100 protein-coding genes, 1 tRNA gene and 1 pseudogene (1 of these 102 only partly in view) are annotated in these 113364 nt (G+C 64.2%); 37 read left to right on the plus strand and 65 right to left on the minus strand.

The genetic code is table 11. The features are described from left to right. The 10 genes from DBO85_RS04185 to DBO85_RS04230 all read left to right on the plus strand — a co-directional run. Positions 1-648, plus strand: a 648-nt coding sequence (locus tag DBO85_RS04185; protein ID WP_146168163.1) for a UDP binding domain-containing protein, incomplete at its 5' end; no start/stop codon positions are given. A 337-nt stretch (positions 649-985) separates the two neighbouring features. Next, the gene (locus DBO85_RS04190; RefSeq protein WP_108105568.1) at positions 986-2527 is read left to right on the plus strand and encodes an MBOAT family O-acyltransferase; all 1542 of its coding nucleotides are present in this window, start codon (positions 986-988) and stop codon (positions 2525-2527) included. 10 nt (positions 2528-2537) lie between these two features. Further along, on the plus strand, positions 2538-3683 hold the full coding sequence (locus DBO85_RS04195; RefSeq protein WP_108105570.1) for an alginate O-acetyltransferase: 1146 nt from the start codon (positions 2538-2540) through the stop codon (positions 3681-3683). 96 nt (positions 3684-3779) lie between these two features. Beyond that, positions 3780-5219, plus strand: coding sequence for a mannose-1-phosphate guanylyltransferase/mannose-6-phosphate isomerase (locus DBO85_RS04200; protein ID WP_108105572.1), 1440 nt, complete (start codon positions 3780-3782; stop codon positions 5217-5219). 343 nt (positions 5220-5562) lie between these two features. After that, positions 5563-6027 carry a multidrug transporter gene (locus DBO85_RS04205; protein ID WP_108105574.1) on the plus strand — a complete coding sequence of 155 codons (465 nt, stop codon included), beginning with the start codon at positions 5563-5565 and terminating at the stop codon, positions 6025-6027. Positions 6028-6059: 32 nt separating this feature from the next. Further along, entirely contained in the window at positions 6060-6890 is an 831-nt protein-coding gene (locus tag DBO85_RS04210; protein ID WP_108105576.1) for an SDR family oxidoreductase, read from the plus strand. Between the two features lie 25 nt (positions 6891-6915). Then, positions 6916-7569, plus strand: a complete 654-nt coding sequence (locus DBO85_RS04215) for a hypothetical protein (RefSeq protein WP_108105578.1) — start codon at positions 6916-6918, stop codon at positions 7567-7569. Between the two features lie 53 nt (positions 7570-7622). After that, a complete protein-coding gene (locus tag DBO85_RS04220; RefSeq protein WP_108105580.1) occupies positions 7623-8495 on the plus strand; it encodes a DUF6279 family lipoprotein in 873 nt (290 codons plus the stop codon). Between the two features lie 91 nt (positions 8496-8586). Beyond that, a complete protein-coding gene (locus DBO85_RS04225; RefSeq protein ID WP_108105582.1) occupies positions 8587-9153 on the plus strand; it encodes a pyridoxamine 5'-phosphate oxidase family protein in 567 nt (188 codons plus the stop codon). 48 nt (positions 9154-9201) lie between these two features. Then, positions 9202-11823, plus strand: a complete 2622-nt coding sequence (locus DBO85_RS04230) for an SNF2-related protein (RefSeq protein WP_407681444.1) — start codon at positions 9202-9204, stop codon at positions 11821-11823. A 253-nt stretch (positions 11824-12076) separates the two neighbouring features. On the opposite strand, the gene DBO85_RS04235 is transcribed toward DBO85_RS04230, so the two are convergent. From DBO85_RS04235 to DBO85_RS04255, 5 genes are all read right to left on the minus strand, one after another. Further along, positions 12077-12349: a DUF3509 domain-containing protein gene (locus DBO85_RS04235; RefSeq protein WP_108105584.1), complete on the minus strand. Its 273-nt coding sequence runs from the start codon at positions 12347-12349 to the stop codon at positions 12077-12079. A gap of 160 nt (positions 12350-12509) precedes the next feature. Then, positions 12510-12833 carry a DUF3325 domain-containing protein gene (locus DBO85_RS04240; protein WP_108105586.1) on the minus strand — a complete coding sequence of 108 codons (324 nt, stop codon included), beginning with the start codon at positions 12831-12833 and terminating at the stop codon, positions 12510-12512. Further along, a complete protein-coding gene (locus DBO85_RS04245; protein ID WP_108105588.1) occupies positions 12830-14332 on the minus strand; it encodes a PepSY-associated TM helix domain-containing protein in 1503 nt (500 codons plus the stop codon). Before DBO85_RS04245 ends, DBO85_RS04240 begins: the two co-directional genes overlap by 4 nt. Further along, positions 14329-14631 (minus strand): DUF3649 domain-containing protein, encoded by a 303-nt coding sequence (locus DBO85_RS04250; RefSeq protein WP_407681445.1) that lies wholly within the window; start codon positions 14629-14631, stop codon positions 14329-14331. Before DBO85_RS04250 ends, DBO85_RS04245 begins: the two co-directional genes overlap by 4 nt. 35 nt (positions 14632-14666) lie before the next feature. Next, positions 14667-16799: a TonB-dependent siderophore receptor gene (locus DBO85_RS04255; protein WP_233356548.1), complete on the minus strand. Its 2133-nt coding sequence runs from the start codon at positions 16797-16799 to the stop codon at positions 14667-14669. Between the two features lie 327 nt (positions 16800-17126). Between DBO85_RS04255 and DBO85_RS04260 the strand changes: the two genes are divergently transcribed. Continuing rightward, the gene (locus tag DBO85_RS04260; RefSeq protein ID WP_108105590.1) at positions 17127-17429 is read left to right on the plus strand and encodes a DUF3509 domain-containing protein; all 303 of its coding nucleotides are present in this window, start codon (positions 17127-17129) and stop codon (positions 17427-17429) included. Between the two features lies 1 nt (position 17430). Here the strand turns inward: DBO85_RS04260 and DBO85_RS04265 are convergent, their stop codons facing one another. Beyond that, positions 17431-17898: a phosphate-starvation-inducible protein PsiE gene (locus tag DBO85_RS04265; RefSeq protein WP_177429730.1), complete on the minus strand. Its 468-nt coding sequence runs from the start codon at positions 17896-17898 to the stop codon at positions 17431-17433. A gap of 207 nt (positions 17899-18105) precedes the next feature. Between DBO85_RS04265 and DBO85_RS04270 the strand changes: the two genes are divergently transcribed. Further along, positions 18106-18363, plus strand: a complete 258-nt coding sequence (locus DBO85_RS04270; protein WP_108105592.1) for a YebG family protein — start codon at positions 18106-18108, stop codon at positions 18361-18363. Positions 18364-18634: 271 nt separating this feature from the next. Here the strand turns inward: DBO85_RS04270 and DBO85_RS04275 are convergent, their stop codons facing one another. The 5 genes from DBO85_RS04275 to DBO85_RS04295 all read right to left on the minus strand — a co-directional run bounded on the left by DBO85_RS04275 (position 18635) and on the right by DBO85_RS04295 (position 25382). Continuing rightward, positions 18635-19489, minus strand: coding sequence for an FHA domain-containing protein (locus DBO85_RS04275; RefSeq protein ID WP_108105594.1), 855 nt, complete (start codon positions 19487-19489; stop codon positions 18635-18637). 167 nt (positions 19490-19656) lie between these two features. Continuing rightward, a complete protein-coding gene (locus DBO85_RS04280; RefSeq protein ID WP_108105596.1) occupies positions 19657-21207 on the minus strand; it encodes a serine/threonine-protein kinase in 1551 nt (516 codons plus the stop codon). Positions 21208-21214: 7 nt separating this feature from the next. Beyond that, entirely contained in the window at positions 21215-22024 is an 810-nt protein-coding gene (locus tag DBO85_RS04285; RefSeq protein ID WP_108105598.1) for a PP2C family protein-serine/threonine phosphatase, read from the minus strand. Positions 22025-22124: 100 nt separating this feature from the next. Next, positions 22125-23030, minus strand: coding sequence for a hypothetical protein (locus DBO85_RS04290; RefSeq protein ID WP_146168164.1), 906 nt, complete (start codon positions 23028-23030; stop codon positions 22125-22127). 144 nt (positions 23031-23174) lie between these two features. Further along, entirely contained in the window at positions 23175-25382 is a 2208-nt protein-coding gene (locus DBO85_RS04295) for a hybrid sensor histidine kinase/response regulator (RefSeq protein WP_158268873.1), read from the minus strand. Positions 25383-25679: 297 nt separating this feature from the next. On the opposite strand from DBO85_RS04295, the gene DBO85_RS04300 reads away from it, so the two are divergent. Continuing rightward, complete coding sequence (locus tag DBO85_RS04300) at positions 25680-26684, plus strand: GGDEF domain-containing protein (RefSeq protein ID WP_233356549.1); 1005 nt, start codon at positions 25680-25682, stop codon at positions 26682-26684. Positions 26685-26696: 12 nt separating this feature from the next. Here the strand turns inward: DBO85_RS04300 and DBO85_RS04305 are convergent, their stop codons facing one another. The 3 genes from DBO85_RS04305 to DBO85_RS04315 all read right to left on the minus strand — a co-directional run bounded on the left by DBO85_RS04305 (position 26697) and on the right by DBO85_RS04315 (position 28585). After that, entirely contained in the window at positions 26697-27572 is an 876-nt protein-coding gene (locus DBO85_RS04305; protein WP_108105605.1) for a YihY/virulence factor BrkB family protein, read from the minus strand. A 132-nt stretch (positions 27573-27704) separates the two neighbouring features. Next, the gene (locus DBO85_RS04310) at positions 27705-28013 is read right to left on the minus strand and encodes a TRL-like family protein (RefSeq protein WP_108105607.1); all 309 of its coding nucleotides are present in this window, start codon (positions 28011-28013) and stop codon (positions 27705-27707) included. A gap of 248 nt (positions 28014-28261) precedes the next feature. Further along, entirely contained in the window at positions 28262-28585 is a 324-nt protein-coding gene (locus tag DBO85_RS04315; RefSeq protein ID WP_108105609.1) for a hypothetical protein, read from the minus strand. A 145-nt stretch (positions 28586-28730) separates the two neighbouring features. Between DBO85_RS04315 and DBO85_RS04320 the strand changes: the two genes are divergently transcribed. After that, positions 28731-29231: a thioesterase family protein gene (locus tag DBO85_RS04320; RefSeq protein WP_108105611.1), complete on the plus strand. Its 501-nt coding sequence runs from the start codon at positions 28731-28733 to the stop codon at positions 29229-29231. 255 nt (positions 29232-29486) lie between these two features. Here the strand turns inward: DBO85_RS04320 and DBO85_RS04325 are convergent, their stop codons facing one another. Further along, the gene (locus DBO85_RS04325) at positions 29487-30116 is read right to left on the minus strand and encodes an alpha/beta fold hydrolase (protein WP_108105613.1); all 630 of its coding nucleotides are present in this window, start codon (positions 30114-30116) and stop codon (positions 29487-29489) included. A 71-nt stretch (positions 30117-30187) separates the two neighbouring features. Further along, a complete protein-coding gene (locus tag DBO85_RS04330; RefSeq protein ID WP_108105615.1) occupies positions 30188-30472 on the minus strand; it encodes a PIN domain-containing protein in 285 nt (94 codons plus the stop codon). Between the two features lie 394 nt (positions 30473-30866). Here DBO85_RS04330 and DBO85_RS04335 point away from each other — a divergent pair, with 394 nt between their 5' ends. Beyond that, positions 30867-33806, plus strand: a complete 2940-nt coding sequence (locus tag DBO85_RS04335; protein ID WP_108105947.1) for a PAS domain-containing hybrid sensor histidine kinase/response regulator — start codon at positions 30867-30869, stop codon at positions 33804-33806. A gap of 66 nt (positions 33807-33872) precedes the next feature. Here the strand turns inward: DBO85_RS04335 and DBO85_RS04340 are convergent, their stop codons facing one another. From DBO85_RS04340 to DBO85_RS04355, 4 genes are all read right to left on the minus strand, one after another. Then, positions 33873-37061: a type I restriction endonuclease subunit R gene (locus tag DBO85_RS04340; RefSeq protein WP_108105617.1), complete on the minus strand. Its 3189-nt coding sequence runs from the start codon at positions 37059-37061 to the stop codon at positions 33873-33875. Beyond that, on the minus strand, positions 37062-38372 hold the full coding sequence (locus DBO85_RS04345; protein WP_108105619.1) for a restriction endonuclease subunit S: 1311 nt from the start codon (positions 38370-38372) through the stop codon (positions 37062-37064). Beyond that, positions 38369-40345 carry a type I restriction-modification system subunit M gene (locus DBO85_RS04350; RefSeq protein ID WP_108105621.1) on the minus strand — a complete coding sequence of 659 codons (1977 nt, stop codon included), beginning with the start codon at positions 40343-40345 and terminating at the stop codon, positions 38369-38371. Before DBO85_RS04350 ends, DBO85_RS04345 begins: the two co-directional genes overlap by 4 nt. Before the next feature lie 205 nt (positions 40346-40550). Then, positions 40551-40626 (minus strand) — tRNA-Thr (locus DBO85_RS04355). A gap of 142 nt (positions 40627-40768) precedes the next feature. On the opposite strand from DBO85_RS04355, the gene DBO85_RS04360 reads away from it, so the two are divergent. Together DBO85_RS04360 and tsaA are read left to right on the plus strand one after the other, a co-directional pair. Then, on the plus strand, positions 40769-41542 hold the full coding sequence (locus DBO85_RS04360; RefSeq protein ID WP_108105623.1) for an SDR family oxidoreductase: 774 nt from the start codon (positions 40769-40771) through the stop codon (positions 41540-41542). Between the two features lie 82 nt (positions 41543-41624). Further along, a complete protein-coding gene (tsaA, locus tag DBO85_RS04365; protein WP_108105625.1) occupies positions 41625-42317 on the plus strand; it encodes a tRNA (N6-threonylcarbamoyladenosine(37)-N6)-methyltransferase TrmO in 693 nt (230 codons plus the stop codon). A 382-nt stretch (positions 42318-42699) separates the two neighbouring features. Here tsaA and fpr read toward each other — a convergent pair whose 3' ends face one another. Further along, positions 42700-43476, minus strand: a complete 777-nt coding sequence (gene fpr, locus DBO85_RS04370; protein ID WP_108105627.1) for a ferredoxin-NADP reductase — start codon at positions 43474-43476, stop codon at positions 42700-42702. Positions 43477-43586: 110 nt separating this feature from the next. On the opposite strand from fpr, the gene DBO85_RS04375 reads away from it, so the two are divergent. Further along, positions 43587-44510, plus strand: a complete 924-nt coding sequence (locus DBO85_RS04375; protein ID WP_108105629.1) for a LysR family transcriptional regulator — start codon at positions 43587-43589, stop codon at positions 44508-44510. A 6-nt stretch (positions 44511-44516) separates the two neighbouring features. On the opposite strand, the gene DBO85_RS04380 is transcribed toward DBO85_RS04375, so the two are convergent. Further along, positions 44517-44882 carry a diacylglycerol kinase gene (locus DBO85_RS04380; RefSeq protein ID WP_108105631.1) on the minus strand — a complete coding sequence of 122 codons (366 nt, stop codon included), beginning with the start codon at positions 44880-44882 and terminating at the stop codon, positions 44517-44519. Between the two features lie 21 nt (positions 44883-44903). After that, a complete protein-coding gene (gene erdR / locus DBO85_RS04385; RefSeq protein ID WP_108105633.1) occupies positions 44904-45554 on the minus strand; it encodes a response regulator transcription factor ErdR in 651 nt (216 codons plus the stop codon). Positions 45555-45673: 119 nt separating this feature from the next. On the opposite strand from erdR, the gene DBO85_RS04390 reads away from it, so the two are divergent. Continuing rightward, the gene (locus tag DBO85_RS04390; protein WP_108105635.1) at positions 45674-46567 is read left to right on the plus strand and encodes a DMT family transporter; all 894 of its coding nucleotides are present in this window, start codon (positions 45674-45676) and stop codon (positions 46565-46567) included. A gap of 12 nt (positions 46568-46579) precedes the next feature. On the opposite strand, the gene DBO85_RS04395 is transcribed toward DBO85_RS04390, so the two are convergent. Next, positions 46580-47317 (minus strand): tRNA-uridine aminocarboxypropyltransferase, encoded by a 738-nt coding sequence (locus DBO85_RS04395; protein WP_108105637.1) that lies wholly within the window; start codon positions 47315-47317, stop codon positions 46580-46582. 238 nt (positions 47318-47555) lie between these two features. Here DBO85_RS04395 and DBO85_RS04400 point away from each other — a divergent pair, with 238 nt between their 5' ends. Further along, complete coding sequence (locus DBO85_RS04400) at positions 47556-47951, plus strand: quorum-sensing-regulated virulence factor family protein (RefSeq protein ID WP_108105949.1); 396 nt, start codon at positions 47556-47558, stop codon at positions 47949-47951. 42 nt (positions 47952-47993) lie between these two features. On the opposite strand, the gene DBO85_RS04405 is transcribed toward DBO85_RS04400, so the two are convergent. After that, on the minus strand, positions 47994-50399 hold the full coding sequence (locus DBO85_RS04405) for a phosphoketolase family protein (protein WP_108105639.1): 2406 nt from the start codon (positions 50397-50399) through the stop codon (positions 47994-47996). Positions 50400-50524: 125 nt separating this feature from the next. Between DBO85_RS04405 and DBO85_RS04410 the strand changes: the two genes are divergently transcribed. Both DBO85_RS04410 and DBO85_RS04415 read left to right on the plus strand, forming a co-directional pair. Beyond that, a complete protein-coding gene (locus DBO85_RS04410; RefSeq protein WP_108105641.1) occupies positions 50525-51928 on the plus strand; it encodes an MBL fold metallo-hydrolase RNA specificity domain-containing protein in 1404 nt (467 codons plus the stop codon). Positions 51929-51996: 68 nt separating this feature from the next. Next, positions 51997-53067 carry an LOG family protein gene (locus tag DBO85_RS04415; RefSeq protein WP_108105644.1) on the plus strand — a complete coding sequence of 357 codons (1071 nt, stop codon included), beginning with the start codon at positions 51997-51999 and terminating at the stop codon, positions 53065-53067. A 99-nt stretch (positions 53068-53166) separates the two neighbouring features. On the opposite strand, the gene recX is transcribed toward DBO85_RS04415, so the two are convergent. The 3 genes from recX to DBO85_RS04430 form a co-directional block, all read right to left on the minus strand. Then, positions 53167-53631: a recombination regulator RecX gene (recX, locus tag DBO85_RS04420; protein ID WP_108105646.1), complete on the minus strand. Its 465-nt coding sequence runs from the start codon at positions 53629-53631 to the stop codon at positions 53167-53169. 7 nt (positions 53632-53638) lie between these two features. Continuing rightward, complete coding sequence (gene recA / locus DBO85_RS04425; protein ID WP_108105648.1) at positions 53639-54685, minus strand: recombinase RecA; 1047 nt, start codon at positions 54683-54685, stop codon at positions 53639-53641. Positions 54686-54771: 86 nt separating this feature from the next. Continuing rightward, on the minus strand, positions 54772-55269 hold the full coding sequence (locus DBO85_RS04430) for a CinA family protein (RefSeq protein WP_108105951.1): 498 nt from the start codon (positions 55267-55269) through the stop codon (positions 54772-54774). 220 nt (positions 55270-55489) lie between these two features. Between DBO85_RS04430 and DBO85_RS04435 the strand changes: the two genes are divergently transcribed. The 3 genes from DBO85_RS04435 to fdxA all read left to right on the plus strand — a co-directional run bounded on the left by DBO85_RS04435 (position 55490) and on the right by fdxA (position 58902). Further along, entirely contained in the window at positions 55490-55771 is a 282-nt protein-coding gene (locus tag DBO85_RS04435; RefSeq protein WP_108105650.1) for a hypothetical protein, read from the plus strand. A gap of 93 nt (positions 55772-55864) precedes the next feature. Further along, a complete protein-coding gene (mutS, locus tag DBO85_RS04440) occupies positions 55865-58444 on the plus strand; it encodes a DNA mismatch repair protein MutS (RefSeq protein WP_108105652.1) in 2580 nt (859 codons plus the stop codon). 134 nt (positions 58445-58578) lie between these two features. Then, positions 58579-58902: a ferredoxin FdxA gene (gene fdxA / locus DBO85_RS04445; protein WP_108105654.1), complete on the plus strand. Its 324-nt coding sequence runs from the start codon at positions 58579-58581 to the stop codon at positions 58900-58902. A gap of 616 nt (positions 58903-59518) precedes the next feature. Here the strand turns inward: fdxA and rpoS are convergent. The 9 genes from rpoS to DBO85_RS04490 all read right to left on the minus strand — a co-directional run bounded on the left by rpoS (position 59519) and on the right by DBO85_RS04490 (position 67560). After that, entirely contained in the window at positions 59519-60529 is a 1011-nt protein-coding gene (gene rpoS, locus DBO85_RS04450) for an RNA polymerase sigma factor RpoS (protein WP_108105655.1), read from the minus strand. A gap of 107 nt (positions 60530-60636) precedes the next feature. Beyond that, positions 60637-61428, minus strand: a complete 792-nt coding sequence (locus DBO85_RS04455; protein WP_233356551.1) for a peptidoglycan DD-metalloendopeptidase family protein — start codon at positions 61426-61428, stop codon at positions 60637-60639. Positions 61429-61510: 82 nt separating this feature from the next. Beyond that, complete coding sequence (locus tag DBO85_RS04460; protein WP_108105659.1) at positions 61511-62446, minus strand: DUF368 domain-containing protein; 936 nt, start codon at positions 62444-62446, stop codon at positions 61511-61513. Positions 62447-62470: 24 nt separating this feature from the next. Beyond that, positions 62471-63106, minus strand: coding sequence for a protein-L-isoaspartate(D-aspartate) O-methyltransferase (locus DBO85_RS04465; protein ID WP_177429735.1), 636 nt, complete (start codon positions 63104-63106; stop codon positions 62471-62473). Positions 63107-63147: 41 nt separating this feature from the next. Continuing rightward, positions 63148-63897 (minus strand): 5'/3'-nucleotidase SurE, encoded by a 750-nt coding sequence (gene surE, locus DBO85_RS04470; RefSeq protein WP_108105663.1) that lies wholly within the window; start codon positions 63895-63897, stop codon positions 63148-63150. Continuing rightward, positions 63885-64937, minus strand: coding sequence for a tRNA pseudouridine(13) synthase TruD (gene truD, locus DBO85_RS04475; RefSeq protein ID WP_108105665.1), 1053 nt, complete (start codon positions 64935-64937; stop codon positions 63885-63887). The genes surE and truD overlap by 13 nt, the downstream gene beginning before the upstream one ends. Continuing rightward, a complete protein-coding gene (gene ispF / locus DBO85_RS04480) occupies positions 64934-65407 on the minus strand; it encodes a 2-C-methyl-D-erythritol 2,4-cyclodiphosphate synthase (protein ID WP_108105667.1) in 474 nt (157 codons plus the stop codon). The genes truD and ispF overlap by 4 nt, the downstream gene beginning before the upstream one ends. Positions 65408-65531: 124 nt before the next feature. Beyond that, positions 65532-66377, minus strand: coding sequence for an S-formylglutathione hydrolase (gene fghA, locus DBO85_RS04485; protein ID WP_108105669.1), 846 nt, complete (start codon positions 66375-66377; stop codon positions 65532-65534). Between the two features lie 67 nt (positions 66378-66444). After that, positions 66445-67560, minus strand: coding sequence for an S-(hydroxymethyl)glutathione dehydrogenase/class III alcohol dehydrogenase (locus DBO85_RS04490; protein ID WP_108105671.1), 1116 nt, complete (start codon positions 67558-67560; stop codon positions 66445-66447). Between the two features lie 115 nt (positions 67561-67675). Here DBO85_RS04490 and DBO85_RS04495 point away from each other — a divergent pair, with 115 nt between their 5' ends. Both DBO85_RS04495 and DBO85_RS04500 read left to right on the plus strand, forming a co-directional pair. Beyond that, positions 67676-68575, plus strand: a complete 900-nt coding sequence (locus DBO85_RS04495; RefSeq protein WP_108105672.1) for a LysR family transcriptional regulator — start codon at positions 67676-67678, stop codon at positions 68573-68575. 115 nt (positions 68576-68690) lie between these two features. Beyond that, entirely contained in the window at positions 68691-69005 is a 315-nt protein-coding gene (locus tag DBO85_RS04500; protein ID WP_108105674.1) for an HPF/RaiA family ribosome-associated protein, read from the plus strand. Positions 69006-69381: 376 nt separating this feature from the next. Here DBO85_RS04500 and ispD read toward each other — a convergent pair whose 3' ends face one another. The 23 genes from ispD to rpsB form a co-directional block, all read right to left on the minus strand. Continuing rightward, positions 69382-70083 (minus strand): 2-C-methyl-D-erythritol 4-phosphate cytidylyltransferase, encoded by a 702-nt coding sequence (gene ispD / locus DBO85_RS04505; protein ID WP_108105676.1) that lies wholly within the window; start codon positions 70081-70083, stop codon positions 69382-69384. Beyond that, positions 70080-70361, minus strand: coding sequence for a septum formation initiator family protein (locus DBO85_RS04510; RefSeq protein ID WP_108105678.1), 282 nt, complete (start codon positions 70359-70361; stop codon positions 70080-70082). Before DBO85_RS04510 ends, ispD begins: the two co-directional genes overlap by 4 nt. Before the next feature lie 103 nt (positions 70362-70464). Continuing rightward, entirely contained in the window at positions 70465-71754 is a 1290-nt protein-coding gene (gene eno, locus DBO85_RS04515; RefSeq protein WP_108105680.1) for a phosphopyruvate hydratase, read from the minus strand. A gap of 47 nt (positions 71755-71801) precedes the next feature. Then, positions 71802-72647, minus strand: a complete 846-nt coding sequence (kdsA, locus tag DBO85_RS04520; protein ID WP_108105682.1) for a 3-deoxy-8-phosphooctulonate synthase — start codon at positions 72645-72647, stop codon at positions 71802-71804. Then, entirely contained in the window at positions 72644-74275 is a 1632-nt protein-coding gene (locus DBO85_RS04525) for a CTP synthase (RefSeq protein WP_108105684.1), read from the minus strand. The genes kdsA and DBO85_RS04525 overlap by 4 nt, the downstream gene beginning before the upstream one ends. 162 nt (positions 74276-74437) lie before the next feature. Beyond that, positions 74438-75778 carry a tRNA lysidine(34) synthetase TilS gene (tilS, locus tag DBO85_RS04530; RefSeq protein WP_108105686.1) on the minus strand — a complete coding sequence of 447 codons (1341 nt, stop codon included), beginning with the start codon at positions 75776-75778 and terminating at the stop codon, positions 74438-74440. Positions 75779-75849: 71 nt separating this feature from the next. Continuing rightward, positions 75850-76800, minus strand: coding sequence for an acetyl-CoA carboxylase carboxyltransferase subunit alpha (locus DBO85_RS04535; protein WP_108105688.1), 951 nt, complete (start codon positions 76798-76800; stop codon positions 75850-75852). 185 nt (positions 76801-76985) lie between these two features. Then, the gene (gene dnaE, locus DBO85_RS04540) at positions 76986-80507 is read right to left on the minus strand and encodes a DNA polymerase III subunit alpha (RefSeq protein WP_108105690.1); all 3522 of its coding nucleotides are present in this window, start codon (positions 80505-80507) and stop codon (positions 76986-76988) included. A gap of 127 nt (positions 80508-80634) precedes the next feature. Then, entirely contained in the window at positions 80635-81315 is a 681-nt protein-coding gene (gene rnhB, locus DBO85_RS04545; RefSeq protein ID WP_108105692.1) for a ribonuclease HII, read from the minus strand. Beyond that, positions 81315-82448, minus strand: coding sequence for a lipid-A-disaccharide synthase (gene lpxB, locus DBO85_RS04550; protein ID WP_108105694.1), 1134 nt, complete (start codon positions 82446-82448; stop codon positions 81315-81317). Before lpxB ends, rnhB begins: the two co-directional genes overlap by 1 nt. A 3-nt stretch (positions 82449-82451) precedes the next feature. Continuing rightward, positions 82452-83228, minus strand: coding sequence for an acyl-ACP--UDP-N-acetylglucosamine O-acyltransferase (gene lpxA / locus DBO85_RS04555; protein ID WP_108105695.1), 777 nt, complete (start codon positions 83226-83228; stop codon positions 82452-82454). Continuing rightward, positions 83225-83665, minus strand: coding sequence for a 3-hydroxyacyl-ACP dehydratase FabZ (fabZ, locus tag DBO85_RS04560; protein WP_108105697.1), 441 nt, complete (start codon positions 83663-83665; stop codon positions 83225-83227). The genes lpxA and fabZ overlap by 4 nt, the downstream gene beginning before the upstream one ends. Before the next feature lie 41 nt (positions 83666-83706). After that, positions 83707-84765 carry a UDP-3-O-(3-hydroxymyristoyl)glucosamine N-acyltransferase gene (gene lpxD / locus DBO85_RS04565; protein WP_108105699.1) on the minus strand — a complete coding sequence of 353 codons (1059 nt, stop codon included), beginning with the start codon at positions 84763-84765 and terminating at the stop codon, positions 83707-83709. Positions 84766-84767: 2 nt separating this feature from the next. Beyond that, the gene (locus tag DBO85_RS04570) at positions 84768-85271 is read right to left on the minus strand and encodes an OmpH family outer membrane protein (protein ID WP_108105701.1); all 504 of its coding nucleotides are present in this window, start codon (positions 85269-85271) and stop codon (positions 84768-84770) included. Positions 85272-85324: 53 nt separating this feature from the next. Then, complete coding sequence (gene bamA, locus DBO85_RS04575) at positions 85325-87754, minus strand: outer membrane protein assembly factor BamA (RefSeq protein WP_108105703.1); 2430 nt, start codon at positions 87752-87754, stop codon at positions 85325-85327. A 69-nt stretch (positions 87755-87823) separates the two neighbouring features. Then, entirely contained in the window at positions 87824-89176 is a 1353-nt protein-coding gene (gene rseP, locus DBO85_RS04580) for an RIP metalloprotease RseP (protein WP_108105705.1), read from the minus strand. Between the two features lie 36 nt (positions 89177-89212). Next, entirely contained in the window at positions 89213-90403 is a 1191-nt protein-coding gene (gene ispC / locus DBO85_RS04585; protein WP_108105707.1) for a 1-deoxy-D-xylulose-5-phosphate reductoisomerase, read from the minus strand. Then, positions 90400-91227, minus strand: coding sequence for a phosphatidate cytidylyltransferase (locus DBO85_RS04590; protein ID WP_108105708.1), 828 nt, complete (start codon positions 91225-91227; stop codon positions 90400-90402). The genes ispC and DBO85_RS04590 overlap by 4 nt, the downstream gene beginning before the upstream one ends. Before the next feature lie 3 nt (positions 91228-91230). Then, entirely contained in the window at positions 91231-91983 is a 753-nt protein-coding gene (gene uppS, locus DBO85_RS04595) for a polyprenyl diphosphate synthase (RefSeq protein ID WP_108105710.1), read from the minus strand. 19 nt (positions 91984-92002) lie between these two features. Continuing rightward, positions 92003-92560 carry a ribosome recycling factor gene (gene frr / locus DBO85_RS04600; RefSeq protein ID WP_108105712.1) on the minus strand — a complete coding sequence of 186 codons (558 nt, stop codon included), beginning with the start codon at positions 92558-92560 and terminating at the stop codon, positions 92003-92005. Beyond that, on the minus strand, positions 92557-93300 hold the full coding sequence (pyrH, locus tag DBO85_RS04605) for a UMP kinase (RefSeq protein ID WP_108105714.1): 744 nt from the start codon (positions 93298-93300) through the stop codon (positions 92557-92559). The genes frr and pyrH overlap by 4 nt, the downstream gene beginning before the upstream one ends. A 157-nt stretch (positions 93301-93457) precedes the next feature. Further along, positions 93458-94327: a translation elongation factor Ts gene (gene tsf / locus DBO85_RS04610; protein ID WP_108105716.1), complete on the minus strand. Its 870-nt coding sequence runs from the start codon at positions 94325-94327 to the stop codon at positions 93458-93460. 127 nt (positions 94328-94454) lie between these two features. Continuing rightward, a complete protein-coding gene (rpsB, locus tag DBO85_RS04615) occupies positions 94455-95195 on the minus strand; it encodes a 30S ribosomal protein S2 (protein ID WP_108105718.1) in 741 nt (246 codons plus the stop codon). 267 nt (positions 95196-95462) lie between these two features. Here rpsB and map point away from each other — a divergent pair, with 267 nt between their 5' ends. Genes map through dapC form a run of 3 tightly spaced genes read left to right on the plus strand, consistent with a single transcriptional unit; the run spans position 95463 to position 100233 of the window. Next, the gene (map, locus tag DBO85_RS04620) at positions 95463-96260 is read left to right on the plus strand and encodes a type I methionyl aminopeptidase (RefSeq protein WP_108105720.1); all 798 of its coding nucleotides are present in this window, start codon (positions 95463-95465) and stop codon (positions 96258-96260) included. 24 nt (positions 96261-96284) lie between these two features. Beyond that, positions 96285-98984, plus strand: coding sequence for a [protein-PII] uridylyltransferase (locus DBO85_RS04625; RefSeq protein ID WP_108105722.1), 2700 nt, complete (start codon positions 96285-96287; stop codon positions 98982-98984). A gap of 52 nt (positions 98985-99036) precedes the next feature. Then, positions 99037-100233, plus strand: a complete 1197-nt coding sequence (gene dapC / locus DBO85_RS04630) for a succinyldiaminopimelate transaminase (protein WP_108105724.1) — start codon at positions 99037-99039, stop codon at positions 100231-100233. A 129-nt stretch (positions 100234-100362) separates the two neighbouring features. On the opposite strand, the gene DBO85_RS04635 is transcribed toward dapC, so the two are convergent. Beyond that, on the minus strand, positions 100363-101022 hold the full coding sequence (locus DBO85_RS04635) for a polysaccharide lyase family 7 protein (RefSeq protein ID WP_108105726.1): 660 nt from the start codon (positions 101020-101022) through the stop codon (positions 100363-100365). 1053 nt (positions 101023-102075) lie between these two features. Further along, the gene (locus tag DBO85_RS04640) at positions 102076-102735 is read right to left on the minus strand and encodes a polysaccharide lyase family 7 protein (protein ID WP_108105728.1); all 660 of its coding nucleotides are present in this window, start codon (positions 102733-102735) and stop codon (positions 102076-102078) included. A 523-nt stretch (positions 102736-103258) separates the two neighbouring features. On the opposite strand from DBO85_RS04640, the gene DBO85_RS04645 reads away from it, so the two are divergent. From DBO85_RS04645 to DBO85_RS04660, 4 genes are all read left to right on the plus strand, one after another. Next, entirely contained in the window at positions 103259-103606 is a 348-nt protein-coding gene (locus DBO85_RS04645; RefSeq protein ID WP_108105730.1) for an ArsC family reductase, read from the plus strand. A gap of 27 nt (positions 103607-103633) precedes the next feature. After that, on the plus strand, positions 103634-104668 hold the full coding sequence (gene dapD / locus DBO85_RS04650; RefSeq protein ID WP_108105732.1) for a 2,3,4,5-tetrahydropyridine-2,6-dicarboxylate N-succinyltransferase: 1035 nt from the start codon (positions 103634-103636) through the stop codon (positions 104666-104668). Between the two features lie 147 nt (positions 104669-104815). Continuing rightward, the gene (locus DBO85_RS04655; protein ID WP_108105734.1) at positions 104816-106021 is read left to right on the plus strand and encodes an aminotransferase class V-fold PLP-dependent enzyme; all 1206 of its coding nucleotides are present in this window, start codon (positions 104816-104818) and stop codon (positions 106019-106021) included. Continuing rightward, positions 106018-106428: a SufE family protein gene (locus tag DBO85_RS04660; RefSeq protein ID WP_108105736.1), complete on the plus strand. Its 411-nt coding sequence runs from the start codon at positions 106018-106020 to the stop codon at positions 106426-106428. The genes DBO85_RS04655 and DBO85_RS04660 overlap by 4 nt, the downstream gene beginning before the upstream one ends. Positions 106429-106640: 212 nt before the next feature. Here DBO85_RS04660 and DBO85_RS04665 read toward each other — a convergent pair whose 3' ends face one another. Further along, a complete protein-coding gene (locus DBO85_RS04665) occupies positions 106641-107114 on the minus strand; it encodes a nuclear transport factor 2 family protein (protein ID WP_108105738.1) in 474 nt (157 codons plus the stop codon). A gap of 112 nt (positions 107115-107226) precedes the next feature. On the opposite strand from DBO85_RS04665, the gene DBO85_RS04670 reads away from it, so the two are divergent. Beyond that, complete coding sequence (locus DBO85_RS04670; protein WP_108105740.1) at positions 107227-108186, plus strand: GlxA family transcriptional regulator; 960 nt, start codon at positions 107227-107229, stop codon at positions 108184-108186. Between the two features lie 19 nt (positions 108187-108205). Here the strand turns inward: DBO85_RS04670 and tusA are convergent, their stop codons facing one another. Continuing rightward, positions 108206-108472 (minus strand): sulfurtransferase TusA, encoded by a 267-nt coding sequence (tusA, locus tag DBO85_RS04675; protein WP_407681446.1) that lies wholly within the window; start codon positions 108470-108472, stop codon positions 108206-108208. Between the two features lie 62 nt (positions 108473-108534). Next, entirely contained in the window at positions 108535-109584 is a 1050-nt protein-coding gene (rlmM, locus tag DBO85_RS04680) for a 23S rRNA (cytidine(2498)-2'-O)-methyltransferase RlmM (RefSeq protein ID WP_108105742.1), read from the minus strand. A gap of 285 nt (positions 109585-109869) precedes the next feature. Here rlmM and acnA point away from each other — a divergent pair, with 285 nt between their 5' ends. Beyond that, positions 109870-112611, plus strand: coding sequence for an aconitate hydratase AcnA (gene acnA, locus DBO85_RS04685; RefSeq protein WP_108105744.1), 2742 nt, complete (start codon positions 109870-109872; stop codon positions 112609-112611). 530 nt (positions 112612-113141) lie between these two features. Continuing rightward, positions 113142-113364, plus strand: a pseudogene (locus tag DBO85_RS19815) (PAS domain-containing protein) (its annotated part continues 110 nt past the right edge of the window); the annotation flags it as partial.

Here is a 113364-nt window from a genome sequence, read left to right on the forward strand (position 1 = left end):
ACCTTCGCCAACGAGATCGGCAACATCGCCAAGGCCGCCGGCGTCGACGGCCGCGAGGTAATGGAAGTGGTGTGCATGGACAACAAGCTCAACCTGTCCAAGTACTACATGCGCCCGGGCTTCGCCTTCGGCGGCTCCTGCCTGCCCAAGGACGTGCGCGCCCTCTCCTACCGCGCCAGCCAGTGGGACATCGAGTCGCCGCTGATCAGCTCGCTGATGCGCTCCAACTCGGTCCAGGTGCAGAACGCCTTCGACCTGATCGCCCAGCACGGCAGCCGCAAGGTTGCCCTGCTCGGTCTGGCGTTCAAGGCCGGCACCGACGATCTGCGTGAAAGCCCGCTGGTGGAGCTGGCCGAGATGCTGATCGGCAAGGGCTTCGAGCTGTCGATCTTCGACAGCAACGTCGAGTACGCCCGCGTGCTGGGTGCCAACAAGGAATACATCGAGTCGAAGATCCCGCACGTGTCCTCGCTGCTCAAGTCCGATCTGGACGAGGTGGTACAGAGCGCCGACATCGTCGTTCTGGGCAATGGCGACTCGCGTTTCCGCGCCTACGCCGAGCAGGTTCCGGCCGGCAAGCAGGTGATCGATCTGGTCGGCTTCATGACCGGCAAGACCGCCGCCGGCGCAGAAGGCATCTGCTGGTAACGACGGGCTGACTGTTGCCCTTGGCAAGACCCGCTCCGCCTCGGCGCAGCGGGTCAACGAGCAGGATGAGGACGCAGCCATGCGGACCAACCCAGGCAGAACGCAGATCACCAGCCACTCCCCGGCCTTTTGGCCAGGAGCCGCCGCGACCTGCAAGCGCTCGCTGTCCAGGACTGCAACCGAAACCCCGGCGCCGGCAGGCGGTCATCGCTGCCCCGGCAACCCAGCAGGCGAGTGTCCGATGTGCGCGGCACGTCGGACACTCGCTACCTGGGGGGATATCTGGCGGGTTCCCCTGGAACCTTCCCTCTGGCGTGCATGCGCGAGTTACTGATCCATGGTCTTCTCATCCAACGTATTCCTGTTCCTCTTCCTGCCGGTGTTCCTCAGCCTTTATTACCTGAGCCCGGCCCGCTACCGAAACCTGCTGATCCTGATCGGCAGCTACCTGTTCTACGCCTGGTGGCGAGTGGACTTCCTGCTGCTGTTCGTCGCAGTGACGATGTGGAACTACATCTTCGGCCTGCGCATCCATCGCGCCGGTATACGCAGCCGTGAGTCCCAGCGCTGGGTGCTCTGGGGCGTGGTTGGCAACCTGGCAACGCTGGGTTACTTCAAGTACGCCAACTTCGGCATGGAGAACGTCAATGCGGCAATGGAAGCCATGGGGCTGGAGCCTTTTCTGCTCACCCAGGTGATCCTGCCGATCGGCATCTCCTTCTACATATTCCAGTCGATCAGCTACCTGATCGATGTCTACCGCGGCGACACCAAACCGACGGAAAACCTGATCAACTTCGCAGCCTTCATCGCGCTTTTCCCGCAGCTGATCGCGGGGCCGGTACTGCGCTACAAGGATCTCGCGGACCAGTTCACCGGGCGTACCCACAGCCTGGACAAGTTTTCCGAAGGCGCAACCCGCTTCATGCAGGGCTTCGTCAAGAAGGTCTTCATCGCCGACTCCCTGGCGCCGCTGGTGGACCACTGCTTCGCCTTGCAGGACCCCAGCACCGGCGATGCCTGGCTCGGCATGCTGGCCTACACCGCACAGTTGTACTTCGACTTCTCCGGCTACAGCGACATGGCCATCGGCCTGGGCCTGATGATGGGGTTCCGCTTCATGGAGAACTTCAACCAGCCCTACATCAGCCAATCGATCACCGAGTTCTGGCGGCGCTGGCACATCAGCCTGTCGACCTGGCTGCGCGACTACCTCTACGTCCCGCTGGGCGGCAACCGCAACGGCACCTTCAACACCTACCGCAACCTGTTCCTGACGATGCTGCTCGGCGGCTTCTGGCATGGCGCCAACTGGACCTTCCTGATCTGGGGTGCCTGGCACGGCACCTGGCTGGCCATCGAACGTGCGCTGGGCGTGAACGCCGCCCCGCATCGGATCAATCCGCTGAAGTGGGCGCTGACCTTCTTCCTGGTGATGCTCGGCTGGGTGATCTTCCGTGCCGAAAACGTCGGCGTCGCCTGGCGCATGTACGAGGCGATGTTCAGCTTCAACGGCTGGGGCCTTTCGGAGCTGAACAAGGCGGCGATCACCGAACTGCAGATCGTCACCCTGGTCATCGCCTACATCACCCTGGCCATCTGCGGCCTGCGCCAGTTCTACCGTAACCCGCTGTCGCCCAAGTCGCCGCAGACCGACGCCGACGGCCCGGCGACCGATCAGCCGCGGATGATCCGTGCCGTGCCGGGCGATTCGCCACAAGTAGTGATGACCAGCTCCGGCATGCTGGTGCAGCGCGCTTCCTGGAGCAGCGCCCTGCCGCGCTATTTCGTCCGCGCAGCGATCCTTGTGCTGTTCGCGGTGTCGATTCTCAAGCTCTCCGCGCAGAGCTACTCCCCATTCCTCTATTTCCAGTTCTGAGAAGGCACCTATGACGCGTCAGCTTAGAAAAGTCTACGTCGCCCTGTTCCTGGCCCTGCTGCTGCTGCTCGGCGCGCTGTCGGTCAAGGGACTGGGCAGCTTTGACGCTCCGCCGGACAGCTCGGTGGTCGATGGCAAACTGACCCGCGCGCTGGAGAGCCACTATGACCAGCAGTTCCCGGTCAAGCGCCTGGGCACCAACGTCTGGGCAGCACTTGAGTACATGCTCTTCGGCACCGGCCGCCCGGGGGTGGTGGTCGGCCTCGAGCAATGGCTGTTCAGCGACGAGGAGTTCAAGCCGGTCGTCAACGCCGAACGCAACATCGACGACAACTGGGCCCTGATCCGCGGTGTTCGCGACGAGTTGGCCAAGCGCGACATTCGCCTGGTCCTGGCCATCGTGCCGGCGAAGAATCGTCTGTATCCGGAGTACATGGGCGACAACCGCCCCACTGCACTGCGCGACGAGCTGTTCCAACAGTTCCATAACCAGGCCAGTGAGGCTGCAATCGTTGCACCCGACCTGCTGACTCCGCTGCGCCGGACCAAACAGCAGGGCCCGGTGTTCCTGCGTACCGACACCCACTGGACGCCGCTAGGTGCCGAAGTGGTGGCCCAGCAGCTGGGCAAGGCGATTCGTAGCCAGGCGCTGCTGAACGCCGAACCGACGCCGTTCGTCACAGAGGTCGGCGCAGAAAAGAAGCTCGAGGGTGACCTGATCACCTTCCTGCCCCTGGACCCGCTGTTCGCCGACCTGCTGCCTCCGCCGGATGTCCTGCAACAGCGCACCACTCACAAGGCGCAATCCGCCGCGGATGCGGACCTGTTCGGCGAGGAACAGATTCCGGTTGCCCTTGTCGGAACCAGTTACAGCGCCAACCCGGACTGGAATTTCGACGGTGCACTGCGCGAGGCGCTGATGAGCGATCTGACCAACCACGCCGAATCCGGCCGTGGGCCGATGCTGCCGATGCTCAAGTACCTGCAGTCCGATGACCTGCGTGACCACCCGCCGCAAGTGGTGATCTGGGAATACCCCGAGCGCTACCTGCCGATGACCAATGATCTGAGCGACTTCGACCCAAGCTGGATCGCCCGTCTCAAAAACGGGCAAGCAGAAAGACAGCAACTGGCGAAGTACTTGCACGAACAATGAAAGAGAAACGGCTTCCGGCGCTGCCCCAGTAATTGCCCGCCGATACGACACAACCACAAGAAACAACACCCTATTGAACGTTTCAGGAGAGACAGCATGATCCCAGTAATCTTGTCCGGCGGCAGCGGTTCCCGGCTCTGGCCCCTATCGCGCAAGCAGTTTCCCAAACAGTTCCTGGCCCTCACCGGTGAGCACACGCTGTTTCAGCAGACACTCCAGCGCCTGGCGTTCGATGGCATGCAGAAACCGCTGCTGGTGTGCAACAAGGACCACCGTTTCATCGTCCGTGAACAGCTCGACTCGCTCGCCCTGCCGATTCAGGGCCTGCTGCTCGAGCCGTTCGGCCGCAATACTGCGCCGGCCGTTGCCCTGGCGGCGATGAAGCTGGTTGCCGAAGGCCGTGACGAGCTGATGCTGGTACTGCCGGCCGACCACGTGATCGACGATCAGAAGTCCTTCCAGCGTGCCCTGGCCCTTGCCACCACCGCCGCAGAGCAGGGCGAGATGGTGCTGTTCGGGGTACCGGCCACCAGCCCGGAAACCGGCTATGGCTACATCAAGTGCGACATGGCGGCGCGCGACGACCTGAATGAGGGCGTCAAGCGCGTCATGCAGTTCGTCGAGAAGCCGGACGCCGAGCGCGCGGTGAGTTTCGTCGAGTCCGGCGACTACTTCTGGAACAGCGGCATGTTCCTGTTCCGCGCCAGCCGCTTCCTCGAAGAGCTGAAGAAGCATGACGCCGACATCTACGACACCTGCCTGCTGACTCTGGAGCGCAGCAACGTGGAAGGCGACGAAATCAGCATCGACGCCGCGACCTTCGCCTGCTGCCCGGAGAACTCCATCGACTACGCGGTGATGGAAAAGACCGAGCACGCCTGCGTGGTACCGATGAGCGCCGGCTGGAGCGACGTCGGCTGCTGGTCCTCGATCTGGGACGTGCATGACAAGGACGAGAACGGCAACGTCCTCAAGGGCGACGTGATGGTCGAAGACAGCCGCAACTGCCTGGTGCACGGCAACGGCAAGCTGGTGACCATCCTTGGCCTGGACAACATCGTGGTGGTGGAAACCAAGGACGCGATCATGATCGCCCACAAGGACAAGGTGCAGAACGTCAAGAAGCTGGTTCAGCGTCTGGACGCCGACAGCCGTCCGGAAACCCAGAACCATTGCGCCGTGTATCGCCCCTGGGGCTGCTACGACTCGGTCGACATGGGTGGCCGCTTCCAGGTCAAGCGCATTTCGGTCAAGCCGGGCGCGCAGCTCTCGCTGCAGATGCACCACCACCGCGCCGAGCACTGGATCGTCGTCTCCGGTACTGCACAGGTCACCTGCAACGAGAAGACCTTCCTGCTCACCGAGAACCAGTCGACCTACATCCCGATCACCGCGGTTCATCGCCTGGCCAACCCCGGCAAGATCCCGCTGGAAATCATCGAGGTGCAGTCCGGCAGCTATCTGGGCGAAGACGACATCGAGCGTCTCGAAGATGTCTACGGTCGTACCGCAGCAGGCCTGAAAACCACCGCTTGACCCCGCTCCGGCCCTTCGGGGCCGGATTACCCCCGCAAACCAAAGCAGATGGGCGCTCCCGCGCCCCGTCGGCCTACTCGCCTCCTGCCAACCCTGTTCGCTCGTACCACGCCCCGCTTACGAACACGCGCCAGGCAGTAGCAGACGACAACAGCTGTGCTGACTGTCGCTGTCTACCCTCGGCGGCAGAATCGCGCGCCCCCCCAGCCAGCCTCCCCGGCATGCCTAGACAGCCACCTGGATTACGCAGCTGCGGCCTTCAGAACATCCGTCTGCAGCGGAATGTTTGCACCCCTGCGCCCGGCTTGCGAACATCCCCCCTCTATCACCTGCGGAGAGACTCATGCTGATTGGCGTTCTGCTCGCGGTGACCTGGCTGATCCTGGTCATCCGCTATCCGCACAAGGCCCTGCCGGTCTCCCTCGCCGCGCTTTGCGGGTTGCTGCTGCTCGCCGCCGTGGTGGTCTGGCAACAGGAACAGCAGAGCAGACGCCTGTCGCGTGTCGAGATCCGCCTGCAGCATGACCTGGTGCAGTGCCCCGGCGCCCGTCCGCTCAGGGTCGAGGTACACAACGGCAACAGCCGGGCGTTGCGTGAGCTGCGCTGGAAACTCTACGTCCACAGTCCGGGCCAAAGCGCCAATCTGATCCAGGGCCGCCCTGCGGAGCTGGACTACGACGGCCCCGGTAACCTGCTGGCCGACGCGCGCTGGCAGGAGTGCCTGCCTCTGCCAGCGCTTCGTCCCGGCTACCGACCGCAGAGCCTGGAGTACCGCGCGATCGACCTGCGTGGCCGCTTCACCCGATAAGCCCTGAACAAAACAACAACAGGAAAGCCACCATGAACGCTCCCGTCACGCTCATCACCGGTTGCTCCAGCGGCATAGGCCGCGCGCTGGCCGATGCCTTCAAAGCCGCCGGACACCAGGTCTGGGCCAGCGCACGCAAGGATGAAGATGTCCGCCGACTGAGCGATGCGGGCTTCGTGGCGGTGCAACTGGACGTCAACGACGCCGCTGCGGTCGGGCAGTTGGCCGAGCGCCTGCAGGGCGAAGCAGGCCGCCTGGATATCCTGATAAACAACGCCGGCTACGGCGCCATGGGCCCTCTGCTGGACGGTGGCGCCGAAGCGATGCGCCGGCAGTTCGAGACCAACGTGTTCGCCCTGGTGAGCCTGACCCAGGCGTGCTTTCCCCTACTGCGTGCGAGTCGTGGGCTGGTGGTCAATATCGGCAGCGTCTCCGGGGTTCTGGTGACGCCCTTCGCCGGCACCTACTGCGCATCCAAGGCCGCCGTACATGCGCTCAGCGACGCCCTGCGCATGGAGCTCAACCCGTTCGGCATTCGCGTCATGGAAGTGCAGCCAGGCGCCATCGCCTCGAGCTTTGGTGCCAATGCCAGCCACGAGGCCGAACAGCTGATCAGCGAACGTTCGCCCTGGTGGCCGCTACGCAAGGCGATCATGGCACGCGCCAATGCCTCACAGGGCAACCCGACCCCGGCGGAAGAGTTCGCTCGTGATCTGCTTGCCGCCGCGAGCAGCAGCAAGCCACCGCGCCTGCTGCGCCTGGGCAATGGCAGCCGCAGCATGCCGCTGATGGAGCGCCTGCTGCCCAAGGCCCTGGTCGAAGGCCGCATCATCAAGCGTTTCGGTCTCGACCGGCAGCTCTGAGCGCACCGCGCGCAGGAGGATTTGCATGCACGCATCAGCCCTGGTTCTCGGCGCCCTGCTCGCCCTTGCCGGCAGTACTGTTCTGGCCGATCCGGCCAGTTGTCGCAACGGCCATTTCCCGGCCAGTGCGGGCGGCTTCTCCCTGGCCGAGGTAAGCAGCGAGCGCAGCCATTTCTTCGATGACGCCGAGGGCTGCCCGCAGGGGGCCGAGTGCCGGCGCAAGAGCTACCTGGTCAAGGGCGACCAGGTCCTGGTCGCGCAGCAGAATGACGGCTGGAGCTGCGTCTGGTATCAGGGCGCCCGACGCGAGTTCGTCGGCTGGATGGCCAGTGCCGACCTGCGCCCGCTGCCGCCGGAGCTGCCGCAGCAGTGGCTGGGCGATTGGCAGTTCTACGACAACCGTCTGCAGATCAGCGAGGGCAGCGACGGCGCCCTGGAAGTCAGCGGCGACGCCGTCTGGTATGGCGGTATCAACAGCTTCGGTGATCGCGTGGTACACGTCGGCAGCCTCGGCGGCACCGGCATGGTCGAGGACGGCCACCTCCTGCATATTCGCGAAGGCGAGGACGAGTACAGCTGCCATGCCCGCCTGCGTCTGCTCGGCCAGTTCCTGATAGTCGACGACAACGGCAACTGCGGCGGCATGAACGTTCGCTTCGATGGCGTCTACCAGCGCTGAACTGCCAGGCGCTGGCGACCTCTATGCAGTAACACTCCCCGTCGAGCCCTGCCATGACCCCGCGTTCCTCTGACCTTGTCCGCGCCCTGCTGCTGGGCCTGGCCGCCAGCCTGCTGCTGACGCTTGTCGCCTGTTCACGTGTGGGTCTGGCCTATCGCAACCTGGACATGATCATTCCCTGGTCGCTGGATGACTACTTGCAGATGTCCGATGAGCAGCGCGCGTTCTTCGATGAGCGACTCGACGAACATCTGCTCTGGCACTGCAGCCAGGAGTTGCCGCGTTATCGCGACTGGCTCGCCTCGCTGCAGCAGATGAGCCGCAGCGAGGAACTCGATCCGCAGCAGATGCAGGCGCGCTTCGACGAGGCCCGCGAGGCGATCGATGCCATCGCCCGGCAGATCACCCCGACCACCATCGAGCTGCTGCGGGATCTCGACGATGCGCAGGTGCGCCAGCTCGAGGAGGCGCTGCGCAAGGACATCGACGAGCGCCGCAAGGAACATCTGCAACCGCCCGTGAGCGAGCAGATCGCCGACCGTGCCGAACGCATGGAGAAGCGCCTGGCGACCTGGTATGGGCGCCTGACGCAGGCGCAGAAGGCCCGCGTGCGCCAGTGGTCCGAGGCGCTGGGTAACCAGAACCAGCAGTGGATAGACAACCGTGCGCAATGGCACGCGCGGCTGCTGCAGACGCTGCAGACCCGCGACCAGGCCGACTTCCCCGAGCGCATCAGCGCCCTGATGCAGCAGCGCCAGCAGTACTGGACGCCCGAATACCGGCGCATCTTTGCTGCGGCCGAGGTGCAGGCACGCGAACTGTTGCGCGACGTGCACCTGATGGCAGAACCGCGCCAGCGCGCACATCTGCACAAGCGCCTGGACGACCTGCAGCGCGAACTGGCCGAGATTCCCTGCCAGGCCTGAGCGGCGCTTGCAATTGCCGGCGTAAAGCCAGCAAGATCCTCGGTTCCTCGCAGGGTGCCGAAGCCCCTGCCCAGCCGCGGGGGGTTCAGCCATGGCCAAGCAGTATCCGGAAATCAGCGAACGCTTCGCGCAGTTCATCGCGGCGCAGAAGATCTTCTTCGTCGGCACCGCGACGGCAGACAGCCGCGTCAACCTCTCGCCCAAGGGCATGGACTCGCTGCGCCTGCTCTCCAGCACCCGCGTCGCCTGGCTCAGTGTGACCGGCAGCGGCAACGAGAGCGCCGCGCACCTGCTGCAGAACCCGCGCATGACCCTGATGTTCTGCGCCTTCGAGGGCAAGCCGCTGATCCTGCGACTGTACGGTAACGCGCGGGCGGTGCATCGCCATGATGCCGAGTGGACCAGCCTGGCGGCAGGCTTCCCGCCCCTGCCCGGCGCCCGGCAGATCTTCATCCTCGATGTCGACCTGGTGCAGGCCTCCTGCGGCATGTCGGTGCCGTTCTTCGACTACGTCGGCGAGCGTGAGCAGCTCAACGACTGGGCCGCCGGCATCGGCGACGAAGGAATCCGGCGCTACTGGGCGGAAAAGAATCAGACCAGCATCGACGGCCTGCCCACCCGGATCTTCGAGCCCCGTCTCGAAGCCGAGGAAGGCTGAGGTGCCGGTCGGCCGCCAACCGGCGTATTGCGCGACAGGCCTCGGCACGTGACGCTGGACAGCCGACAGCTGCGCCTGCAGGACTGGGCGCCCCTCTTCGACGAGAAGGTTCTGGCGCGGGGACGCTCCTACGCCAAGCTCGGTATGGTGCGCATCATCCAGGTGACTGCGCAGACCATCGAGGCGCGCTGCCACGGCACCGCCGAGCGTCCCTACCGCCAGCACATCCTGCTGCGCGCCGGCGGCGAACACTGGCGGATCGAGGGGCGCTGCAGCTGTCCGGTCGGCGGCAACTGCAAGCACATCGCCGCGGTGCTGATCACCCTTGAGCAGCTGCAGCAGCGCAACGACCCGCTGGCAGTGCCGATCGAGCTCCCCCAGGCCGAGAGCGAACAGCTGATCGAAGACCTTGCGCCGCAGCCGCTGCTGCGCCTGGGCAGTCATCGTCGCCTGCACTTCGACGGCCGCCGCCAGCGCATGCTCGAACAGACGCAGCACCGCGCAGCGCTGGCGTTCCTGTATGCCGGCCATCAGGTGGGCGAACGCAACCAGCCGCAGCTCAGCGTGCGCAACCGTGACGGCCAGCGCCTGCGCATCAACCGTCAGCCCGAGCAGGAGGCCCTGTTCCGCGCGCAATTGCTTGCGCTCGGCCTGCAACCCGCTCTGCGCCGCAGCGAAGCCCTCCCGGAGCAAGCCGGCGAACCCTTCGAGCTGAAGGACCAGGCGAGCTGGCTGAGCTTCGTGCGCGAGGCGCTGCCACGGCTTCGCGCCCAGGGCTGGCAGATCGAGATGAGCGCCGACTTCCACTTCGACCTCAAGCCGGTGCAGCGCTGGTACGCCAGCGTCAGCGAAGCGCCCGGGCATGACTGGTTCGATCTGGAGATGGGCATCCTGGTCGAGGGCCGTCGTATCAGCCTGCTGCCGATCCTGTTGCGCACCCTACGCAGCGCGCCCTGGCTACTCGATCCACAGAGCCTGGCCCAGCGCGGCGACGGCGAGCTGCTGCTGGTGGAGCTGCCGCTGGGCGAAGGCCGCGTCGGCCTGCCCTACGGGCGCCTGCGACCCTTGCTGGCGGTGCTCGCCGAACTGTATTTCGGTGCCGCCGGGGAAAACGACGAGCGACTGCGGCTGAACCGCGCCGACGCCGCGCGCCTGCAGCAACTGGAGACGCTCGAGCTGGACTGGCAGGGCGGCGACAGTCTGCGCGAGTTCGGCGCACGCCTCAGCCGTGCCGCCGAGACACCGCTGGCCGCGCCCGCCGGCCTGCGCGCGCAGCTGAGGACCTACCAGGCCCAGGGCCTGGCCTGGATGCAGACCCTGCGCGAGCTCGGCATGGGTGGCGTGCTGGCGGACGACATGGGCCTGGGCAAAACCCTGCAGAGCCTGGCGCACCTGCTGCTGGAGAAGCAGTCGGGGCGTCTGCAGCGGCCGGCGCTGATCGTCATGCCGACCAGCCTGATTGGCAACTGGCAGGAAGAAGCGGCCCGGTTCACCCCGCAGCTGCGGGTACTCGCGTTGCACGGTCCGAAACGCAGCGAGCACTTCGCCACGCTGGAGCGCTTCGATCTGATTCTGACCACCTATGCATTGTTGCCGCGCGACCTGCCGAGGTTGCGCGAACAGTCGTTCTCGGTGCTGATCCTCGACGAGGCGCAGACCATCAAGAACCCGCGCAGCAAGGCCGCCCTCGCCGCCCGCGAGCTGCACGCAGAACAACGTCTGTGCCTGACCGGCACGCCGCTGGAGAATCACCTGGGCGAGCTGTGGGCGCTGTTCCAGTTCCTCACGCCGGGCTGGCTGGGCGATGAAGCCGCCTTCAACCGCCTCTACCGGCAACCCATCGAGCGCGACGGCGACAACCATCGCCTGGCGCATCTGAATGCCCGCGTACGGCCCTTCATGCTGCGCCGGCGCAAGGAAGAGGTGGCCCGCGAGCTGCCGCCCAAGAGCGAGATCATTCAGTGGGTGGAGTTGAGCGAGGCGCAGCGCGACCGCTACGAGACCCTGCGCCTGGCCATGGACGGCAAGCTGCGTGAAGAGATCCGCCGGCAGGGGCTGGCCGGCAGCCGCATGCTGATCCTCGAGGCGCTGCTGCGCTTGCGCCAGGTCTGCTGCGACCTGCGCCTGCTGGGTGACGCGCAACCCGCCGGCGCCGCGCAATCGGCCAAGCTGACCGCACTGATGCGCATGCTCGACGAGCTGTTTGCCGAAGGTCGTCGCGTGCTGCTGTTCTCGCAGTTCGCCAGCATGCTCGAACTGATCGCGGAGGAGCTGCGCAAGCGGCGCATCCCCTTCGCCCAGCTCACCGGCGCGACGCGTGATCGTCAGGCGCAGATCCACGAGTTCCAGGACGGCGACCTGCCGATCTTCCTGATCAGCCTCAAGGCCGGCGGGGCCGGACTCAACCTGACCGCGGCGGACACGGTGATTCACTTCGACCCCTGGTGGAACCCGGCCGTCGAGGCCCAGGCCAGCGACCGCGCCTATCGCATCGGCCAGGACAAGCCGGTGTTCGTCTACCGTCTGATTGCCCGCGGAAGCATCGAGGAGAAGATCCAGCAACTGCAGCAGCACAAGGCCGAACTGGCGCGCGGAGTCCTGGAAGGCAACGCTGGCGGCTGGTCACTGGAGCAGGAAGATCTGGACCAGTTGCTCTCCCCGCTCAGCTGAGCACAGCGCGCCAGCGCTCAGAAGGCGCGGCAGGCACCCTGCACCTCAGGCCCCTCATCCGGCGCTGCGCGCCACCTTCTCCCGGAGGGAGAAGGAAAGCTGTACCCGGCTTGCACTGGATGGCGCACTCGTACTGCCGAGATGCAGCGACTTTTCCCTCTCCCTCCGGGAGAGGGTGCCGAAGGCGGGTGAGGGATGTATCAGGCCACTGGCTGCTGCGTGAACCGGCCGGACGACCGCCGCACAATCGCCCTCAGCCCGCCCGGTGCAGGCCTTCGGCACTGAGCCGATCGAGCCCGCTGAGGCCGTCGCCGGAATCGATGGCCAGGCCGAAGCGAATGCTCTGAACGATCTGCTCCAGCCTGTCCGGATCACCCAGCTGATCGCCGGAAAGGGCCCGGCGCACCTTGACCCGCTCGTTGTCGGACAGCACCAGGACCAGGCTGCCATCCATGCGTTCGATGACGAAACGCACTTCGAAATCATCCTTGAACGCGTCGCTGAGGTATTTGAAGGGATTGTCCATCACGCGGCTCCTATGGCACTGCACGGGGGGACTACAGCAAGCGACGGGCCAGGGTGAGAAAAGTGGCGATGAACGGCAAATGCGCGCCTCTTGCCGCCGCAGATCCTGATCCAGAAGTCAGATTCAGCTACCGTGTGCCCTGAAAAGGGGCGGCCATGATTCACAGCAGCGCCACCCCGGTACCCAGCAAAAGCAGCAGCGCAGCGGCATAGCGCACCAGATGGGGACGGAACGCCAGGAGCAACCCCTGAACGAGTGCCGCCAGCATCAGCAGGCACAGCCACAACAGCACGCCCTGCTCAGCGCCGGTGGTGACGACGCAGAGCGCCAGGGCCAGCAGAATCACAAGAACGGCCGCCAGACGCAGCACCACTACCCGAACGCGCCCCGGCTCGCCCTTCCAGAGCTGACGGTGATGTCGCTTCATCGCCATGCTCAAACTGCCCATGCCGAACAGATTCAGCGCCAGTGCCAGCAGCATCATGGGGTCACCTCGGCAAGTCTGGTCCGGGCTTCGCGCTGCGTGCGCGGACGTACCCAGAGCAGGCACAGCAGGCCAATCGTCAGCAACGTCAGGTCGACCGAAGCCAGTGCCCAGTCACCGCGTCCGATGCTCGCCAGCAGATGCCCCTGGGGCACCAGCAGCAGGTTCAACAAGGGCAGCCCGAGCGCCAACACGGCAGCCAGCCAGGCCAGCGGCCGATAGCCGGCACGCCCGCGTCGCGCCAGTGCCCAGCCGGCGATGGCCAGCCAGAGCAGGGAAAAGCTCCAGCCCTCCAGCGTCTGGCGCATGGCCCACTCGGCGGGCAGCAGACGATTGGCCCAGAGCAATCCCAGGCATGCGACCGGCAGGCCGCCCAGTACTGCGACATTCAGCGAGCGAACCAGGGCGATGCCGGCACCGCCGCGGGCCTCGCGCTTGCGCAACCAGACCTGCAACCCGCCGATGAGCATGCCGCAGCCGGCCAGGCCCAGGGCAACGTACAGCCAGCGCACCAGGCTGCCACCGAACTGCCCCATGTGCAGGCCGGCCATCCAGATATAGGCACGGTAGGCAGTGCCCGCCTGTTGCACGTTGAGCAGCTCGCCGGTGGCGGCGTCATAGCTGAGGGTGTCCTGGGGCGAGCCGATGCGCGAAGGGTCGCGTCGACGGATATCCACCACGGCACTGGCATCATCCGGATGATGCACGCTGATCCAGCCCACCTCGCCACCGTCCCACTGCGCGCGCGCATCGGCCAGCAGACGCTCCAGCGCGATCGGCGTGCCGCCCGGCTGTTCCAGCTCCTCGCGGTGATAGCCGCCGGCCACTTCGTGGAAGAACTTCAGCGGGTTGCCCTGGTAGGCAACCTGCACGCCCGCCGGCATGTAGGAAGCGACGAAGATCGCCACACCGGTATAAGCCATGACCAGATGGAACGGCAGACCGATGACGCCGAACAGGTTGTGCCCGTCGAGCCAGGCTCGCTGGCCGTTGGCGTTCGGTCGCAGGGTGAAGAAGTCCTTGAAGATCCGCCGATGGATGATCACCCCCGAGACCAGCGCGACCAGCATGAACATGCCTGCCAGGCCCACCACGTACATGCCGAAGGTGCCGGCGTGCAGCTGGTAGTGCAGGCTGAAGAAGAAGTTGCCGCCCAGGGTATCGGGCAACGCCTCGCCAGTGACCGGAGCGAACAGCTTGCGCCCGCGCTCGCCGCTGTCGTGCTCCTCCCAACCCAGCTGCCAGTAAGGCTCACGCGTCGTTGGCGGATGCATCCAGTAGGCATGCAGCTCCTCCGAGACATTGTTCTTGAGCCACTGGCGCACGTCGTCGGCGTTCATCTGCATCTGCCCCGGCGTCTGCAGACCAGGACGCATCCAGCGCTCCAGCTCCTTGTCGAAGCAGGCCAGGGTGCCGGTGAAGATCACCACGAACAGCAGCCAGATCGGCAGCAGGCCACCCCAGGTATGCAGGCCGGCCATGGACTGACGCAAACTCATGGGCGTGCCCCCAGCTCGGCAGGCAGGAATGCCGCCAGGCCCAGCAGCAAGGCCAGGCCACCGATCACCAGCCAGGCCCGCGTGGCGCTCCGCGCGCCGAAGGCGTAGATCGCCGCCGCAGTCCAGACCGCGAAGCAGCCCAGGCTGGCGTAGACCACCCGGTCTGCGCGAATGAGCGGCAGATACACGGAAAGAAAGGCGGTAAAGCAGTACGCCAGCGCATAGCCGCCAAACAGCGCCGCCAGAACCCGGGCGAAAATACCCAGACGCGGTGCAAGGTTGCTGGATTCGATCATCATGCGTGTGTCCTCCGGATGCCGATCAACGGGCCCGGTCAGAACCGGTAGCTCAGGGTGCCGACCAGGGTCCTGCGGTTGCCGGTGAAGCAATCCCCGCGACTCAGGCAGGTGGTGTAGTAGGTATCGTCGGCCAGGTTGGTGGCGTTGAGGCTGACGCTCCATTCGTCATGGTCGTAACCGAGCATGGCGTCGTACAGGGTGGTCGACGGTGTTTTCAGCTGATCGATGCCGTCCCAGCTTGCGCCGACGTAACGCACGCCCGCACCAACCTTGAAGCCGGGAATGCCCGCCAGACTAAAGCGATGCAGACTCCACAGCGATGCCATCTGCTCCGGTGTACTGGCCAGACGGCTGCCCTCCTGTACCGCGGCCCCCTTGAGCACTTCGGTATCAAGCCGGGTGTAGGTGGCAATCAGGTCCCAGTCGGCATCGACTTCCACCAGTGCTTCCAGTTCCAGCCCGCGGGCACGCGTCTCCCCGCTCTGCAAGGTATTGAGCGGATTGTTCGGGTCGGGCATCTGCCGATTCTGCTCACGCAGATCGAAAACCGCCGCGGTATACAGGCTGCCACTGCCCTGCGGCTGGTATTTCACCCCCAGCTCCCACTGCTCGCCCTCCAGGGGTTTGTATGCCTGGCCGGTCGCCTGGTTTATGCCGATGCTCGGCTGGAAGGATTCGCTGTAGCTCAGGTAGGGCGCCACACCGTTGTCGAACAGATAGGTCAGCGCATAGCGACCCGTGACAGCGTCATCCTTCTGCGCATCTTTGCCCTGGACCTTGTTGTAGGCCCAGTCCTTGCGCAGGCCGATCGTGGCCACCCAGTTGTTAAGGCGAATCTGGTCCTGAACATAGATGCCTTCCTGGCGGGTGTGCTGATTCGGCTGGTCAAGCAGCACCACCTGCGAAGCGTCGAAGGTTCCGTATACGGGGGCGTAAAGGTCCAGGGGCGTTGAAGCGCCCCTGCCCTGACGGCTCTGTGCGTCGGAACGCTGATAATCGACGCCGATCAGCAGTTGATGCTGTAGTGCGCCGGTATCGAAACGCCCCTCGACGTGATGGTCCGCCACCCAGACGTCGACCTCCGGCTTGGACACGTAGTAGACGCGGTTGACCGTACGGTTGTCCGGCCCCAGCACTGGCGGCCAGCCATACATGGTCTGATAGCTCACCTCACTGCGCTGCCAGCGCAGGTTCTGCCGCAGGGTCCAGTCGTCGCTGATCCGCCAGGAGGCCAGCGAGCTGAGTGCGATCTGCTCGCTGTCGTACTCGTCATAACCCGGTTCACTGACGAACAGATCGGTGTCGTAGCGGCCGTAGGGTGCTGCCAGCACAGTGCCGCGATGGGGCAGGAAGGAGGAGTTGGTGCCGCTGTCGTCCTTCTGCACATTGGCCAGCAGGGTCCACTCGAAATCCTCGCTCGGCCGCCAGGTCAGCGAGGGCATCAGCAGCAGGCGGTTGTCCTTGACGTGATCAACCTGGGTATCGCTGTCGCGCTGGATGGCGACCACCCGGTAGAGCAGGCTGCGCTCATCGTTGAGCGGGCCGGTGCTGTCGACGGCGATCTGCTTGCGATCGAAGCTGCCGTACTGCACCTGCAGCTCGGTGCTCTGCTCCTCGCGCGGGCGCTTGCTGACCATGTTGACCAGGCCGCCGACCGGGCTCTGTCCGTAAAGCATCGACGACGGCCCGCGCAGTACCTCGATGCGCTCGAGGGTAAAGGGATCGACCCGGGTGTTGTTGTAGGAGCCGAAGCTCTGCTGCAGGCCGTTGAGCATCAGCAGCGGAGAGCTGCCACGGATCTGCGCCGAGTCGCCGCGACTGTCCAGACCATAGGTCTCGCCCCGTACGCCGGCGACATAGCGCAGCGAGTCCTGAACGGTCAGCGAACCCTGATCGCGGATGCGGTCGGCGGTGACCACGCTGATCGACTGGGGAGCCTCCAGCAGCGGCGTGTCGGTTTTGGTGGCCGTTACGCTGCGCTTGGCAACATAGCCCGCTACCGGCCCGTCACCTTCCTCGCGTACCGCCTCGACATACTGCGGGCGCAGCTCGACAGGCGTTTCCGCTTGCTCTGCTGCTGGGCCTCCCTGGGGTTCGACGGCAAGAACCGGAAGAGCGACCGACGCCAGGGCGATGGCAAGAGACAACGGATGAAGATGGGTGCGCACGGTAATAGCTCCACGTAACAATCAACGGAGCGCGAATCATATTGAGTTTGATTACTGATTGATAGTCAATTGCATCTCCTTGAGCCGTGACCGAGAGAGCCGACCATATCCGCGACCAACGGCGCCGAGCAGCCTCAGCTGCGCACCAGAATCGCGCAGCAGGCATGGCAAAGAGGCGCAAACGCGACGCTGGAAGCCCTGCGACTTCATCGCCGATCCGCCTACAGGCCACGGGTGACGGGCGATTGCGAGATCCACGAGGAAACTTGCACGGCTTATGCAGGTCAATCCCCCGTCTTCTCCTTCAGACAAGCCAGGTGACCCATCATGTACAACCCATTTCAGGTCCTCACCGACGCATTCGCCAGCGACTACCGGGTGAATTTCAGCCTCGAGAGTCCGGATGGCAGCATCACCCTGCGGCTCTATGACGACAGCGGACTGGTCGCCAAGCGGCTGATCAGTCCGAAGCAGCGCAACGACCCCTGGCGCCTGGACAATCTGATCCAGAGCATCCAGGTCGGCATCGAGATCGATCGCGGCAAGGCGAGCAATCCGACTCTGCTGGCAATGCACGCCGCCCGCCTGGAGCAGCCGACTCGCGCCGCTCCTGGCCAGGTCTGCATCTGAGTCAGTCGACCTCGTCATCGCGCAGCACCCGCTGCCGCGGCTGGGCAGCGGGAAAGCGCGAGGACGCAAAGCGCACCACCAGGATCGCCACGGCGAGCAGCAGGATCGCGCCGGACACATAGACGACGCCCATGTCCGGGCGATGATGGTGCGACACGTCCGAAATCAGCAGGCGGGTCAGCGCGGTGATGGCCACGTAGATCAGAAAGCGCACCGGCATGTGGTTGGTCTTGAAGTAGATCCCGACCATCGCGCCCAGCTCCAGGTAGATGAACAACAGCAGGATGTCGTCGACCGAAATCGAGCCCTTCTCCAGCATGCCGAGAAAGGCATCCACCCCCGCCCAGGCAGTAATCCCCCCGATACCGAACAGCGCCAGATAGTGGAAGCTCTCGACCAGCAGATTGCCGAGCGACTCGGCCAGCCCGTGCATGCGATTGCGCAGTCCTTCGGCAAGATTGGTTTTCACTGTTGATTCCCCATTGAGTTGAAAGCAGTCTGGACAGCTCAGACCACAGAGCAAGCGAAACGCTCTGCACCGGGCTTTCGAGAGCATACCCAGAGCAGATGACGCTGCTTGATGGTGGTTTCACTGCGGGGCTGGGCAACTCGGCAGACGCCGCTTATACTGTACGGAAATACAGTATCAACCCGATGGGAAGGCAGAGGTGAATGAATGGCCGTCGAAGTGGTGTATCGCAGCAGCCGGGATCCGGAGCGCCTGTTCATGGATAAGGCCGAGGCGGATCGTCATGACAAGATGCTCGAGCTGGCCGAGCGCCTGAGTTCGGCTCTGCACAGGGCGGTTCCGTCGCTGAGCGATGAACAGGGCGAGGAGCTGGGCATATTCATGGCCCGCCACCGCGACGTCTTTGCCCGCGCCTTCAAGAGCCAGCCCGACGCGCTCGACGAACTCGGCGCCAGCGCAGAGTAAGAACATCCCCTTGGCCCGGGCCGACTTCTTCGGCCCGGGTCTTTTTATTTGCGGTTTTGCGGCGGGCAAAGCGCCCCCACGGTTCGAGCACGAGTGCCTGCAGGCGCGGCGACACGCTGATCAGCGCAGACTGCGCATGCTTCGAGCACTGCGTGGGAAATTCGGATCTGCGGGATGCGCCAGCGGCCCACGGCACGCTGGACTGTCTTTGCGTTAGCAGCAGTAGGTTGCAGCCGCCCTGCTCCGGCACTGCCGGGAGGGCGGTATTCGTTCAGAGCAGAACGACGGCTGCGACGACCACCGCAACGACCAGCAGCGCACCGACCATCAGTGGAATCAGCATCGTCGAGCCAGCGGCGCGCTGCGGTACCGCGGCGGGTTCGGGCTGCTGGGCGGCATGCAGCGGATTGGCAGCGCCGGCGCGGCCACTGGGCTTCTCCGCCGGTTTCTGCGCGGCTGCGGGCAGGTCGGCAACGCGCATGAAGCGAGTCGCGTCTTCCTGTACTTCTTCGCGCACGTCCACCTTCGGGCCGATCACCATCAGAGTGACCGAACCCATGCGCAGCTGATCGCCCGACTGCAGCACGGCGGTCGAGACCTTCTGATGATTGACGAAGACGCCGTTGGCAGAGGCCAGGTCCTTGATCTCGAGTACATCGTTCTTCAGAAAGAACTCACAGTGCCGGCGCGACAGCTCGATATCACTGAAGCACAGCTCGCATTTGACCGAGCGGCCGAAGGTCATCGAGCCGGTGATGGGAAACTTGCGGCCCTCGTGCTCGCCCTGCATGACCTGCAGTGACCAGCGCGCCGGCGGGGAAGCGAGTTTGAGGTTGCTGCGTGCCGGGTCGACCAGCTGCAGCTCGCGACCGCCGATACGGACCTTGTCGCCATCGCGCAGCTGGAAATTGCCCGAGATGCGCTCGCCGTTGACGAAGGTGCCGCTCTCGCTCAGACAGTCGCTGAGGTAGTAGTGGCCATTCTCCTGACGGATCTCGGCATGTTTGGCCGAAACGCCGGGATACTCCAGCACCAGATCGTTGTCCGCCCCACTACCGATGCCGAAACGCTCGGCGGCCAGCCAGACCGGGGCCTGATGGTTATCACTGAAATGAATCCTGAGCATCTCGATGGCACCTTGACTGCAGTGGTTGGTAGGACAGCGTTGACGGCCTCGCATCTTCGGCGCGAGTAGGCCTCAAGTGCAACTCCAACAGCCTTGATGGTCAAGTGTCGCGCCACCCGGGCGTTGAAATCGCTGATGTTCGATCCGGGCCAGTCCTGGCACTGCCCTCAACGAAACACCTCATTCCATATCTGTTTGACCGAGTTGCGCACCTCGCGGACCTGGCTGGCCGGTCTCCGGGGCTGACTTTCGGCTCGTCGCCTGGCCGCCTCGAAGGCAGCCACCCGGCGCGCGTGCTCCTGGCGTTTGACCAGCAGTGCGGGATTTTCCGGTTCGACCTCCAGGCCGCGTTCGATCAACTCCAGCGCCTGGGTGTAGTCGTAGCGCGAGTAGGCCCCCTCGCTCATGTCGGCATAACGCTGGGCAATCTTGCCCAGGCCGATCAGCGCCCGAGGGTCATTCGGCTCCCAGCCGAGCACCTGGCGGTAGTAGTAGACCGCGCCGTCGTCCTCGGGTAACAACAGCTTGTCTTCGGCGAAACGCTGTTCGGCCAGGGTCAGGTAACCCTCGATGCGCGCGCGCAGCACACGCTTCAGCCCGTCGAGCGCCTGCACGTTGCCCTCATCCAGCGCCAGCGCGCGGCGGAAATAGTAGTCGGCGTTGTCCTGCTCCGGCTGCAGCAGCCGGCCCTCCTGCAGGCTCAGCTCGCCCTGCACCAGCACCTCGGCCAGGGTTTCGCGCTGATGGGTGAAATACGAGGAGATCGCCACCGCCACCGCCAGCAGCACGCCAAACAGCGCCCCCACCGCCAGCAGCGGCGTGCGCAGTCGATCACTGCGCCGACGTTGCGGAAGCGCGGCAGGAGGCACTGCCGCAGCGGCGAACGGAGTACTGCGCAACTGGGTCGCGTCCGGATCGCTGGCGCCCAGCCCGATCAGGTCCTGCAGCAGCTCGTGGCAGTCGGGATAGCGCGCCTGCGGCTCCTTGGCGAGCATGCGCTCGAGCAACGGCTGGTACACCCCCAGGCTGCCGGGCAGACGTGGCACATCCATCTGCAGATGCTGCATCACGCTGTCGGTGTAGCTGGCGCCGCGAAACGGGTTGCTCCCGGTCAGCAGCTCGAGCAGCGTGACGCCGAGGCTGTAGATATCGGTGCGCGCGTCCAGCGGCAGGCAGCGCGCCTGTTCCGGGCTGCTGTAGGCCGGGCTGCCGACGGCGATACCGGCGTGGGTGAGGTCACTGTCGATCTCCAGTGCTTTGGCTACGCCGAAATCGGTGATCACCACGCTGCCATCCTCCCGAAAGAGGATGTTCGCCGGTTTGATATCGCGATGAATCAGGCCCTTGTCGTGGACTACCGCCAGGCCGCTGGCGATCTGGCGGGCGATGTTCAGCGCACGCAGCGGTTCGAATACTTCGCCACGGTGCTGCGCCAGATCGCCCCCCGCCAGGTATTCCATGGCCAGGTAGTAGCGACCATCAGGCAGGCGGTCGACATCGTGGATGGTGATGATTCCCGGATGTCGCAGGGACGCAACGATGTGCGCCTCCTTGACGAAGCGCTCGCTGAAGCTCTCGTCCGCGTCGGCGTGCAGTACCTTGATCGCCACCTTGCGCTGCAGGGATTCCTGTGTGGCCAGGTAGACGTCGGCCATTCCGCCTTTGCCCAACCGGCGGTGCACCGTATAACCGGGTATCTCGAGCACGCTGTCGTTCATTGCCAATCTATGCATTGCGGGAAGGGGGAACGCGCTTGCCGAACAGGCGGCGCAGCAGGCCAGGCCGCGGTTGCGCCGCGTCTGTCTCATGCGGCGCCGAGCGGCCGAGCACTATGCAGGAGATATTGTCGCGGCCACCATGGCTATTGGCCAGCGCCACGAGCGACTCGACCAATTCCACCAGAGTACCGGCGCGAGTGCAGAGTTCCCGGATCTGCTCGTCCTCCAGCTCGCCGGTCAGACCGTCGCTACACAGCAGCAGCAGCTCGCCGGGTGCCAGCTGCAACTCGACGCTCTCGACCTCGAGGGCCTGGTCGTCACGTCCCAGACATTGCAGGATCACGTTGCGCCGCGGGTGGTGACGAGCCTCCTGCGCACTCAGCTCACCGGCATCGACCATCGACTGCACCCAGCTCTGGTCATGGCTGAGCTGCTCGATGCCGCTGCGGCCGATCCGGTACGCGCGACTGTCGCCGACCCAGGCCAGTTCGCAGCGCTCGGCGTGGAAATGCACAGCAACCAGGGTCGTGCCCATGCCTTCCACCGCAGCGTTGGCTGCCACCTCTGCAAGAATCGCCTGGTTCGCCTGATGCACCGCCTCGACCAACGCCATGCCGTCAGCCATCACCCGCTCCAGCGCAGCCAGCGCAGTGGCACTGGCGAGGTCGCCACGACTATGGCCGCCCATGCCGTCGGCGACCGCCCAGAGGCCGAGATCGGGGCGGCAGAGCACGGCATCTTCGTTATTGCTGCGCACCTGGCCCGCAACGCTCAGGGCGGCATACTCGAGGTCCTGCGACTGTGACTGGGGGGGCATGACGGGCTGCCGTGCAAAGGTTTAAGGGGGCTGGCAACAGGGCCGCCGATGTTGCGCCGAGGTTACTGCAAAAGCATTCGTTCGGCCGCAGATCAGCTCACTATTCTGACGCCGAGGGCCGTTTCATCGGCAGCAGCGGCGGCACGTCGGCACGCATTCGATAGTAGGCGGCAATCTTCTCGGCGTAGACGTTGTAGGTAGTCTCCGGCATGTACCGGCGATACAGCTCGAGCATCGGCTGCGGTCGCCGCGACAGCTCACGGATCGCCTGATCCAGGCGCCCGGCCATGCGCAGGCCCCATTCGCTACGGGTGCAGTAGATGCCGCTTTCGACCAGTGCCAGGCTTTCCTGCAACGGCACGGCAATCAGTGGCTGCTGCAACCGCGAGTCGCCGGTCATTCTGTTGATGATGGTGCCGAATTCGAAGCTGTAGTCCAGTCGGCCTACGCTGACCATCAACGGCAGGTTCTCGCCTCCGCTGGCACCGCCCACCCACTCCAGGCGCCCGGACTCCAGGCCACCGTGCAGCAGCTCGAGAATCTCCTCGGGGTAGGTTCGCGAAGTGGATAGCCCGCCGAGAAGATGGGGATCCTGCAGCAGCTCACGCAGCGAGACCCGCTCACCGTGCAACGGAAAGCGCTGCAGCTCGTCGCGACGGATGACCAGTTGAATCGGCGTGCTCACGGTGAAGGGCACGAAATGGCCGATGCGATCGGTATCAGCGCGACGAAAGAAAGGCGCGGCGCAGAAGTCCAAGCCCTGCGCCATGTCCTGCTGCAGACGTCGATAATTGGCGGCGCGATAGCTCGATTGCAGATCGGGCAGACGATCCTCGAGCAGGTGCAGGGCATCCAGCTGCATGCCGCGCACCGGCACGCCATTTTCCAGCTCGACCACCCCCGGTAACGGCAGCAATGCCCAGGGCAGCGGCTCGGCGGGTGCATGAGTGCTCCAGCCGAGACCGGCCACTACCCAGATCGCCAGCGCCTTTGCCCATCCTCGCATCACCTGCTCGCTCCCTTCGCAGCTGGCCCACAACAGTCGGACTCATCGCCGGAAAACCATGGCATTTTCGACCCAAACCACAGCTCGCACCAGCGACCGGCGACAGAACGTGCAAATCCCGATCAATGCTGCCGGCCTGCTGCCTCAACCTGACGGCGGTGAGCGCTCCTGCAGCATCTGCCGCAATGCTTCCGCCAGCGTGGCCGCGCGATAGGGCTTGGCCAGCACCCTGAAGCCGAACTCCGCAGGTGCCCGTTCGCTGTAGCCGGTAGCCAGCAGGATCGGCAGACTCGGCTCCAGCGCGCGTACCGCCAGCGCCAGGCCGATGCCGTCCAGCGGGCCGGGCATGACGATGTCGGAGAACAGCAGGTCGAAGCGCTGGCCGGGTGCGACGCCTGGCTCCAGCGTTGCCTGAAACAGCGCCAGTGCCTGTTCGCCGCCGTGAGCGGTACAGACCTGGTAGCCCAGGCTCTCGAGCATGTCGGAAACAACTTCGAGCACATGCGGATCGTCGTCCACCACCAGGATCCGGGCACTGGGCAGCGACGGCTCGGTCAACTCGTCGACACTGCCTTCGGTAGTCAACGGCAGGTCGCTCAGCGGCAGACGGAGGATGATGCGGGTCCCGCTACCAGCCTCGCTCTCGATCCGCACGCTGCCACCACTGGCACCGGCAAAACCATGCACCTGGGCCAGCCCGAGGCCAGTGCCCTTGCCCACTTCCTTGGTGGTGTAAAACGGGTCGAACGCCTTCTCGCGGACTTCCTCGCTCATCCCGCTGCCAGTATCGGCGACACACAGTTCGACGCTGTCCAGGGTCTGATCGGGGCGACACAGACTGATACGCACTTCACCGCCACCGGGCATGGCATCGCGGGCATTGAGCACCAGATTCAGAACCGCCAGTTCGCACTGCAGCGGGTCCGCGAACACCGGCCAGGGCTGTTCCGGCAACTGGTAGCGCATCTGCACACGGCTGGGCAGCGCACCGTCGAGCAGATCATGCATGCCCAGCAGCAACTCGCGCAGATCCAGCACCCGTGCTTCGGAAACCTGATTGCGGCCGAAGGTCATCAACTGCCGGGTCAACTTGCTGCCCCGCTCCACCGAACGCATACAGGCCTCCAGCGCACGTTGCGCGCGAGGCTCCTCTACCGAGCGCAACGCCAGTTGCAAGCCGACCGTCAGCGCCTGCAGCAGGTTGTTGAAATCATGCGCGATACCGCCGGTCAGGCGACCCAGGGCCTCGAGCTTCTGCGACTGCAGCAGTGCGCGCTGCGAACGTTCCACTTCCGCCACTGCCTCCGCCACCCGCGCGGCCATCTCCAGCTTGGCGCCCTGGATCTGTTCACTGGCCTGGGCCAGCACCCGGGCAGTGCGGTCGGTTTCGACCATGCCGGTGGGTACCGGGCTGATCATCTGGCCGCTGCCCATGGCCTGGGCTGCAGCATCGAGAATGCGCAACGGCATGGAAATCTTGCGTCCCACCCAGTACGCCAGGGCGATGGCAATGGCCAGCAACCAGAACGCACCCAGGCTGGCGAAGAGCACCGCAAAGCCGGTACGGCGCTGCACTTCCAGTTTCGGCTGGGCGATTACCACGGTCCAGCGCGAGGAAGGCGCACGACTGAAATAACTGAACATACTGACGCCATCGCGCCCCACGGTCTCCTGAAAGCCTTCCTCCTGCGCCATCACCCGCCTGCGGAAGGAGTCACTGACCATGCTGCCGACATAGGTCGGCGCCTCATGCGTCCGCGCCACGATGCGACCTTCACGGTCCAGCACCGTGCCCTGCCAACCCGGTGGCAGACGCTGAGTGGTGAGCAGCTCGCTGAGCTGCTGCGCCGAAGAGCTCATGTAGAGGTAGTAGCGCAACTGACCGTCGCGGATGACCGCACGGCGCACCGAGAAACTGTAGAGATCGCTGATGTTGGAGCGATACAGATTGCTCACGCTCTCGTCCGCCGAAGGCGGGTACGACAGACCACTGGAACGTTGTGGCAGGGGCTCGCCGAAAGGCTTGCGGGTGTTGAGCAACTGCTGCCCGTCGGGATCCACCAGAACCACGCTGTTGTCCCAGGTGGGCGCGATCTGCCGCGCCTGCTGGTAGAACTCCAGCAGATCGCCACGGCTAAGCGCTGGCGACGTCGCCAGGGTTGCGACCATCGCCTCGCGCCGGGAAATATCCTTGTCCAGCGCCAGCGACAGGGCCCGCGTGGCTTCGCGCATACTGCGTTCCACCTCGGCGCCCTGATCTTCGTACACATAGGAGATGGCGAAGGAAGCAGCCAACAGCGTAGGTGTGAGTACCGCAAGAACGAGCAGGATCAGCTTGGAACGGATCGACACGATAAACAGACCAAAGCAGAACCCGAAGGTCGGGTAACAGTGATCTGGAGGGTAGCACAGCGAACTCCGGCATCGAGCGACGGCCAGCACAGCTGCGACATTCATCCGAGCCACACCTGTTCCACCGCCGAGCCGTGGTCTGACAATGGCACCAGCCTGCAAAATCGACCGTGAAAATGCACACCAGCCGTCCCGGCTCGGCGAGGCCAGAGTGGCCGTTGGATCATGCATATTCGCTAAGCTCGATATCGACTGACAGTGCAACTTCGTGTTCCCCGTCCACCCATGGGAAATGGCATGTTCGAACGACTGCGCAGCAACTACCAACTTTCGGTTCTCACCCTGATGGGGTTGCTGCCGATCCTCACCATCACGCCCTACGGCATCTACCGACTGATCCGCGGGGATCTGACGGTGGCGGTGCTGGATGCGGTGATCGTGATCTGCTCGCTGCTGGGCGTGGCGCATGCCTGGCGCACCGGCGACACCCGCCGTCCGGGGCTGATCATGTCGCTCATGGTCTCGGTCTGCGCGGTGCTGGTGGTGCTCAACCTGAAGACCACCGGGCTGTTCTGGATCTACGTGGTCATCGTGTTCAACTTCTTCGTCGTCAGCCCGCGCTGGGCGCTGCTGCTCACCGCCGCGACACTCGCCGCCATCGCCCTGCTCGGCCGTGGTACCGAGGTTTTCGCCAACGACTACCAGTTGCTCTCGTTCCTTTTCACCGCCCTCACCGCCAGCGGGCTGGTGCTGATCTTTGCGCTGCGCGCCCGCACCCAGCAGGATCTTCTCGAACAGCAAGCCAGCCTTGACCCCCTGACCGGCGTTGGCAATCGCCGTGCTCTGGAGATCGAACTGGCCATCGCCAGCGCCACGCAGAAACGTCACCGCACCCGCTACGGCGTACTGGTGCTCGATCTGGATCACTTCAAGCGGGTCAACGACCAGCACGGGCACGCCGCCGGAGACGAGGTCCTGGTCGAGTTCGTCGAGCGGGTGAAGAGCTCGGCGCGCGGCGAGGATCGCCTGTTCCGTACCGGCGGCGAGGAATTTCTGCTGCTGTTGGCCAACATCGACCTGGATGGCCTGCTCAGTGTCGCCGGCAAACTGCTCGCCCGTGTCGGCGAAAGGCCATTCGGCAGCGTGGGGGGCGTGACGGTATCGATAGGCGGGACGTTACTCGGCAGCCCGGAGCAATGGCCGACGCAGATCCGTCACGCGGACGCCCTGCTCTATCGCGCCAAGCTCGCCGGCCGCGATCGCGCGATGGTCGAGGAACAGGAGCTGGCGCGCCAGGGCTGATCCCGGCGTCGGTCAGGAGGGCACCTGGCGCTCGCCCGGGTCCTTGCCGTCACGGGCATGGTGCTCGATCACTGCATTGAGTTCGGCGCCGAGCAACAGCACGGCGGCGGAGATGTAGAAGTACAGCAGCAGCACTATTACCGCGCCGACGCTGCCATAGGTCGCGTCGTAGTCACTGAAGTTCTGCACGTAGAAGGCGAACCCCAGCGACGCCGCAATCCACACCGCCACGGCGAGAATCGAGCCGGGAGTGATGAAGCGGAACTCCTGCTCCACATCCGGCGCAAAGTAATACAGCAGCGCCACGGCGAGCATCATCATCACTACCACCAACGGCCAGCGCAGCGCGGTCCAGATACCGGTGGAAAGCGACTGCACACCGAACTGGGTCGCCAGCCAGTCGATCAGCAGCGGTCCGCCGAGCATCAGCGCCGCCGCCACCAGCAGCATCGCGGCGATGCCCACGGTGTACAGCAACGACAGCGGAAAGCGCTTCCAGGCCGGACGAGTCTCGCTGACGTCGTAGGCACCGTTCATGGCCACCATCAACGAACGCACCCCCGCCGAGGCCGTCCACAGCGCAAAGAGGATGCCGAATGAAAGCAGACCGGCCTGGCGCTTCTGCAACTCGGCGATCACCTCGTCGACCGTCTCCAGCGCCACCGGCGGCAGGAAGATCGCGGCCTGCTCGCGAATCCAGTCAAAGAACTGCGGCAGATGCAAAAAGCCCAGCAGAGCAATCAGAAACAGCAGGAAGGGAAACAGTGACAGCAGCATCTGGAAGGCCAGCGCGGCGGCGAAGGTGGGCATCTCATCGGCGGAGAACTCGGCCAGCGTGCGTTTGACGAGTGTGCCGGTACTCAGCCCGCCCAGATCCAGAATCGCCATGCCTTCCTCCCCACGTCATCGCGTCCGGATGGACGCAGCATGCCGGGTAGACAGGATTCGCCAGTGCAGGGTTCGAAGCAAGTCGCCGAGCGGGGGACGCCGGACCGCATTGCACGGCCCGGCGGAAGGCAATCAGCTGCCAGTGACGTTGACGCAGGTGCTGCCGAAGAACGGATAGAAGCCCTTGGTGTGATAGTCGGCGGTGGCCACGCTGCTGATACCACCTGCGGTCTTCGCCGCCTGAATCGATGCATCGCCCTTGTTGATCAGACCGATGATGGTGGTCGCGCAGGCCGAGCCGGACTTGCTGCCCTGCGCGGTAGTTGCAGTGATCGGACCCTTGACGTCGGTGATCAGGCCCACGCCAACCGGTGACATACCGGTGGCGCAGCCGCTGAGCAGAACGGCAAAACCGGAAGCAAGAAGGACTTTCTTGATCATGGGTGTAACTCCTTTTAACTCGATGGGGTGTTGCGGCAGGCCGGAAAAGCCACGAGAACAACGCTAGGCGCTGCACCGCATTCCCACAAGTCGGCGCATGCCGCGATTGAAAAACTGCCAAACACGCCCGCTTTTCGAGCAGCCCATGGCAAGGACGCGGCGCGAAGCCCATCTACCCTGATCCGCATTGCGTTAGGCATGTTGCTTGAGACTCAGACTTGAAGCGGGTTCGCCGTACGCGCCGCGCCTCAACGCACCCGCTGATAGCGTTCCTGGCCGGAGCCGGGCTGGTGCTCGATGCGCAGGCCGCCGGGATACTCGGTGCTCTGCCGCAGACCACCGCTGTTGCGCTGCTGATACTGGATCTGCAGGTCTTCCTGACGACTCGGCAACAGCGGTACCTCGTAGCCACCGATGCGCTCACGCACCTCGCTCTGCGAATGGCCGTAGACGCTACCGGATGCGCCAGGGCTGACATAGCTCTTGGGAATCACGCGGATTTCCGGGCGCGGTTCCGCAGCGCTGGCGGATACAGCGAGCCCAAGCAGAAGAAGCAATGCGGATCTGTTCACGGGTTGCTCCGGGATTGACGGCTGGAAAGCACTGACGGTACCTCGTCATGAGGGTTGACCGTCGCCAGGCGGACCCGGTTCACTGCCGGGATTCCGCGGAATGTAACACCAGTGCAACCCGAACAATGACAACAATGGAGTCGCCATGGCCGGCCTGCTGCGCAACCTGATCACCCTGCTGCTCGCCCTGCCCGGCGTCGGACGGCATCTGAGCAACGAAACGCTGAAGATCCGCTTCTGGGCCTCGCCGCTGGACGCCGGCATCCGCAATCTGAAGAGTGACCGCTACCTGCAATTTGCCGAGTGCGCGCAGCTCGATTTCATCCTGCGCTGCGGCCTGCTCGGCAAGCTGATGCGCCAGGGTCTGAGCTTCGTCAACGGCTCGCAGCTGATCCGTTTTCAGCGCCCGGTACGGATGTTCGCGATAGTGGAAGTACGCTCGCGAGTGCTCTGGTTCGACGAGCGCTGGGCCTGGTTCGAACACCAGTTCCACAGCCGCGGCGAACTGTGCGCAACGGTACTGGTGAAGATGAAGTTCAAGCAGGGTCGACTGACCGTGCCGCCCGCTACTCTGCTGCACTGCGCAGGCGACAGCCGCCCCGCGCAACTGGACGGCTGGGATGCAGCGCTGCAGGAGCTGACCTGACCAGCCACCCGCGGCCGTCGAATGCAGTCTCTGCAACCGGCAACGAACACTGCCCGAGCCAACTGGCCCAACCGATCGTGGCGATTCTGGCAGCCAGTCCGAACGCCTCGCCTAACAGGCTGTTGAAAAACCTTGGCGAGGCAGCCAGCGCAAGGCAAAAACCGGTGGAAAAGCGCAGTTTACGCGTTGTAAATGAGCATTTTGAGCCGGTTTTTAACGCCGCGATGGCCACGCAGGTTGTTTTTCAACAGCCTGCTAACTCGGCTCGCAGACCGCCAGCAGATGCTCGGCCACCAACTCCACCACCTGCGCGTTGCTCGGCAGCCCCAGGTGGCCATCCTCCACTTCCACGACATCGCAGGACCACCAGGGCATGACTTCTGCGCGGGAAAGCACGCCGTCGTTGACCTGCCCGGCAAACGCTTGCCGGGTTCGCGAATCACCCCGCGTACCGATGATGCTCAGGGTCGGTACGGTCGGCGCACCTATGGCTTTCATCTTCGCAGCGGAGGCCAGTAGCGCACCGGAATCACTGGAGAACATCCGGTACAGACGCTGCGAACGACTCCATCGCGCCAGCCGCGAATCACGCACCGGGGAGGCGAGCAGAACCAGCTGACAAGGCTGGCGCACGTCGCTGGGTAGACGGTTCAACGCCATGCGCAGCAGCACTCCACCCAGCGAATGACCGACCAGCACATAGTCGCCGCGCCGCGCCAGGCGGCGCAGGTTCGAGGCGAGCCTGTCGACAATGCCGTCGAGCCGCTCCAGAGCCGCCAGATAGCCGAAATTCGACGTACGCCAACCCTCGGCGCGCAGGCGGCGCAACAGCGCGCTGCCGCATAGCGGCGAGCGGCCCAACCCGTGGACGAAGAGCACCTGCATGACATTTCCCCCGGTAAGGATGCTGATGTGGGGCTTGGAAAGAGTCCGTGCGCGCAGCGGCTGCAACGGCACTAGGCACCCTGCGCGGCGATCCGATAGCGCAGGTCGATGCCGTCACCACTGCCGTCGCCGACGACCGAGCCGACCACCGGCTCGGCATGCACATCCCGTCCCGGATAGGCCTCGCGCAGATGCCGCTCCGCCACCTGGCACACATGTTCGAACAGGCCGGTGAACTGCGTGTCGCGTGGAATCACGAAATGCAGCGTCACCTGCAGCGCCCCGCTGTCCTGTGGCAGATCGGCCAGACCACAGCTGTTCCACTGATCGTTGACGTAGGCTTCTGCACCTTTCATCGCTCGCTCCTCGCTGTCCGCTTTGCAGATCGGACAGGCATCAAGGGCAGAACGCTCAGGGTGAGGCGATGGGCGTCACTGGCAGAGTGCTGATCAGCGCACAGATTGCCGAAGCATGACCTGTGAACAGGTCTGAGCCAGCGGCCACGCCGGGGTTGAATCCGGTAACGCGCGGAAGTGGCCCGCCGCGAGACGACCGCCTCCGCAGCACCCGGGAGCAACCTCCGGGCCGGAAAAGGAGATTTTTAAAGCCAGCGTTATGCAGGCTTGATAGCCTCAACGGCCGAACGGCGCGAAGCGCCAGGTAGATTCAGAACGATGGTGCGATAGTGTGGCGACCCAGAAAGATCTGACTCGCGAAGAGCTGCAGCGGGAGGTAGCGCGCCTCTCGGCCATGCTCATCGATGCCGGAATCGACCCGGCGCGCGACGACCTCCCTGCGCTTGACCTCGACGCGGCGCACGCCGCCCGATCCTCCGCCCTCGCCCATGCCGCACTTGGCGGGCCAAGCGCCAGCAACCGCACCGCCCTCGCCAAAAGCGCCGGCCGCCAGATGGCGGTGTTCGAGAGCGCCATCGAATTCGCCATCATCCTGACCGACCCGGCCGGCATCATCACCGACTGGAATTCCGGCGCCGCCCACGTGATGGGCTGGACCGCCGAGGAAGTGCGCGGGCAAGGTGTCGAGCGCTTCTTCACCCCCGCAGACCGTGCCAGCGGCAGGATCGCAGAGGAGATGCAGTGCGCCTTGCGCAACGGGCGGGTAGCCGATGAGCGCTGGCATCTGCGCAAGGACGGTCAGCAGTTCTGGGCATCCGGCGAGATGATGCCGCTGTATGGCGACGACAACGGTCATCTGGGCTTCATGAAGATCCTCCGCGACCGCACCAGCGAGCATCTCGCCGGGCAAGCCCTCGAAGAAGCCAAGGAACGCTATCGACTCGCCGCCAAAGCGACCAGCGATGCGGTCTGGGACTGGGACCTGCACACCAACCAGGTGCTCTGGAACGAAGCGCTCGAAGACGCCTACGGCCACCCGCTGGCGACGCTCGATACCCGCAGCGACTGGTGGCTCGCACAAATCCATCCGGATGATCGCGCACGCATCAGCGCCTCCATCCATGCCGTGATCGAGGGCAGCGACGCCTCCTGGTCCGATGAATATCGCTTTCGGCGACACGATGGCTCCTACGCCAAGGTACTCGACCGCGGCCACGTGATCCGCACCCCTACCGGTGAGGCGGTACGCATGATCGGCGCGCTGCTGGACCTGACCCGCACGCACACCGCGGAAACCGCGCTGCGCCGAAGCGAGGAACGTTTCCGCACGGTGGTGGCGACCATCGAAGCGGCGTTCGCCATCGCCGAGGTCAAGTTCGACGCCGACGACAACCCGGTCGACTACCGCTTCATCGAGGTGAACCCGGCATTCGAGCGCCAGGCTGGCGTCGACCTGCTCGGCAAGTGGGTCACCGAGTACGCGCCGGACCTCGAACCCTTCTGGTTCGAGACCTACGGCCGCGTCGCCAAGACCGGCGAGCCGGCGAACTTCGAGAACTACGCCAATACCTTCGAGCGCTGGTTCGACACCCGTGCGGTGCGCGTGGGCGACCCGGCTGATCGACAGATCGGCATCTTCTTCAGCGATGTCACCGAACGGCGCAACGCCCAGGAACGCCTGCGCGCCAGCGAAGCACTCGCCAGGGAAAACGTCGAGCGCGTGCAGCTGGCCCTGGCGGCGGGTGCGATCATCGGCACCTGGCACTGGAATCTGCCAAGCGACATCTTCACCTTCGACGAAGCCTTTGCCCGCTCCTTCGGCCTGGATCCGGCACTCGGTCGCAACGGTAGCCGACTCGAACAGATCGTCACCAACGTCCATCCCGATGACCGCGACGGTCTCGCCACCGCCATCCAGCAAGTCATCGCACGTGGCGGCGCCTACGCCCATCAGTATCGGGTGCGCCGCGCCGACGGAAAGTACTACTGGCTCGAGGCCAACGGGCGCGTGGAACTGGCCGAGGATGGCACCGCCCTGCGCTTTCCCGGCGTGCTCATCGATGTCGAGGAGCGTCGCTCGATCGAGGCCGAACGGGACCGCGCGACGGCGGCGTTGCGCGCGCTCAACGACACCCTGGAGCAGCGCGTCGCAGAACGCACCGCCGAGCTGATGCAGACCGAGGAGAAGCTGCGCCAGTCGCAGAAGATGGAGGCCGTCGGCCAGTTGACCGGGGGCCTCGCCCACGACTTCAACAACCTGCTGGCGGGCATCTCCGGCGCCCTCGAGCTGATGGGCGCACGACTTGCCCAGGGCCGCGCGCAGGACATCGAGAAATACCTGGCCGCTGCGCAGAGTGCAGCCAAGCGCGCCACCGCACTGACGCACCGCCTGCTGGCCTTCTCCCGCCGCCAGACCCTCGACCCGCGTCCTGCCGACGTCAACCTGCTGATCGCCGGCATGACCGAGCTGATCCAGCGCACGGTCGGGCCGGGCATCGCACTGGAGAGCATCGCCGCAGCAGACCTCTGGCCGGCGCGCGTCGACACCAGCCAGCTGGAAAATGCGTTGCTCAACCTTGCCATCAATGCCCGCGATGCGATGCCCAACGGCGGGCGCATCACCATGGAAACCGCCAACCGCACACTGGACGCCCGCCAGGCCCGCCTCTACGAACTGCCTGAAGGCGAGTACCTGACGGTGAGCGTCACCGACACCGGCACCGGGATGTCGCCAGACGTGATCGCCAACGCCTTCGACCCCTTCTTCACCACCAAGCCACTGGGTCAGGGCACCGGCCTGGGCCTGTCGATGATCTACGGCTTCGCCAAGCAGTCGGGCGGTCAGGTTCGCCTCACCTCCGAGCTGGGCAAGGGAACCTCGCTGTGCATCTATCTGCCGCGCTATCTGGGGCAAGCACTCAGCGACGAGGACAGCGCCCAGCACCTGCCGCCGTCGCTCGCGGGCGCCGGCGAGCGAATCCTGGTGGTGGACGACGAGCCAACCGTGCGCATGCTGCTGAGCGAAGTTCTCAGCGAGCTTGGCTACGCGGTGATCGAAGCCGCCGACAGCCTGTCCGGCCTTGAGGCCCTGCGAAGCGAGGCGCACATCGACCTGCTGATCACCGATGTGGGCCTGCCAGGCGGCATGAACGGCCGCCAGATGGCAGACGCCGGGCGCGAGATCCGCCCCGAACTGAAGACCCTGTTCATCACCGGCTACGCGGAAAGCGCCGCCATCGGCGACGGCCAGCTCGGCCCCGGCATGCTGGTGCTGACCAAACCCTTCGCGGTGGATGACCTCAAGGCGCGGGTCCAGGAGCTGATGCTCGGTTAATCATCCCGGACGCTCTCTAGGCCACTGTCACCTGAGAGCTTCCATGCTTTTCAGCCCTTGCGTCATTCAAACCTGGGTCGAAACCCCAGCCTGCTGCGTCAGCATCTTCAAAATCACCAACGCAAACGCCCGGCTCTTGGTCTCGTTATCCAGCACTTCCAGCGACAGCTTCTCGTGGTCGGTCATGGCGTCCAGCACGGTATCGAGCACGCGTTTGGGGAACAGGCCGTGCATCACCTGCTCGACCGAGTGGCTGTTCACCTGGGCCATCACATCCTCCTGGCGGCTGATGCGATTGGCAATGCCGGTGAGGAACTGCAGCTGGTCTTCATCGCTCACTTCGGCACCGAAGATATCGTTGAGCGCCTCGATGATTTCCGACAGCCGCTTCTTCTCCGGGTCATGGGGCTTGCCGCTGCCCAGTCCTGTGGCCGGATCGAGGCCGTAGTCGCCGTCTTCTTCGCTCAGCCGCAGCTGATGCTCGGCACGCTTGGTCAGGCGGTAGTGGGTCAGTTGCAGTTCGCCCACGTCCACGTCTTCCTGATCGAGTCGATCCACGCGCAGCAGCGGGTGCAGGTGCTTGGCATACACGCACAGCTGCTCCAGCTCGCGATCCTCATAGGGAATGATCTGCGAAAGGAACTCGTACAGGCGCACGAAGCTCTGCAGGTTCTTCTTGAACAGGTCGAGCTGATCCACCTGCTCGCCGGCTTCCTTCACGGCTGCTTCGGCCTTCTTCAGGCCGGCGCTGTCGCCGTTCTGCTCGGCAGTACGCTTGAACTCCAGTGCGTGCTGGCGTGATTCCTGGGCCAGCTTGTAGCGCTTGGCGAAACGCTCCCTGGCTGGCGCGCAGTAGTAGCTGAGTTTGCTGGCAGCGGCTTTGGGGTCGAAGAAGGCCAGCGCGAACGCCGTTACTTCCTCCCAATGGTAGATGCCCTCGGCATCCAGCTTCTTCTGCAGGTCATAGATGAGCTGCGGGTCGGTCACGTCGGTCAGCTCGGCCTTGGTGTAGTACGGCAGAAAGGCGTCGAGAATGTCCTGGGCGTCATTGAAGAAGTCGAGGATGAAGGTCGGCTTGCTGTCGCCAAAGGTACGGTTCAAGCGCGACAGGGTTTGCACGCAGTCCACGCCCTGCAGCTTCTTGTCCACGTACATGGCGCACAGCTTGGGCTGATCGAAGCCGGTCTGGTACTTGTTGGCGGCGATCATCACGTTGAAGTCCTGGGTGTCGAAGGCCTCCGCCAGGTCACGCCCGTTCAGGCCGGGGTTGAGCAGGCTGCTGCTTTCCGTCACCTCTTCGGGGATCACCCCGTCCGGCAGTACGCTGCCGGAGAAGGCCACCAGCGGGTGCACATCGTTGTAGCCCATCTGTTTCACATAGGCCTGCACCGCCAGCTGGTAGCGCACCGCCTCCTGCCGGCTGCTGGTGACCACCATGGCCTTGGCCTGGCCGCCCAGCAGGTGGCGGATATTGGCGCGGAAGTGCTCGACGATCACTTCCACCTTCTGGCTGATGTTGTACGGATGCAGGCGCACCCAGCGCGCCAGCTTCATGCGCGCCTTTTTCGAGTCCACCTCCTCGTCGTCGCCGTCCGGGTGGGCGATCTTCCAGGCGGTGCTGTAGGTGGTGTAGTTCTGCAGCACATCGAGGATGAAGCCTTCCTCGATGGCCTGGCGCATCGAGTAGAGGTGAAACGCCTCGGGTTTGTTGTCGGCGCTCGCCGGCAACGCCGGGTTGGCCGGGCGACCAAACAGCTCCAGGGTCTTCGCCTTGGGCGTGGCGGTAAAGGCGTAATAGCTGATTCGCTCGTTGGGCGCGCGGGCAGCCACGGCGGCGTCCAGCAGCTCTTCGGCGCTGATCTCCTCAGCCTCCGGCGCATCGCTGCCGAGAATCTGCTTGAGCTTGCTGGCCGATGAGCCGGTCTGCGAGGAATGCGCCTCGTCGGCGATCACCGCATAGCGCCCGCTGGCCAGCTTGGGGTACTTGTCCAGCGCATCGAACAGCGCCGGGAAGGTCTGGATGGTGACGATGATGATGCGCGTCTGCTCGGCCAGCGCCTCGGCCAGCTGCTCGGACTTGCTCTGGTTGCCGATATCGCGGGTGATGCACTTGACCACGCCCTGGGCGTGCTCGAACTGGTAGATGGTGTCCTGCAGCTGCTTGTCCAGCACGGTGCGGTCGGTAATCACGATCACGGAGTTGAACAGCCGCTGGCCCTCGGCATCGTAGAGCGAGGCCAGCTGATGCGCCGTCCAGGCAATCGAGTTGGACTTGCCGGAGCCGGCGCTGTGCTGGATCAGGTAACGCTTGCCCGGCCCCTCACTGCGGGTGGTCTCGATCAGTGTGTTGACCACTTCCCACTGGTGGTAGCGCGGGAAGATCAGGGCCTCCTTGGTCACTCGCTTGCCGTCGGCATCTTCCTTCACGCTCTTCTGCAGGTGCAGGAAGCGGCCCAGCACCTTGAGCCAGGCATCCGGTTGGAACAGGCGCTGCCACAGGTAGCCGGTGGCGTACTGGCTGTCATCCGGCGCAGGCGGGTTGCCGGCGCCGCCGTCGAGGCTACCGAGGTTGAAAGGTAGGAAGAAGGTGTCCTTGCCGGCCAGCTTGGTGGTCATCGCCACCTCGTTCTGCCCGACCGCGAAATGCACCAGCGCGCCGCGCTTGAAGGTCAGCAGCGGCTCGGGCTTGCGCGTCAGTGGGTCTTTTACCGGGCGGTCGTAGCGGTACTGGCGCTTGGCGTTTTCCACGCTCTGCTTGAACTCGCTTTTCAGCTCCAGCGTGGCGACGGGGATGCCGTTGACGAACAGCACCAGATCCAGGCGCGGGTTGTAGCTCTGTGAAGAATCGGCGCCTTCGCGGTAGTGAGGGGAATACGACACCTCCGGCACCACGCGCAGGCGGTTGCACTGATAGCGCTTGAGGGTGTCCGGGTTCATGCCGTGGTCGGGCTTGAAGCTGCAGGCCTCGATCTTCACCCCCGGCAGCTTAAAGCCATGGCGCAGCACCTCCAGGGTGCCGTCCTGCTCCAGCTCGCGTACCAGCTTTTGTATCAGCACCGCTTCCGGATTATTCGGGTTGGCCTTGGCGAACTTGTCCCAGCGCTCGGGCCAAGCGTCCTTGAAGTAGCCGAGAAAGTCCTCGGTATACAGCGCCGTGCGCCGGTCATAGCCGCTGGCCGGGCCGGTCAGCCAGCCCTGGGCGACCATGGCGGTGATGATGTCCTGCTGGAACTGAGCTTCCTTGCTGTCCGCCATTTAGTTGGCCTCTGCTACTTCTAACTTGGGGGCTTGGGTGCTGGCCGGTGGCTGCCAGCTGCGTACGTCGATTTTGCCGGTCACGGCGGCGGAGATAAGGGCGGAACGGCGTTCTTGGAGTAACTCTATCGACTCGAGCGATTGCGAAAGCAATGCATCAAATCGAGCATTTGCCTCATCGACATATAAACAAATTGACTCTTGCTCGCCGGCAGAGGGGACCAAGACTGGAAGGTTTTCAAAGCCCTGCTGATTCACATAAACCAGTGTTGCCGCGGTACCAATCAGCTCAAAATACTCTTTTGATAACGAGACGATGCTTCTCAGGTACTCAGCCTTAATTTTCCTGGGCTCAAAAGCTTGAAGCTGCTGATTGATAACAACATCAACAGCGTTTATTGCAACTATCCCGAAGCGTCCGACACAGCTTGCAATGACGGCTCCTTTTTTGAGCACTTTAGAGCCTGCCTCACGGGCAGCAAGCTCTGTGACTTTGAGGTTCGTGGCCGAGATATATCCGCCGTTCATATCCTCCATCGTTACCCAAGGAATACCTTCACTATCGTTTAGCTCTGGCTTGTTTCGCTGGGGCACGAATATGTCAGATACAAGCTTCGCCCTGCTTACTACCCAATGCGCCGGCACCTCGCCCAGCCACTCCACGCCGGAGTCTTTCATCGGCACCGTCGGGTCGAGGCCTTTGGTGACGGCGTGGGAGATGACGGCCTGGCGCTTTTCCTTGAGCAGTTCGATCAGGCGCTGCTGCTCTTCGATCAGCGCGTCGATGCGGGCGGTTTCGTGGTCGAGGAAGCGGGCGATTTGGGTTTGTTCTTCTTCAGAAGGGACTCCCAGCACAATATTCTTCATGTCAGAAAAATTCGTGCTCCAGAGGTCAGCAACTATCCCCTTACCCCAACGGTAATATTCCTCTTGGAACAGCTCGCTTCTGAATAAGTGATGGATATATGGACCGTGCAATCCAGCCGGGATCAATACGGTACAGATCAACGAAACCGAGCCATCGAGTGGCGATAACCCGGATGAGCCCTTTCGATCAGAGCGGCTATTGATAACAAAATCGCCTGCCAGAACCTTCTTTCGATTATCTCCGTCCTGAGTTTTTGCTGCGCTTTCAAGCCGAGGAACAATCCCGTTCTTGGTGACTGACAGAGGCTCGAACTCAGTATCACTAGCCCTTTCGCGGCGCTCTTCAAAGTAATGGCCAAGGCGCTTGAGCGTCCAATGCTCAGGTACGTCCCCCAACCACAAAAAGCCTGACGCCTTATATTTCGGGTAGCAGGGAAATGTCATGCCGACAGCCCCTCGATCATTTGCTTGATGCGGTCGGTGCAGGCTTTCAGATCGCGGTCGATCTCTGCCAGCGGGCGCGGCGGCTGGAATACATAGAAGTGGCGGTTGAAGGGAATCTCGAAGCCAACCACACCGACTTCACCGTCCTGCGCATCCGTCTTGCTTTCGTCGATCCAGGCATCCGGCACATGGGGTTTCACTTCGCGCTCGAAGTAGTCGTACACCGACTCGCCCAGCGGCACGTTCTCGTTGTCGCGCAGGCCAGCATCGGCTTCCGGCTGGCCTTTGACCATGCAGATATCGGCTTCTGGGTCGCGCTCGCTCAGGGCGTTGAGGATGGCCTTCAGCTCCGGCGTGCTGGGCGATACATCGTGGGCGCTGAGTGTCTTTTTCAGCAGTTTGCTGAACTGCTCGCGGTTGCGGTGCAGCACGCTGGCGTCCATGGCTTGTAGGGCTTCAATCAGGCGCCGGCGTGCCGGGGCGTCCAGCTTCTCGATGGCTTTTTCTGCCAGCACTTTTTCGAGGCGCTCCGGGCTTGCCTGGAAATTCAGGCGCAGCGGGCGCTCGACGGTGATGCGCCGGTAGCCGAAGGCTTCGACAGGGAAGATTTTGCTCTGCGGGGTTTCCTCGAAGCGGCCATACAGGCGCACCAGCGCGTCGATCTGCTCCTCGGTAATGTACTGGCGCTTGCTGCCGAGGGATTTGCGCATCTTGGCGAAGTGCTGGCTGCCATCGATCAACTGCACCTTGCCCTGGCGCACGGCGGCCTTGTGGTTGCTCAGCACCCACACATAGGTGGCGATGCCGGTGTTGTAGAACATGTCGGTGGGCAGGGCGATGATGGCTTCGACCAGATCGTTCTGCAGCAGGTAGCGGCGAATCTCCGACTCGCCCGAACCGGCGCCACCGGTAAACAGCGGCGAGCCGTTGAGGATGATGCCAATGCGCGAGCCACCTTCACGCGGGTCACGCATCTTGCTTACCAGGTGCAGCAGGAACAGCAGCGAGCCATCGGACACGCGCGGCAGGCCGGGGCCGAAGCGGCCGTTGAAGCCCTTGTCGGTGTGCTCGTCGGTGATCTGCTTCTGCACTTTCTTCCACTCCACGCCGAACGGCGGGTTGCTGAGCATGAAGTCGAAGCGGCTGTCGGGCAGTTGGTCGTCGGACAGGGTGTTGCCCAGCTTGATGTTGGTGACGTCCTGGCCCTTGATGAGCATATCCGCCTTGCAGATGGCGTAGGACTCGGGGTTCAGCTCCTGGCCGTGCAGCGACACTGTGACTTGCTGGCTTATGGACTGGATGTACTCGTCGCCCTCGGAGAGGAAGCCGCCGGTGCCGGCCGTCGGGTCGTAGATGGTGACGATGCTGTTGGGCTTGAGCTTGTCGTCCTGCCCGGTGATCACCAGCGAGGTGGTGAGGTGCACGATATCGCGCGGGGTGAAGTGCTCCCCGGCGGTTTCGTTGGAGCTTTCCGCGAACTTGCGGATCAGCTCTTCGAAGATGATGCCCATGCCGAAGTTGCTGATGCGCTCGGGGCTCAGGTCGGTGGCGGCAAAGCGCTGCACCACCTGATACAGCAGGTTGGCCGACGAGAGCTGCTGCACGAAGTCCTCGAAGTGGAAGTGCTCGAAGATCTCGCGGGCGTCCTTGGAGAAGGACTGCACATAGCTCATCAGGTCGGCGGCAGTCTGGGTGTCGGACAGCGTGCCTAGGGTCAGTTTGGAAGCATTGAAGAACTGCTGCCCGGCTGCGCGCAGCAACAGCCGCTCACGCACCAGATCAGGACGGCCTTCCTGCGCACAGGCCTCACTGATCACCGCGTTCTTGGTCGGTTCCAGAACACATTCCATACGGCGCAGCAGGGTGAACGGCAGGATGATGCGACCGTACTGCGACTGCTTGAAATCACCGCGCAGCAGGTCGGCAATCGACCAGAGAAAGGCGGCCGTCTGGGAATGGTTTTCCGTGTTCACGCGACTGCTCCTGGGTGAGGCGGTAAAAGCCGAACTGTAACCCGGCAGGCAGGCTGAGTTCAGCCCGAAATCGAAACAGGCGCCTGGCTGGCAGGCACAAGAGCGGTACGCAGGCGGGTACGCAGGAAAATCCGCTGTTTGCGGGTCCGGGCTGCCCGCACACAGAAAATAAAAAAGCCTGCATCGCTGCAGGCCTTGATTTATGTGGTGCCGGAGACAGGAATCGAACCTGCGACCTTCGCGTTACGAGTGCGCTGCTCTACCGACTGAGCTACACCGGCGTGGCGCGCATTATCTGGATTCGCCCGGCCGGACTCAAGAGCGGCCCGACGTGGATGCAGCGGCATTTGCGCCGGCAATAGTGCCTGCCACAGCGCCAAGGGCACGCTAGGGTGGAGTCATCGCCATTGGAGGATTTCCCAGATGCACCAGTACTTTTCCCTGAAGGGCCGCACGGCCCTGGTCACCGGCGGCACCCGCGGCATTGGCCACATGATCGCCAAGGGCCTGCTCGAAGCCGGCGCGCGGGTGTGGATCTGCGCGCGTGACGCCCAGGCCTGCGCGGATGTTGCGGCCGAGCTGTCGGCCTTTGGCGAGTGCCATGGCATCGCCGCCAACCTGGTCCACGAAGAGGGCATCAAGGCCCTGGCCCATGAGCTGGGCCAGCAGATGGACAAGCTCGACATCCTGGTCAACAACGCCGGCACCTCCTGGGGCGCGCCGCTGGAAAGCTACCCGATGTCCGGGTGGGAGAAGTGCATGCAGTTGAACGTCACCTCGGTGTTCGGCTGCATCCAGCAGCTGCTGCCGCTGCTGCGCAAGGCCGGCACCGAAGAGAGCCCGGCGCGGGTGATCAACATCGGTTCGGTGGCCGGCATCACCGCCCACGGCGAGAACGCCTACGCCTACGGCCCGAGCAAGGCGGCACTGCACCAGTTGTCGCGGATGCTGGCGCGCGAGCTGGTGAGCGAGCACATCAACGTCAACGTGATCGCGCCGGGGCGCTTCCCGAGCAAGATGACCCGCCACATTTCCAACGATGCCGAGGCCATGGCCGAAGACTGCGCGGTCATCCCGATGAAGCGCTGGGGCCGCGAGGACGAGATGAGCGCGCTGGCGGTGATGCTCGCCAGTACCGCCGGGGCCTACATGACCGGTGCGATCATCCCCATCGACGGTGGCTTCCACCTCGAGTGACGCCGACGGCCGTGGCTTGAACAGCGCGGCCAGCGTGACGATGCAGTAGCATGGCGGCCTTTGCCCGCGTCCGGCCGCCGCCATGTCCTACCAGGTAGATCCGATCGGTTTTGTCCGCTCCTGCTTCAAGGAAAAATTCGCCATTCCCCGTCAGCCCCTGCTCGCCCCCGCGGCGCGCGGCGTGCTTGAACTCGTGCCGCCATTCGATCAGCCCGAGGCACTGCAGGGGCTGGAGCAGGTCAGCCATGTCTGGCTGCTGTTTTTGTTTCACCAGGCCCTGGAAGACAAACCGCGACTGAAGGTGCGTCCGCCGCGCCTGGGCGGCAATCGCTCCATCGGCGTGTTCGCCAGCCGCGCCACCCATCGTCCCAACGGCATCGGCCAGTCGGTGGTACGCCTGGATGGCATCGAGCCTGGACGGCTGCGGCTCTCCGGCATCGACCTGCTCGACGGCACCCCGGTGCTCGACATCAAGCCCTACGTACCCTACGCCGACAGCGTGGCCGGCGCGCACAACGCCATCGCCGACGCCCCGCCCTGCCCCATCGCGGTGGAGTGGGACGCCGCGGCGCTCGCCCAGGCCCAGGCGCATGCACAGCGTCTGGGCGAGCCCCTGGTGGAGCTGATCGAACAATGCCTGGCGCAGGACCCGCGCCCGGCCTACCAGCGCCCTGAACCGGAGCGCCGCTACGGTGTATTGCTGTGGGATGTGCAGGTGCGCTGGCACTACCCGCGGGCGGGAGTGATCCGGGTGCTGGAGGTCGAGCGGGACTGAGGCCGGGCAACCTGCCCGCCGATGCTGCGACCAAGCCCATCTCCCTGCCCGCCGAAGCTTCCCTCATCCGGCGCTGCGCGCCACCTTCTCCCGGAGGGAGAAGGACAGCTGCGGGGCGGTGGTGCTATGTGATGCCGTGTGGTGCTGAACAGAGCTTCGAACGCTCGCAGCTTTTCCCTCTACCTTCGGAAGAGGGTGCCGAAGGCGGGTGAGGGAGGTTTCAGGCGACTCGCCGCCGCTTCAAGCCAGAGCACGCCAGGTACCCTGCCCGCCGACGCATCCCTCATCCGGCGCTGCGCGCCACCTTCTCCCGGAGGGAGAAGGACAGCTGTACGGCGACTGCGCGGTGTGGCTCAGCCGCCGAGGCGGCGAGCGCGTAGTGCTACTTCTCGACGAAGGCGCGCTCGATCAGGTAGTCGCCCGCCTCGCCCAGGCGCGGCGAGATCTTCAGGCCGAACTCGTTGAGCACCGCGCTGGTCTCGTCGAGCATGCTCGGGCTGCCGCAGATCATCGCGCGGTCGTCCTGCGGGTTGATCGGCGGCAGGCCGATGTCGGCAAACAGTTTGCCGCTGCGCATCAGGTCGGTGAGCCGGCCCTGGTTCTCGAACGGCTCGCGGGTCACGGTCGGGTAGTAGATCAGCTTGTCGCGCAGCGCCTCGCCGAAGAACTCGTTCTGCGGCAGATGCTCGGTGATGAACTCGCGGTAGGCGACCTCGTTCACGTAGCGCACACCATGCACCAGGATGACCTTGTCGAAGCGCTCGTAGGTGGCCGGGTCCTGGATCACGCTCATGAAGGGCGCAAGGCCGGTGCCGGTGCTGAGCAGGTAGAGATGCTTGCCCGGCAGCAGGTCGTCGAGCAGCAGGGTGCCGGTCGGCTTGCGGCTGATCATCAGGTTGTCGCCTTCGCGCAGGTGCTGCAGGCGCGAGGTCAGCGGGCCGTCCGGCACCTTGATGCTGAAGAACTCCAGGTGCTCCTCGTAGTTCGGGCTGGCAATCGAATAGGCGCGCATCAGCGGCCGCCCTTCGACCTCCAGGCCGATCATCACGAACTGGCCGTTCTCGAAGCGCAGCCCGGGATTGCGGGTGGTCTTGAAGCTGAACAGGGTGTCGTTCCAGTGATGGACGCTGAGCACGCGCTCGACGTTCAGATTGCTCATGGCGGCGATGTCCTCCGAGGAAACCGGGAATGCAGTTGCGGGCCATTCTAGGAACCGGCAGGATATCTGTTAAACGAATTATCTAAATATCACTAATCGGTTATACAGATATGCGGTTCACCCTGCGCCAACTCGAGGTTTTTGTCGCAACCGCCCGCCAGGAGAGCGTCTCCCGCGCGGCGGAGTTCCTTTCAATGTCGCAGTCGGCGGCCAGTACCTCGATCACCGAGCTGGAGCGCCAGTTCGACTGCCAGCTGTTCGACCGCATCGGCAAGCGCCTGCGCCTCAATGCCCTGGGCCATCAATTGCTGGCACAGGCGGTGGCCCTGCTCGACCAGGCCCGCGAGGTACAGAACCTGCTCGATGGCCGCAGCGGCTTCGGCTCGCTGAACGTCGGCGCCACCCTCACCGTCGGCAACTACCTGGCAACGCTGCTGATCGGCCGCTTCATGCAGCGCCATCCGGAATGCCGGGTGCAGCTGCAGGTACACAACACCTCGCGCGTGGTCGAGCAGATCGCCCAGCAGGAGCTGGATCTGGGACTGATCGAGGGCGAATGTCATCACCCGGATGTCGAGGTCACGCCATGGGTCGAGGATGAGCTGGTGGTGTTCTGCGCGCCCGACCATCCGCTGGCAGGTGCCGGCGCGCTGCGCATCGCCGAGCTGGCCGAGGAAAACTGGATCCTGCGTGAACAGGGTTCAGGCACCCGCCTGACCTTCGAGCATGCCTTGCGCCATTATCCCGGTCGCCTCAACGTGCGACTGGAGCTGGAGCACACCGAGGCGATCAAGCGTGCGGTGGAATCGGGCCTGGGGATTGGCTGCATTTCCCGGCTGGCGCTGCGCGACGCCTTCCGCCGCGGCAGCCTGGTCGAGCTGGCAACCCCGGAGCTGGACCTTAGACGGCAGTTCTATTTCATCTGGCACCGGCAGAAGTACCAGAGCGCAGCGATGCGCGAATTCCTCGAGCAGTGCCAGGCGCTGACTGCCGGCGTCGCACGCAGTGATCTGATCGAGCTGCCGCGCGCCTGAGGATGATCAGCCCAGCAGCACCAGCAGCCAGACCGCGGTGATCAGCGTCAGGGTCACCAGCTGCGCGGCGCTGCCCATGTCCTTGGCATTCTTCGACAGGGGATGGCGTTCCAGGGAAATGCGGTCGATGGCCGCCTCCACTGCCGAATTGAGCAGCTCGACGATCAGCGCCAGCAGGCAGACGCCAACCAGCAGCGCGCGCTCGCCGCGGCTGACGTCAACGAAGAACGCCAGCGGCACCAGCACCCCATTGAGCAGCACGACCTGGCGAAAGGCCGCCTCGCCGAAGAAGGCCGTACGCAGGCCGGCAAACGAATAACCGATGGCGTGATAGATACGCGCGACGCCGCGCTTACCGGGTATGGCTGACATTCCTTGTCCTCGACGGGTGGATCAACTGCGCGGGATGGATTCCAGCTGCTGCAGCAACAGGGCAGCCTGGGTACGGGTACGTACGCCGAGCTTGCGGAAGATGGCGGTGACGTGGGCCTTGACCGTGGCCTCGGAGACGTTCAGCTCATAGGCGATCTGCTTGTTCAGCAGGCCGTCGCAGACCATCGTCAGGACGCGGAACTGCTGCGGCGTCAGACTCGCCAGACCGGCGCTGACCGCCTTGGCTTCGTCGCTCACGGCGCCCTCGGCAAGATCCTGCTGCGGCCACCAGGTGTCGCCGTCGAGCACGCTGCGCACCGCCTGCTGCAGGGTCTCCAGCGGCGAGGACTTGGGAATGAAACCGCTGGCGCCGAACTCTCGCGCCCGTGCCACCACGGCCGGTTCTTCCTGAGCCGAGATCATCACCACCGGCAGCTGCGGGTACTGTCCGCGCAGCAACACCAGACCGGAAAAGCCGTAGGCGCCCGGCATGTTCAGATCGAGCAGCACCAGATCCCAATCGGCGCGCTCGGCCAGACGGGCTTCCAGTGCGGCGATGCTGTCGGCTTCCACCAGGTGCACCTGCGGGCCCAGACCCAGGGTCAGGGCCTGCTGCAGGGCGCTGCGAAAAAGGGGATGGTCGTCGGCGATGAGAATTTCATAAGCGGCCATGAACTGTTCCCTATTCTTCTTGTGGAGGCCGAAGGGCGCTCAGCATGCCCAGCCCTGTCCAAGTGGTCAAGCCCGATGCTTTGCGGCAGAATCGCCGGCTTTCGCCAACGAGAACCACCATGCAGAACAGAGCTCTGCGCGCCGACCTTCTGATGCTGCTGACGGCCATGATCTGGGGTTCGGTGTTCGTCGCCCAGACCCGCGGCATGGAGCATGTCGGCCCTTTCCTTTATAGCGGCGCGCGCTTTCTGCTGGCCACCCTGGTACTGCTGCCACTGTTCTTCTGGCGGCCGGGTGGACGTGACTCTGCCGCCCCGCCAATCCAACCCGCCAGTCGCGGACTCTGGTTCGGTGGCTTGTTGATGGGAGTGGTGCTGGCGCTGGGGATCAATCTGCAGCAGGTCGGCCTGCAATTCACCAGCGTGACCAACTCCGGCTTCATCACCGGGCTCTACGTGATCATGGTGCCGCTGATCGGGCTGCTGGTCGGCCAGCGCACCGGACTGGGCACCTGGCTGGGCGCATCCCTGGCGGTGGTCGGGATGTTCCTGCTCAGCGTCGGCGAGAACTTCCAGGTGGCTTCCGGCGACTGGCTGCAACTGGCCGGCGCGGTGGTCTGGGGCGTGCACGTGTTGATGATCGGTTCGCTGGCGCGGCGTCACGACCCGCTGCGCCTGGCCGTACTGCAGTTCGCCGCCTGCGGGGTGATCAGCCTGCTGCTGGCGCTGGTGTTCGAAGAGATCACCCTGCCCGCCCTGCTCGGTGCAGGTCCGGCGATTCTCTACGGCGCGCTGATTGGCGTCGCCATCGGCTTCACATTGCAGGTGATCGCCCAGCGCGACGCCCTCGCCTCCCACGCGGCGGTGATCTTCTCGCTGGAGGCGGTGTTCGCCGCCCTGGCCGGCGCCTGGTTCCTCGACGAGATGCTCCAGGCGCGGGGCTACGTCGGCTGTGGACTGATGTTCGCGGGGATGCTGGTCGCCCAGCTCTGGCCCAGGCGCGTAGCTGTCTGAGCGCAGCTGCGTTCAGTCGGCAGCCGGCGCGCGCGTCCCGTCCAGCAAAGCCTGCAGGTGGAGGTGCGCCGGGTCCTGCAGGTCGGGTGCGCGGTGGCGTTTGGCCGCCAGGTAGTGCTGGCTGAACACGTCGAGCCAGGCGTCCAGCGCATTGGCCGCGCACTCATCGCCGGCCAGCTCCAGACAGAGCGCGGCAACCTCGGCGGTACACAAATGCTCGCCACGGGTGGAACGCCGCAGGCGGTAGCGCGACAGCTGCTCCGGCTGCAGGCTGAGCACCGGCAGGCGATCCAGGTAGGGGCTCTTGCGCTGCATCTTGCGCGCCTCGGTCCAGGTCGCATCGAGCAGGATGAACAGCGGCCGTCGCCCCGCCACACGCGGCACCTCGCTGACCACCCGTTCGCTGGCGACGTACTCGCCAGGGAAGACCAGGAACGGCTGCCACCGAGGATCATCCAGCAGCGCCAGCAGACCCTGCTCGACTGCCGTGCGGGTCCAGCCGAAGGCATGAGTGTCGGCAACCACATCGGCGATCAGCCAGCCGGTGTTGCTCGGCTTGAGCGGCTCGATGTCGTGCATCAGCAGGCAGAAGGCGGAATGTGCATCCACCCGCGGTCGCCAGGCGCAGGCGCAATGCCGCAGCGCCACCCGGCACTCCGGGCAACGCGGGTCGCGCGAACCGCGCGCCAGGAAAGGCTTGCTGCTGCGCGCCAGACGTTCGGCACAGAGCCTTGAAACCGCGTGCGACATGCCTGCCTCCCGATCGAAAAGGGGCGCAAGTCTATCAGTCGGCAGGCGGCTCGCAGCAATGCCGCATGGCGCGCCGCGGCGGATCGGATATCCTGCGCTGAACCGTCGCCCGGCGAGCCGGTCCTACGCCGACCGCAACCGCTGCCTCGCACGACCCGCAAGCCATCGTCCAGGGCTCGCCGCCGGACTGCACGAACACCTCGAGCAGCCCGCCAACATCCACCGTATGGAGATCCGCATGCACCGTCTGCTTCTTATCGCCGCCCTGCTGCTGCCCTGCGCCATCCAGGCTGCCTCCCTGAAAGACTTCGAGCTGACGCGCGCATTGGAAAAGGTCGCCCGGGAAAGCAGCAAGGGCACCCCGCGGGCGATCAATGAAGACATCCTCGATCAGGGCTACACGGTGGAAGGCACCGAGCTGATCAACCACCTGAGCGTGCGCCCCGTCCATGCCGCGCAGATGCGCGGCAACCCGGACAGCGTGCGCAACCAGCTCGGCAGCAGCGTCTGCAGCAATGCAGGTTTTCGTCAGTTGCTCGAGCGTGGCGCCATCCTGCGCTACGAATTCAGCGAGCTGGGCAGCAACCTGCCGGTGACCCGCGAGCGTTTCAGCAGCGACGACTGCGCCGAGTAAAGGCGCGGCGGCGCAGCTTGCGCCCACCGCTAACGAGCCTCATCAACGCAGCAGGCGCGGATCGCCCTTGCCCGCCACGGCAGCGGCCTCTGCGGGCGTCAGCAGCGCGGTACGCGGCAGATCCAGCAAGCGCGCTGACGCCGCCAGCACGTTCGCCCAGCAGGCCCGGTTGGCGAACTGCATGCCGGCCTCGTCCAGCGTGCCACCGCGGTTGCGATAACCCAGCACCGAACTCTTGCGCGCATCCGGCAGGATCGGCCAGAGGTGGCCGCGAGCCACTTCCGGACGCATGTGGGTGAGCAGGATGCGGCTCTCGTAGCGCTCGGGGAACAGCGCCTCGACCAGCGTCTCGGCTGCCACGTAGTCCATCTCCCAGCGGTCACGCGGGGCGCGGAAACGTCCTGGTTCCTGAAGGTAAACCAAGCGGTAGGCAAAACCGGCGTCCTTCAGGCGGGCCGCCGCGCGGAGCATTTCCGCCAGCTGGTAGCTGCCGTTGGCGATCAGCAGCAGCGGCCCCTCGCCCGGCTGCTCGTCGACCACGATGGCGCCGTCACGGGCCAGCCGCTCGGCCTGGGCCTGGTCGAAATGGCAGGGCCGCTCGCGCTTGGGTATGACCATGCAGGCAAGCTGGCCGCGCGCCTGGTAGATCGACGGCAGCAGCGCCAGGGCGCTGTTGTGATCGGCCGGAAACAGCACTCGGACCATGTCGCTCATCTCGCCGAGCAGGGTTTCGCAGAAGGTGGTGTCCTGGTGCGACTGCTGGTTCTTGCCGTTCTCCCAGGTGTGCGAGGTGGCCACCAGCGGCCAGCCGAGCCAGCCGGCAGGCCGGCCAACCTCCTTCTGCTGGCGGGCGAAGATCAGTGTCTGGCGCACGGCGCCGAGCATCTTGACGCAGAAGGCCTCATAGCTGGCCACCAGGTTCAGGCCACCCTGGTTCGCCAGGCACGCCGATACCACCGCCTCTTCGTTGAGCGCGGTGATGATCTGGCCATCGACCGCTTCCAGCTCGCTCTCCGGCTCGCAGACCCGATGACGCAAGGCCTTGAGCACCCCGCCCAAGCGGTTGCTGGCCAGCTCGTCGGGATTGCCCACGCGCGGGCGCAGCTGCGGATTGGCCTGGGTCAAGGCGACGAAGAAATCGTCCAGGGCGCTCATCGGTGAGCAACTCTCGGCGCGGTAGCCGAGCAGCGGAATGCTCGGTGCGGCGGGCGCCCGCTGGGCCAGGGCGTTGTCACGCTCCAGCGGCCGCTGCTCGCGCGTGGCGAGGAACAGCTCGCGGGCGGCGGCCAGCTCACGCGGTGCCACCCACAAGGGAGCGGCATGCTGATTGAACAGCGAGCGGGCCTCGCCATCGCGCGACGGATTGCCGGGCAACGGCAGGTTGTGCGCGGCGTTGCCACCGGCACCGAAGAAACCGAAACCCTTGACGGTCTCGGCAATGGCATAGGGCATCGGCAACGGATAGCGCAGGATGCCGCTGTTCTTTTCCTGCACGCGCCGGGCGGTACGCTGCTCCATCTCCCACAGCGCGCAGACGAAGGCGGCCGGGTCACGACCGTCGAAGGTGATCGGATCAAAACCGCAGCGGCGCAGATGCTGGCGGAAACCCTCGAGGCCTTCGTGGGTGCCGAGCTCGGTACGCTGCTCGATCCGTCGGCCGTTGGCGATCATCACCGGCAGTGCCACACCACTGTCCTCGGCGCGCCACCAGCGCGGCATCCAGTCGCTGCCACGCTGCTCCTCGGCGGCGCCGTCGGAGAGAAAGGCTACCAGCGTCTCGCCCGGCAGCGGCATGTGCGTGTACTGCAGCTCGGCAAAGCCCAGATAGCCGCCCTCGGCGATGCCACCTGCGGTATGCGGATTGACGTGGCTGCCCAGGGGGATGCCCGGGCTGCCATCCGCTGCCTGGGCGTAGCTGTAGAAATCGGCAACCAGACGGCTCATGCCGGCCTCATCGAAACCGTAGCGCTCGGCCTGCTCAGGATGCTGGTTGGCGGTCAGCAGGTTGAGCGCCTCGATGGCGGCCACGCAGTGCCCCTGCCCCATCAGCCAGCCGCGGGTCTGGCCGGTCAGTGCATTGAGAGCCAGGTAGCCGGCGTAGGCCGGGACCATGTTCAGCGCGCCGCCGGTGTGGCCTTCCGGGATCGGTTTGAAATCTTCCGCCTGCAGCGGTGCGCCATCGGGCGAGACCCGAGCGGCATAGGTCATGTGTACCACCAGCCAGAGCCCGGCCGAACCGAGCCGATCCAGCGCCGCGAGCATGCGATAGACACTGGCAAGATCGGGCTGCATGCCCAGCTGCACCAGCTGGTGCGCCAACCGGAAGACGGCCGCCTGGGTTTCCGGGGCGTGTTGAAAAGGCCCGTAACCTTCTCGCCAGGTGGAAAACTCCGGCTCGGACTGAGAGTGGGCATCCAGCTCGGCCATACTCGGCAGTATCTGGGACATAATGACCTCCGTTGGCAACGTTCTGCGCAGTCTAGACAGCCGCTTTGCGGGCGACGCTGACATGCGTCAAGCCTGGCCTGGGCAACTGCCGTCAAGCTGGCGACCTTACCCCAAGAGGAGAACTCATGGCTCTGCTTAATTTCCTTGGCGCCATTCGCCAGGTCACTGGTTCCTGCTATCTGATCGAGAGCCGCGACGGCGCCAAGGTGCTGCTCGAATGCGGCATGCGCCAGGGCCGTCGCGAAGACGAAGAAGGCAACAGCAGCGGATTTCCATTCAACCCCGCCGAGCTCAGCGCGGTGGTGGTGTCCCACGCCCACATAGACCACACCGGCCTGTTGCCCAAGCTGGTTGCCGACGGTTTCCGCGGGCCGATCTTCGCCACCGAAGTGACCTGTGACCTGATGGAACTGATGCTGCTGGACTCGGCGCATATCCAGGAGAAGGACGCCGAATGGGAGAACAAGTGGCGTCTGCGCCAGGGCAAGGCTGCGGTCAAGCCGCTCTACACCGTCGCCGACACCGAACGCATGCTGGGCCAGCGGCAGGCGCTGAACTACGGCCAGCCGACGGAGATAGCTCCAGGCGTCGAACTCACCTATCACGAAGCCGGGCACATCCTCGGCTCGGCGATCGTCGAGCTGGTGGTGCAGGACCATCACATCAGCCGGCGCCTGGTGTTTTCCGGCGACCTGGGCAATACCTGCTCACCCCTGATGCGCTCGCCGGCAATCCTCAAGCAGGCCGACCTGGTGATGCTCGAATCGACCTACGGCGACCGCGACCATCGCTGCAGCCAGGACACCCTCGACGAGCTGGCCGAAATACTTCAGCAGGCCCATCGTGACGGCGGCAACGTACTGATCCCCTCCTTCGCCGTTGGCCGCACCCAGGACCTGATCTACTACCTCGGCCAGTTCTATCAGCAGGGTCGGCTGCCGCAGCAGGCGGTATTCCTCGACAGTCCGATGGCCATCCGCGCCAACGCCATCTACTCGCGTCACCACGAGTACTTCGATCCCGAGCAGCACGCGATGCTGCAGAAGAACGGCATCAAGCGCATCGAAGACTGGCTGCCGATCCTGCGTTGCACGCCAACGCCGGAGGAGTCGATGGCAATCAACCGGATCAAGAGCGGCGCGATCATCATCGCCGGCAGCGGCATGTGTACCGGTGGGCGCATCGTTCACCACTTCAAGCACAACCTCTGGCGCGAGGAGTGTCATCTGGTGTTCCCCGGCTTCCAGGCCAAGGGCACCCTGGGCCGCTCCATCGTCGACGGCATCGACACGGTGAAGGTGCTGCACCAACGCATTGCGGTGAAAGCCAAGGTTCACACGCTCGGCGGTTTCTCCGCCCATGCCGGGCAATCGCAACTGGTCGACTGGGTGAAGAACTTCGACCACCGTCCGGAACTCTATCTGGTCCACGGCGAGTTCGAAAAAATGCAGATTCTGCAGCAGCGTCTGCGTGATGAACTGCACTGGGAGGCCAATATTCCGGAACCCGGCGAGCAGATCGCCCTCTGAGTGGCGCAGAGTATCGACTTCGCGCCCGGGCTCGGCGAGCAGCCGGGTCTTCACTACAAGGAGCGTTTATGCCTTTCGAGTCCGACGAGTACCTGTCTCGTCACTACCAGACCAGCGGGATCGATCTCGCAGAGAAGATCGACGAACTGGTGAATCTTGCCGCCGCCAGCGGCAGCCCCAACACCGCGCTCTACCGTGAAATGCTGGTGACCGTGATCCGCATGGCCCAGGCAGACCGCAATCGCTGGGACGCCAAGATCATGCTGCAGACCCTGCGCGAGATGGAGAACGCCTTTGCCAGCCTCGAGCAGTTCAAACGCCGGCGCAAGGTCACGGTGTTCGGCTCGGCGCGCACGCCGATCGACCATCCGCTCTATGCTCTGGCGCGCGAGCTTGGCGCCCTGCTGGCACGCTACGAACTGATGGTGGTGACCGGCGCGGGTGACGGCATCATGGCTGCAGCCCATGAAGGTGCAGGCCTGGAAAACAGTCTGGGATTCAACATCACCCTGCCCTTCGAGCAGAGCGCCAACGCTACCGTGCACGACAGTGCGCACCTGCTGTCCTTCCATTTCTTCTTCCTGCGCAAGCTGTTTTTCGTCAAGGAAGCCGACGCGCTGGTGCTCTGCCCCGGCGGGTTCGGCACCCTTGATGAAGCGCTGGAGGTTCTGACCCTGATCCAGACCGGCAAGAGCCCCCTGGTGCCGGTGGTACTGCTCGACGAGCCCGGCGGCAACTACTGGAAGGGCGCGCTGACGTTCATCCAGGAGCAGTTGGCAGACAACCGCTACATATTGCCCAGCGACATGCATCTGGTTCGCCTGGTCCATAGTGCCGAGGATGCGGCCGAGGAAATTGCCCAGTTCTACCGCAACTTCCACTCCAGTCGCTGGCTCAAGGACACCTTCGTGATCCGCATGAACCACCCGCTGAAACAGACGGCACTGACACAGTTGGGCAAGGACTTCGCCGACCTATGCCTGCGCGACGGATTCAGTCAGCAGGCCTACTGCGAATCGGAAAGCGACGAGCCGGAACTCTGCCATCTGACACGCCTGGCGTTCGTCTTCAATGGTCGTGACCACGGTCGCCTGCGCGAATTGCTGGACTTCATCAACCTGGAGCAACACTGGGCCTGACGCCCACGCGTGCTCGCGACACAAGAGAGACCCGCTGCGCTCGGCCAGCCTGGCTAAAGCCGAGCGCAGATCGATGTGCATTGATGACCGGCTGCTTGCTCAGTCGTCGATAGAGGCGCCACGCAACACGCGGGAGATCTGCTCCATCGAATAGCCGCGATAGGCCAGAAAGCGGCCCTGACGGGCCCTCTCCCGGACATCGCCAGGCAGTACACCAAAGCGTCGACGCCACAGTTCTTGCAGCGCCTCGCTCCAGTCGACCGCACACGCCTGCAGCGCCTCTTCGACCTGTGCTTTCAGCAGACCACGCTGGGCCAGCTCTTCGCGGATACGCAGCGGGCCGTAGCCGGCACGCGCCCGGCTGGCGACGTAGGCATCCAGATAGCGGCCCTCATTCAGCAGACCCTCATCCGCAAGCCGATCCAGCGCCGATTCGATCAGCTCCGCAGGGGCGCCCTTGCGCTGTAGCTTGCGCGACAACTCGACCCTGCCGTGCTCGCGACGAGCCAGCAGGTCCATCGCCGCGCGGCGCACGGCAACCGGAGTGTCGAGCGGCGTGGCCATCGACGGATCAGACGTCCGCTTCGGCCGTATCGTCCACTTCATCGGCTACCGCCGAACGCGGACCGGAGGGTACCAGCAGCTTTTCGCGGATCAGCTTTTCCAGCGCATTGCCGGCTTCGGCGTTATCTTCCAGGTACTTGGCTGCATTCGCCTTGCCTTGTCCGATCTTGCTGCCCTGGTAGCTGTACCAGGCACCGGATTTCTCGACCAGACCAAGCTGAACGCCCAAGTCGATAATCTCGCCGGTGCGATAGATACCCTTGCCGTACATGATCTGGAACTCGGCCTGGCGGAACGGCGGAGCGACCTTGTTCTTCACGACCTTGACACGGGTCTCGCTGCCGACCACTTCGTCACCGTCCTTCACCGCGCCGGTACGACGGATGTCCAGACGCACCGAAGCGTAGAACTTGAGTGCGTTACCGCCGGTGGTGGTTTCCGGGTTGCCGAACATCACACCGATCTTCATGCGGATCTGGTTGATGAAGATCACCAGGCAATTGGCGTTCTTGATGTTGCCGGTGATCTTGCGCAGGGCCTGGCTCATCAGGCGAGCCTGCAGGCCGACGTGAGTGTCGCCCATCTCGCCTTCGATCTCGGCCTTGGGCACCAGCGCGGCAACCGAGTCGACGATGATCACGTCAACGGCGTTGGAACGCACCAGCATGTCAGTGATTTCCAGCGCCTGCTCGCCAGTGTCCGGCTGAGAAACCAGCAGGTCGTCGACGTTGACCCCCAGCTTGCCGGCGTAGTCGGGATCCAGCGCGTGTTCGGCATCGACGAACGCGCAGGTGGCGCCGAGCTTCTGCGCTTCAGCAATCACCGAAAGGGTCAGGGTGGTCTTGCCCGAGGATTCCGGACCGTAGATCTCGACGATTCGCCCTCTCGGCAGGCCGCCGATACCAAGCGCGATATCCAGACCCAGAGAGCCGGTTGAAATGGACGGAATCGCCTGACGCTCGTGATCGCCCATGCGCATCACCGCGCCCTTGCCGAATTGCCGTTCGATCTGTCCCAGAGCCGCAGCCAGAGCGCGCTTCTTATTGTCGTCCATTGGATTCCTCGCGTAGTCAGCAAAGCCTGTCAGGCAAAAACAACTGTATAAGTAGACAGTATTAGAGCATAGGGCAAGTTTCTCGCCTACCCCTGAGGCAGATTTTCTCCGCGGCTCAGCGACAAGAGGCCGTTCAGCGCACAGTGCACCGTCTGCGCACGCACCGCAGCCCGATCACCATCGAAACGCCGGCGCTGGCTGCACACCCGATCGCTATCCGCCCAGGCCAGCCACACGGTGCCCACCGGCTTGTCTGGCGTACCGCCGTCCGGACCGGCAATACCACTGACGGCAACGGCATAACGCGCGCTCGAGAGCCGCTGGGCGCCGAGAACCATGGCTTCGACCACCTCCCGGCTTACCGCGCCGACCTGCACCAACAACGGCTCTGGGACACCGAGCAGCGCAGTCTTCTGCCGATTCGAGTAGGTCACGTAACCGACTTCGAACCACGCCGAGCTGCCCGGGACGCGCGTGATCGCCTCGGCGATACCGCCACCGGTACAGGACTCGGCAGTACTTACCTGCGCACCATTGCGTCGCAGGGTTTCCCCCAGCAGGGCGGCAAGCCCGTCCACGTCCATCTTCATCATCAGGGCCTCGCTCATCAGCTCCAAGGCGCGACACTAGCAGCCGCTCTCGGCCGGCAAAAGCGCTGCGGCACCTGGCCGAACACTCACCGACCTGCGGGGTCACAACTTCAAGGCCTTCCGCACCGCCGACTGCTACCTGCCATCTTCGAGCCGCCGCGGAACATGCCTGCCATCGCAAAGCTGAGAATGCGCACACCCCGAGGAGAGCAACATGATCACTCGCCTGCTACCGAGCGTTTTGCTGGCCGTCAGCAGTCTCGCCCTGGCCGAGTCGCCAGGCCCTACCGATCCATCCGGCCCACGCCTGGATCCGGCCCGGGTGCCCGCGCCCGCCGTGGGCAGGGAGAGCATGGACGAGCAGATTCGTCGCGGCACCCTGATAACACCGCATGACGAAGTCGAGGGCTCAGACTCCGATGATCCTGATACCGGTCGACCGTCGGACAGCGATGAGCACCGCCGCCAACCACAGCCGCTGGAGCATCCACGCTGATCGGAAGCCGCTGCCTGCTCGGCGGAGAAAGTGCGTGTTACCCTTGCCCGCCGTCGCCCATACCGGGCTCGCAGACACGCCTCTCGAACGCCGATGACCAAAGAAAATCAGGACTTCTCCGCACACACCCCGATGATGGCGCAATACTGGCGCCTGAAGAGTCAGCACCCCGACCAGCTGATGTTCTACCGCATGGGCGACTTCTATGAGTTGTTCTATGAGGACGCCAAGAAGGCCGCCGCACTGCTCGACATCACCCTGACCGCCCGTGGCCAGTCCGCAGGCCAGGCGATACCGATGGCCGGCATTCCCTTCCATTCGGCAGAGGGTTATCTGGCTCGCCTGGTGAAGTTCGGCGAGTCGGTGGTGATCTGCGAGCAGATCGGTGACCCGGCAACCAGCAAGGGGCCGGTCGAGCGTCAGGTAGTGCGCATCATCACTCCGGGTACGGTCAGCGACGAGGCCCTGCTCGACGAGCGCCGCGACAATCTGATTGCCGCAGTGCTGGGCGACGAGCGCCTGTTCGGACTCGCGGTACTCGACATCACCAGTGGCCGCTTCAGCGTTCAGGAACTGGCCGGCTGGGAAAACCTGCTCGCCGAACTGGACCGCCTGAGCCCTGCGGAGCTATTGATCCCCGACGACTGGCCGCAAGGTCTGCCGGCCGAGAAGCGCCGCGGCACCCAGCGCCGAGCGCCCTGGGACTTTGATCGGGAGAGCGCCAGGCGCAGCCTTTGCCAGCAGTTCGCCACTCAGGATCTCAAAGGTTTCGGTTGTGAGCAGCTGAGCCTGGCCATCGGTGCCGCCGGCTGCCTGCTGACCTATGCCAAGGAGACCCAGCGCACCGCCCTGCCCCACCTGCGCAGCCTGCGCCACGAACGCCTCGATGACACAGTGGTGCTCGATGGCGCCAGCCGACGCAACCTCGAACTGGATACCAACCTGGCCGGCGGCCGCGAAAACACCCTGCAGTCGGTCATGGATCGCTGCCAGACGGCAATGGGGACTCGTCTGCTGACGCGCTGGCTGAACCGTCCGCTGCGCGACCTCGAGGTGCTCCGGGCGCGCCAGGATTCGATCACCTGCCTGCTGGAACACTATCGCTTCGAAACGCTGCAGCCGCAGTTGAAGGACATTGGCGATCTGGAGCGCATCCTCGCCCGCATCGGACTGCGCAATGCCCGTCCCCGCGACCTCGCGCGACTGCGCGACGCTCTCGCCGCGCTGCCGCAGCTGCAGACGGCATTGAAACCAATCGAAGCTGCTCATCTGCAAGAGCTTGCCGGTGCCATTCAGACCTATCCGGAACTTGCCGAGCTGCTGCAACGCGCGATCATCGACAACCCACCAGCGGTGATTCGTGACGGCGGCGTGCTCAAGACCGGCTATGACGCCGAGCTGGACGAGCTGCAGTCGATCAGCGAGAACGCCGGCCAGTACCTGATGGATCTGGAAACCCGCGAGCGGGCGCGTACCGGCCTGGCCAACCTCAAGGTCGGCTACAACCGGGTCCATGGCTATTTCATCGAGCTGCCGAGCAAGCAGGCCGAACAGGCCCCCGCCGACTACATCAGGCGCCAGACCCTCAAGGGAGCGGAGCGCTTCATCACTCCGGAGCTCAAGGTTTTCGAGGACAAGGCACTTTCGGCCAAGAGCCGCGCCCTGGCCCGGGAAAAAGCCCTCTACGAAGAGTTGCTGGAACACCTGATCGGCCAGCTCGCACCGCTACAGGACACCGCCGCGGCGCTGGCCGAACTCGACGTACTGAGCAATCTGGCGGAGCGTGCGCTGACACTGGACCTGAACCGCCCGACATTCGTCGATCGCCCCTGCCTGTGCATCGAGCAGGGACGCCACCCGGTGGTCGAGCAGGTGCTGGAAACCCCTTTCGTGGCCAACGACCTGCGCCTTGATGACGATACGCGCATGCTGGTCATCACCGGTCCGAACATGGGCGGTAAATCCACCTACATGCGCCAGACGGCGCTGATCGTCCTGCTTGCACATATTGGCAGCTTCGTCCCGGCGGCCGCCTGCGAGCTGTCGGTGGTGGATCGCATCTTCACCCGGATAGGTTCAAGCGACGACCTCGCCGGCGGTCGTTCGACCTTCATGGTCGAGATGAGCGAGACCGCCAACATCCTGCACAACGCCAGCGAACGCAGCCTGGTGCTTATGGATGAGGTCGGCCGCGGCACCAGCACCTTCGATGGTCTGTCGCTGGCCTGGGCCGCCGCCGAACAACTGGCCAAGCTGCGCGCCTGGACACTGTTTGCCACCCACTACTTCGAGCTGACGGTACTGCCGGAAACCGAAGGCGGCGTGGCCAACGTGCATCTGAACGCAACCGAACACAATGAACGCATCGTCTTCCTCCATCACGTCCTGCCGGGACCGGCAAGCCAGAGCTACGGCCTGGCAGTGGCCCAGCTGGCGGGGGTTCCGGGGCCGGTTATCCTCCGCGCGCGGGAACATCTTGCCCGCCTGGAAACCACCAGTCTTCCCCACGAGACACGCAAGGAAGGCGCGGGACAATCTGCCGCACCCATGCAGAACGACCTGTTCGCCAGCCTGCCACACCCGGTGCTGGACCAGCTGGACAAGCTGCGTCCGGATGATCTGACCCCACGGCAGGCATTGGAATTGTTGTACCAGTTGAAGGAACGGCTATAACCGACCTGCGCGCAAGCTGCTAGAATCCTGCGCGCTTTTGAATCCCGGACCGTTTGCCTGAGAGTCCGGGAATTCTTTCGAGTCGAGCGGTAACTGCCAAAACCCTCGACCGCTGCCTGAGGAGAAATCGAGAAATGACCTTCGTCGTCACCGACAACTGCGTCAAGTGCAAGTACACCGATTGCGTGGAAGTCTGTCCGGTGGACTGCTTCTACGAAGGCCCGAACTTTCTGGTGATCCACCCGGACGAGTGCATCGACTGCGCGCTGTGCGAGCCGGAATGCCCGGCCCAGGCGATCTTCTCCGAAGACGAGGTGCCTGAAGACATGCAGGAATACATCGAGCTGAACGCGGCACTTGCCGACGTCTGGCCGAATATCACCGAGAAGAAGGATGCCCTGCCTGACGCGGCCGACTGGGACGGCGTCAAGGACAAGCTGCAGCATCTCGAGCGCTAAGCAGCCATGCTCGCAGACCTGCAGACAACCGCTCGCCGCTGATCGGCCTGTAGCAGCAACGAAAAAGCCGATGTCGGAAACCGACATCGGCTTTTTCATGGGCATTTGACGGGCAGCGGTACTCGATGAGCGCCGACCGCTTTCTCTGGGCTTTTCTGCGCGCGCGGCGGCCCAGGATTCACTTTTCTGCGGGCAAAAAAAGGGGCGGTAGTTAGCCGCCCACTTTTTCTTCCCTACTCCCTTTCTTTCCCTTTCATCTTCCTGATGAATCGCTTCCTGCGATGTTCCCTGATCGTCATCCTTGACGACTGTGTCTGTCCGTAGACACGGTTGCGATACTACTGCCGCACAGAATCGCCGCAAGCATGCCGCCAACGGCAAAAACGACCAAGCATATTCAGCCATTCATAAAAAATCCTTTTAAAACATAACGTTAAAATATTAGAAGGTAAATTCCGCACCTCCTTCGACGGTTCTTCCTACAGTCTTTGTAAGCAATTTCCTACAACCTGGCGAGCAAAGGAGGATGTGGCCCTCGGATGCATACGGAACGCACCGCAAACTGCGGACGAAAAAAACCCGGCCACCTGGCCGGGTCCTGATCGTTGCGTTCGAACTACTGGAAAAGCGCGTCGCTGGACAGACCATTCTTCTCGAGTATCTCGCGCAAACGCTTGAGCGCCTCCACCTGAATCTGTCGCACGCGCTCACGGGTCAGGCCGATCTCCTGGCCCACCTCCTCCAACGTGCTGCTCTCATGACCACGCAGGCCGAAGCGCCGCACGACGACGTCACGCTGCTTTTCAGTCAGTTCCGAAAGCCACTGGTCGATGCTCTGGGAAAGATCATCGTCCTGCAGCAGCTCGCAAGGGTCCGTGGGACGATCATCGGTAAGGGTGTCCAACAGGGTCTTGTCCGAGTCCGGACCGAGTGAAACATCCACCGAAGAGACCCGCTCGTTCAATCCGAGCATGCGCTTGACATCGCCAACCGGCTTTTCCAGCAAGCGCGCGATCTCTTCGGCAGAGGGCTCATGGTCGAGTTTCTGGGTCAGTTCCCGCGCGGCGCGCAGATAGACGTTGAGTTCCTTCACCACATGAATCGGCAGGCGAATGGTGCGTGTCTGGTTCATGATGGCGCGCTCGATGGTCTGCCGAATCCACCAGGTCGCATAGGTAGAAAAGCGGAAGCCGCGCTCCGGGTCGAATTTTTCCACCGCGCGGATAAGACCGAGATTGCCCTCTTCGATCAGGTCGAGCAGGGACAGGCCACGATTGATGTAACGGCGCGCGATCTTGACCACCAATCGCAGGTTACTCTCGATCATGCGTTTACGACCGGCTGGATCGCCCTTCTGCGCCAGACGCGCGAAATGCACTTCCTCCTCGGGAGAAAGCAAAGGCGAGAAACCGATTTCGTTGAGATAGAGCTGGGTGGCGTCTAGCGCGCGGGTGTAGTCGATGTACTTGTGCTGCTTGGGCGAGGCTGACGATCTGGCCTTTGCAGACGACACGGGACGGGCAGCAGGTTCATCGTCGCAGGCGGTTTCCAGAGCGATGTCGCTGTCCATCAGCAGCACGTCGACATCCAGGTCAAACTCCGGCGCTTCTTGGGTAGTGAGAGCCATATTATTGTTGTCCTAAGCTGAGTTCGCCAAACAGGTTCATGCGGCCCCAAATCCCTGGCGGTCCATGATCCCATCCACCCACGCAAGGGGTGCGAACAGGCTTCAGATCAACGAGCGGGTAGATACTGCAAGGGGTCGACTGGCTTGCCTTGCCGGCGAATCTCGAAGTGCAGCTTGACTCGATCAGTACCCGTCGAGCCCATCTCCGCGATCTTCTGCCCTACCTTGACCTGCTGCCCCTCCTGCACCAACAGCCTACGGTTGTGACCGTAAGCGCTAACGTAGGTATCGCTATGTTTGATGATCAACAATTCACCGTAGCCGCGTAGGCCGCTACCGGCGTAAACCACAGTCCCATCAGACGCAGCCAAAACAGGCTGGCCCAATTCCCCAGCCAGATCAATTCCTTTATTCAAACTGCCGTTTGACGAAAATCGACTGATGATCGGGCCACTCGCCGGCCATGCCCAGCCCGATGCAGAGCGGGTTACAGGAACAGGCGCGGTTGTCGGCTTACTCGCCGGCGGCTGGATCACCGGCCGGGTAACAGGCGGGGTAGTTGTAACTGATGGTTTCGTTACTGCTGGCCGAGTAGTGGCAACCGGCGGACGAGTCGTTTGCTGCGCCGGGCGCGTAGCGACCGTGCTGGTCGGCTGTCCCGCGAACTGGATTCGCTGTCCCGGATGGATAGTGTAGGGCGCAGCAATGCCGTTGCGGGCAGCCAGCGCCTTCCAGTCCCAGCCAAAGCGAAACGCGATCGAATAGAGCGTATCGCCGCGCTGCACTATGTACTGACCACTGCGCACCGGTTGCCGTGACGCTGCCTCACGCCGCTCGCGGTCGACCACCTGAACCCCGCCCGGCGGAGCACTGGAGCAGGCCGACAATAGCGTCAGCATTAGCAGCAGCGGCGCTGCCCGAACGCTTGTTGCCGCTCTGAAGATGGCCACTGTCACGGATTTCCCCAGCCTTGGATGATGATCAAAACTCATTCGATGCAACCCGGCGGGCACTGGCGAAACGCTCCAGCACCCAGACCAGCAGAACTCCGCAAATCGCCAGAACCAGTGCCAGCGCAAGCTGTGAATCCTGCCCGCTCGCCAGAGCGAAGTCATGCGGCAGCAGGTTCTGCTGCACCAGGGGTGTCTGCCTGCCGTCACTGCCCTGCTGCCACTCGAGTGTCTGCTTCCACGGCCAGACCTTGTTCAGCGAGCCCAGCATCAGACCGCAGAGAAACGCCAGAGTGAGATCGCGCAGGCGCTCAAGCAGCCAGCTGAGGAGACGGGCGAAGCACAGTAGACCAATCACGCAGCCTGCAGCGAACACCGCAAGCAGTGTGAGATCGAGGCTCTTCACCGCGGCCAGCACGACGGCATACAGACCGAGAATCAACAGGATGAAGCTTCCCGAGATACCAGGCAGGATCATCGCGCAGATCGCCAACGCGCCGGCGAAGAACAGTATCAGCGGTGTACCTTCCAGCTGAATGGGCGAGACGACGGTGATCCAGAACGCGAAGGCGGTGCCACAGACCAGCATCAGCATCCTGCTCCAGTGCCAGCGCGAGATTTCCCGGCCGACGAGGTAAGTCGAAATCAGGATCAGGCCGAAGAAGAAGCTCCACAACGGAATCGGGTGCGCTTCCAGCAGCCAGGTGATCAACCTCGCAAGACTGAAGATGCTGGTCAGAACGCCAGCAAAAAGGATAAGCAGGAAGTTGCCATTGGCAGTCTGCCAGGCCGCGCCAACGCGACCGCGCAACAGCTGTAACGCCGCTTCCGGAATCCGCGCCAGAGCGCGCAGCAACTCGTCATAGATCCCGCTGATGAAGGCGATGGTGCCGCCCGACACGCCGGGCACAACGTCAGCAGCTCCCATTGCCATGCCCTTGAGAAACAGCATTACAACTTTCTTCATGGGTCCTTCCAGTTCAGTCACGAGTCAGGCCAGCGGGCCATTGAGCAGCGGCACGAAGCGCACCGGATCGAGCACCTGTCGGGAAAAGCCCTGCTCCTCCCGTACGATCAACAGCAGCTGCTGCAGTTCGCCCGCGCCGACCGGGATCACCAGTCGCCCGGCAGGCGCCAGTTGATCGAGCAGCGCCTGGGGCACCTCGGCAGCCGCGGCGGTCACGATGATGCCGTTGTATGGACCGAGGGCATTCCAGCCCTCCCAGCCGTCTCCCCAGCGAAAAACCACGTTGCGCAGCTTAAGCTCGGCGAGCCGTTCCTTGGCCCTATCCTGCAGGCTCTGGATCCGCTCGACGGAAAACACCCGTTCCACCAGTTGTGCCAGTACGGCGGTCTGATAGCCGGAACCTGTGCCGATCTCCATCACCTTGTCCAGCGGGCCCGCGGCCAACAGCAGCTCGGTCATGCGGCCGACCATGTAGGGCTGCGAGATGGTCTGGTTATGCCCGATGGGTAGCGCGGTGTCCTCGTAGGCGCGATGGGCCAGCGCCTCATCGACGAACAGGTGGCGCGGCGTGCGGCGAATTACCTCGAGCACTCGGGCGTTGGACAGGCCCTCGTCATACAGCCGTTGGATCAGCCGCTCGCGCGTACGCTGCGAGGTCATGCCGATGCCGTGACGACTCAGGTCCGGTTGCTCGAACGCCATCAGAGCAGCCCCTCCAACCAGTCGCCAAGGCCGCGAAAGGCTTCCTGGAAGGTGCGATCAAGCTGCAACGGCGTCACCGAGACGTAGCCCTGCATCACCGCGTGGAAATCGGTACCCGGACCGCCGTCCTCGGCGTCGCCGGCGACCGAGATCCAGTAGCCTTCCTTGCCGCGCGGATTGGCTACCTTGACCGGCGGCTTGGCGCGGCTGCGATGGCCGAGGCGGGTCATCTGGATGCCGCGAATATGATCCAGCGGCAGGTTGGGCACATTGATGCTGAGTACGGTGCGCGGCGGCAGCTCAAGCTCGGCATGCTTCTCTACCAGAAGCCGCGCGAAGTAGGCGGCCGTCGGCAGGTTGTCCGGCTGGCGCGACAACAGCGAGAAGGCAAAGGCCGGACGGCCGGTGAAGCGGCCTTCGATCGCGGCCGCAACAGTGCCGGAATAGAGGACGTCGTCACCGAGGTTGGCGCCCAGATTGATCCCGGACACGACCAGGTCGGGCTTGTCCTCAAGCAGGCCGTTGAGGCCCAGATGGACGCAATCGGTCGGGCTGCCATTGAGGCCGATGAAGCCGTTGGGCATCACGACTGGATGCAGTGGGCGGTCCAGGGTCAGGGCGCTGCTGGCACCGCTCATGTCCTGGATGGGCGCGACCACATGGCACTCGGCATAGTCGGCCAGCGCGCCGTGGAGCGCAGCCAGACCCGGTGCATACACCCCGTCATCGTTGGCGATCAGAATCCGCATGCTGTGTCCGTCTGTTCCGCCAGCTCGACCAGCTCACGCACCAACGCGGTGGCGAAGCAGCCCGAAGGCAGAACGAATTCAAGTTGGAGGATGTCAGGGGCGGGATAATGCCACGTCAACCCGCCTATGGGGAGGCGCAGGATACGCCGTTCGTGCTCCATGCCCGCTTCGACCAGCCAGTCGCGCAGCAGCGCCTCGCCTCCCGCCGCAGACTGCTCGAGCGCCTGACTGGCGCCAGCGGCAGGTGACTCCCCGCGCCCCCACAGCGGACCGGTCGGATGCAGATCAAGCGCGGCCAGACGCGGGTCGCTGCATTCCTCCACTCCCGCCGGGAAGAAACTGCGACTGTCGGTGAACGCCAGCAGATCGCCCGGCTGTGCACGATCCCAGCTGCCCGCCGCGACCCTCTCGGCCAGCAGCCGATTGAAGATCAGACTGCGCGCCGCCGAGAGCAGGCGCGAGCGACGATTGCGCTGCTCGGGGAAACGCCCTTGCTGGGCGAAATGTCGCGCCTCGTGGATATTGCCGCCGTCGAAACCGAAGCGTTGCGCACCGAAGTAGTTGGGAATGCCCCGCTGGCGAATCCGTTGCAGGCGTGCCTCCAGTTGCTCGGGGTCGCCGGTCAGTCGGGTCAGTCGCAGACGGAATCCGTTTGCCGAATGGGCACCGCGCTGCAACTTGCGACTGTGACGCTGGCGCTTGAGGATGCGCAGGCCTTCGTCCTCGGCGGCCGCCAGGTCCGGATCGCTCTTGCCGGGCAGATGCAGGCTGAACCACTGCCGGGTAAGCGCCTGGCGATCCTTGAGGCCGGCATAGCTGATCAGCTTCAGCGGTACACCGGCGGCGCGAGCGATGCGCCGCGCGGCTTCCTCGGTGTTCAGGTTGCGCTTCTCGACCCACAGCCAGAGGTGTTCACCTTCGCCAGCCAGGGGAATGTCCAGTACCTCGTCGACCTGGAAGTCTTCGGCCACCGCCTTTAGTACGGCGCTGCCGCAGGGCTCGCCATGGGCCCGCGGCCCGAGCAGCTCGGACTCGGTCATGCCTTGAGCAACAGGGCGACCGCATGAACGGCGATACCCTCCTCGCGCCCTGTGAAACCGAGCCTCTCGGTGGTGGTGGCCTTGACGTTGACCGCATCCAGGTCGACCTGCAGATCAGCCGCAATCAGTGCACGCATGCCCTCGATGTGCGGGGCCATCTTCGGTGCCTGGGCGACGATGGTCGCGTCGACATTGCCGACCTGCCAGCCCTTGGCCTGCACCAACGCGAGCACGTGGCGCAGCAGCACGCGACTATCGGCGCCCTTGAACTGCGGGTCGCTGTCGGGGAAATGCCTGCCGATATCGCCCAGCGCAGCGGCGCCGAGCAGCGCATCACTGAGGGCATGCAGCAGCACGTCGCCGTCGGAATGGGCCAGCAGGCCGAAGCTGTGAGCAATTCGCACGCCGCCCAGGGTGATGAAGTCGCCTTCGCAGAAACGATGAACGTCGTAGCCGTGGCCGATACGCATAGGAAGGTTGCCCTGAAGAACGAGGGCGTGATTCTAACTGGAAGCTGGAAGCGACACAGCCTATCCGCAGTCTTGACGTCAACGCAGGCCTTTCAGGCCTCAGCCGACGCTGACGGCTCGTCGGTCAGCTTGCCGCACCCAGTGCCGCTGCGTGATGGCGCAGATGATCCTCGATGAAGCTGGCAATGAAGTAGTAGCTATGGTCGTAGCCGGGCTGCAGCCGCAGCGTCAGTGGATGGCCGGCCGCCTCCGCTGCGCGGCGCAAGGCATCGGGCTTGAGCTGCTCGGCGAGGAAGCTATCGGCATCGCCCTGGTCGACCAGCAGCGGCAGCCGCTCCTGCGCCGAGGCCAGCAGCGCGCAGGCGTCCCATTCCCTCCAGCGCGAGCGATCCTCGCCCAGATACCGACTGAATGCCTTCTCCCCCCAGGGACAGTCCAGAGGATTGGCGATGGGCGCAAAGGCCGACACCGAGCGATAGCGCCCGGGGTTGCGCAGCGCGCAGACCAGCGCACCGTGCCCACCCATGGAGTGGCCGCTGATGCCGCGCGAATCCGATACCGGAAAATGCGCCTCGACCAGCGTCGGCAGCTCGTCCACCACGTAGTCATGCATGCGGTAGTGACGCGCCCAAGGCTGCTCGGTGGCGTTGAGGTAGAACCCGGCACCCTGACCGAAATCCCAGGCGCCTTCAGGGTCGCCGGGCACCTCGGGTCCCCGAGGGCTGGTGTCAGAGGTCACCAGTACCAGCCCGAGCTCGGCGGCCAGGCGCATGGCACCGGCCTTCTGCATGAAGTTCTCGTCGGTACAGGTCAGTCCGCTGAGCCAGTACAGAACCGGCAATCTTTCACCCTGCTCGGCCTGCGGTGGCAGATAGATGGCGAACTGCATGTCGCAGTCGAGCACTCGCGAAGGGTGTCGATAGCGCTTGTGCCAGCCACCAAAGCTCTTGTTGCTGGAGACGATTTCCATGGAGTCCTCCGCGGCAGCCAAGCCGCATGCCGCAAGCTGCCACAGGGCAACTTGTCGCTATCAGCTATCAGAAATGGATGACGGTGCGGATGCTCTTGCCTTCGTGCATCAGCTCGAAGGCGCGGTTGATCTCGTCCAGCCCCATGGTGTGGGTGATGAAGGTATCCAGCGGGATCTCGCCGCTCTGCGCCTTCTCCACATAACCTGGCAGCTCGGTGCGACCCTTGACCCCGCCGAACGCGCTGCCGCGCCAGACCCGGCCGGTGACCAGCTGGAACGGCCGGGTGCTGATCTCCTGCCCGGCACCGGCGACGCCGATGATCGTCGACTCGCCCCAGCCCTTGTGGCAGCACTCCAACGCCGCACGCATCAGCTGCACGTTGCCGACGCACTCGAAGCTGTAGTCCACGCCGCCATCGGTCATCTCGACGATGACGTCCTGAATGGGCTTGGCAAATTCCTTGGGGTTGATGCAGTCGGTAGCACCCAGCTCACGGGCAATGGCGAACTTCGCCGGATTGATGTCGATGGCGATGATGCGGCCGGCCCTGGCCATCTTCGCCCCGATGATCGCCGCCAGACCGATGCCGCCCAGGCCGAAGATTGCCACAGTCGCGCCCTCGCTGACCTTGGCGGTGTTCAGCACCGCGCCGATGCCGGTGGTGACGCCACAACCGAGCAGGCAGACCTTCTCCAGCGGCGCTTCCTTGGGAATCTTCGCCAGGGAGATTTCCGGCAGCACGGTGTACTCGGAGAAGGTCGAGCAGCCCATGTAGTGGTAGATCGGCTGGCCGTTGTAGGAGAAGCGCGTGGTGCCGTCGGGCATCAGGCCTTTGCCCTGGGTGGCGCGCACGGCCTGGCAGAGGTTGGTCTTGCCCGAGGTGCAGAACTTGCACTGGCGGCATTCGGCGGTGTACAGCGGGATCACATGGTCGCCCACCGCCAGCGAGGTCACGCCCTCACCCACCGCCTCGACGATGCCGCCGCCTTCGTGGCCGAGGATGCAGGGAAACACGCCCTCGGAATCCTCGCCGGACAGGGTATAGGCGTCGGTATGACAGACGCCGCTGGCGACGATGCGCACCAGCACCTCGCCGGCCTGGGGCGGCGCCACGTCCACCTCGACGATCTGCAACGGCTCGTTGGGAGCAAAGGCGACGGCGGCACGGGACTTGATGGTCATGGCGGAAATCTCGCGAAGCTTGAGTAAAGACAGCCAGTGTAATTCAGCCTCCATCAGGGATAATCCCGGCAACGGCATTTCATTAATGCCATGCAGGGATAATCGAGGAGAAAGAATGAATCGCTGGGAAGGGCTCGATGAATTCGTCGCCGTCGCCGAATGCGCCAGCTTCCAGCGCGCCGCCGAGCGTCTGCGCCTGTCGTCATCCCACGTCAGCCGCCAGGTCGCCCGGCTGGAGGAGCGCCTGCAGGCCCGCCTGCTCTATCGCACCACGCGCAAAGTGTCGCTGACCGAGGCCGGCCAGCAGTTCTTCATTCGCTGCCAGCGCCTGATCGATGAGCGCGACCAGGCCTTCCGCGCCGTTGGCGACCTGCATGCGACACCGTCCGGACTGCTGCGCATGACCGCGGCGGTGGCCTATGGCGAGCGTTTCATCGTGCCGCTGGTGAACGATTTCATGACCCGGCATCCGCAACTGCGGGTGGAAATCGAGCTGTCCAACCGTACCCTTGATCTGGTGCAGGATGGCTTCGACCTGGCGATTCGGCTCGGCCGCCTCGGCGACTCCAGCCTGATCGCCAGCAGGCTCGCGCCGCGCCGCCTGTACCTGTGCGCCGCACCCTCCTATCTCGCCCACCATGGCCGTCCGCACAGCCTGTCGGAGCTGGCGCGGCACAACTGTCTGATCGGCACCAGCGACACCTGGCTGTTCAATGACAACGGTCGCGAACATCCCTTCAAGCCCCGCGGCAACTGGCGCTGCAACAGCGGCGAGGCAGTACTGGACGCGGCCCTGCGCGGCTTCGGCCTGTGCCAGCTGCCCGACTACTACGTCCTCGAACGGCTGCACCGGGGTGAGCTGGTATCGCTGCTGGAGAGCCACCAGCCGCCGGACGGAGCGGTCTGGGCGGTCTACCCGCAACGTCGTCATCCGCTGCCGCGGGTGCGCCTGCTGATCGAGGCGCTGCGTGAGGGGCTGGCCCAACGTGCCGAGTCTGGTCACGTGCTGAAATAGTTCGCCCGCCCACACATCGCAGAGCGACAGGTCTGCCCGGAACCCGCCCGCCATGACCCTCTCGAACCCTTTGAGGCCCGAACAATCCGTTCGCCACTCGGGCCAGGAGGCAGGCATGCAAGTACTGATCAACAGCAACAACAGCATCCGGATGTCCGAAGCCCTGCAGCAACGCTGCGCCGCTACCGTCGAAGGCGCCTTGCAGCGCTTCAGCGAGCAGCTGACTCGGGTCGAAGTCCACCTCACCGACGAGAACGGCGAGAAGAGCGGCGCCCAGGACAAGCGCTGCCAGATCGAGGCGAGGATCAAGGCGCGCGACCCGGTTTCTGCATCGCACAAGGCCGACACCCTGGAGATTGCCCTCGGCGGTGCCGCCGACAAGCTGGAACGCGTTCTGGAGACCACGCTAGGCAAGCTGCAACGCACCTGAGAGCGCCGCCGATCATCCTGGGAGCCATGCGTGAACAGACTACTGGACCCTGACAGCCTTCAAGCGACGCGGCGCGAATCCACACGCCAACCATCAACCGACCCACCACAACGCCACCGCGCGCCAGCGACCTGCTCAGCAGACCTTTGCAGCGTTTCGCTAAAGCCACCGGCAATCGTCAGCCAACGCGCCGCAGGTCAGCAGGCTGGCCCGCCTGCTGGTGGAGCGGAAAGTCGAATGGCCACAGCCGACGCAGCACTCGCCTGATCGACGAATTGTCCGTCAGCAAGGCGGCGAGGTGTCAGTGGGGCCGCGCGAGCGGATGCCGTCCACCCGCGAAGCAGCAGCGATCTATCGCTTCTGGCGGCGCGACCGATCAGCGCTGCCAGGCAAGCTCCAAGGCGGCCAGATCTTCCGGGCGGGTGACCTTGATGTTGTCCGCCCGGCCTTCTATCAGGCGCGGCGCCAGGCCCGCCCATTCCATGGCCGAGGCTTCGTCGGTGACGGTTGCCCCGGCCGCCAGCGCAGCCGCCAGCGACTGCAGCAATGCGCCCAGACGGAACATCTGCGGCGTGTAGGCGTGCCAGATCGTGCTGCGGTCGACGGTTTCCCGCACCCGGCCATCGGCGCCGATGCGCTTGAGGGTATCCCGCGCCGGCACCGCCAGCAGTCCGCCCACCGGATCATCGGCCAGCTCGGCGAGCAGCCGCTGCAGATCCTCCTGCGCCAGGTTCGGCCGCGCGGCGTCATGCACCAGCACCCAGTCTTGTGCCCCGGCACCCTGAGCGCGCAGCGCGCGCAGCGCCGCCAGCACCGAATCGGCGCGCTCGCCGCCGCCAGTGCAGCGTCGCACCCGAGGATCAGTGGCACAGGCCAGCTGCGGCCACCAGGGATCGTCCGCAGCCAGGGCGACCATGCAACCGAGCAGACGGGGATGTTCGAGAAAAACCGCGAGACTCTGTTCCAGCAGGCTGCGGCCAGCGAGATGCAGATACTGCTTGGGCCGGTCGGCGCGCATCCGCGAACCGATCCCGGCGGCCGGGATTACCAGCCAGAATGCCGGAAGCTCGCTGCTCATTCGGTCAACAGATAGAGGGTTTCACCCTCTTTGAGCATGCCCAGTTCCTGGCGCGCGCGCTCCTCTACCGTCTCCATGCCTTCCTTGAGCTCCATCACCTCGGCCTCGAGAATGCGATTGCGCTCCAGCAGTCGTTCGTTCTCGCCCTGCTGCTCGGCAATCTGCCGCTGCAGATCGCTGACCTGGGCAAGACTGCCGTCACCGATCCACAGGCGATACTGCAATCCGCCCAGAATCAGGATCAGCACGGCGAAAAGCCAGTAGGGAGTCTTGACCATGAAAAGGCGATTCTTCTCGTTCAGGGCGCGCAGGACGCGGACAAAGCGCAGCGCTTCTATGAAAAAGGGCGGCTTGCGCCGCCCTCTTTTAACACGTCACCACTCAGCCACGGAACTCGGCACGACCCTTGTAGGGCGCCTTGCCGCCGAGCTGCTCTTCGATGCGCAGCAACTGGTTGTACTTGGAGACGCGGTCGGAGCGGCACAGCGAGCCGGTCTTGATCTGGCCCGCAGCGGTGCCGACGGCCAGGTCGGCGATGGTGCTGTCTTCGGTCTCGCCGGAGCGATGTGAAATCACCGCGGTGAAGCCAGCGGCCTTGGCCATCTGGATGGCTTCCAGGGTCTCGGTCAGCGAGCCAATCTGGTTGAACTTGATCAGGATCGAGTTGCCGATCTTCTCGTCGATGCCGCGCTTGAGGATCTTGGTGTTGGTCACGAACAGGTCGTCACCGACCAGCTGCACCTGGGCACCGATCTTGTCGGTCAGCACTTTCCAGCCGGCCCAGTCGGACTCGTCCATGCCGTCCTCGATCGAGATGATCGGGTAGCGCTGGGTCAGACCGGCCAGGTAGTCGGCGAAACCTTCGGCGCTGAACACCTTGCCTTCACCGGCCAGATCGTACTGACCATCCTTGAAAAACTCGCTCGAAGCGCAGTCCAGGGCCAGGGTGATGTCGTCACCGAGCTTGTAACCGGCGTTGGCCACGGCTTCAGCGATGGCCGCCAGCGCGTCTTCGTTGGACGCCAGGTTCGGCGCGAAGCCGCCCTCGTCACCGACTGCGGTGCTCAGGCCACGCGCCTTCAGTACGGCCTTGAGGTGATGGAAGATCTCGGCGCCCATGCGCAGGGCATCGGCGAAGGTCTTGGCGCCAACCGGCTGGACCATGAACTCCTGGATGTCGACGTTGTTGTCGGCATGCTCGCCGCCATTGATGATGTTCATCATCGGCACCGGCATCGAGTAGACGCCTGGGGTGCCGTTCAGGTCGGCAATGTGTGCATAGAGCGGCACGCCCTTGGCCTGGGCAGCGGCCTTGGCGGCAGCCAGGGACACCGCGAGGATGGCGTTGGCACCCAGCGTGGCCTTGTTTTCGGTGCCGTCGAGCTCGATCATCGCGCGGTCGAGAGCCTTCTGGTCAGCCGCATCCTTGCCCAGCAGCAACTCGCGGATCGGACCGTTGATGTTGGCCACGGCCTTGAGCACACCCTTGCCCAGGTAACGGCTCTTGTCGCCATCACGCAGTTCCAGCGCTTCGCGCGAGCCGGTGGAGGCACCGGACGGCGCGCAGGCGCTGCCGATGATGCCGCCTTCGAGGATGACATCGGCTTCCACGGTGGGGTTGCCGCGGGAATCGAGAACCTCACGACCCTTGATGTCGACGATCTTTGCCATTGTGCTCAACACTCCGTTTGGTAGCTGCGTGGCCTGACGCTGCAGACTTAAGCGGTTTCGATGGGGGAAAAACTCTTGATCAGATCATCCAGCTGCTTGAGCTGGGTGAGGAAGGCTTCCAGCTTGTTCAGGCGCAGGGCACAGGGCCCGTCGCACTTGGCGTTGTCCGGGTCCGGATGCGCCTCGAGAAACAGACCGGCGAGGCCCTGGCTCATGCCGGCCTTGGCCAGGTCGGTGACCTGGGCGCGGCGTCCGCCGGCAGAGTCAGCCCGTCCGCCGGGCATCTGCAGGGCGTGGGTGACGTCGAAGAACACCGGGTATTCGAAGGACTTCATGATGCCGAAGCCGAGCATGTCGACGACCAAGTTGTTGTAGCCGAAGGAGCTGCCGCGCTCGCAGAGGATCAACTGGTCATTACCGGCCTCCTCGCACTTGGCGAGGATGTGCTTCATTTCCTGCGGCGCGAGGAACTGCGCCTTCTTGATGTTGATGACCGCGCCGGTGCGCGCCATCGCCACCACCAGATCGGTCTGCCGGGAAAGGAAGGCCGGCAGCTGGATGATGTCGCACACCTCGGCGACCGGGGCGGCCTGCCAGGGTTCGTGAACGTCGGTGATCACCGGCACGCCGAAGGTCTTCTTCACGTCCTCGAAGATCTTCATGCCCTCGTCCAGGCCGGGGCCACGGAACGAGTTCATCGAGGAGCGATTGGCCTTGTCGAAGCTGGCCTTGAACACGTAGGGGATGCCGAGCTTCTCGGTTACCCGCACATATTCCTCGCAGGCCTGCATCGCCAGGTCACGGGACTCCATGACGTTGATGCCGCCGAACAGCACGAACGGCTTGTCGTTGGCGATCTCGATGTTGCCGACGCGAATGGTCTTCTGGCTCATGCCTTGCGTGCCTTCTGCGCCAACGCGGCGTTGACGAAGCCGCTGAACAGCGGGTGGCCGTCGCGCGGCGTGGAGGTGAACTCGGGGTGGAACTGGCAGGCGACGAACCACGGGTGGTCGGCCGACTCGATGACCTCGACCAGCGCACCATCACCGGAGCGACCGGTGACCTTGAGGCCGGCGGCGACCAGCTCCGGCAGCAGATTGTTGTTCACTTCATAGCGATGGCGGTGGCGCTCGACGATCACGTCCTTGCCATAGCACTGGTGCACCTGCGAGCCGGCCTGCAGCTGGCAGTCCTGCGCACCCAGGCGCATGGTGCCGCCCAGATCAGAGCCTTCGCTGCGGGTTTCGGTGCTGCCGGTGGCGTCCTGCCATTCGGTGATCAGGCCGACCACCGGATGCTTGGAGGCGGCGTCGAACTCGCTGGAGTTGGCATCGCTCCAGCCCAGCACGTTGCGGGCGAACTCGATGACCGCAACCTGCATGCCGAGGCAGATGCCCAGGTAGGGAATCTTGTTCTCGCGGGCGTATTTGACCGTGGTGATCTTGCCTTCGACGCCGCGCAGGCCAAAACCACCCGGCACCAGGATGGCATCGACGCCTTCCAGCAGGCCGATGCCCTGGTTCTCGATGTCTTCGGAGTCGATATAGCGAAGGTTCACTTTGGTCCGGTTCTGGATGCCAGCGTGGCTCATGGCCTCGATCAGAGATTTGTAGGCATCGAGAAGTTCCATGTACTTGCCGACCATGGCGATGGTGACTTCCTTCTCCGGGTGGAGCTTGGCGTCGACCACCCGCTCCCATTCGGAAAGGTCGGCCTGGCCGCACTCCAGACCGAAACGCTCGACGACGATGTCGTCCAGGCCCTGGGCATGTAGCACGCCGGGAATCCGGTAGATGGTGTCGACGTCTTCCAGGGCGATGACCGCACGCTCCTCGACGTTGGTGAAGAGCGCGATCTTGCGTCGCGAGGAAATGTCGATCGGGTGGTCCGAGCGGCAGATCAGCACATCCGGCTGCAGGCCGATGGAGCGCAATTCCTTGACCGAGTGCTGGGTAGGCTTGGTCTTGGTCTCGCCGGCGGTGGCGATATAGGGCACCAGCGTCAGGTGCATCAGCATCGCGCGCTTGGCGCCGACTTCGACGCGCAACTGGCGGATCGCCTCGAGGAACGGCTGCGACTCGATGTCGCCCACGGTACCGCCGATCTCGACCATCGCCACGTCGGCATCACCGGCACCCTTGATGATGCGGCGCTTGATCTCGTCGGTGATGTGCGGAATGACCTGAATGGTTGCACCCAGGTAGTCGCCGCGGCGCTCCTTCCGCAGCACGTCTTCGTAGACGCGGCCGGTGGTGAAGTTGTTGCCACGAGTCATGGTCGTGCGCACGAAGCGCTCGTAATGCCCCAGATCCAGATCGGTCTCGGCGCCGTCCTGAGTGACGAAGACTTCGCCATGCTGGAACGGACTCATGGTGCCCGGATCGACGTTGATGTACGGATCCAGCTTGAGCAGGGTGACCTTCAGGCCCCGCGCCTCCAGGATGGCCGCCAGTGAAGCCGAAGCGATGCCTTTCCCCAATGAAGAAACAACACCACCCGTGACGAATATGTAGCGCGTCATAAGAACCCTAGAAGTCAGCGTTTAAGCGGCTCTGGCGCCACCGGGGAAAGCGAAGGAGCCACGATGCAGATGCACAATGGCCGACTTTCCGCAGCCTCCGAAGGAGTTGCGGAAAAGCTGTAACAGGACGGGAGCGTAGTCTACTGGAAAGCCCCTTTCAGCTCAAACCTGCGACGGCGGCAAAACCGCCTGGTCATGCGCAGCACCCGGCGGAGTCCAGATCAGCCGCAACCCCGATCCGGTCAAGTCGGACAACAACGGCAGATTGGCCACCGCGAGCAACTCGTCGCCACGCCAGAGCAATGGCAGGCGTGCACGCACGAATGCCGGCAGCCCGCTCTCGTTGAGCAGCCGCTTCAGATCGCGCTGCCGGCGCCCGGCAAGCACAAGGCGTTCACCGCCCTGGCGGTAACGTACCTGCAGCAGACCCGGCAGTTCGCCCTGCCCTTGCAGAGTCAAGCTACCGTTGCCGGGCAACTGCTGTGCACCGCCGACAAAATCCCACGCAGCCGGCTGCGGCGGTTCCGCGCACCAGTCGCCGGACAGCCAGTAGACTCGCGCACCCGACCGACGCAGCTCGCTCCCGGCCAGTCGCCAGACCGGCTGGGCATCGACAGCGGCATCACGCAGAGCATCCCAACCTGCCCAATGATCGCTGTCCGGCATGGCCGTGCCGAGCAAGTCCAGCCAGCGCCGCAACGTGTTGCGTTGCCGCGCTGGCGAAAGCGCGCTCAGCACAGTCATGTCCAACGAAGGACAAGTCAGCCACGAGAAAGGAGCTGTGCTGGCGGCCTGCGCCAGGTCCTCGTCCGCGCGCTCATCCAGCAGCAGCTGCGCTTCGCGCAGATGCATGGCCGTCCGCCCCAGCGCACTCGCGCTCTGCGGCCAGCGCTCAGTCAGAACCGGCATGACGCGCCGGCGCAAATAGTTGCGCGAGTAATGCAGGTTCTCGTTGGAAGGATCCTCGACCCAGCTCAGTTGATGTACTGATGCGTAGCTGTGCAGTTCCTGGCGGGTAACGCCGAGCAGCGGCCGCGCCAGCTTGCCAGCACCCAGCGCCCGAACCGGCGGCATGCCTGCCAGACCACGCACCCCTGCACCGCGCAGCAGACGGAACAGCAGTGTCTCCGCCTGATCGTCGAGATGCTGGGCCGTCAGCAGCAGCTCATCCACCCCTAGTCGCTCGCGGAAGGCTGCGTAGCGGGCTTCGCGCGCGGCACGCTCCAGACTGGCGCCACCTTCAACCCTGACGCGAACGATCTCCAGTGGCACACCCAGCCCAGCGCAAAGCTGCTGGCAATGCTCGGCCCAGGCATCTGCCTGAGCCTGGAGCCCGTGATGGATATGAATCGCGGAGAGTGGCGGTAACTGCTGGACATGACTCAGACGCGCCAGCAGATGCAGCAGCACACTGGAGTCGAGCCCGCCGGAAAGAGCGACCCGCCAGGCCGGCGCATCGATCCAGGGTTGTACGCAGGACAACAGGCGTGTTTCAAGGGACATGGGAGGCAAACCGCAGGCTGGACGCCAAGCCTACAAGCCAGGTCGTCCAGCCGCCACGGGCAGAAGGCGAATCAGGCGATGCCGTAGCTCATCAGACGCTTGTAACGACGCTCCAGCAGCTCCTCGGTGGAGAAGGCACGAAGTTTCTGCAGCTGCTCGGTCAGTTGCAGACGCACCGACTCGGCCGCCGCTGCCGGATCGCTGTGTGCGCCACCCAGCGGCTCTTCGATGACCTGATCGACGATCCCCAGATCGCGCAGTCGTGCCGCTGTGATACCCATCGCTTCAGCAGCTTCTGGCGCCTTGTCCGCGGTGCGCCAGAGAATCGAGGCGCAGCCTTCCGGCGAAATCACCGCGTAGGTCGAGTACTGCAGCATGTTCAACTGGTCGCAGACGCCGATCGCCAGTGCTCCGCCGGAGCCACCCTCACCGATCACGGTGGAGATGATCGGGGTTTTCAGGCGCGCCATCACGCGCAGGTTCCAGGCGATGGCCTCGCTCTGGTTGCGCTCCTCGGCATCAATGCCGGGATAGGCACCCGGGGTATCGATGAAGGTGATGATCGGCAGCTTGAAGCGCTCGGCCATTTCCATCAGGCGACAGGCCTTGCGGTAACCCTCCGGGCGCGGCATGCCGAAGTTGCGGCGCACCTTCTCGCGGACTTCACGACCCTTCTGGTGACCGATGACCATTACCGGCTCGCCGTTCAGGCGCGCGGTGCCACCGACGATGGCGGCGTCATCGGAGAAATGCCGGTCACCGTGCAGCTCTTCGAACTCGGTGAAGATATGGCTGAGGTAGTCCAGGGTATAGGGGCGGCGCGGATGACGCGCCAGCTTGGCGATCTGCCAGCTGGACAGGTCACTGAAGATGCTCTCGGTCAGCGCGCTGCTCTTGTCCTGCAGGCGGGCGATCTCTTCGCTGATGTTCAGCGAGTTGTCATTGCCTACCAGGCGCAGCTCTTCGATCTTGGCTTGCAGGTCGGCGATCGGCTGTTCGAAATCGAGGAAGTTCGGGTTCATAGGCATCCGTCATGCATCGGCGGCCAGGTGGCCGGGCGGCTAGTTCCGTGTGGCGCGATACCTTAAGGGATCAGGCGCCGCCGGGTCGATCAGAAATTACGCAAAGGCGAGACCGGCTCGCACTCTCCGGCACGCTGTTCACTGACCCTCAGTCGCGTGAACAGTGCCCGAACGTCAGGAAGACCCTAACGATAGTGCAGGAAGACGTTGTCGCGCCCGAACTGGTCACGCAATGCCTGAATCAAGTTGTCCGCCGGGTCGATCCGCCACTGCTCGCCGAACTGCAGCAAGGCCCGTGCCTGACTGCCGCTGTAATCCAGCGTGATCGGACAGGAGCCGCGATGGCGACCACACAGCTCGGCCAGCCAGTTCAGCCGGGTGGCATCCAGCGCCGTGCTGACCACTGTCACCCGCAGGCTCTCGGCCAGGCCGGTGCGGGCCTCCTCCAGACTCATCACGCGCTTGGCGCGCAGGCGCAGGCCACCGGAGAAGTCGTCATTGCTGACTTCACCCTCGACCACCACCAGCGCGTCGTTCTGCAGCAACGCCTGATTGCTGGCGAAGGCATCGGCGAACAGCGAAGCCTCGATGCGCCCGGAGCGGTCATCCAGGGTGATGAAGCCCATCTTGTCGCCCTTCTTGTTCTTCATCACCCGCAGGTTGACGATCATCCCGGCCACCGTCTGGGTATCGCGTGCCGGCTTCAGCTCGACGATGCGCTGGCGGGCGAAGCGACGGATTTCGCCTTCGTACTCGTCAATCGGGTGCCCGGTCAGGTACAGCCCGAGGGTCTCCTTCTCACCGCGCAGGCGCTCCTTGAGCGACAGCTCGCGGGCATGCCGATGGTTGGCGTAGACATCCGCCTCGGGCTCGGCGAAGAGGCCGCCGAACAGGTCCATGTGGCCGCTGTCATGGCTGCGCGCGGTCTGTTCGGCCGCCTGCACCGCCTCCTCCAGCGAAGCCAGCAGCACCGCGCGGTTGCGGTCGATGCCGGCCTGATAGGCCTTGGCCTCGTCGGAGAAGAACGGCCCCAGACGATCCAGCGCGCCGCCACGAATCAGTGCTTCCAGGGTGCGCTTGTTGATCCGCTTGAGATCGACACGGGCGCAGAAATCGAACAGGTCCTTGAACGGCCCGCCCTCGCTACGGCATTCGGCGATGGTTTCCACCGGGCCCTCACCGACGCCCTTGATCGCGCCGAGGCCATAGACAATCCGACCTTCCTCGTCGACGGTGAACTTGAACTCGGAGTTGTTCACGTCAGGCGCGACGATGCGCAGCTTCATGCTGCGGCATTCCTCGATCAGCGTGACCACCTTGTCGGTGTTGTGCATGTCCGCCGACAGCACCGCGGCCATGAAGGGCGCGGCGTGGTGCGCCTTGAGCCAGGCGGTCTGGTAGGAGACCAGGCCGTAGGCGGCCGAGTGCGACTTGTTGAAGCCGTAGCCGGCAAACTTTTCCACCAGGTCGAAGATGTTGCCCGCCAGATCCCCATCGATGCCGTTGTTGGCACAGCCCTCGATGAAGCCGCCGCGCTGCTTGGCCATCTCCTCCGGCTTCTTCTTGCCCATGGCGCGACGCAGCATGTCGGCACCACCGAGGGTATAGCCCGCCATGACCTGGGCGATCTGCATCACCTGTTCCTGGTACAGGATGATGCCGTAGGTGGGCTTGAGCACCGGCTCCAGGCCTGCGTACTGGTAGTTCGGGTGCGGGTAGGAAATCTCCTCGCGCCCGTGCTTGCGGTTGATGAAGTCGTCGACCATGCCCGACTGCAGCGGCCCCGGGCGGAACAACGCCACCAGTGCGATGAGGTCTTCCAGGCAGTCCGGCTTGAGCTTCTTGATCAGCTCCTTCATGCCGCGTGATTCGAGCTGGAACACCGCGGTGGTCTCGGCCTTCTGCAGCAGCTCGTAGGTCTTCTTGTCATCCAGCGGAATGAAGTCGATGTTGATCGGTTCCAGGCCCTTCTTCGCCTGCTCGCGATTGATCGTCTCCAGCGCCCACTTGATGATGGTCAGGGTGCGCAGGCCGAGGAAGTCGAACTTCACCAGGCCGGCAGCCTCTACGTCGTCCTTGTCGAACTGGGTCACCAGACCGCCGCCTTCCTCGTCACAGGCGATCGGCGCAAAGTCGGTGAGCTTGGTCGGCGCGATCACCACGCCACCGGCGTGCTTGCCGGTGCCGCGGCAGATGCCCTCGAGCTTCAGGGCCATGTCCCAGATCTCCGCCGCCTCCTCGTCGACCTTGAGGAAATCGCGCAGCGGCTCCTCCATCTCGTAAGCCTTCTCCAGGGTCATGCCGACCTCGAAGGGGATCATCTTCGACAGCCGGTCGGCCAGGCCGTAGGACTTGCCCTGAACCCGCGCCACGTCGCGCACCACCGCCTTGGCAGCCATGGTGCCGAAGGTGATGATCTGGCTCACCGCGTTGCGCCCGTAGGCTTCGGCAACGTAGTCGATCACCCGGTCGCGACCGTCCATGCAGAAGTCGACGTCGAAGTCGGGCATCGAGACCCGCTCGGGGTTGAGGAAGCGTTCAAACAGCAGGTCATAGGCCAGCGGATCGAGGTCGGTGATCTTCAGCACGTAGGCGACCAGGCTGCCGGCACCCGAACCACGGCCCGGGCCGACCGGTACGCCGTTGTTCTTGGCCCACTTGATGAAGTCCATGACGATTAGGAAGTAGCCGGGGAAGCCCATCTGGATGATGGTGCCGAGTTCGAACTCCAGCCGGTCGATGTAGACCTGCTTCTTCGCTGCGTAGTCTGGGGTGTCCGGCGGCAGCAGCACCGCCAGGCGCTCCTCGAGGCCCTCGAACGACACCTGGCGCAGGTAGTCGTTGATGGTCATGCCCTCGGGGATCGGGAAGTTGGGCAGGAAGTGGGTGCCCAGCTGCACTTCGATGTTGCAGCGCCGGGCGATCTCCACGCTGTTCTGAAGCGCCTCGGGCAGATCGCTGAACAGCTCGGCCATCTCGGCCGGGGTCTTCAGGTATTGCTGATCGGAATAGGTTCGCGGCCGGCGCGGATCATCCAGGGTGCGGCCCTCGCCAATGCAGACCCGCGTCTCGTGGGCCTCGAAGTCTTCCTGACGCAGGAAGCGCACATCGTTGGTCGCCACCAGCGGCGCATTGCAGCGCCCGGCCAGCCCGACCGCCAGGTGCAGATACTCTTCATCGTGGACCCGACTGGTGCGCTGCACTTCCAGATAGAAACGATCGCTGAAGGTCGTCATCCACTCCTTGAGCAGCGCCTCGGCGTGCTCGGGGTTGCCGGCCAACAGCGCCTGGCCGACTTCACCTTCCTTGGCCCCGGACAGCGCGATCAGCCCGCCGGAGGCTTGCTTGACCCAGTCCCGCTCGACCACCACCAGATCGTTGCGCTGCCCTTCGGTCCAGCCGCGCGAGACCAGTTCGGTGAGGTTGCGGTAGCCGCGCGCATCCATCGCCAGCAGGGTGATGCGGCTCAGCGCGGCGTCCTCGCCTTCGCCGGCCAGCCAGAGGTCGGCGCCGCAGATCGGCTTGATCCCTGCACCCATCGCCGCCTTGTAGAACTTCACCAGCGAGCACATGTTGCTCTGGTCCGTCACCGCCACTGCCGGCATCTCGGCGGCGGCCACCGCCTTGACCAGCGGCTTGACCCGCACCAGGCCGTCGACCAGGGAAAACTCTGTGTGCAGGCGAAGATGGACGAAGGAAACGCTCATGGATATCCCGGGCAGCAAAGGACGAGCGCGGGATTGTACCGGTCCGGGGAGTGGAACGGCAGCGTCACGGCAGATGAATCGGCGCAGGCAGGAACGGGGTCAGGGTTGAGCGAGCAATGCGCGCCTTTCAGTCGAGGACAACGGCGGCCTGGATGACAGCCGCACTGCTCGCTGCCGCCTCCAACGCGGCGCGTACCGGCGCGAAGGAGCGCCGATGGATGGGCGTGGCGCCTAGGCGTTGCAGGGCTTCCAGATGCACCGGCGTCGGATAGCCCTTATGCAGCGCAATGCCGTAGCCGGGGTAGATCAGATCCAGCGCCTGCATCTCTCGGTCGCGGCTGACCTTGGCCAGGATCGAGGCGGCGGCGATCGCCGGCACCCGGCTGTCGCCCTTGACCACCGCGGCACTGGGTACTGCAAGTTTCGGGCAACGATTACCGTCGATCAGCGCCAGGCGTGGCGTTACCGTCAGGCCTTCGACCGCACGCTGCATCGCCAGCATGGTGGCATGGAGAATGTTCAGCCGATCGATCTCGTCGGTCTCGGCGCGGGCAATGCACCAGGCCAGCGCCTTCTCGCAGATCTCGTCGAAGAGCGCCTCACGGCGCGCCTCGGAGAGCTTCTTGGAATCGTTGAGCCCCTTGATCGGACGACTCGGATCGAGGATCACCGCAGCGGTAACCACCGGGCCACAGAGCGGGCCGCGGCCGACTTCGTCGACACCGGCGACCAGTTCTTCGACCAGATCGAAATCCAGCCCCAGGGTCTGTTGGCGCTTCGTCGCAATCGCAGCGGAACCTGTCCGCATCAGTGTGGCTCGACCAGTGCCAGAACGGCATCCGCCGCCTGCACCGAGGCGTCGCGGCGCAGCGCGCGGTGGATCACATCGAAGCCATCGGTCTGCGCCGTTCCGCCATCGATCAACGGTGCCAGGGTCTGCGCCAGGGCGTCGGGGGTCGCCGCGTCCTGCAGCAGTTCAGGCACCAGCAGACGCTCGGCAAGCAGATTCGGTAGCGACACGTACGGGCTTTTCACCAGGTGTTTGAGAATGCGGTAGGTCAGCCCGGCGACACGGTAAGCGACCACCATCGGCCGCTTGAACAACAGCGCTTCCAGCGTGGCAGTCCCCGATGCGATAAGCACCGCATCACAGGCTGCCAGCGCCTCATGCGAGCGCCCATCGAGAAGGGTCAGCGGCAGATCGCGGTTGGCCAACAGCTGCTCCAGCTGCGCGCGCCGCTCGGGATTGGCGCAGGGCATGACGAAGTGCACTCCAGGCCGCAAGGTACGCAGACGCTCGGCTGCATCGAGAAACAACGGCCCCAGGCGAGACACTTCGCCGCCCCGGCTACCCGGCATCAGCGCTACCGCAGCACCCTCTTCGGGGAGACCCAGTTGGTGACGTGCCTGCGCCCGATCCGCCTGCAGCGGAATGGCATCGGCCAGCGGGTGGCCGACGAAGCGCACCGGCACCTGGTGCTCGGCATAGAACTGCGCCTCGAAGGGAAACAGCGTCAGCATCAGGTCGCAACCGTCGCGAATCTTCAATACCCGCTTCTGCCGCCAGGCCCAGACCGAAGGACTGACGTAATGCACGGTACGGATGCCCGCGCGGCGCAGGCGCAGCTCGACGGTGAGATTGAAATCCGGTGCATCGATGCCGATGAACACGTCTGGCCTGGCTTCGATCAGATCTGCGATCAGTTGCTTGCGCCGACGCAGCAGCTCCGGCAGACGGCCGAGCACCTCGACCAGTCCCATCACCGACAGCCGCTCCATGGGGAACATCGAGCGCAGTCCGAGCGCCTCCATGCGCGGGCCACCCACGCCGATGAACTCGACATCCGGATGGCGTAAGCGCAAGGCCTGCATCAGACCGGAACCGAGAATGTCGCCGGACGCCTCGCCGGCGACCAGGGCAATACGCAGTGGCCTGGACATGATCTAGCGAGTAATGCCGCGCGTGGACGAGCGGATGGAGTCGACGAAGATCGCCACCTCGGCGAACTGCGCGGCCGGTTCGACCAGCTCGGCCAGGGCCTGCTCGACGGTCAGGCCCTGGCGATAGACGATGCGATAGGCACGCCGTAACGAGGCCATGGCCTCATCGCTGACACCGCGCCGGCGCATGCCTTCGAAATTCATGCTGCGCGCCTCGGCCGGGTTGCCGAAGACGGTGACATAGGCGGGCACATCCTTGCCGATGGCCGTGCCCATCCCGGAAAAGCTGTGGGCACCGATGCGGCAGAACTGATGCACCAGGGTGAAACCGGAGAGGATCGCCCAGTCGTCGACCCAGACATGCCCGGCCAGCGCGGTGTTGTTGACCAGGATGCAGTGGTTGGCGATGACGCTGTCGTGCCCGATATGGACGTAGGCCATCAGCAGGTTGTGGTCGCCGATGGTGGTCTCGGAGCGATCCTGCACAGTGCCGCGGTGGATGGTGACGCCCTCGCGGATCACATTGTGATCGCCGATCACCAGCCGGGTCGCTTCGCCCTTGTACTTGAGGTCGGGAGTATCCTCGCCGACCGAGGAAAACTGATAGATGCGGTTGTGCTTACCGATCTTGGTAGGTCCCTTGATGATCACATGGGGGCCGACCACTGTACCCTCGCCGATTTCCACATCAGGTCCGATGATCGACCAGGGGCCGACCTGAACGTCATCCGCAAGCTTCGCCGACGGATCGATGATGGCGCGAGGGTCAATCAAACTCATAGCTTGCGTTCCGCACAGATGATCTCGGCCGAACAGACTTCCTTGCCATCGACTGTCGCCCGGCAGGCGAACTTCCAGATGCCGCGCTTGGCACTGATGAAGGACGCATCCAGGATCAGCTGATCTCCCGGCACCACCGGCTGGCGGAAGCGTAGCTTGTCCGAGCCGACGAAGTAGTAGAGGGTGCCATCGGAGGGTTTCACGCCCATCATCTTGAAGCCGAGGATGCCGGCCGCCTGGGCCATCGCCTCGATGATCAACACCCCCGGCATGATCGGATGCTGCGGAAAATGCCCGTTGAAGAACGGCTCGTTGATGCTGACGTTCTTGTAGGCACGAACCTTCTTGGCCTCCAGATCCAGCTCCGCCACGCGGTCCACCAGCAGGAACGGGTAGCGGTGCGGAAGGTATTCGCGAATCTCGTTGATATCCATCATGTCCAGAAAGGCCTTATAGATTGGGCACGCGCTAGCGCAGGTCAGGCATCAGATGAAGCCGACCCGTTCGGGGTCACGGCTTCCAGGCGCTTTTCCAGCTGTTGCAGACGGCGGGCCATGTCATCCAGTTGACGAATGCGCGCTGCGCTCTTCCTCCAGTCGGCAGCAGGCTGCATGGCGGTGCCGGAGGAGTAGGAGCCAGGCTCGGTGATGGAGCGCGTGACCATGGTCATGCCGGTCACGAAAACGTTGTCGCAGACCTCGATATGGCCGACCATGCCGACGCCACCGGCGATCATGCAATTGCGACCGATCTTGGTACTGCCGGAAATGCCGCAGCAACCGGCCATGGCCGTGTTGTCGCCGATCTGCACGTTGTGCGCGATCATGATCTGGTTGTCGAGCTTGACGCCGTTGCCGATCAGCGTATCGGCCAGCGCGCCACGATCAATGGTGGTATTGGCCCCGATCTCGACGTCGTCGCCGATACTGACGCCACCGATCTGGGCGATCTTCTGCCAGACACCTTTCTCGTTGGCGAAACCGAAGCCTTCGCCGCCGATGACCGCGCCGCTCTGGATCACCACCCGTTTGCCGATGCGTACGTCGTGGTACAGGGTTACCCGCGGCGCCAGCCAGCCATCCTCATCGATACGGCTGCGCGCACCAACGAAGCATTGCGCACCAATCACCACACGTGCGCCGATGCAGGCACCGGCCTCGATCACGGCGCCCGCGCCGACGCTGGCACTGGGATCGATCTGCGCACCAGGATCGACGATCGCCGCAGGATGTATGCCGGCACTCGCAGCCGGCTTGGGATCGAACAGATGCGAGAGACGAGCGTAGGCAAGATAGGGATTGTCGACGATGAGCGCGTCGCCGACATGACTTTCAGCATCCGCCGGCGTCAGCAACACTGCCGCGGCACGGGTCTGCGTCAGCAGCTTGCGATACTGCGGATTGGCCAGAAAACTCAACTGGTCGGCTTCTGCGTCCTGCAGAGTGCCCAGGCCGGCGATGACTCGCCGCGCATCGCCACGCAGGCGAGCGCCTGCGCGCTCTGCCAGTTCACCGAGAGTAAAGGTGACGACGGTCATGCTCAGCGCTGCTGATTCATGCGCTCGATGACCTGACGGGTGATGTCGAACTGCGGCTTCACATCCACCACGGCACCACGCTCCAGGACGATGTCATAGCTGCCGTTGCGAATAACCTCCTCCACCGCCTTGTCGAGCTGCGGCTTGAGCTGCTTGAGCATGTCACGATCGGCCAGCGCCTTGGCTTCGTTGAGCTCCTTGGACTGGAACTGGAAATCACGGGCCTTCTGCTTGAATTCGAGCTCCAGGCGCTCGCGCTCGGATTGCTGCATGCGCTCGCCTTCCTTGACCATCCGATCCTGAATGCGCTTAGCGTCACTCTCGAGGGTCTTGAGCTTGTTCAGTTGCGGGCTGAATTTCTTCTCCGCATCAACCGCGTACTTCTTCGCCGCATCCGATTCGAGCAGAGCCATCTGATAGTTCAGCACGGCGATCTTCATCTCGGCGAACGCCGGGGTGGCGAACAGGGCAGCCGCAACCAGAACCAATTGAGTCAACTTACGCACAGTGCACTCCTGCTTAAAAAGCATGTTTTCGTTATGTAGCGTCCGAATGGACGTCAGAAAGTCTGACCCAGAGAGAACTGGAAGATTTCGGTTTCCGCATCATCCGGCTTCTTGAGTGGTGCAGCCAGGCTGAAACTCAGCGGGCCAAGGCCGGTGATCCAGGTCAGACCGATACCCACCGAACTGGCCAGATTGCCAACGTCCAGAGAGCAGGCCGGATCCTTGCTGCGGCCACCCACCACGCCATTCTTCTGGGTGCCACTGCAGTTGGTGTCGTAGACCGCACCCACATCCCAGAAAGCAACGGTGCGCAGCGAGCGCTGATCCTTGACGAAGGGCATCGGGAACAGCCATTCGACGCCACCCTGGACCAGCACGTTACCGCCGAACGGCAGCGGGTCCTGGTCCGGATCGGTTACACGCCCGTATTTGTCCGCCACCGGATTGCCGTTGCCGTCGAACAGCACCGCGTTGGCGGCGGTGATGCGGCTGGGCGTACTGCGCGGACCCAGGGTACTGTCACGGAAGCCGCGCACCGAGTTGAAGCCACCGCCGTAGTAGTGCTCGTAGAACGGCAGGTCGCTGGTAGAACCATAGCTGTCGCCATAGCCCAGCGCAGTGTGGAAGCGCAGCGTGTGCTTCTCGCTGATCGGCGTGAACCATTGGCCGCGGTAGTCGAGCTTGTAGAACGACAGGTCACTGCCGGGAATGGTGGTTTCCAGCACCAGGCTTTGCGAGTGACCGCGGTTGGCCAGCACGCCGCGGTTGAGGGTCGACTCGGACCAGCCCACCGAGGCCTTGAAGTTGGTATAGCTGTCACCCTCTTCATCCATGAACGCGATGATTTCGTCCACGGTGTAGAGGCCGGTCTTGATCTTGTCCTGCTGGAAGTTCAGGCCGAAGTTCAGGCGCGCAGTCTCGCTGATCGGGTAGCCGATGCTGACGCCGGCACCCAGGGTATCCACCGCGTAGCTGGATACGTCGACTTCCAGATCGTCGTAGTTGGTCGTGCTGTAGAAGGCGTTGTAGCCGAGGCTGACGCCGTCCTGAGTCCAGTAGGGGTCGACGAAACCGAAGCTGTAACGGGTCTGGTACTCGCTGCGATTGAGCGCAACGCTGACGCGGTTGCCGGTACCCAGGAAGTTGTTCTGGGTCACCGCGCCGCCGAGGATCAGACCGGCGTTCTGGGCAAAACCGACGCTGGCGGTGATCGAACCCGAGGCCTGCTCTTCGACGCTGTACTGCACATCGATCTGGTCATCGGTGCCGGCGACCGCCGGGGTTTCCACGTTGACTTCCTTGAAGAAGCCCAGGCGCTCGAGGCGGGTCTTGGACTGGTCGATCAGGTAGGTCGAAGCCCAGCCGCCTTCCATCTGGCGCATTTCGCGACGCAGCACTTCGTCTTCGGTCTTGGTGTTGCCGCGGAAATTGATGCGGTTGACGTAGGCGCGCTTGCCCGGATCGACGACGAAGGTGATGTCGACGGTCTTGTTGTCCTGATCCGGGGTCGGCATGCCGTTGACGTTGGCGAAGGTGTAGCCCTCGTTGCCCAGGCGGCGGGTGATCAGCTCGGAGGTAGTGGTCATCACCTTGCGCGAGAACACCTGACCTTCCTTGACCAGCAGCAGCGACTCGATCTCCTCGCGCGGCACGCGCAGGTCACCGGACAGCTTGACGTCACGCACGGTGAAACGATCACCCTCGTCGATGTTGACGGTGATGTAGACGTGCTTCTTGTCCGGGGTGATGGACACCTGGGTCGAGGAGATGTCCATGTTGATGTAGCCGCGATCCAGGTAATAGGAACGCAGGCGCTCCAGGTCACCGGAGAGCTTCTCGCGGGCGTACTTGTCGTCGTTCTTGAAGAACGACAGCCAGTTGGTGGTTTTCAGCTCGAACAGCGCAAGCAGGTCGTCGTCGGCGAAAACGGTGTTGCCGACCACGTTGATGTGCTGGATCGCAGCTACCGTGCCTTCATTGATGTCGATCTTCAGTGCGACGCGGTTGCGCGGCTGGGCGATGACGTCAGCCTTGACCTCGGCGGAGTAACGACCCTGGGCAACGTACTGACGCTGCAGCTCGTTACGCACCGCTTCGAGGGTCGCGCGCTGGAATATCTCGCCCTCGGACAGACCGGACTGACGCAGGCCCTTGAGCAGCTCGTCGGTCTCGATGGCCTTGTTGCCCTCGATCTCGATGCTGGAGATGGAAGGACGTTCGACCACGGTAACGACCAGTACGTCGCCATCGCGACCCAACTGGATATCCTGGAAGAAACCGGTGCGGAACAGGCTGCGGGTCGCCTCGACCAGACGGCCGTCATCGACTTCCTCGCCGACGTTCAGCGGCATCGCGCCGAACACGCTGCCGGCGGAAACCCGCTGCAGGCCGTTGACGCGAATATCGGAAATGGTGAAGGACTCAGCGTGAACTTCGGCGATCATCAAGGCGGCAATCACCGCAGGTAGCAGCAGACGTTTCATGAAGTCCTTTCTTGTTTCAGCAAACGATTGATGCCGACCAGCAGCACACTTCGTGATTCAACGAATTCGTTACAGACGACCCAGGTCGTTGGCCAGTGCGAGAATCATCACGCCAATGACCAGACTGATGCCTATCTGAACCCCCCAAGTTTGCACACGCTCCGACAAGGGGCGGCCGCGCACCCATTCGATCAGGTAGAACAGCAGATGCCCACCGTCCAGGACGGGAATGGGCAGAAGATTGAGGACCCCCAGGCTAATGCTCAGGATCGCGAGGAAGTTGAGGAAATCCCCTATTCCTGACTGGGCGGAAGCGCCCGCCACTTTAGCAATGGTTATCGGCCCACTCAAGTTTTTTACCGAGAGCTCGCCAAGCAGCATTTTCCTCAATGAATCAAGGGTGAGCACACTCATCGACCAGGTCCGCCGCAGGCCCTCGCCAACCGCCTCCAGCGGGCCGTAACTGACCTCGCGGAGCATATACGGCGGCAGCGGGTCGTAAGCGACCACGGCGCCAAGATAGCCCAGGCGTTCGACGACCTTGGGGTCCGCGGGAATCTGCAGCACCGCACTCAGCTCCTGCTCGCCACGCAGATAGCGCAGCTCGACACGCTGACCGGCAAAGCTGCGCGCCACCGCTACGACTGCCTCGGGCGACTCCAGCTGCTCGCCACCCAGGCTCAGCAGCCGATCGCCCTTCTGCACCCCACCCAGCTGCGCGGCACTGTCCTTGCGCACCTCATGCACCAGCGGCGGCGCCTGCACGAACCAGCGGCGCAGACCCAGCGATGCCAGCGGATCGGGGTCGGCGGCGCCGCGCAACCAGGCGTCCAGCTCGATGCGTCGCAGCGTCTCCGTGCTCGACTCCTCATCGCGAACCAGCATCTCGATGCTGCCGCTTTCCCCCAGCCGCTTGACCAGCTGCAGATTCACCGCGCCCCAGCCGGGCGTCGCCTCGCCATCGACCGCAAGAATCTCCTCGCCTGCACGCAGGCCGGCCTGCTCGGCCAGACTGCCGACCTCGACAGCACCGATCACCGGCCGCGCCTGCTGGCTGCCGAGCATGCCGAGAATCCAGAAAAAGAAGATCGCCAGGAGGAAGTTGGCCACAGGCCCCGCGGCGACGATGGCGATACGCTGCCCAACGCTCTTGCGATTGAAGGACTGCCCGAGCTGATCAGCGGGCACGTCGCCTTCGCGCTCGTCGAGCATCTTCACGTAGCCGCCCAGCGGAATGGCGGCGATGGCAAATTCGGTGCCATGCCGATCGTGCCAGCGCAGCAGCGGCGTACCGAAGCCCACGGAGAAGCGCAGGACCCGCACACCGCAGCGCCGGGCCACCCAGAAATGACCGAATTCGTGAAAGGTAACCAGCACGCCAATTGCCACCAGCGTGCCTAGAACCGTGTACAGCGCGCTCATCCGTTCCGTCTCCGCAGCCATCGCCAGCTGAAAATGTTAGCGACCGTAGCGCTCCAGCCAACGCATGGCAAGCGCGCGTGAATCGGCATCCAGCTGCATGACCTGCTCAAGACTCACCACCGGCACCACCGGCTGAGCATCCAGCACTGCCGCGATCAGCACGGACATTTCCAGAAAGCCGATGCGCCCGCCCAAAAACGCCGCCACCGCCACCTCATTGGCCGCATTCAAGGTCGCCGCCGCACTGCCACCCGCTTCGGCGGCCTGGCGCGCCAGGCGCAGGCAGGGAAAACGACGCTCGTCCGGCGCCTGGAAATCCAGACGGCCGATGGCCAGCAGATCCAGTGCCGACACCCCCGACTCGATGCGCTCGGGCCAGGCCAGCGCGTGGGCAATGGGCGTGCGCATGTCCGGGTTGCCCAGCTGCGCCAGCACCGAACCATCCAGATAGTCGACCAGCGAGTGGATCACGCTCTGCGGATGCACCACCACTTCCACCTGGGCGGGTCGCGCAGCGAACAGCCAGCAGGCCTCGATCAACTCGAGCCCCTTGTTCATCATGCTTGCCGAGTCGACCGAGATCTTGCGCCCCATCGACCAGTTCGGGTGCGCACAGGCCTGCTCCGGGGTGACCTGCTCCAGCGCATCGAGGGCGGTCTCACGGAACGGGCCGCCGGACGCCGTCAGCAGGATTCGGCGCACCCCCACCTGCTGCAGCCCCCGCGGATAGTCCAGCGGCAGGCACTGGAAGATCGCGTTGTGCTCACTGTCGATAGGTAGCAGCTGCGCGCCGTGGCGGCGTACCGCATCCATGAACAGCGCGCCGGACATGACCAGCGCCTCCTTGTTTGCCAGCAGCACCTTCTTGCCAGCCTCGACCGCCGCCAGCGTCGGCCTTAGCCCCGCCGCCCCGACGATTGCCGCCATCACCGCATCCACATCCGGATGCGCGGCGACAGCGCACAGACCTTCCTCGCCGCTGAGCACCTCGAGCGCCGGCAAGCCTCCCCCCAGCAGATCGCGAAGACGCCGCGCAGCCTGGGCATCGGCAACCACCGCAAAGCGTGGGCGATGCCGCAAACACAGCTGCGCCAGCTCCTCGACTCGGGAAAAGCCGGTCAGGGCAAAGGCGTGATAGCGCTCGGGATGACGCGCGATGACATCCAGAGTGCTCAGGCCAATGGAGCCGGTGGCGCCGAGCACGGTGATCCGTTGCGGATGCCTCACGATGCCATGCGCCCCGATAACCAGAGCAGCAGGGTAAACAGCGGAATGGCCGCAGTCAGACTGTCGATACGGTCGAACACCCCGCCATGACCTGGCAGCAGGTTGCTGCTGTCCTTGATCCCGCTCTGGCGCTTGAACATGCTCTCCGCCAGATCACCCACCACCGAGAAAGCCACCACCAGCGCCGCAGCGACCAGCGCCTGCACCAGCAACGACGCACCCCAGCCCAGCCAGAGGCCGAGCCCGAGCACCAGCAGCAGGCTCAGCGCCATGCCACCGAAGAAACCTTCCCAGCTCTTGCCGGGGCTGACCCGCGGCGCCAGCTTGCGCTTGCCGAAGGCCTTGCCGGAAAAGTAGGCACCGACATCGGCGGCCCAGACCAGCACCATCACCGCCAGCACCAGCCAGTTGGCGTAGGGCCACTGCTTGAGCAGCACCAGTCCCTGCCAGGCCGGCAGGAGCATCAGCAAACCGATCAGCAGGCCAACGCCGGCGGGTCTCCAGAACCGCGCACTGTCCGGATAGCCGAGCACCAGGAAGATCGCCGCCAGCCACCAGGCCGCCGCGATCCAGAGTAGTGCCGGCGCCAGCAGCGGTAACCGCGGACCGAGAAAATACAGCCCCAGCAGCAGCACGGCGACCAGCGCGGCGTAACCGATACGCGCGCCCCGCGCGGCAAAGCCGGCCAGGCGCGCCCATTCCCAGGCAGCCAAGGTAACGACCGCGCCGATGAACAGCGCGAAACCCCAGCCATCAAGAAGAAAGAAACCCGCCAGAGCGACGGGCAGCATGATCAGTGCGGTGATGATTCGTTGCAGCAGCATGGACTATCGCGCCTCAGCCTCCACCTGCTCGCTGGTCTTGCCGAAGCGACGCTGGCGGGTAGCAAAATCGGCCAGCGCCCTGCGCATGGCCTCGTGCTTGAAATCCGGCCAGTACAGGTCGGAGAAGTAGAGTTCACTGTAGGCCAGTTGCCAGAGCAGAAAGTTGCTGATGCGGTGCTCGCCGCCGGTCCGGATGCACAGATCGGGCAACGGCAGATCACCGGTGGCAAGACAGGACTGGAAACGCTCGCTGGTGATCTGCTCGGGCTGCAAGCGGCCGGCACCGACCTCTGCCGCCAACCGTTGCGCAGCCTGCAGAATGTCCCACTGGCCGCCATAGTTGGCCGCCACCTGGAGAACGAAGCGATGGTTGTTCGCAGTCTGCGCCTCTGCCGCGGCCATGGCCGCCTGCAGCTCAGGGTGGAAGCGCGAACGATCACCGATGATGCGCAGGCGAATGCCGTTGTCGTCGAGCTTGCGCGCCTCGCGGCGCAGCGCACCGAGGAACAGCTCCATCAGCGCACCCACCTCATCCGCCGGGCGCTCCCAGTTTTCACTGGAGAAGGCAAACAGCGTCAGCACCTCGACACCTGACTCGGCACAAACCTCGATCACCGCCCGCACGGCATCGACACCGGCCTTATGACCGGCGACGCCGGGCAACAGGCGCTTGCGCGCCCAGCGATTGTTGCCATCCATGATGATCGCGACGTGCCGCGGGATCGGCGGGGGGACCGCCTTGCTTGATTTGCTCATGATCCGACCACTGACCGCGTCAGACGGCCATCAGGTCCTTTTCCTTGCCTTCCAGGGCCTTCTCGACATCAGCGACGAATTTGTCGGTGAGCTTCTGCACCTCATCGGCGGCGCGGCGCTCCTCGTCCTCGCTGATTTCCTTTTCCTTGACCAGGTCCTTGAGCTGAGCCAGGGCATCACGACGAATGTTGCGCACCGCAACCCGGGCGTTCTCGGCCTCCTGGCGCGCCTGCTTGGTGTAGCCCTTGCGGGTTTCCTCGGTCAGCGCCGGCATCGGCACGCGGATGGTGGTGCCGGCGGTCGCCGGGTTCAGGCCCAGGTCGGAGGTCATGATGGCCTTCTCGACGGCCTGGATCATGCTCTTGTCGAACACGGTCAGGGCCAGGGTGCGCGAGTCCTCGACAGTGACGTTGGCCACCTGGCGCAGCGGCGTGTCGCTGCCGTAGTAGGACACCATGACGCTGTCCAGAATCGCCGGACTGGCGCGGCCGGTACGGATCTTGGCGAACGCGTGCTCCAGCGACTCCAGGCTCTTCTGCATGCGCACCTGCGCGTCCTTCTTGATCTCGTTGATCATTCGTTCGACTCCTCGATCAGGGTTCCTTCGGCGCCACCGACAACGACGTTGAGCAGGGCACCGGGCTTGTTCATGTTGAAGACCCGCAGCGGCATCTGGTGGTCACGACACAGGCAGATGGCGGTGAGATCCATCACGCCGAGCTTGCGATCGAGCACCTCGTCATAGGTCAGGCGGTCGAACTTCTCGGCATGCGGGTCCTTGAAAGGATCGGCAGTATAGACGCCATCGACCTTGGTGGCCTTGAGCACGACGTCCGCATCGATCTCGATGGCCCGCAGGCAGGCAGCCGAGTCGGTGGTGAAGAAGGGATTGCCGGTACCGGCGGCGAAGATCACCACCTCGCCGGTCTTCAGATGGCGCATGGCCTTGCGGCGATCGTAGTGATCGGTGACGCCGACCATGGAGATCGCGGACATCACCAGCGCCGGGATGTTCGAGCGCTCCAGCGCATCGCGCATGGCCAGCGCATTCATCACGGTGGCAAGCATGCCCATGTGATCACCGGTGACCCGGTCCATGCCGGCGGCGGAGAGTGCCGCACCGCGGAACAGGTTGCCGCCGCCGATCACCAGGCCGACCTGCACGCCGATGCCGACCAGTTGGCCGACTTCCAGCGCCATACGGTCGAGAACCTTGGGGTCGATGCCGAAATCTTCGGCCCCCATCAGGGCCTCACCGCTGAGTTTGAGCAGAATGCGTTTATAGCGAGGTTGGCGACCACTCACCTGCTGAGCCATTGCGTATCTCTCCTGCGGCGTTTCGAATGGGTGCAGAGCATATCCTCTGCGATGCTTCGCGTCACAGGGACGCTCGGGTGCAATGGGTGCCCCGATTTGCAAAAGAGGCCGCACGCGTCAAGCGGGCAGCCTCTTCAAAGCAACGACCGGAGCCGTCTTACTGCTTGCTTGCAGCGACCTGAGCGGCCACCTCGGCAGCGAAGTCCACTTCGGCCTTCTCGATGCCTTCGCCCACTTCGTAGCGGATGAAGGAGACGATTTCGGCACCGGCCTTCTTGGCCAGCTCACCGACCTTGACTTCCGGATCCATGACGAAGGCCTGCTCGGTCAGGCTGGCTTCGGCGAGGAACTTGGCGATACGGCCCTTGACCATGTTCTCGACGATGTTTTCCGGCTTGCCGGCGATCTTCTCGGCGTTCAGCTGCAGGAAGATTTCCTTTTCCTTGGCAACCAACTCGTCGGAAACGTCGGCCGGGCTCAGTACAGCCGGGTTGCTCGCCGCCACGTGCATGGCGATGTGCTTGGCCAGCTCGGCATTGCCGCCCTTGAGGGTGACCAGAACGCCGATGCGGTGACCGTGCAGGTAGGCGCCAACGATGTCGCCTTCGACACGCGCCAGACGGCGAATGTTGACGTTCTCGCCGCACTTGGCGACCAGCGCTTCACGGGCGGACTCGCGGGAGGCGACCAGCGGAGCGGCGTCGGTCAGCTTCTGGGCGAAGGCTTCTTCCAGGCTGTCCTTGACGAAGCCCTTGAAGTCGTCCTGCAGGGCCAGGAAGTCGGTCTGCGAGTTGACTTCGATGATCACCGCGGTCTTGTTGTCGTCGGAGACCTTGACCGCGATGGAACCTTCGGCGGCGATGTTGCCGGCCTTCTTGGCAGCCTTGATGGCGCCGGAAGCGCGCATGTCGTCGATGGCCTTCTCGATGTCACCGCCAGCGGCGACCAGGGCCTTCTTGCATTCCATCATGCCTTGGCCGGTGCGCTCGCGCAGTTCCTTGACCAGGGCTGCAGTAATCTCTGCCATGTTCGAATCCTCTGTAGATAGGTGTTCAACCATTCCACCCGCCATGGCGGGCGATTCAATTCCTAAGGTGGCAAAAAGGGGGCCTAGCCCCCTTCTTGCTTACCGAGCAGCGTCAGGCGCGGGCTGATCAGCCTTCGGCCGACTCGGCCGGCGCTTCGGCGACGAACTCTTCGGTCGCGCCGCCGGCATTGCTGCGGCCACGGATCACGGCGTCAGCCATGGAACCCATGTACAGCTCGATGGCGCGGATGGCGTCATCGTTGCCGGGGATGACGTAGTCGACGCCTTCCGGGCTGCTGTTGGTATCGACGATGCCGATGACCGGGATGCCCAGCTTGTTGGCTTCGGTGATGGCGATGCGCTCGTGGTCGACGTCGATCACGAACATGGCGTCCGGCAGACCGCCCATGTCCTTGATGCCGCCCAGGCTGCGATCGAGCTTCTCGAGGTCGCGGCGACGCATCAGCGCTTCTTTCTTGGTCAGCTTGTCGAAGGTGCCGTCCTGGGACTGGGTTTCCAGATCGCGCAGGCGCTTGATCGATGCACGGATGGTCTTGTAGTTGGTCAGCATGCCGCCGAGCCAGCGATGGTCGACGTAGGGCGAACCGCAACGGGCAGCCTGCTCGGCGACGATCTTGCCAGCGGAGCGCTTGGTGCCGACGAAGAGGATCTTGTTCTTCCCGGAAGCCAGTTTCTCAACGAAGGTCAGGGCCTCGTTGAACATCGGCAGGGTCTTTTCCAGGTTGATGATGTGGATCTTGTTGCGCGAACCAAAGATGAACTTGCCCATCTTCGGGTTCCAGTAACGGGTCTGGTGGCCGAAGTGCACACCGGCCTTCAGCATATCGCGCATGTTGACTTGGGACATGAGTGTTCCTTTATATAAGTCGGGTTAGGCCTCCACGCATCCCGCCGTCCAACCCTTGCGGGCACCCAGGACGAACGTGTCGATACGTGTGTGGGTTGAGCTTCGCGGGCAGAGCCTGCAAAAGCGGCGCGTTTTATAGCACAGAAGACCGCCTTAAGCTAGAAGCCAGGAGATCGACGTGGCACCCACACTGCGGCCTTCGTGCTTCGAGCTTTTGGCCTTCAACTGTTACCATTGCCGACTTTCAGGCATTCCCCGAGACCCCGTATGACCGTCACCATCAAGACGCCTGCAGAAATCGAGAAGATGCGCGTCGCCGGCCGCCTGGCCGCCGAAGTGCTGGAGATGATCGGCGAACACGTTCGCCCCGGCGTCACCACCGACGAACTGGATCGCCTCTGCCACGACTACATCGTCAACGTGCAGAAGGCCATCCCGGCACCGCTCAACTATGGCGCCGCGCCTGGCCGCCCGGGTTTTCCCAAGTCGATCTGCACTTCGATCAATCACGTGGTCTGTCACGGCATCCCCAATGAGAAGCCACTCAAGGATGGCGACGTGGTGAACATCGACGTCACCGTGATCAAGGACGGCTACCACGGCGACACCAGCAAGATGTTCATGGTCGGCAAGGCGCCCGAGTGGGCGCAGCGCCTGGCCAAGGTGACCCAGGAATGCATGTACCTGGGCATCCAGAAGGTCCGCCCAGGCGCACGCCTGGGTGATATCGGCGAAGTGATCCAGAAGCACGCCGAGAAGCACGGTTATTCGGTGGTACGCGACTACTGTGGTCACGGCATCGGCGCGATCTTCCACGAAGAACCCCAGGTGGTGCACTACGGGCGCGCCGGCACCGGCATGGAGCTCAAGGAAGGCATGACCTTCACCATCGAGCCGATGATCAACCAGGGCAAGGCCGAAACCCGCCTGCTCGGCGACGGCTGGACCGCGATCACCAAGGATCGCAAGCTGTCCGCACAGTGGGAGCACACCATTCTGGTCACCCCGAGCGGCTACGAGATCCTCACCCTGCGCAGCGACGACAGCATTCCGCGAACGTCCTGACCCCAGCGCCCAGAGACCAGCCCCATGCCCCAGGTGGACCCCGAGCTTTTCGACCGCGGCCAGTTCCAGGCCGAACTGGCGCTCAAGCCGAGCCCCATCGCCGCCTTCAAGAAGGCCATTCAGAGCGCCCAGGCGGTGCTCGATGCGCGCTTTCGCGAGGGCCGCGAGATCCGCCGCGAAATCGAGGATCGTGCCTGGTTCGTCGACCAGATCCTGCGTGAAGCCTGGGCCCTGCTGGACTGGAGCGAGGATGCCGACATCGCCCTGCTGGCAGTGGGTGGCTACGGCCGTGGCGAGCTGCACCCGCACTCGGACATCGACCTGCTGATCCTGCTGGAAAGTGCCGACCACGAAACCTTCCGCGAACCCATCGAACGTTTTCTGACCCTGCTCTGGGACATCGGCCTGGAAGTCGGCCAGAGCGTGCGCTCGATCGAGGAATGTGCCGACGAGGCGCGCGCCGACCTGACCGTCGTCACCAACCTGATGGAGTCGCGCACCATCGCCGGCCCCGAACGCCTGCGCCAGCAGATGATCGAGGTCACCAGCCCCGAACGCATGTGGCCGAGCAAGCACTTCTTCATCGCCAAGCGCGAGGAACAGCGCGCCCGCCACGCCAAGTACAACGACACCGAATACAACCTCGAACCCAACGTGAAGGGCTCGCCAGGTGGGCTGCGCGACATCCAGACCCTGCTCTGGGTCGCCCGCCGGCACTTCGGCAGCATCCGTCCGCAGGCGATGGTCGACCAGGGCTTCCTGCAGGAAAACGAGTTCACCCAATTGCGCGAAGCCCAGGAATTTCTCTGGAAGGTCCGCTACGCGCTGCACATGGTTGCCGGACGCGCCGAAGATCGACTGCTGTTCGATCATCAGGCGACGATCGCACAGATGCTCGGTTTCGGCGGTGACGACCGCAAGCTGGCCATCGAGCAGTTCATGAAGCAGTACTACCGCGCAGTGATGGGCATCGTCGAGCTGTCCGACCTGATCCTGCAGCACTTCGAGGAAGTCATCCTCAAGGCCGAGGAAAGCGACCGCATCGAACCGCTGAACAGCCGCTTCCAATTGCGTGACGGCTACATGGAAGCACTGCACCCGCAGATCTTCGCCCGCGCCCCCTTCGCCCTGCTCGAAGTCTTCGTACTGATGGCCCAGCATCCGGAGATCAAGGGCGTGCGCTCGGACACTATCCGCCTGCTGCGCGATCACCGCCACCTGATCGACGACGACTTCCGCCGCGACATCCGCAACACCAGCCTGTTCATCGAACTGTTCAAGTCGCGCGAGGGCATCCATCGCAACCTGCGGCGGATGAATCGCTACGGCATCCTCGGCCGCTACCTGCCCGAGTTCGGCCATATCGTGGGGCAGATGCAGCACGACCTGTTCCACATCTATACGGTCGATGCGCACACCCTCAACGTGATCAAGCACCTGCGCAAGCTGGGCAAACCCGGCGTGGCAGAGAAGTATCCGCTGGCGGCCAAGGTCATCGAACGCCTGCCCAAGCCCGAACTGATCTATCTGGCAGGTCTCTATCACGACATCGGCAAGGGGCGCGGCGGCGATCACTCCGAACTCGGCGCAGTGGATGCCGAAGCCTTCTGCGTGCGCCACCAGCTGCCCAGATGGGACACCCGGCTGATCGTCTGGCTGGTGCAGAACCACCTGGCGATGTCGACCACCGCACAGCGCAAGGATCTCTCCGACCCCGCAGTAATCAACGATTTCGCCCGGATGGTCGGCGACCAGACCCGTCTCGACTATCTATATGTACTGACGGTTGCCGACATCAACGCCACCAACCCGAGCCTGTGGAACTCCTGGCGTGCCAGCCTGCTGCGCCAGCTCTATACCGAGACCAAGCGCGCACTGCGCCGGGGCCTGGAGAATCCGCTGGATCGTGAAGAGCAGATCCGCCATACCCAGAGTGCGGCACTGGACATCCTGGTACGCGGCGGCACCGACCCGGACGACGCCGAGCTGCTCTGGTCGCAGCTGGGCGACTACTACTTCCTGCGCCATACCGCCGCCGACGTCGCCTGGCACACCGAGGCCATCCTCCAGCATCCACAGGACGGCGGCCCGCTGGTGCTGATCAAGGAAACCACCCAGCGCGAGTTCGAGGGCGGCACGCAGATCTTCATCTACGCCCCCGACCAGCACGATTTCTTTGCCGTGACCGTGGCGGCGATGAGCCAGCTCAATCTGAACATCCACGACGCCCGGGTGATCACCTCCACCAGCCAGTTCACCCTCGATACCTACGTGGTGCTGGATGCCGACGGCGGCTCGATTGGCGACAACCCGGCGCGGGTCAGGGAGATTCGCGCAGGCCTGATCGACGCACTGAAGAACCCGGATGACTACCCCACCATCATCCAGCGCCGGGTGCCGCGCCAGCTCAAGCATTTCGCCTTTCCACCCCAGGTCACCATTCACAATGGCGCCCAACGACCAGTGACAGTGATCGAACTGGTCGCACCGGACCGCCCCGGCCTGCTGGCAAAGATCGGCGGGATATTCCTCGACTTCGACCTGTCGCTGCAGAACGCCAAGATCGCCACCCTGGGCGAGCGAGTGGAAGACGTGTTCTTCGTCACCGATGCCAACAACCAGCCGCTGTCGGACCCTGAGCTGTGCAAGCGACTGCAGGACACCATCATCGAGCAGCTGTCGGTCGGCGATGGCAGCGACACGCCGACACGCATAGAAATCTGAAGATCCGCACCGGGCGACGACCACCGCCCCGGCGCCCAGCCACGAGAAACCGATGAACCCCGCACTCGACCTGCTGCACCCCTACCCTTTCGAGAAACTGCGCGCGCTGCTGGCCGGCGCCACTCCGCCTGCCGAGCGTAGCGCAATCAGCCTGTCGATCGGCGAGCCCAAGCACGCCTCTCCCGCGCTGGTCGCCCAAGCACTGGCCGCCAATCTCGACCAGTTGGCGGTCTACCCCAGCACGTTGGGCGTGCCGCTGCTACGCGAAGCCATCGCCAACTGGTGCGCGCGTCGCTTCGGCCTACAGAGCGACTGGATCGATCCGGCGCTGCACGTACTGCCGGTCAACGGCACCCGCGAAGCCCTGTTCGCCTTCACCCAGGCGGTGATCGACCGCAGCCGCGACGGCCTGGTGATCAGCCCGAATCCCTTCTATCAGATCTACGAAGGCGCAGCCCTGCTCGCCGGCGCCACGCCGCACTACCTGCCGTGCGCGGCGGAAAACGGCTTCAATCCGGACTATGACGCAGTGCCAGCCGAGGTATGGCAACGCTGCCAGATCCTCTTCCTCTGCTCCCCGGGCAACCCGACCGGCGCCCTGACACCGTTGCCGGTACTGAAGAAACTGATAGCGCTGGCCGATCAGCACGACTTCGTCATCGCCGCCGACGAGTGCTACAGCGAGCTGTACTTCGACGAGGCCAGCCCGCCGCCCGGCCTGCTCAGCGCCTGCGCCGAACTCGGTCGCACCGATTTCGCCCGCTGCGTGGTTTTCCATAGCCTGTCCAAGCGCTCCAACCTGCCCGGCCTGCGTTCGGGCTTCGTCGCCGGCGATGCGGCGATCCTCAAGGCCTTCCTGCTCTATCGCACCTACCATGGCTGCGCGATGCCGGTGCAGACCCAACTGGCCAGCGTCGCCGCCTGGAATGACGAGGCACACGTGCGCGAGAACCGCGACCTGTACCGCGCCAAGTTCGATGCCGTGCTGGAGATACTCGCCCCGGTCATGGACGTCGACCGTCCCGACGGCGGTTTCTATCTGTGGGCCCGCACGCCCGGCGACGACCAGCAGTTCACCCGCGACCTGTTCATCCAGGAGAACGTCAGCGTGGTACCCGGCTCCTACCTCTCCCGCGAGGTGGACGGGGTCAACCCCGGCGCCCAGCGCATCCGCCTGGCGCTGGTTGCACCCCTGGCCGACTGCATCGAGGCGGCAGAGCGCATCCGCCGCTTTATCGCTCGCACCTGAGCATCGCGCGCAGGTAGCAGCAAAACCCAGCCGAAATGAAAAAGGCCGCGGAAGTGATTCCGCGGCCTTTTCTTATGACTCCAGGCAGCAGTTGGGCGGACCTTGCGGCCCGGCCAGCCGACTGCAACCTCAGTAGTGGCGAGCCTTCAGCTCCTGGAATGTTACCCGACCACCCTCGGTCACCGGACCTTCGTTGTCGATCACGTAGGCACCCGCCTTGAAGTACATGTACAGCTTGCCCCAGGCCGGATCGATCTGCTCCTGATGAGTCAGGCCATTGATCTTGGTGGTCAGCAGGCCGCTCTTGGACAAATTGATGTCGTAGGTGAACTCGTGGCCGAGCGGCATGCTCGGGTAGGTCATCACGGTCGGGCTCTTGCTGTCGGTCGGCTTGGCGCGGATCTCGACCGTGACGTAGCCCACCCCGCGAATCTGGCTGTAGACCACCTTCAGGTACGGGTACGGATGATTGAGGGCATGAATCTGGCCGATGATGATCTTGCCACTCGAGGGCACCTGATCGACCGACAACTTGGCCCGCATCTGGTTGTGGGCAGCGGTGTACTTCCAGTTGCGCTTGAAGCCGAACGAGTAGGTTTCACGCAATTCGCTGCGCGGGTAGGTACTACCCCGGGTGCTGGTGCCGGTCACCGGTGACCAGAATTCGATCTGGACACCGTCCTTGCGGAAGTACTTGCTCTGATAGCCCTTCTTCAGTTGGCTGGTGCTGATGGTTTTTGCGGGGGTGCCTTCAGGAATGGTGAGGTCCCAGGTGCCTACGTCGATCATGGTGTTTACTCAAAGTGCAGCCGACTTCCGACCCTGACTGCACCTACTACGGGTAAACCGCGAATATCCGATCACGGTGTGGCGAGTGCCATGGCCCTAGTATCTTTTCTTGACGCCATAAAATTGACCCATCCGCGACCAACGGACTAATGGCCCCATAATGGCCATTTCGCTAAAAACGTGACGCACTTCATCAGCCAAATTTATGACGATTTTTTTGAAGGCTCTAGATCGCACACTTCAGCGCCGCGTCAAAACAACCGACGAGGGAAAACCGTTCGTCGACAGCCACGCCCTGACGCATTGAACCCACCCGCTCCAATGGCACTCTCGCTGGCGACTTGCGGCAATTCGCGCCTTTTACGCACCCGGCAAGCCTGCCGAGCCTCGCAACAAGTCCTGACTCCGCATAGCAAAGCCCCCTCCTGCACAGCTCTCAACAGCCATCGACGGCCTCGGCACCGGCAGACCAAGGCAGCAAGCAATCGCCAACACCAACCCAACCGAGACCCTTCACGCATCGACACCTGTACCGAGCAGCGGCACATCACAAACAGAGGAAGAGCGACACCCCCACAACCAGCAGCAACCGAGCAATGCGCGCAAATGAACCCGAGAAAACCGCAAGCAGACTCGGGACACGCACCCCCGCAAGAGCCTCAACAGAAGATCCAGGCAAGACAACCACCGGCGCTCAACCAGCAGAAGGAACGACAGCACTCAAACCAGAAAGCACACCCGCACCCAGCGAGATGCCAGGCCACCCACTGCCCAGACCAAGGCACCAGGTGCAGATGAGCCACAGGGCGCCCTACAAAGACAGCCAACCCCCACCAACACCTTTCCGACACCAGACCGAAAACCCCAGAAAACCCCGAGCAACGGTCAACGCACCTGGAAGCCTGCAGCGGACACCCCATAAGCGGTGCAGGACGCCACCAAGCAGACCAACCCAAACTAACAAGACAGAAACGAAAAGGCCGCAGAACAAGTCTGCGGCCCCTCATCGACACCCACTCATGACGGCGCCACCCGGCACCCCAAGAGCCCAACCTAGTAGTGGCGAGCCTTCAGCTCCTGGAATGTTACCCGACCACCCTCGGTCACCGGACCTTCGTTGTCGATCACGTAGGCACCCGCCTTGAAGTACATGTACAGCTTGCCCCAGGCCGGATCGATCTGCTCCTGATGAGTCAGACCATTGATCTTGGTAGTCAGCAGGCCGGTCTTGGACAGATTGACGTCGTAGGTGAAGTCATGACCGAGCGGCATGCTCGGGTAGGTCAGCACGGTCGGACTCTTGCTGTCGGTCGGCTTGGCGCGGATCTCGACAGTCACGTAGCCCACTTCACGCACATAGCTGTAAACCACCTTCAGGTACGGGTGCGGATGATCCGCCGCATGGATCTGACCGATGATGATCTTGCCACTACTGGGCACGGCATCGACTGCCAGCCTGGCAGCCATCTGATTGTTCGCCGCGGTGTATTTCCAGTTGCGCTTGAAGCCGAACGAATAGGTTTCACGCAGCTCGCTACGCGGATAGGTACTGCCCTGGGTACTGGTACCGGTCACCGGCGCCCAGAATTCGATCTGGGTACCGTCATTGCGGAAGTACTTGCTCTGATAGCCCTTCTTCAGCTGGCTGGTGGTGATGGTGATTGCAGGAGTGCCTTCAGGAATGGTGAGGTCCCAGGTGCCGACGTCGATCATGATGCTTACTCAAAGCGCAGTCGACTTCCGACTCTGACTGCACCTACTACGGGTGTACCGCGAATGTCCGCTCACGGTGTGGCGAGTGCCATGGCCCTAGTATCGTTTTTTGACGCCATAACGTTGACCCTCCGGCGACCAACGGATTAATGGCGCAATAATGGCAACCCCGTCAAAAATGTGATGAGTTTCAATAGCCAAATTTATGGCGATTTTTCCGACCGCTCTATTCCGATGCTCAGGGACGGCGCGTCAAAACAAGCGAAACGGCAAGACCGTTCGTCGCAAACGATCGACTGAACCGGCGAGAAGGCCCTCTGCGCCGCCGCAGAAGCTCCGTATCGATACGGATTCTCGTCTTCAGCCGCTCTGCAGCCCACCGTTTTACTCGGGCGAACACCCCGCACAGCACCCACACGCCGCTGTCGAGAGCCCGGTTTTCTTTCCCCCGTGGCATAATCGCCGGCCAAAAAAGTCCGCCACCTCCCCACTGGCGCGCGATCTGCAATCGCTGGAGCGTTCGATGAGCTACATCCTTTATGGCATCAAGGCCTGCGACACCATGAAGAAGGCCCGCACCTGGCTGGAAACGCAGGGCATCGACTACCAATTCCACGATTACAAGAGCCAGGGGATAGACCGCGCGCATCTCGAACGCTGGTGCAGCGAGCACGGCTGGGAAGTGGTGCTCAATCGCTCCGGCACCACCTTTCGCAAGCTCGACGAGGCCAGCAGGCAGGGCCTCGACCAATCCCGCGCCATCGAGCTGATGCTTGCGCAACCCTCCATGATCAAGCGCCCGGTGCTCGAACTCGACGGCCGCAGCCTGGTCGGCTTCAAGCCCGAACAGTACGCTGCAGCGCTTGCCTGACTCACATTCGTCAAGAAGGAAATGACCATGTCCCGCTCCCTGTTCAGCCTGGCCTTCGGTGTCGGCACCCAGAACCGCCAGGAAAACTGGCTGGAAGTCTTCTATGCCCAGCCCATGCTGGCGCCGTCCGCCGAACTGCTGGACGCCATAGCACCCATCCTCGGCTACCAGGGCGGCAACCAGGCCATCGGCTTCAACAAGAACCAGGCCACCGAGCTGGCCCATGCCCTGAAAGCCGTTGCCCCGGCCCAGGCCAGCCTGCTGGTGCGCCTGGCGGAGAGCCAGAACCCGCTGGTGGCAACCCTGCTCGCCGAGGACAGTGCACCCTCCTCCACGCCCGAGGCCTACCTCAAGCTGCATCTGCTCTCGCATCGCCTGGTCAAGCCGCACGGCCTGAACCTGACCGGCATCTTCGCGCTGCTGCCGAACGTCGCCTGGACCAGCCAGGGCGCAGTGGACCTCGCCGAACTGCCGGAGCGCCAGCTGGAAGCACGTCTGAAGGGCGAGCTGCTGGAAGTCTTCGCCGTCGACAAGTTCCCCAAGATGACCGACTACGTGGTACCGAGCGGCGTACGCATCGCCGACAGCGCGCGCGTGCGCCTGGGCGCCTACGTCGGTGAAGGCACCACGGTGATGCACGAAGGTTTCATCAACTTCAACGCCGGCACCGCAGGTCCGGGCATGATCGAAGGCCGCGTCTCGGCCGGGGTGTTCGTCGGCAAGGGCTCCGACCTGGGCGGCGGCTGTTCGACCATGGGCACCCTGTCGGGTGGTGGCAACATCGTCATCAGCGTCGGCGAAGGCTGCCTGATCGGTGCCAACGCCGGCATCGGCATCCCGCTGGGCGATCGCTGCACCGTCGAGTCCGGCCTGTACATCACCGCCGGCACCAAGGTCGCCCTGCTCGACGAGGGCAACGCGCTGGTCAAGGTGGTCAAGGCCCGCGAGCTGGCCGGCCAGGCCGATCTGCTGTTCCGTCGCAACTCGCAGACCGGCGCGGTGGAGTGCAAGACCAACAAGAGCGCGGTCGAGCTGAACGAAGCCCTGCACGCGCATAATTGAATGCGTCGCCGCGCCATGCCCCGTTGCGGCTGGCCGGCATTCGCAACGTCCCGACTGGTGTTTCCGGGCGCGTGATGATCAACAGGCCGGGCACATGCCCGGCCTGTCTATTTATACTCAGCCCCTTTCCTTGCGATACCCAAGCCCATGCCCCTGATCTCCCCCTGGCGCGGCGACTTTCCCGGCATCCTGGCTCTTCAGCGCGAAGGCCAGATTTACCTGGACAGTGCTGCCACCGCGCAGAAGCCGCAGGTCATGCTGGATGCGCTGCTCGGTTACTACGCCGGCGGAGCTGCCAACGTGCATCGTGCCCGGCACTTGGCCGCGGAGCGCGCCACCGTCGCCTTCGAGGCGAGCCGTGCCGCCGTCGCACGCTGGCTGAATGCGCAGAGCCCGGCGCAGATCCTCTTCACCAGTAACGCCACCGAAGCCTTCAACCTGGTCGCCTATGGCCTGGAGCACGAGTTCCAAGCTGGCGACGAGATCGCCATCAGTGCCCTGGAGCACCACGCCAACCTGCTGCCCTGGCAGCAGCTCTGCCAGCGTCGCGGCCTCCGCCTGGTGGTGTTGCCGCTGGACGAGCAAGGCAAGGTGGATCTGCCGGCGGCCGCCACGCTGATCGGCCCACGCACCCGCCTGCTCGCGGTCAGCCAGCTGTCCAATGTGCTGGGCACCTGGCAGCCACTGACCGAGCTGATCGCACTGGCCCGGGCGCAGGGTGCGCTGACCCTGGTCGATGGTGCCCAGGGCATCGTCCACGGCCGTCACGATCCGACCGCCCTGGGTTGCGACTTCTACGTCTTCTCCGGCCACAAGCTGTACGGCCCGGACGGCGTCGGCGTACTGCATGCTCGCAGCGAGGCCCTGGCACGCCTGCGCCACTGGCAGTTCGGCGGCGAGATGGTGCGTGTCGCCCACTATCACAGCGCCGAGTTCCACCCTGCACCGCTGGGCTTCGAGGCCGGCACCCCAGCGATAGGGCCGGTCATTGCGCTTGGCGCCAGCCTCGCCTACCTGGAAAGCCTCGACCCCGCCGCTTGTCTCGCCCATGAGCAGGCACTGCACGCGCACTTGCTGACCGGCCTGCGCGCCCGCGATGGCGTTCGCCTGCTCGGGGCGCCGGAGGCGGCGCTGGCAAGCTTCGTGGTCGACGACGTACACCCTGCCGATCTGGCTCAGTTGCTCGGCGACCAGGGGGTCGCCGTGCGTGGCGGCAGCCACTGCGCCATGCCGCTGTACGAGCGCATAGGCCTGCCCGGCTCGGTTCGCGTGTCGCTGGCCCTGTACAACGACGGCGGCGATCTTGCGCAATTCTTCCAGGCGCTCGATCAGGCCCTGGAGCTGCTGCGATGAGCGAGCTGCCCGCCGCGGCACGCCAGGCGCTGGCGTCGTTCAGCGCGGCCAGCGGCTGGGAAGCGCGGGCACGGCTGTTGATGCAATGGGGTGACCGACTGCAGCCCCTGGAGCCAGCGCTGCAGACCGAGGCCAATCGCGTGCAGGGCTGTGAGAGCAGGGTCTGGCTGATCGCGGAACGCCACCAGCAGGGCTGGCATTTCCGTGCCTACAGCGATGCCCGACTGTTGCGCGGCCTGCTCGCCGTGCTGCTGGCGCGGGTCGATGGCGAGGACCCGACCCGGATTGCCCAGCTCGATCTGGCTGACTGGTTCGCCCAACTCGGCCTGTCACGCCAGCTCTCGCCTTCACGCAGCAATGGCCTGAATGCGGTGCTGGCGCGCATCGGCGAGATGGTTCAAGGCTAGTTTCCGCCAGCCTCCCTGCACGCCGTAGGGTGGATGACGCCTTGTTCATCCACCGGGATTGTCTGGTGGATGGGTAAAGCGCCATCCCTAGGGTCGAGACCACCACACGACGTGCAGTGCCAGCCATCCCTCGTCCGACGCTGCACGCCACCTTTTCCCGCCGGGAGAAGGACAGCTGTGGGGCGATGGTGCAGTGCGGGCTCATGCGGGCTCTACTTCCGCGACTGGCGCCAGGCCTCAAGCGATCGGCGTGCCTGGGCGGCGATGGCGCGGCGGCCGGCCGGCAGTGCGCCGACCAGCCAACCTTTGGCGCCGAGGGCCTGGCGCGCCCAGCGCCAGAGGTCGAAATGATCGCGATGTTCGATGATCAGCCCGTCACGGAAGACGAACTCGGCGTGGATGCGGTTGAGCACGCTGCGGCCGGTCTGGGTGAAGGTGTAGCGCGCCTGCCATTGCGCCGAGCCGCGGGTCTGGTCGGCGTGTACGTCCGAAAATGTCAGCGAGAAATCCTGCGCCCGGCTGCAGAGCATCCGCCACATGTCGCCCGCCTCGGCACCCCGCAGGTCACGGAACGCCGGATCGCTGAAGCGCACCTTGGGGTGATAGCAGGCGCTCATGGCTTCGGCGTCGCCGCGTTGGAAGGCCTGGTAGAAGGTGCGGATCAGTTCGGCGTGGGCATTCGACATGGCATTGCTCCCTTGAGATACGCAGCAGTATGGCCCGTGCCAGCCTCGATGCCGATTGTCTTTAATGACAACTTGGTGTTTATATCCGCCACCCGCAGCCGAATCCGTCGCCATGCCCACCATCGCCTTCCACATCTGCCCGCAGACTGTCTGTTCCAGCCTGACCCAGGCGCTCGATGCGCTGGCCCTGGCCAATCATCTGGCGGGCGAACGCCTGTTCAACCTGCAACGCTTCAGTCATGACGGGCAGTCCGTAAGGCTGGGCTACGCGCGCATCGAGGTCGACGGCGATCTGGCAATGGCAGAACAGGCAGATCTGATTCTCCTGCCGGCCACCGGCAGCGCCATCGACCAGACGCTTGCGGCCAACCGAAGCTTCATCGACTGGTTGCGCCAGCGCCCGCCCAGCCAGGCGCTGGCGAGCATCTGCAGCAGCGCCTTCCTGCTGGCCGAATCCGGACAGCTGGACGGCGGCCTGGCCACCACCCACTGGGCCCTGGCCGAGCGTTTCCGCCAGCGCTATCCGCAGATCACCCTCGACTGCCGTGCCCTGCACACCCGGCACGGGCTGCGGCGCTGCTCGGGCGGCGCCCAGGCCGGGCTGGATCTGTGTCTGGAGCTGATCGCCGAGCACGCCGGCGAATGGCTCGCACAGCGGGTCGCCGAAACCCTGGTGGTGGCGCGTCGACGCGGCAGCCAGAGCCGCTACCGCAGTCTGCTGCCGGCACCGCGCAGTGCCGACCCCGCCGTGCTGGCACTGCTCGGCGAAATGCAGCGCCAGCCGGCCGCCAACCACGGCACCGAGGCGCTCGCCGAGCGTCTGCACTGCTCGCCACGAACGCTGCTGCGGCGCTTCCAGCAGGCCACCGGGCTGACGCCCAACGACTACCTGCAGCGCCTGCGCATCAGCGCCGCGCAACAGGCGCTGCACGATCCGCGACGCTCGCTGGAAAGCATTGCCCTGGCCGTCGGCTATCAGGATCGCGCAGGCTTCATCCGGCTATTCAAGCGCCTCTGCGGGGAAACCCCGGGCAGCTTCCGCCGCCGCCTGCAGCAGGACGCGGCAGACTGAGGGAAACCGCGGCCGCCGCTCAGTCGTTCTTCTTGCGAATCCAGTACAGGTAGCTGCCCTGCTGCTCTTCCTGGTGCACCAGCTCATGGCCAAGAAACAGGCAGAACTTGGGAATGTCGCGGCGCGTCGAGGGGTCGGTGGCGATCACCTTGAGCAGACCGCCGGCAGCCAGGTCACGCACCTTGCCGTGCAGCAGCATGACCGGCTCCGGGCAGAACAGGCCGGTGGCGTCGAGAATGGCGTCGGGAACGGCATCGCCAATCGCATCGGGGGTGGCATCGAACATCGCAGGGCTCCGAAAAACAGGGCGCGATTGTCGCCCAGACCAACGCGCAGGTCACCCGTGGATCACAGCCTGCGCAGGTGGCAGGTGACTTCCTCGCGGTCATGGTAGAGCTGCTTGCAGCCCAACTCGAAGGCGATGCCGCGGCTGCGCAGGTCGTCCTCGATGCGCTCCAGCAGGCGGCGCACCTCGGCGTAGCGCTGCTTCATCGGCAGCTTCAGGTTGACCACCGCCTCACGGCAGACACCCTCGCCGATCCAGGCTTGCAACAGCGCCGCGCTGCGTGCCGGCTTCTCGACGATGTCGCAGACCATCCAGTCCACCGGCCGCCGCGGACGAAAGACGAAGCCATCGGCCTGCAGATGCTCGACCAGGCCGGTGTCCATCAGGCTCTCGGCCATCGGCCCGTTGTCCACGGCGATCACCAGCATATGCCGGTTGACCAACTGCCAGGTCCAGCCGCCGGGCGCCGCGCCCAGATCGACAGCGACCATCTCCGGCGCCAGGCGCGTCTCCCACTGCTCGCGCGGGATGAAGTGATGCCAGGCCTCTTCCAGCTTCAGCGTCGAGCGGCTGGGCGCCTCGCGCGGGAACTTCAGCCGCGGAATGCCCATCGGCCAGAGCGCGCAGTTGTTCGACTCGGCCAGGCCGAGGAACACTTCGCGACCACTCTTGAAGGTCAGCAGCAGCCTGGGCAGGCGCGGGTCGTCGCGCAGCCGGCCGGCCTTTTCCAGCGCCTTGCGCAGCGGCCCCTCGAACTTGCGGCAGAAATTGGAGAGTTCCTTGCCGTCGTTGGTGTCAAGCACCTCCAGCCACAGGCTGCCGCACACCGGATAGCTTTCCAGGCGCGCCAGCAACACGCTGACACGATCGGTTTCCGGCAGCTCGACGAAGTCACCGCGGGCCCACTGGCGCGGAAAGATCAGCCGGGAAAAGCGCAGCTTGCGCATCAGTTTCTCGGCTCCACCGGCCTCGCTGCAGACGAACTCGGCACAGGCGCTGGCGGCCTTGCCCCTGGCATAGCCGGCGACTTCGAGCAGGGCGGCGTGCTCGCTGATCTCGGCGCAGACTTCACCTTCGAAGCCGGGCCGGCAGTGCATAAACAGAGTATTCATGGATGTTCTCCTGGGGCGCGCATCATACAGCCCCCGACACCTGCGCCGCTGCCATCGCAGGCCAGTGCGGGGAACCCCCCTGCCCCGTCCCGGTCCAGTCAGGTACCACAAAGGATTTACCGACGAGCAGTTGGCTACGCTGTTGGTCTGCGTTGGCTTTGCTCACCGTCGCAACGAGGACAATCAGGCTGCAGCGTCTGCCTTGGCCGACCCGGCAAGGCGGACGCACCTGCTCATCGGCAACAGCCCCCAGATGCCCGTGCCGTGCGGGCCGAGGAGATGCACATGGCTTCCCTGGACAGTTTCGCCTGCCGCCGCCACCTGGATGTCGGCGATACCCGCTACAACTATTTCAGCCTGCCCGATGCGGCCAGCCAGCTCGGCGATATCGCCCGGCTGCCGCACTCGCTGAAGATCCTGCTGGAAAACCTGTTGCGCTGGGAGGATGGCAAGAGCGTCACGGCCGAGGACATCCGCGCGTTGGCTGGCTGGATCGCCGAGCGTTCCGTCGAGCGCGAGATCCAGTACCGCCCGGCACGGGTATTGATGCAGGATTTCACCGGCGTGCCGGCGGTGGTCGACCTGGCGGCGATGCGCGACGCCGTAGCCCGTGCCGGAGGCGATGCCCGGCGCATCAACCCGATTTCGCCGGTCGACCTGGTGATCGATCACTCGGTGATGGTCGACCATTTCGGCACCCCCGACGCCTTCGCCGCCAACGTCGAGATCGAAATGCAGCGCAACGGCGAGCGCTACGCCTTCCTGCGCTGGGGCCAGCAGGCCTTCGACAACTTCCGCGTGGTGCCGCCGGGCACCGGCATCTGCCACCAGGTCAACCTCGAGTACCTGGCGCGCACGGTGTGGAGCAGCCTGCGCGACGGCGAGCACTGGGCCTACCCCGACACCCTGGTGGGCACCGACTCGCACACCACCATGATCAATGGCCTCGGCGTGCTCGGCTGGGGCGTTGGCGGCATCGAGGCGGAGGCGGCGATGCTCGGTCAGCCGGTGTCGATGCTGATCCCCGAGGTGGTCGGCATGCGCCTGACCGGTCGGCTGCGCGAGGGCATCACCGCCACCGACCTGGTCCTTCGGGTCACCCAGATGCTGCGCAGCCACGGGGTGGTCGGCAAGTTCGTCGAATTCTACGGCGACGGACTGGCCGAACTGCCGCTGGCCGACCGCGCCACCATCGCCAACATGGCACCGGAGTACGGCGCCACCTGCGGCTTCTTTCCAGTGGATGCGATCACTCTGGACTACCTGCGCCTGTCCGGCCGCCCGGCGCAAACCGTCGAGCTGGTCGAGGCCTACTGCAAGGCCCAGGGGCTCTGGCGCGAGGACGGACAGGAGCCGCTGTTCAGCGCCAGCCTGGAGCTGGACCTGGGCTCGGTGGAAGCCAGCCTGGCCGGACCCAAGCGCCCGCAGGATCGCGTGCTGCTCGGCGAGGTACGCCAGGCCTTCGAGCACTTCGTCGGTCTGCAGCTCAAGCCCACCGGCAAGGAAGAGGGCCGCCTGGAAAGCGAAGGCGGCGGCGGTGTCGCGGTCGGCAACGCAGACCAGGTGCGGGGCGTCGAGTACTGCCAGGACGGACAGACATGGCGCCTGGAAGACGGCGCGGTGGTGATCGCGGCGATCACTTCATGCACCAACACCTCCAACCCCAGCGTGATGATGGCCGCCGGCCTGGTCGCGCAGAAGGCGCTGGAGAAAGGCCTGCAGCGCAAGCCCTGGGTGAAGAGTTCGCTGGCGCCCGGCTCGAAGGTTGTCACCGAATACCTGGAAGCGGCCGGTCTTGCCGATTCCCTCGATCGACTGGGCTTCGATCTGGTCGGCTACGGCTGCACCACCTGCATCGGCAACTCCGGCCCGCTGCCAGCGGCGATCGAAAAGGCCGTGCAGAGCGCCGACCTGACGGTCGCCTCGGTGCTCTCCGGCAACCGCAACTTCGAAGGTCGCGTGCATCCGCTGGTGAAGACCAACTGGCTGGCCTCGCCTCCTCTGGTGGTCGCCTATGCGCTGGCCGGCACCGTGCGCATCGACCTGACCCGCGACCCGCTCGGCCACGGCAGCGACGGCCAGCCGGTGTACCTGCGCGACCTCTGGCCCAGCCAGCAGGAAGTCGCCGCGGCCGTGGCCAAGGTCGACAGCGAGATGTTCCGTCGCCAGTACGCCGACGTCTTCCGTGGCGACCAGACCTGGCGCGACATCCAGATCCCGCAGAGCCAGGTCTACGACTGGCAGGCGGACTCGACCTACATCCGCAATCCGCCGTTCTTCGACGAAATCGCCGGACAGCCGCCGCGCGTCAGCGACGTGCGCAACGCGCGCATCCTCGCCCTGCTCGGCGATTCGGTAACCACCGACCACATCTCGCCGGCCGGCAACATCAAGCTCGGCAGCCCGGCGGCGGACTACCTGCAGCGCCACGGCGTCGAGCCGCAGGACTTCAACTCCTACGGCTCGCGACGCGGCAACCACGAGGTGATGATGCGCGGCACCTTCGCCAACATCCGCATCCGCAACGAGATGCTCGACGGCGAGGAGGGCGGCCTGACCCGTCACGTGCCCAGCGGCGAGAAGATGGCGATCTACGACGCCGCCATGCGCTACCAGAACGAGGGCACGCCGCTGCTGATCTTCGCCGGCAAGGAGTACGGCACAGGATCCTCGCGGGACTGGGCGGCAAAGGGCACTCGCCTGCTGGGCGTCAAGGCGGTCATCGCGGAAAGCTTCGAGCGCATCCACCGCTCCAACCTGGTCGGCATGGGCGTGCTGCCGCTGCAGTTCACCGGTGGCGAGACCCGCCGGGGAATTGGCCTGACCGGCGACGAGGTGATCGCCATCAGCGGGCTGGAGGGCGTGGAGCTGCGACCGGGCATGCCGCTGTTCCTCGAAATACTCCGTCCCGATGGCAGCCAGTCGCGCCATGAGCTGCTCTGCCGCATCGACACCCTCAACGAGGTCGAGTACTTCAAGGCCGGCGGCATCCTGCACTACGTGCTGCGCCAGCTGATCAGTGGGTAAGGATTGGCTGGATGCAAGCGCCCTGCAGCAGCTCTTCCCTCCCCACCGAAAGAGGGTGCCGAAAACGGCTGAGGGATGCCCCGGCGTGCAGGGTCTCCATTCGTAGGGTGGGGGACGCCTTGTCCATCCACCGGGATTCTCTGGTGGATGGGTAGAGCGCCCTCCACCCTGCGGTCGAGACGGCGTGCAGTGCCAGCCATCCCTCATCCGGCGCTGCGCGCCACCTTCCCCCGCAGGAAGAAGGACAGCTGTGGGGCGATGGCGCGGTGCTGTACCAAATGGCGCCGCGAGCGCACCGCGGCTTTTCCTTCTCCCGCCGGGAGAGGGTGCCGCAGGCGGGTCAGGGAGGGTTCAGGCGACTCGCTGCTGAAGCCAAACGAAGGCACATCCAGTGATGTCTACTTGCCATCGCCATCGAAAACGTCAAAACTTCAGCGCCAAAAATACAGATACCTCTAAAGCAATACCTCGTCCCGCCGATAGCGGGCCTAGTCCTTGCGTACCCCCCTTCGAGAGTTCCCGTCCTGCCCATGCGAAACAACCAGCCCGTCAGCCAGCGTGAGTACCCATTCCCTGGCGAACAGCGCCTCATTTCCACCACCGACCAGAAGGGTGTCATCACCTACTGCAACGACGCCTTCGTCGAGGTCAGCGGCTATGCGCTCGAGGAACTGCTCGGCGCGCCGCACAATCTGGTGCGCCACCCTGACGTGCCGCCCGGCGTCTTCGCGCACATGTGGCAGACCCTGAAGA

This window comes from Pseudomonas mangrovi, assembly GCF_003052585.1.
GTDB classification, from domain to species: Bacteria; Pseudomonadota; Gammaproteobacteria; order Pseudomonadales; family Pseudomonadaceae; genus Aquipseudomonas; species Aquipseudomonas mangrovi.

What these genes read in the sequence shown, in the direction of transcription:
- DBO85_RS04190 (WP_108105568.1), top strand. Translation starts at nt 986, where the DNA reads ATGGTCTTCTCATCCAACGTATTCCTGTTCCTCTTCCTGCCGGTGTTC.
- DBO85_RS04195 (WP_108105570.1), top strand. Translation starts at nt 2,538, where the DNA reads ATGACGCGTCAGCTTAGAAAAGTCTACGTCGCCCTGTTCCTGGCCCTG.
- DBO85_RS04200 (WP_108105572.1), top strand. Translation starts at nt 3,780, where the DNA reads ATGATCCCAGTAATCTTGTCCGGCGGCAGCGGTTCCCGGCTCTGGCCC.
- DBO85_RS04205 (WP_108105574.1), top strand. Translation starts at nt 5,563, where the DNA reads ATGCTGATTGGCGTTCTGCTCGCGGTGACCTGGCTGATCCTGGTCATC.
- DBO85_RS04210 (WP_108105576.1), top strand. Translation starts at nt 6,060, where the DNA reads ATGAACGCTCCCGTCACGCTCATCACCGGTTGCTCCAGCGGCATAGGC.
- DBO85_RS04215 (WP_108105578.1), top strand. Translation starts at nt 6,916, where the DNA reads ATGCACGCATCAGCCCTGGTTCTCGGCGCCCTGCTCGCCCTTGCCGGC.
- DBO85_RS04220 (WP_108105580.1), top strand. Translation starts at nt 7,623, where the DNA reads ATGACCCCGCGTTCCTCTGACCTTGTCCGCGCCCTGCTGCTGGGCCTG.
- DBO85_RS04225 (WP_108105582.1), top strand. Translation starts at nt 8,587, where the DNA reads ATGGCCAAGCAGTATCCGGAAATCAGCGAACGCTTCGCGCAGTTCATC.
- DBO85_RS04235 (WP_108105584.1), bottom strand. Translation starts at nt 12,349, where the DNA reads ATGGACAATCCCTTCAAATACCTCAGCGACGCGTTCAAGGATGATTTC.
- DBO85_RS04240 (WP_108105586.1), bottom strand. Translation starts at nt 12,833, where the DNA reads ATGATGCTGCTGGCACTGGCGCTGAATCTGTTCGGCATGGGCAGTTTG.
- DBO85_RS04245 (WP_108105588.1), bottom strand. Translation starts at nt 14,332, where the DNA reads ATGAGTTTGCGTCAGTCCATGGCCGGCCTGCATACCTGGGGTGGCCTG.
- DBO85_RS04250 (WP_407681445.1), bottom strand. Translation starts at nt 14,631, where the DNA reads ATGATGATCGAATCCAGCAACCTTGCACCGCGTCTGGGTATTTTCGCC.
- DBO85_RS04260 (WP_108105590.1), top strand. Translation starts at nt 17,127, where the DNA reads ATGTACAACCCATTTCAGGTCCTCACCGACGCATTCGCCAGCGACTAC.
- DBO85_RS04270 (WP_108105592.1), top strand. Translation starts at nt 18,106, where the DNA reads ATGGCCGTCGAAGTGGTGTATCGCAGCAGCCGGGATCCGGAGCGCCTG.
- DBO85_RS04275 (WP_108105594.1), bottom strand. Translation starts at nt 19,489, where the DNA reads ATGCTCAGGATTCATTTCAGTGATAACCATCAGGCCCCGGTCTGGCTG.
- DBO85_RS04280 (WP_108105596.1), bottom strand. Translation starts at nt 21,207, where the DNA reads ATGAACGACAGCGTGCTCGAGATACCCGGTTATACGGTGCACCGCCGG.
- DBO85_RS04285 (WP_108105598.1), bottom strand. Translation starts at nt 22,024, where the DNA reads ATGCCCCCCCAGTCACAGTCGCAGGACCTCGAGTATGCCGCCCTGAGC.
- DBO85_RS04290 (WP_146168164.1), bottom strand. Translation starts at nt 23,030, where the DNA reads ATGCGAGGATGGGCAAAGGCGCTGGCGATCTGGGTAGTGGCCGGTCTC.
- DBO85_RS04300 (WP_233356549.1), top strand. Translation starts at nt 25,680, where the DNA reads ATGTTCGAACGACTGCGCAGCAACTACCAACTTTCGGTTCTCACCCTG.
- DBO85_RS04305 (WP_108105605.1), bottom strand. Translation starts at nt 27,572, where the DNA reads ATGGCGATTCTGGATCTGGGCGGGCTGAGTACCGGCACACTCGTCAAA.
- DBO85_RS04310 (WP_108105607.1), bottom strand. Translation starts at nt 28,013, where the DNA reads ATGATCAAGAAAGTCCTTCTTGCTTCCGGTTTTGCCGTTCTGCTCAGC.
- DBO85_RS04320 (WP_108105611.1), top strand. Translation starts at nt 28,731, where the DNA reads ATGGCCGGCCTGCTGCGCAACCTGATCACCCTGCTGCTCGCCCTGCCC.
- DBO85_RS04325 (WP_108105613.1), bottom strand. Translation starts at nt 30,116, where the DNA reads ATGCAGGTGCTCTTCGTCCACGGGTTGGGCCGCTCGCCGCTATGCGGC.
- DBO85_RS04330 (WP_108105615.1), bottom strand. Translation starts at nt 30,472, where the DNA reads ATGAAAGGTGCAGAAGCCTACGTCAACGATCAGTGGAACAGCTGTGGT.
- DBO85_RS04335 (WP_108105947.1), top strand. Translation starts at nt 30,867, where the DNA reads ATGCTCATCGATGCCGGAATCGACCCGGCGCGCGACGACCTCCCTGCG.
- DBO85_RS04340 (WP_108105617.1), bottom strand. Translation starts at nt 37,061, where the DNA reads ATGGCGGACAGCAAGGAAGCTCAGTTCCAGCAGGACATCATCACCGCC.
- DBO85_RS04345 (WP_108105619.1), bottom strand. Translation starts at nt 38,372, where the DNA reads ATGACATTTCCCTGCTACCCGAAATATAAGGCGTCAGGCTTTTTGTGG.
- DBO85_RS04360 (WP_108105623.1), top strand. Translation starts at nt 40,769, where the DNA reads ATGCACCAGTACTTTTCCCTGAAGGGCCGCACGGCCCTGGTCACCGGC.
- tsaA (WP_108105625.1), top strand. Translation starts at nt 41,625, where the DNA reads ATGTCCTACCAGGTAGATCCGATCGGTTTTGTCCGCTCCTGCTTCAAG.
- fpr (WP_108105627.1), bottom strand. Translation starts at nt 43,476, where the DNA reads ATGAGCAATCTGAACGTCGAGCGCGTGCTCAGCGTCCATCACTGGAAC.
- DBO85_RS04375 (WP_108105629.1), top strand. Translation starts at nt 43,587, where the DNA reads ATGCGGTTCACCCTGCGCCAACTCGAGGTTTTTGTCGCAACCGCCCGC.
- DBO85_RS04380 (WP_108105631.1), bottom strand. Translation starts at nt 44,882, where the DNA reads ATGTCAGCCATACCCGGTAAGCGCGGCGTCGCGCGTATCTATCACGCC.
- erdR (WP_108105633.1), bottom strand. Translation starts at nt 45,554, where the DNA reads ATGGCCGCTTATGAAATTCTCATCGCCGACGACCATCCCCTTTTTCGC.
- DBO85_RS04390 (WP_108105635.1), top strand. Translation starts at nt 45,674, where the DNA reads ATGCAGAACAGAGCTCTGCGCGCCGACCTTCTGATGCTGCTGACGGCC.
- DBO85_RS04395 (WP_108105637.1), bottom strand. Translation starts at nt 47,317, where the DNA reads ATGTCGCACGCGGTTTCAAGGCTCTGTGCCGAACGTCTGGCGCGCAGC.
- DBO85_RS04400 (WP_108105949.1), top strand. Translation starts at nt 47,556, where the DNA reads ATGCACCGTCTGCTTCTTATCGCCGCCCTGCTGCTGCCCTGCGCCATC.
- DBO85_RS04405 (WP_108105639.1), bottom strand. Translation starts at nt 50,399, where the DNA reads ATGTCCCAGATACTGCCGAGTATGGCCGAGCTGGATGCCCACTCTCAG.
- DBO85_RS04410 (WP_108105641.1), top strand. Translation starts at nt 50,525, where the DNA reads ATGGCTCTGCTTAATTTCCTTGGCGCCATTCGCCAGGTCACTGGTTCC.
- DBO85_RS04415 (WP_108105644.1), top strand. Translation starts at nt 51,997, where the DNA reads ATGCCTTTCGAGTCCGACGAGTACCTGTCTCGTCACTACCAGACCAGC.
- recX (WP_108105646.1), bottom strand. Translation starts at nt 53,631, where the DNA reads ATGGCCACGCCGCTCGACACTCCGGTTGCCGTGCGCCGCGCGGCGATG.
- recA (WP_108105648.1), bottom strand. Translation starts at nt 54,685, where the DNA reads ATGGACGACAATAAGAAGCGCGCTCTGGCTGCGGCTCTGGGACAGATC.
- DBO85_RS04430 (WP_108105951.1), bottom strand. Translation starts at nt 55,269, where the DNA reads ATGGACGTGGACGGGCTTGCCGCCCTGCTGGGGGAAACCCTGCGACGC.
- DBO85_RS04435 (WP_108105650.1), top strand. Translation starts at nt 55,490, where the DNA reads ATGATCACTCGCCTGCTACCGAGCGTTTTGCTGGCCGTCAGCAGTCTC.
- mutS (WP_108105652.1), top strand. Translation starts at nt 55,865, where the DNA reads ATGACCAAAGAAAATCAGGACTTCTCCGCACACACCCCGATGATGGCG.
- fdxA (WP_108105654.1), top strand. Translation starts at nt 58,579, where the DNA reads ATGACCTTCGTCGTCACCGACAACTGCGTCAAGTGCAAGTACACCGAT.
- rpoS (WP_108105655.1), bottom strand. Translation starts at nt 60,529, where the DNA reads ATGGCTCTCACTACCCAAGAAGCGCCGGAGTTTGACCTGGATGTCGAC.
- DBO85_RS04455 (WP_233356551.1), bottom strand. Translation starts at nt 61,428, where the DNA reads ATGCTGACGCTATTGTCGGCCTGCTCCAGTGCTCCGCCGGGCGGGGTT.
- DBO85_RS04460 (WP_108105659.1), bottom strand. Translation starts at nt 62,446, where the DNA reads ATGAAGAAAGTTGTAATGCTGTTTCTCAAGGGCATGGCAATGGGAGCT.
- DBO85_RS04465 (WP_177429735.1), bottom strand. Translation starts at nt 63,106, where the DNA reads ATGACCTCGCAGCGTACGCGCGAGCGGCTGATCCAACGGCTGTATGAC.
- surE (WP_108105663.1), bottom strand. Translation starts at nt 63,897, where the DNA reads ATGCGGATTCTGATCGCCAACGATGACGGGGTGTATGCACCGGGTCTG.
- truD (WP_108105665.1), bottom strand. Translation starts at nt 64,937, where the DNA reads ATGACCGAGTCCGAGCTGCTCGGGCCGCGGGCCCATGGCGAGCCCTGC.
- ispF (WP_108105667.1), bottom strand. Translation starts at nt 65,407, where the DNA reads ATGCGTATCGGCCACGGCTACGACGTTCATCGTTTCTGCGAAGGCGAC.
- fghA (WP_108105669.1), bottom strand. Translation starts at nt 66,377, where the DNA reads ATGGAAATCGTCTCCAGCAACAAGAGCTTTGGTGGCTGGCACAAGCGC.
- DBO85_RS04490 (WP_108105671.1), bottom strand. Translation starts at nt 67,560, where the DNA reads ATGACCATCAAGTCCCGTGCCGCCGTCGCCTTTGCTCCCAACGAGCCG.
- DBO85_RS04495 (WP_108105672.1), top strand. Translation starts at nt 67,676, where the DNA reads ATGAATCGCTGGGAAGGGCTCGATGAATTCGTCGCCGTCGCCGAATGC.
- DBO85_RS04500 (WP_108105674.1), top strand. Translation starts at nt 68,691, where the DNA reads ATGCAAGTACTGATCAACAGCAACAACAGCATCCGGATGTCCGAAGCC.
- ispD (WP_108105676.1), bottom strand. Translation starts at nt 70,083, where the DNA reads ATGAGCAGCGAGCTTCCGGCATTCTGGCTGGTAATCCCGGCCGCCGGG.
- DBO85_RS04510 (WP_108105678.1), bottom strand. Translation starts at nt 70,361, where the DNA reads ATGGTCAAGACTCCCTACTGGCTTTTCGCCGTGCTGATCCTGATTCTG.
- eno (WP_108105680.1), bottom strand. Translation starts at nt 71,754, where the DNA reads ATGGCAAAGATCGTCGACATCAAGGGTCGTGAGGTTCTCGATTCCCGC.
- kdsA (WP_108105682.1), bottom strand. Translation starts at nt 72,647, where the DNA reads ATGAGCCAGAAGACCATTCGCGTCGGCAACATCGAGATCGCCAACGAC.
- DBO85_RS04525 (WP_108105684.1), bottom strand. Translation starts at nt 74,275, where the DNA reads ATGACGCGCTACATATTCGTCACGGGTGGTGTTGTTTCTTCATTGGGG.
- tilS (WP_108105686.1), bottom strand. Translation starts at nt 75,778, where the DNA reads ATGTCCCTTGAAACACGCCTGTTGTCCTGCGTACAACCCTGGATCGAT.
- DBO85_RS04535 (WP_108105688.1), bottom strand. Translation starts at nt 76,800, where the DNA reads ATGAACCCGAACTTCCTCGATTTCGAACAGCCGATCGCCGACCTGCAA.
- dnaE (WP_108105690.1), bottom strand. Translation starts at nt 80,507, where the DNA reads ATGAGCGTTTCCTTCGTCCATCTTCGCCTGCACACAGAGTTTTCCCTG.
- rnhB (WP_108105692.1), bottom strand. Translation starts at nt 81,315, where the DNA reads ATGCGGACAGGTTCCGCTGCGATTGCGACGAAGCGCCAACAGACCCTG.
- lpxB (WP_108105694.1), bottom strand. Translation starts at nt 82,448, where the DNA reads ATGTCCAGGCCACTGCGTATTGCCCTGGTCGCCGGCGAGGCGTCCGGC.
- lpxA (WP_108105695.1), bottom strand. Translation starts at nt 83,228, where the DNA reads ATGAGTTTGATTGACCCTCGCGCCATCATCGATCCGTCGGCGAAGCTT.
- fabZ (WP_108105697.1), bottom strand. Translation starts at nt 83,665, where the DNA reads ATGATGGATATCAACGAGATTCGCGAATACCTTCCGCACCGCTACCCG.
- lpxD (WP_108105699.1), bottom strand. Translation starts at nt 84,765, where the DNA reads ATGACCGTCGTCACCTTTACTCTCGGTGAACTGGCAGAGCGCGCAGGC.
- bamA (WP_108105703.1), bottom strand. Translation starts at nt 87,754, where the DNA reads ATGAAACGTCTGCTGCTACCTGCGGTGATTGCCGCCTTGATGATCGCC.
- rseP (WP_108105705.1), bottom strand. Translation starts at nt 89,176, where the DNA reads ATGAGCGCGCTGTACACGGTTCTAGGCACGCTGGTGGCAATTGGCGTG.
- DBO85_RS04590 (WP_108105708.1), bottom strand. Translation starts at nt 91,227, where the DNA reads ATGCTGCTGCAACGAATCATCACCGCACTGATCATGCTGCCCGTCGCT.
- uppS (WP_108105710.1), bottom strand. Translation starts at nt 91,983, where the DNA reads ATGAGCAAATCAAGCAAGGCGGTCCCCCCGCCGATCCCGCGGCACGTC.
- frr (WP_108105712.1), bottom strand. Translation starts at nt 92,560, where the DNA reads ATGATCAACGAGATCAAGAAGGACGCGCAGGTGCGCATGCAGAAGAGC.
- pyrH (WP_108105714.1), bottom strand. Translation starts at nt 93,300, where the DNA reads ATGGCTCAGCAGGTGAGTGGTCGCCAACCTCGCTATAAACGCATTCTG.
- tsf (WP_108105716.1), bottom strand. Translation starts at nt 94,327, where the DNA reads ATGGCAGAGATTACTGCAGCCCTGGTCAAGGAACTGCGCGAGCGCACC.
- rpsB (WP_108105718.1), bottom strand. Translation starts at nt 95,195, where the DNA reads ATGTCCCAAGTCAACATGCGCGATATGCTGAAGGCCGGTGTGCACTTC.
- map (WP_108105720.1), top strand. Translation starts at nt 95,463, where the DNA reads ATGACCGTCACCATCAAGACGCCTGCAGAAATCGAGAAGATGCGCGTC.
- DBO85_RS04625 (WP_108105722.1), top strand. Translation starts at nt 96,285, where the DNA reads ATGCCCCAGGTGGACCCCGAGCTTTTCGACCGCGGCCAGTTCCAGGCC.
- dapC (WP_108105724.1), top strand. Translation starts at nt 99,037, where the DNA reads ATGAACCCCGCACTCGACCTGCTGCACCCCTACCCTTTCGAGAAACTG.
- DBO85_RS04635 (WP_108105726.1), bottom strand. Translation starts at nt 101,022, where the DNA reads ATGATCGACGTAGGCACCTGGGACCTCACCATTCCTGAAGGCACCCCC.
- DBO85_RS04640 (WP_108105728.1), bottom strand. Translation starts at nt 102,735, where the DNA reads ATGATCGACGTCGGCACCTGGGACCTCACCATTCCTGAAGGCACTCCT.
- DBO85_RS04645 (WP_108105730.1), top strand. Translation starts at nt 103,259, where the DNA reads ATGAGCTACATCCTTTATGGCATCAAGGCCTGCGACACCATGAAGAAG.
- dapD (WP_108105732.1), top strand. Translation starts at nt 103,634, where the DNA reads ATGTCCCGCTCCCTGTTCAGCCTGGCCTTCGGTGTCGGCACCCAGAAC.
- DBO85_RS04655 (WP_108105734.1), top strand. Translation starts at nt 104,816, where the DNA reads ATGCCCCTGATCTCCCCCTGGCGCGGCGACTTTCCCGGCATCCTGGCT.
- DBO85_RS04660 (WP_108105736.1), top strand. Translation starts at nt 106,018, where the DNA reads ATGAGCGAGCTGCCCGCCGCGGCACGCCAGGCGCTGGCGTCGTTCAGC.
- DBO85_RS04665 (WP_108105738.1), bottom strand. Translation starts at nt 107,114, where the DNA reads ATGTCGAATGCCCACGCCGAACTGATCCGCACCTTCTACCAGGCCTTC.
- DBO85_RS04670 (WP_108105740.1), top strand. Translation starts at nt 107,227, where the DNA reads ATGCCCACCATCGCCTTCCACATCTGCCCGCAGACTGTCTGTTCCAGC.
- tusA (WP_407681446.1), bottom strand. Translation starts at nt 108,472, where the DNA reads ATGTTCGATGCCACCCCCGATGCGATTGGCGATGCCGTTCCCGACGCC.
- rlmM (WP_108105742.1), bottom strand. Translation starts at nt 109,584, where the DNA reads ATGAATACTCTGTTTATGCACTGCCGGCCCGGCTTCGAAGGTGAAGTC.
- acnA (WP_108105744.1), top strand. Translation starts at nt 109,870, where the DNA reads ATGGCTTCCCTGGACAGTTTCGCCTGCCGCCGCCACCTGGATGTCGGC.